This is a genomic window from Caballeronia sordidicola (assembly GCF_002220365.1).
GTDB classification, from domain to species: Bacteria; Pseudomonadota; Gammaproteobacteria; order Burkholderiales; family Burkholderiaceae; genus Caballeronia; species Caballeronia sordidicola_C.
Genome location: NZ_MTHB01000094.1, coordinates 1 through 114094, shown reverse-complemented (window position 1 = coordinate 114094; position 114094 = coordinate 1). Strand labels below are relative to the sequence as shown.

Annotated in this window: 105 protein-coding genes and 2 pseudogenes (1 of these 107 cut by a window edge); 62 read left to right on the top strand and 45 right to left on the bottom strand. The window is 60.0% G+C overall.

What is annotated here, in order from left to right:
- The 5 genes from BSU04_RS14530 to glmS form a co-directional block, all read left to right on the top strand.
- Nucleotides 1-547, top strand: the 3' portion of a protein-coding gene (locus BSU04_RS14530) for an SDR family oxidoreductase (protein WP_089161240.1). Its footprint begins 293 nt before the window's first position; the window shows 547 of its 840 coding nt (coding positions 294-840); the start codon falls outside the window, past its left edge; it ends in the stop codon at nt 545-547.
- Between the two features lie 43 nt (nt 548-590).
- Entirely contained in the window at nt 591-992 is a 402-nt protein-coding gene (locus BSU04_RS14525) for a dihydroneopterin aldolase (protein WP_089161239.1), read from the top strand.
- A gap of 56 nt (nt 993-1048) precedes the next feature.
- Nucleotides 1049-1957, top strand: a complete 909-nt coding sequence (gene ttcA / locus BSU04_RS14520; protein WP_089161265.1) for a tRNA 2-thiocytidine(32) synthetase TtcA — start codon at nt 1049-1051, stop codon at nt 1955-1957.
- Nucleotides 1958-2068: 111 nt separating this feature from the next.
- Complete coding sequence (gene glmU / locus BSU04_RS14515; RefSeq protein WP_089161238.1) at nt 2069-3430, top strand: bifunctional UDP-N-acetylglucosamine diphosphorylase/glucosamine-1-phosphate N-acetyltransferase GlmU; 1362 nt, start codon at nt 2069-2071, stop codon at nt 3428-3430.
- Between the two features lie 100 nt (nt 3431-3530).
- A complete protein-coding gene (gene glmS, locus BSU04_RS14510; protein ID WP_089161237.1) occupies nt 3531-5348 on the top strand; it encodes a glutamine--fructose-6-phosphate transaminase (isomerizing) in 1818 nt (605 codons plus the stop codon).
- Nucleotides 5349-6173: 825 nt separating this feature from the next.
- Here glmS and BSU04_RS45410 read toward each other — a convergent pair.
- The 4 genes from BSU04_RS45410 to BSU04_RS14495 form a co-directional block, all read right to left on the bottom strand.
- Nucleotides 6174-6653 carry a hypothetical protein gene (locus tag BSU04_RS45410; RefSeq protein WP_144021240.1) on the bottom strand — a complete coding sequence of 160 codons (480 nt, stop codon included), beginning with the start codon at nt 6651-6653 and terminating at the stop codon, nt 6174-6176.
- A 250-nt stretch (nt 6654-6903) separates the two neighbouring features.
- A complete protein-coding gene (locus BSU04_RS14505) occupies nt 6904-7518 on the bottom strand; it encodes a hypothetical protein (protein ID WP_089161236.1) in 615 nt (204 codons plus the stop codon).
- Nucleotides 7515-8138 carry a type VI secretion system amidase effector protein Tae4 gene (locus tag BSU04_RS14500; RefSeq protein ID WP_089161235.1) on the bottom strand — a complete coding sequence of 208 codons (624 nt, stop codon included), beginning with the start codon at nt 8136-8138 and terminating at the stop codon, nt 7515-7517. The genes BSU04_RS14505 and BSU04_RS14500 overlap by 4 nt, the downstream gene beginning before the upstream one ends.
- 3 nt (nt 8139-8141) lie before the next feature.
- The gene (locus BSU04_RS14495) at nt 8142-8336 is read right to left on the bottom strand and encodes a hypothetical protein (protein WP_089161234.1); all 195 of its coding nucleotides are present in this window, start codon (nt 8334-8336) and stop codon (nt 8142-8144) included.
- A gap of 919 nt (nt 8337-9255) precedes the next feature.
- On the opposite strand from BSU04_RS14495, the pseudogene BSU04_RS14485 reads away from it, so the two are divergent.
- From BSU04_RS14485 to BSU04_RS14475, 3 genes and pseudogenes are all read left to right on the top strand, one after another.
- Nucleotides 9256-9735 (top strand): annotated as a pseudogene (locus tag BSU04_RS14485) (aminotransferase class III-fold pyridoxal phosphate-dependent enzyme); the annotation flags it as partial.
- A 25-nt stretch (nt 9736-9760) separates the two neighbouring features.
- On the top strand, nt 9761-10315 hold the full coding sequence (locus tag BSU04_RS14480; protein WP_089161232.1) for a carboxymuconolactone decarboxylase family protein: 555 nt from the start codon (nt 9761-9763) through the stop codon (nt 10313-10315).
- Nucleotides 10316-10845: 530 nt separating this feature from the next.
- Nucleotides 10846-11745: an NAD(P)-dependent oxidoreductase gene (locus BSU04_RS14475; protein ID WP_089161231.1), complete on the top strand. Its 900-nt coding sequence runs from the start codon at nt 10846-10848 to the stop codon at nt 11743-11745.
- A 15-nt stretch (nt 11746-11760) separates the two neighbouring features.
- Here BSU04_RS14475 and BSU04_RS14470 read toward each other — a convergent pair whose 3' ends face one another.
- The 3 genes from BSU04_RS14470 to BSU04_RS14460 all read right to left on the bottom strand — a co-directional run bounded on the left by BSU04_RS14470 (nt 11761) and on the right by BSU04_RS14460 (nt 15311).
- Nucleotides 11761-12552: an SDR family NAD(P)-dependent oxidoreductase gene (locus BSU04_RS14470; protein ID WP_089161230.1), complete on the bottom strand. Its 792-nt coding sequence runs from the start codon at nt 12550-12552 to the stop codon at nt 11761-11763.
- Between the two features lie 30 nt (nt 12553-12582).
- Nucleotides 12583-14292 (bottom strand): dihydroxyacetone kinase subunit DhaL, encoded by a 1710-nt coding sequence (gene dhaL, locus BSU04_RS14465; RefSeq protein ID WP_089161229.1) that lies wholly within the window; start codon nt 14290-14292, stop codon nt 12583-12585.
- A gap of 125 nt (nt 14293-14417) precedes the next feature.
- A complete protein-coding gene (locus BSU04_RS14460; RefSeq protein ID WP_089161228.1) occupies nt 14418-15311 on the bottom strand; it encodes a LysR family transcriptional regulator ArgP in 894 nt (297 codons plus the stop codon).
- Nucleotides 15312-15484: 173 nt separating this feature from the next.
- Here BSU04_RS14460 and BSU04_RS14455 point away from each other — a divergent pair, with 173 nt between their 5' ends.
- Together BSU04_RS14455 and BSU04_RS14450 are read left to right on the top strand one after the other, a co-directional pair.
- Nucleotides 15485-16603, top strand: a complete 1119-nt coding sequence (locus BSU04_RS14455; RefSeq protein ID WP_089161227.1) for an aminotransferase class I/II-fold pyridoxal phosphate-dependent enzyme — start codon at nt 15485-15487, stop codon at nt 16601-16603.
- Nucleotides 16604-16761: 158 nt separating this feature from the next.
- The gene (locus tag BSU04_RS14450) at nt 16762-17019 is read left to right on the top strand and encodes a DUF6440 family protein (RefSeq protein WP_089161226.1); all 258 of its coding nucleotides are present in this window, start codon (nt 16762-16764) and stop codon (nt 17017-17019) included.
- Nucleotides 17020-17153: 134 nt separating this feature from the next.
- Here the strand turns inward: BSU04_RS14450 and BSU04_RS14445 are convergent, their stop codons facing one another.
- Nucleotides 17154-20543, bottom strand: coding sequence for an autotransporter outer membrane beta-barrel domain-containing protein (locus BSU04_RS14445; protein ID WP_089161225.1), 3390 nt, complete (start codon nt 20541-20543; stop codon nt 17154-17156).
- 278 nt (nt 20544-20821) lie between these two features.
- Here BSU04_RS14445 and BSU04_RS14440 point away from each other — a divergent pair, with 278 nt between their 5' ends.
- Nucleotides 20822-21025 (top strand): cold-shock protein, encoded by a 204-nt coding sequence (locus BSU04_RS14440; protein WP_031362205.1) that lies wholly within the window; start codon nt 20822-20824, stop codon nt 21023-21025.
- Between the two features lie 216 nt (nt 21026-21241).
- Here BSU04_RS14440 and aqpZ read toward each other — a convergent pair whose 3' ends face one another.
- The 5 genes from aqpZ to BSU04_RS14415 form a co-directional block, all read right to left on the bottom strand.
- On the bottom strand, nt 21242-21982 hold the full coding sequence (gene aqpZ, locus BSU04_RS14435; RefSeq protein ID WP_089161224.1) for an aquaporin Z: 741 nt from the start codon (nt 21980-21982) through the stop codon (nt 21242-21244).
- Between the two features lie 455 nt (nt 21983-22437).
- Nucleotides 22438-22845 carry a hypothetical protein gene (locus BSU04_RS14430; protein WP_089161223.1) on the bottom strand — a complete coding sequence of 136 codons (408 nt, stop codon included), beginning with the start codon at nt 22843-22845 and terminating at the stop codon, nt 22438-22440.
- A 45-nt stretch (nt 22846-22890) separates the two neighbouring features.
- Complete coding sequence (locus tag BSU04_RS14425) at nt 22891-24309, bottom strand: DUF2252 domain-containing protein (protein WP_089161222.1); 1419 nt, start codon at nt 24307-24309, stop codon at nt 22891-22893.
- A gap of 96 nt (nt 24310-24405) precedes the next feature.
- Complete coding sequence (locus BSU04_RS14420; RefSeq protein ID WP_089161221.1) at nt 24406-25014, bottom strand: copper-binding protein; 609 nt, start codon at nt 25012-25014, stop codon at nt 24406-24408.
- Between the two features lie 136 nt (nt 25015-25150).
- Nucleotides 25151-25555 (bottom strand): helix-turn-helix domain-containing protein, encoded by a 405-nt coding sequence (locus BSU04_RS14415; RefSeq protein ID WP_089161220.1) that lies wholly within the window; start codon nt 25553-25555, stop codon nt 25151-25153.
- A gap of 731 nt (nt 25556-26286) precedes the next feature.
- Between BSU04_RS14415 and BSU04_RS14410 the strand changes: the two genes are divergently transcribed.
- The 4 genes from BSU04_RS14410 to BSU04_RS14395 all read left to right on the top strand — a co-directional run bounded on the left by BSU04_RS14410 (nt 26287) and on the right by BSU04_RS14395 (nt 29727).
- Nucleotides 26287-27090, top strand: coding sequence for a hypothetical protein (locus BSU04_RS14410; RefSeq protein ID WP_089161219.1), 804 nt, complete (start codon nt 26287-26289; stop codon nt 27088-27090).
- Between the two features lie 338 nt (nt 27091-27428).
- On the top strand, nt 27429-27881 hold the full coding sequence (locus tag BSU04_RS14405; protein WP_256982726.1) for a glycine zipper domain-containing protein: 453 nt from the start codon (nt 27429-27431) through the stop codon (nt 27879-27881).
- Nucleotides 27882-27915: 34 nt separating this feature from the next.
- The gene (locus BSU04_RS14400) at nt 27916-28890 is read left to right on the top strand and encodes a SphA family protein (RefSeq protein WP_089161218.1); all 975 of its coding nucleotides are present in this window, start codon (nt 27916-27918) and stop codon (nt 28888-28890) included.
- Nucleotides 28891-28899: 9 nt separating this feature from the next.
- Nucleotides 28900-29727: a DUF2092 domain-containing protein gene (locus BSU04_RS14395; protein ID WP_144021239.1), complete on the top strand. Its 828-nt coding sequence runs from the start codon at nt 28900-28902 to the stop codon at nt 29725-29727.
- 2 nt (nt 29728-29729) lie between these two features.
- On the opposite strand, the gene BSU04_RS46430 is transcribed toward BSU04_RS14395, so the two are convergent.
- The gene (locus tag BSU04_RS46430; RefSeq protein ID WP_179258319.1) at nt 29730-30638 is read right to left on the bottom strand and encodes a hypothetical protein; all 909 of its coding nucleotides are present in this window, start codon (nt 30636-30638) and stop codon (nt 29730-29732) included.
- 269 nt (nt 30639-30907) lie between these two features.
- On the opposite strand from BSU04_RS46430, the gene BSU04_RS14370 reads away from it, so the two are divergent.
- The gene (locus tag BSU04_RS14370; protein WP_256982725.1) at nt 30908-31306 is read left to right on the top strand and encodes a hypothetical protein; all 399 of its coding nucleotides are present in this window, start codon (nt 30908-30910) and stop codon (nt 31304-31306) included.
- 267 nt (nt 31307-31573) lie between these two features.
- Here BSU04_RS14370 and BSU04_RS14365 read toward each other — a convergent pair whose 3' ends face one another.
- The 4 genes from BSU04_RS14365 to BSU04_RS14350 all read right to left on the bottom strand — a co-directional run bounded on the left by BSU04_RS14365 (nt 31574) and on the right by BSU04_RS14350 (nt 38427).
- Nucleotides 31574-34162: a fused MFS/spermidine synthase gene (locus BSU04_RS14365; protein WP_144021237.1), complete on the bottom strand. Its 2589-nt coding sequence runs from the start codon at nt 34160-34162 to the stop codon at nt 31574-31576.
- Between the two features lie 65 nt (nt 34163-34227).
- Complete coding sequence (locus tag BSU04_RS14360; RefSeq protein ID WP_089161212.1) at nt 34228-35919, bottom strand: arylsulfatase; 1692 nt, start codon at nt 35917-35919, stop codon at nt 34228-34230.
- Between the two features lie 137 nt (nt 35920-36056).
- Nucleotides 36057-37112 (bottom strand): HAD family hydrolase, encoded by a 1056-nt coding sequence (locus BSU04_RS14355; protein WP_089161211.1) that lies wholly within the window; start codon nt 37110-37112, stop codon nt 36057-36059.
- Between the two features lie 61 nt (nt 37113-37173).
- Nucleotides 37174-38427, bottom strand: a complete 1254-nt coding sequence (locus tag BSU04_RS14350; protein ID WP_089161210.1) for a formylglycine-generating enzyme family protein — start codon at nt 38425-38427, stop codon at nt 37174-37176.
- Between the two features lie 459 nt (nt 38428-38886).
- On the opposite strand from BSU04_RS14350, the gene BSU04_RS14345 reads away from it, so the two are divergent.
- The 9 genes from BSU04_RS14345 (at nt 38887) to BSU04_RS14305 (ending at nt 47652) form a co-directional block, all read left to right on the top strand.
- On the top strand, nt 38887-39852 hold the full coding sequence (locus BSU04_RS14345) for an AAA family ATPase (protein WP_218827286.1): 966 nt from the start codon (nt 38887-38889) through the stop codon (nt 39850-39852).
- 47 nt (nt 39853-39899) lie between these two features.
- The gene (locus BSU04_RS14340; protein WP_089161208.1) at nt 39900-40862 is read left to right on the top strand and encodes a DUF58 domain-containing protein; all 963 of its coding nucleotides are present in this window, start codon (nt 39900-39902) and stop codon (nt 40860-40862) included.
- Entirely contained in the window at nt 40859-41386 is a 528-nt protein-coding gene (locus tag BSU04_RS14335; RefSeq protein WP_089161207.1) for a DUF4381 domain-containing protein, read from the top strand. The genes BSU04_RS14340 and BSU04_RS14335 overlap by 4 nt, the downstream gene beginning before the upstream one ends.
- Nucleotides 41373-42413: a vWA domain-containing protein gene (locus BSU04_RS14330; protein WP_089161206.1), complete on the top strand. Its 1041-nt coding sequence runs from the start codon at nt 41373-41375 to the stop codon at nt 42411-42413. The genes BSU04_RS14335 and BSU04_RS14330 overlap by 14 nt, the downstream gene beginning before the upstream one ends.
- On the top strand, nt 42403-43992 hold the full coding sequence (locus BSU04_RS14325; RefSeq protein ID WP_089161205.1) for a VWA domain-containing protein: 1590 nt from the start codon (nt 42403-42405) through the stop codon (nt 43990-43992). Before BSU04_RS14330 ends, BSU04_RS14325 begins: the two co-directional genes overlap by 11 nt.
- Entirely contained in the window at nt 43989-45335 is a 1347-nt protein-coding gene (locus BSU04_RS14320) for a BatD family protein (protein ID WP_089161204.1), read from the top strand. The genes BSU04_RS14325 and BSU04_RS14320 overlap by 4 nt, the downstream gene beginning before the upstream one ends.
- Nucleotides 45336-45466: 131 nt before the next feature.
- Complete coding sequence (locus BSU04_RS14315; protein WP_089161203.1) at nt 45467-46528, top strand: DMT family transporter; 1062 nt, start codon at nt 45467-45469, stop codon at nt 46526-46528.
- Nucleotides 46529-46635: 107 nt separating this feature from the next.
- Entirely contained in the window at nt 46636-46920 is a 285-nt protein-coding gene (locus BSU04_RS14310; protein ID WP_256982721.1) for a hypothetical protein, read from the top strand.
- 369 nt (nt 46921-47289) lie between these two features.
- Complete coding sequence (locus BSU04_RS14305; protein ID WP_089161202.1) at nt 47290-47652, top strand: hypothetical protein; 363 nt, start codon at nt 47290-47292, stop codon at nt 47650-47652.
- 321 nt (nt 47653-47973) lie between these two features.
- Here BSU04_RS14305 and BSU04_RS14300 read toward each other — a convergent pair whose 3' ends face one another.
- Together BSU04_RS14300 and BSU04_RS14295 are read right to left on the bottom strand one after the other, a co-directional pair.
- Nucleotides 47974-48708, bottom strand: a complete 735-nt coding sequence (locus tag BSU04_RS14300; protein WP_256982719.1) for an H-NS histone family protein — start codon at nt 48706-48708, stop codon at nt 47974-47976.
- A 740-nt stretch (nt 48709-49448) separates the two neighbouring features.
- A complete protein-coding gene (locus tag BSU04_RS14295; RefSeq protein WP_089161200.1) occupies nt 49449-49931 on the bottom strand; it encodes a DUF2934 domain-containing protein in 483 nt (160 codons plus the stop codon).
- A gap of 198 nt (nt 49932-50129) precedes the next feature.
- Here BSU04_RS14295 and BSU04_RS14290 point away from each other — a divergent pair, with 198 nt between their 5' ends.
- From BSU04_RS14290 to BSU04_RS14280, 3 genes are all read left to right on the top strand, one after another.
- Nucleotides 50130-50738, top strand: a complete 609-nt coding sequence (locus tag BSU04_RS14290) for a J domain-containing protein (protein ID WP_089161199.1) — start codon at nt 50130-50132, stop codon at nt 50736-50738.
- 370 nt (nt 50739-51108) lie between these two features.
- Nucleotides 51109-53118, top strand: coding sequence for a bifunctional DedA family/phosphatase PAP2 family protein (locus BSU04_RS14285; RefSeq protein ID WP_089161198.1), 2010 nt, complete (start codon nt 51109-51111; stop codon nt 53116-53118).
- A 93-nt stretch (nt 53119-53211) separates the two neighbouring features.
- Nucleotides 53212-54186, top strand: coding sequence for a VTT domain-containing protein (locus BSU04_RS14280; RefSeq protein ID WP_144021236.1), 975 nt, complete (start codon nt 53212-53214; stop codon nt 54184-54186).
- A 520-nt stretch (nt 54187-54706) separates the two neighbouring features.
- Here the strand turns inward: BSU04_RS14280 and BSU04_RS14275 are convergent.
- Together BSU04_RS14275 and BSU04_RS14270 are read right to left on the bottom strand one after the other, a co-directional pair.
- A pseudogene (locus tag BSU04_RS14275) lies at nt 54707-54871 on the bottom strand (cupin domain-containing protein); the annotation flags it as partial.
- 53 nt (nt 54872-54924) lie between these two features.
- On the bottom strand, nt 54925-55716 hold the full coding sequence (locus BSU04_RS14270) for an IclR family transcriptional regulator (protein WP_089161196.1): 792 nt from the start codon (nt 55714-55716) through the stop codon (nt 54925-54927).
- 280 nt (nt 55717-55996) lie between these two features.
- On the opposite strand from BSU04_RS14270, the gene BSU04_RS14265 reads away from it, so the two are divergent.
- From BSU04_RS14265 to BSU04_RS14235, 7 genes are all read left to right on the top strand, one after another.
- Nucleotides 55997-57061, top strand: a complete 1065-nt coding sequence (locus BSU04_RS14265) for an ABC transporter ATP-binding protein (protein WP_089161260.1) — start codon at nt 55997-55999, stop codon at nt 57059-57061.
- A gap of 71 nt (nt 57062-57132) precedes the next feature.
- The gene (locus BSU04_RS14260; RefSeq protein WP_089161195.1) at nt 57133-58467 is read left to right on the top strand and encodes an ABC transporter substrate-binding protein; all 1335 of its coding nucleotides are present in this window, start codon (nt 57133-57135) and stop codon (nt 58465-58467) included.
- A gap of 99 nt (nt 58468-58566) precedes the next feature.
- Nucleotides 58567-59421 (top strand): carbohydrate ABC transporter permease, encoded by an 855-nt coding sequence (locus BSU04_RS14255; protein WP_306427193.1) that lies wholly within the window; start codon nt 58567-58569, stop codon nt 59419-59421.
- A 34-nt stretch (nt 59422-59455) separates the two neighbouring features.
- Entirely contained in the window at nt 59456-60286 is an 831-nt protein-coding gene (locus tag BSU04_RS14250; RefSeq protein ID WP_089161259.1) for a carbohydrate ABC transporter permease, read from the top strand.
- Between the two features lie 33 nt (nt 60287-60319).
- Nucleotides 60320-61438: a mandelate racemase/muconate lactonizing enzyme family protein gene (locus tag BSU04_RS14245; RefSeq protein ID WP_089161193.1), complete on the top strand. Its 1119-nt coding sequence runs from the start codon at nt 60320-60322 to the stop codon at nt 61436-61438.
- A 3-nt stretch (nt 61439-61441) separates the two neighbouring features.
- Nucleotides 61442-61807: an L-rhamnose mutarotase gene (locus BSU04_RS14240; protein ID WP_256982716.1), complete on the top strand. Its 366-nt coding sequence runs from the start codon at nt 61442-61444 to the stop codon at nt 61805-61807.
- Between the two features lie 440 nt (nt 61808-62247).
- Nucleotides 62248-63021 carry a class II aldolase/adducin family protein gene (locus BSU04_RS14235; protein ID WP_089161192.1) on the top strand — a complete coding sequence of 258 codons (774 nt, stop codon included), beginning with the start codon at nt 62248-62250 and terminating at the stop codon, nt 63019-63021.
- Between the two features lie 16 nt (nt 63022-63037).
- Here the strand turns inward: BSU04_RS14235 and BSU04_RS14230 are convergent, their stop codons facing one another.
- Nucleotides 63038-63955 (bottom strand): LysR family transcriptional regulator, encoded by a 918-nt coding sequence (locus BSU04_RS14230; RefSeq protein WP_089161257.1) that lies wholly within the window; start codon nt 63953-63955, stop codon nt 63038-63040.
- Nucleotides 63956-64050: 95 nt separating this feature from the next.
- On the opposite strand from BSU04_RS14230, the gene BSU04_RS14225 reads away from it, so the two are divergent.
- Complete coding sequence (locus BSU04_RS14225) at nt 64051-65244, top strand: acyl-CoA dehydrogenase family protein (RefSeq protein ID WP_089161191.1); 1194 nt, start codon at nt 64051-64053, stop codon at nt 65242-65244.
- 13 nt (nt 65245-65257) lie between these two features.
- Nucleotides 65258-65776, top strand: coding sequence for a 4-hydroxyphenylacetate 3-monooxygenase, reductase component (gene hpaC, locus BSU04_RS14220; protein WP_089161190.1), 519 nt, complete (start codon nt 65258-65260; stop codon nt 65774-65776).
- Between the two features lie 27 nt (nt 65777-65803).
- Here hpaC and BSU04_RS14215 read toward each other — a convergent pair whose 3' ends face one another.
- Nucleotides 65804-66508 (bottom strand): EthD family reductase, encoded by a 705-nt coding sequence (locus BSU04_RS14215; RefSeq protein ID WP_089161189.1) that lies wholly within the window; start codon nt 66506-66508, stop codon nt 65804-65806.
- A 157-nt stretch (nt 66509-66665) separates the two neighbouring features.
- Here BSU04_RS14215 and BSU04_RS14210 point away from each other — a divergent pair, with 157 nt between their 5' ends.
- From BSU04_RS14210 to BSU04_RS14165, 10 genes are all read left to right on the top strand, one after another.
- A complete protein-coding gene (locus BSU04_RS14210; protein ID WP_089161188.1) occupies nt 66666-67118 on the top strand; it encodes a hypothetical protein in 453 nt (150 codons plus the stop codon).
- Entirely contained in the window at nt 67115-68053 is a 939-nt protein-coding gene (locus tag BSU04_RS14205; RefSeq protein ID WP_089161187.1) for an NADP-dependent oxidoreductase, read from the top strand. Before BSU04_RS14210 ends, BSU04_RS14205 begins: the two co-directional genes overlap by 4 nt.
- A 146-nt stretch (nt 68054-68199) precedes the next feature.
- Nucleotides 68200-68961, top strand: coding sequence for an HpcH/HpaI aldolase family protein (locus tag BSU04_RS14200; protein WP_089161186.1), 762 nt, complete (start codon nt 68200-68202; stop codon nt 68959-68961).
- 7 nt (nt 68962-68968) lie between these two features.
- Nucleotides 68969-70405, top strand: a complete 1437-nt coding sequence (locus BSU04_RS14195; protein WP_089161185.1) for an FAD-binding oxidoreductase — start codon at nt 68969-68971, stop codon at nt 70403-70405.
- Nucleotides 70405-71424, top strand: a complete 1020-nt coding sequence (locus BSU04_RS14190; protein ID WP_089161184.1) for an ABC transporter permease — start codon at nt 70405-70407, stop codon at nt 71422-71424. The genes BSU04_RS14195 and BSU04_RS14190 overlap by 1 nt, the downstream gene beginning before the upstream one ends.
- A gap of 11 nt (nt 71425-71435) precedes the next feature.
- Entirely contained in the window at nt 71436-72404 is a 969-nt protein-coding gene (locus BSU04_RS14185) for an ABC transporter permease (RefSeq protein WP_256982714.1), read from the top strand.
- 2 nt (nt 72405-72406) lie between these two features.
- On the top strand, nt 72407-74281 hold the full coding sequence (locus BSU04_RS14180; RefSeq protein WP_256982712.1) for an ABC transporter ATP-binding protein: 1875 nt from the start codon (nt 72407-72409) through the stop codon (nt 74279-74281).
- 151 nt (nt 74282-74432) lie between these two features.
- A complete protein-coding gene (locus BSU04_RS14175; RefSeq protein ID WP_158937634.1) occupies nt 74433-75125 on the top strand; it encodes a GntR family transcriptional regulator in 693 nt (230 codons plus the stop codon).
- A 12-nt stretch (nt 75126-75137) separates the two neighbouring features.
- Complete coding sequence (locus BSU04_RS14170) at nt 75138-76304, top strand: thiolase family protein (protein WP_089161182.1); 1167 nt, start codon at nt 75138-75140, stop codon at nt 76302-76304.
- A complete protein-coding gene (locus BSU04_RS14165) occupies nt 76301-76597 on the top strand; it encodes a zinc ribbon domain-containing protein (RefSeq protein ID WP_089161181.1) in 297 nt (98 codons plus the stop codon). Before BSU04_RS14170 ends, BSU04_RS14165 begins: the two co-directional genes overlap by 4 nt.
- Here BSU04_RS14165 and BSU04_RS14160 read toward each other — a convergent pair.
- Both BSU04_RS14160 and BSU04_RS14155 read right to left on the bottom strand, forming a co-directional pair.
- Nucleotides 76594-78204 carry an AMP-binding protein gene (locus BSU04_RS14160; RefSeq protein ID WP_089161180.1) on the bottom strand — a complete coding sequence of 537 codons (1611 nt, stop codon included), beginning with the start codon at nt 78202-78204 and terminating at the stop codon, nt 76594-76596. The genes BSU04_RS14165 and BSU04_RS14160 overlap by 4 nt on opposite strands.
- A 115-nt stretch (nt 78205-78319) precedes the next feature.
- Nucleotides 78320-79426, bottom strand: coding sequence for an LLM class flavin-dependent oxidoreductase (locus BSU04_RS14155; RefSeq protein WP_218827285.1), 1107 nt, complete (start codon nt 79424-79426; stop codon nt 78320-78322).
- A gap of 635 nt (nt 79427-80061) precedes the next feature.
- On the opposite strand from BSU04_RS14155, the gene BSU04_RS14150 reads away from it, so the two are divergent.
- The 4 genes from BSU04_RS14150 to BSU04_RS14135 all read left to right on the top strand — a co-directional run bounded on the left by BSU04_RS14150 (nt 80062) and on the right by BSU04_RS14135 (nt 84846).
- The gene (locus tag BSU04_RS14150; protein ID WP_256982709.1) at nt 80062-81183 is read left to right on the top strand and encodes a porin; all 1122 of its coding nucleotides are present in this window, start codon (nt 80062-80064) and stop codon (nt 81181-81183) included.
- Between the two features lie 104 nt (nt 81184-81287).
- Complete coding sequence (locus BSU04_RS14145; protein ID WP_089161178.1) at nt 81288-82841, top strand: ABC transporter substrate-binding protein; 1554 nt, start codon at nt 81288-81290, stop codon at nt 82839-82841.
- 30 nt (nt 82842-82871) lie between these two features.
- On the top strand, nt 82872-83588 hold the full coding sequence (locus tag BSU04_RS14140) for an SDR family oxidoreductase (RefSeq protein ID WP_089161177.1): 717 nt from the start codon (nt 82872-82874) through the stop codon (nt 83586-83588).
- A 19-nt stretch (nt 83589-83607) separates the two neighbouring features.
- Nucleotides 83608-84846, top strand: a complete 1239-nt coding sequence (locus BSU04_RS14135; RefSeq protein WP_089161253.1) for a dienelactone hydrolase family protein — start codon at nt 83608-83610, stop codon at nt 84844-84846.
- Nucleotides 84847-84898: 52 nt separating this feature from the next.
- Here BSU04_RS14135 and BSU04_RS14130 read toward each other — a convergent pair whose 3' ends face one another.
- From BSU04_RS14130 to BSU04_RS14100, 7 genes are read right to left on the bottom strand one after another with little or no spacing between them, the layout of a single operon-like run.
- A complete protein-coding gene (locus BSU04_RS14130; RefSeq protein ID WP_089161252.1) occupies nt 84899-85642 on the bottom strand; it encodes an SDR family NAD(P)-dependent oxidoreductase in 744 nt (247 codons plus the stop codon).
- Between the two features lie 11 nt (nt 85643-85653).
- Complete coding sequence (locus BSU04_RS14125) at nt 85654-86793, bottom strand: amidase (RefSeq protein WP_089161176.1); 1140 nt, start codon at nt 86791-86793, stop codon at nt 85654-85656.
- Nucleotides 86790-87341 carry a nuclear transport factor 2 family protein gene (locus tag BSU04_RS14120; protein WP_089161175.1) on the bottom strand — a complete coding sequence of 184 codons (552 nt, stop codon included), beginning with the start codon at nt 87339-87341 and terminating at the stop codon, nt 86790-86792. Before BSU04_RS14120 ends, BSU04_RS14125 begins: the two co-directional genes overlap by 4 nt.
- Nucleotides 87338-87703: a hypothetical protein gene (locus BSU04_RS14115; RefSeq protein ID WP_089161174.1), complete on the bottom strand. Its 366-nt coding sequence runs from the start codon at nt 87701-87703 to the stop codon at nt 87338-87340. Before BSU04_RS14115 ends, BSU04_RS14120 begins: the two co-directional genes overlap by 4 nt.
- 49 nt (nt 87704-87752) lie before the next feature.
- On the bottom strand, nt 87753-88139 hold the full coding sequence (locus BSU04_RS14110) for a tautomerase family protein (RefSeq protein WP_089161173.1): 387 nt from the start codon (nt 88137-88139) through the stop codon (nt 87753-87755).
- A gap of 6 nt (nt 88140-88145) precedes the next feature.
- Nucleotides 88146-88643, bottom strand: coding sequence for an aromatic-ring-hydroxylating dioxygenase subunit beta (locus tag BSU04_RS14105; RefSeq protein ID WP_089161172.1), 498 nt, complete (start codon nt 88641-88643; stop codon nt 88146-88148).
- A 1-nt stretch (nt 88644) separates the two neighbouring features.
- Entirely contained in the window at nt 88645-89937 is a 1293-nt protein-coding gene (locus BSU04_RS14100; protein ID WP_089161171.1) for an aromatic ring-hydroxylating oxygenase subunit alpha, read from the bottom strand.
- Nucleotides 89938-90056: 119 nt separating this feature from the next.
- Here BSU04_RS14100 and BSU04_RS14095 point away from each other — a divergent pair, with 119 nt between their 5' ends.
- On the top strand, nt 90057-90992 hold the full coding sequence (locus tag BSU04_RS14095) for a LysR family transcriptional regulator (RefSeq protein WP_089161170.1): 936 nt from the start codon (nt 90057-90059) through the stop codon (nt 90990-90992).
- Here BSU04_RS14095 and BSU04_RS14090 read toward each other — a convergent pair.
- From BSU04_RS14090 to BSU04_RS14070, 5 genes are all read right to left on the bottom strand, one after another.
- Nucleotides 90989-91963 carry a PDR/VanB family oxidoreductase gene (locus BSU04_RS14090; RefSeq protein WP_089161169.1) on the bottom strand — a complete coding sequence of 325 codons (975 nt, stop codon included), beginning with the start codon at nt 91961-91963 and terminating at the stop codon, nt 90989-90991. The genes BSU04_RS14095 and BSU04_RS14090 overlap by 4 nt on opposite strands.
- Nucleotides 91964-92376: 413 nt before the next feature.
- Nucleotides 92377-93054 (bottom strand): fimbrial protein, encoded by a 678-nt coding sequence (locus BSU04_RS14085; protein WP_089161168.1) that lies wholly within the window; start codon nt 93052-93054, stop codon nt 92377-92379.
- A 12-nt stretch (nt 93055-93066) separates the two neighbouring features.
- The gene (locus tag BSU04_RS14080; RefSeq protein WP_144021235.1) at nt 93067-93435 is read right to left on the bottom strand and encodes a hypothetical protein; all 369 of its coding nucleotides are present in this window, start codon (nt 93433-93435) and stop codon (nt 93067-93069) included.
- Nucleotides 93436-93965: 530 nt separating this feature from the next.
- Nucleotides 93966-94244, bottom strand: coding sequence for a hypothetical protein (locus BSU04_RS14075; protein ID WP_089161166.1), 279 nt, complete (start codon nt 94242-94244; stop codon nt 93966-93968).
- Between the two features lie 180 nt (nt 94245-94424).
- Nucleotides 94425-95288, bottom strand: a complete 864-nt coding sequence (locus BSU04_RS14070; protein ID WP_089161165.1) for a LysR substrate-binding domain-containing protein — start codon at nt 95286-95288, stop codon at nt 94425-94427.
- Between the two features lie 211 nt (nt 95289-95499).
- On the opposite strand from BSU04_RS14070, the gene BSU04_RS14065 reads away from it, so the two are divergent.
- The 7 genes from BSU04_RS14065 to BSU04_RS14035 all read left to right on the top strand — a co-directional run bounded on the left by BSU04_RS14065 (nt 95500) and on the right by BSU04_RS14035 (nt 103078).
- A complete protein-coding gene (locus tag BSU04_RS14065; RefSeq protein WP_089161251.1) occupies nt 95500-96549 on the top strand; it encodes an ABC transporter ATP-binding protein in 1050 nt (349 codons plus the stop codon).
- Nucleotides 96546-97649, top strand: coding sequence for an ABC transporter ATP-binding protein (locus tag BSU04_RS14060; RefSeq protein WP_089161164.1), 1104 nt, complete (start codon nt 96546-96548; stop codon nt 97647-97649). The genes BSU04_RS14065 and BSU04_RS14060 overlap by 4 nt, the downstream gene beginning before the upstream one ends.
- 14 nt (nt 97650-97663) lie before the next feature.
- Entirely contained in the window at nt 97664-99175 is a 1512-nt protein-coding gene (locus BSU04_RS14055) for an ABC transporter substrate-binding protein (protein ID WP_089161163.1), read from the top strand.
- A gap of 7 nt (nt 99176-99182) precedes the next feature.
- Nucleotides 99183-100127, top strand: a complete 945-nt coding sequence (locus BSU04_RS14050; protein WP_089161162.1) for an ABC transporter permease — start codon at nt 99183-99185, stop codon at nt 100125-100127.
- Nucleotides 100127-100999 carry an ABC transporter permease gene (locus tag BSU04_RS14045; protein WP_089161161.1) on the top strand — a complete coding sequence of 291 codons (873 nt, stop codon included), beginning with the start codon at nt 100127-100129 and terminating at the stop codon, nt 100997-100999. The genes BSU04_RS14050 and BSU04_RS14045 overlap by 1 nt, the downstream gene beginning before the upstream one ends.
- A gap of 43 nt (nt 101000-101042) precedes the next feature.
- A complete protein-coding gene (gene ggt, locus BSU04_RS14040; protein WP_089161250.1) occupies nt 101043-102680 on the top strand; it encodes a gamma-glutamyltransferase in 1638 nt (545 codons plus the stop codon).
- 116 nt (nt 102681-102796) lie between these two features.
- The gene (locus BSU04_RS14035) at nt 102797-103078 is read left to right on the top strand and encodes a PXPV repeat protein (RefSeq protein ID WP_089161160.1); all 282 of its coding nucleotides are present in this window, start codon (nt 102797-102799) and stop codon (nt 103076-103078) included.
- Nucleotides 103079-103201: 123 nt separating this feature from the next.
- Here BSU04_RS14035 and BSU04_RS14030 read toward each other — a convergent pair whose 3' ends face one another.
- The gene (locus BSU04_RS14030; RefSeq protein ID WP_089161159.1) at nt 103202-104434 is read right to left on the bottom strand and encodes a DUF2252 domain-containing protein; all 1233 of its coding nucleotides are present in this window, start codon (nt 104432-104434) and stop codon (nt 103202-103204) included.
- A 129-nt stretch (nt 104435-104563) separates the two neighbouring features.
- On the opposite strand from BSU04_RS14030, the gene BSU04_RS14025 reads away from it, so the two are divergent.
- On the top strand, nt 104564-104956 hold the full coding sequence (locus BSU04_RS14025; RefSeq protein ID WP_089161158.1) for a RidA family protein: 393 nt from the start codon (nt 104564-104566) through the stop codon (nt 104954-104956).
- Between the two features lie 16 nt (nt 104957-104972).
- Here BSU04_RS14025 and BSU04_RS14020 read toward each other — a convergent pair whose 3' ends face one another.
- The 6 genes from BSU04_RS14020 to BSU04_RS13995 all read right to left on the bottom strand — a co-directional run bounded on the left by BSU04_RS14020 (nt 104973) and on the right by BSU04_RS13995 (nt 111592).
- Complete coding sequence (locus tag BSU04_RS14020) at nt 104973-105569, bottom strand: alpha-ketoglutarate-dependent dioxygenase AlkB family protein (protein WP_089161157.1); 597 nt, start codon at nt 105567-105569, stop codon at nt 104973-104975.
- Nucleotides 105570-105700: 131 nt separating this feature from the next.
- Nucleotides 105701-106657, bottom strand: coding sequence for an ABC transporter permease (locus BSU04_RS14015; protein ID WP_089161156.1), 957 nt, complete (start codon nt 106655-106657; stop codon nt 105701-105703).
- A gap of 12 nt (nt 106658-106669) precedes the next feature.
- The gene (locus BSU04_RS14010; RefSeq protein ID WP_089161155.1) at nt 106670-107656 is read right to left on the bottom strand and encodes an ABC transporter permease; all 987 of its coding nucleotides are present in this window, start codon (nt 107654-107656) and stop codon (nt 106670-106672) included.
- Nucleotides 107653-109227 (bottom strand): sugar ABC transporter ATP-binding protein, encoded by a 1575-nt coding sequence (locus BSU04_RS14005; protein ID WP_089161154.1) that lies wholly within the window; start codon nt 109225-109227, stop codon nt 107653-107655. The genes BSU04_RS14010 and BSU04_RS14005 overlap by 4 nt, the downstream gene beginning before the upstream one ends.
- 167 nt (nt 109228-109394) lie before the next feature.
- Entirely contained in the window at nt 109395-110408 is a 1014-nt protein-coding gene (locus tag BSU04_RS14000) for an ABC transporter substrate-binding protein (RefSeq protein ID WP_089161153.1), read from the bottom strand.
- 125 nt (nt 110409-110533) lie between these two features.
- Nucleotides 110534-111592 (bottom strand): LacI family DNA-binding transcriptional regulator, encoded by a 1059-nt coding sequence (locus BSU04_RS13995; protein WP_089161249.1) that lies wholly within the window; start codon nt 111590-111592, stop codon nt 110534-110536.
- A gap of 312 nt (nt 111593-111904) precedes the next feature.
- On the opposite strand from BSU04_RS13995, the gene BSU04_RS13990 reads away from it, so the two are divergent.
- Together BSU04_RS13990 and BSU04_RS13985 are read left to right on the top strand one after the other, a co-directional pair.
- Nucleotides 111905-112705: a phytanoyl-CoA dioxygenase family protein gene (locus BSU04_RS13990; protein ID WP_089161152.1), complete on the top strand. Its 801-nt coding sequence runs from the start codon at nt 111905-111907 to the stop codon at nt 112703-112705.
- Nucleotides 112702-113781 carry an aldose 1-epimerase gene (locus BSU04_RS13985; protein WP_373452832.1) on the top strand — a complete coding sequence of 360 codons (1080 nt, stop codon included), beginning with the start codon at nt 112702-112704 and terminating at the stop codon, nt 113779-113781. Before BSU04_RS13990 ends, BSU04_RS13985 begins: the two co-directional genes overlap by 4 nt.
- Nucleotides 113782-114094: the final 313 nt, after the last annotated feature.

Here is a 114094-nt window from a genome sequence, read left to right as displayed (position 1 = left end):
CGTGAACAACGCGTCGAGTTTTGTCGAAGATACGGCGCGCGAGTTCAGCTACCCGCGCCTGCTCGAGATGATGGCGATCAACGTTGGTGCGCCGTTGGCGTTGGCGCGTGCGCTGTACGACGCCACGCCCGATTCCGCCACCGACGATGAAACTCAACGCCGCTGCGTCATCAACGTGCTCGATCAGAAGTTGTACAACATGAATCCCGATTATCTGTCGTACACGCTGACCAAGGCTGCGCTGGAAAACGCAACCGTCGCGCTCGCTCAGGCGCTTGCGCCGAAGTTGCGCGTGGTCGGACTTGCGCCGGGACTCACGCTACCCTCCGCCGACATGACGCAGGCCGAGTTCGAGGCTGCACACAAGGTAACGCCGTTGGGCCGGGCTTCGCGGGTGGAGGATGTTGTCGCGGCGGCTTGTTATCTCGCCGACGCGGCGGGCGTGACGGGCACGACGCTAGTGGTGGATGGCGGGCAGCATCTCGTGCCGTCGCCGCGCGACATCATGTTTTTGACCGCGGGCCGCGCTCCGGGCGGGGGCGCTTAGTTGTCAATCTTAGTAAGTTAATCTGAATCACCAGGACACGACCATGCTTGCCGCACTTTCGCATCCCCGGCTCGCCGATTGCCGGCGGCTTTTTCTGCGCAATTACGAAGTGCGCATCAACATTGGCGTGCACGATTTCGAAAAGCAGGGCGAGCAGCGCGTGGTGATCAACGTGGAATTGTTCGTGCCGCTGGCGTTATCGACGCCGACTGAAGACAAGCTGCGCGAAGTCGTCGATTACGATTTCATGCGCTCGACCATTGCCGAGCGCGTGGGCAAAGGGCATATCCACTTGCAGGAAACACTCTGCGATGACGTCGCCGCCGCGCTGCTGGAACATCCGAATGTGCGGGCGGTGGTGGTGTCCACGGAAAAGCCGGACGTTTATCCCGACTGCGATGCCGTGGGCGTCGAAGTCTTTCGCATCAAAGAGGTGACAGCATGAGTTCGCTAACGGAAACGGAAGCGCCGGCGGTTCAGGAGACGGCATCCGTCCCGACAATGCGCGAGCCGCTGACGCGCCGCGAGCAGAAGCAGGCCTACGAGAACAACAAGTTGTTCAAGCGGCTGGCGCGCCAGGTGGGCGAGGCCGTCACCGATTACAACATGATCGAAGACGGCGACAAGGTCATGGTCTGCTTGTCCGGCGGCAAGGATTCGTACGCGATGCTCGAACTCCTGATGCGGTTGCGCGAGCGCGCGCCGATCAACTTCGACATCGTGGCCGTGAATCTCGACCAGAAACAGCCGGGGTTTCCTGACCATGTGCTGCCTGAGTATTTGAGCAAGCTGGATATCCCGTTTCATATCGAGAATCAGGATACGTACAGCATCGTCAAGCGGCTGGTGCCGGAAGGCAAGACGACGTGTTCGCTGTGTTCGAGATTGCGGCGCGGGATTTTGTATCGCGTGGCCGGTGAGCTTGGGGCGACAAAAATTGCGCTCGGCCATCATCGCGACGACATCCTGCAGACCTTGCTGCTGAATATGTTCTACGGCGGCAAGCTGAAGGGCATGCCCCCCAAGCTTCAATCCGACGACGGCAAGAACATCGTGATCCGGCCGTTGGCTTATGCGAAGGAAAAGGATCTGGAGAAATTCGCCGAGTTGCGCGAGTTCCCGATCATCCCGTGCAACCTGTGCGGCAGCCAGCCGAACCTGAAGCGCGCGGAAATGAAGGCGCTGATTCGCGATTGGGAAAAGCGCTTTCCGGGCCGCGTGGAGAACATGTTCAACGCGCTGGGGCACGTAGTGCCGTCGCATTTGATGGATCACGGGCTGTTTCCGTTCTCCGGATTGCGAGCGACGGGCGTGGCGGACCCGGCGGGGGATATCGCGTTCGATGAAGACCCGTGTTCGACCGAAACGCCGTCGCAGACCATCTCGATTGTTCAGTTCGACGATATTTGACGCCGGGCGAGAAGCCCGCAGAATCGTTGCTCAGCAAGGCCGCGCCGCGTTTTGCCGTCCACCCGCGCATGCTATATTGGCGGCTCCAAACACTTCAACGAAGCTGACGCCATGAACATTGTTATTTTGGCGGCAGGCACGGGCAAGCGCATGCGTTCCGCCTTGCCGAAAGTCCTTCATCCCCTGGCTGGCCGGCCGCTCCTCTCCCATGTGCTCGACGTTGCGCGTGCGCTCAAGCCCACACGGCTTGTTGTCGTGATCGGACATGGGGCGCAACAGGTTCAGAAGGCAGTCGGCGCACCTGATGTCCAGTTCGCCGTGCAGGATCAGCAACTGGGCACCGGCCACGCGGTTCAGCAAGCGCTGCCGCTGCTCGACCTTTCCGTGCCTACGCTCATTCTTTACGGCGATGTGCCGCTCACCCGTGTCAGCACGTTGCAACGCCTGGTCGACGCAGCCTCCGGCGGCCGCTACGGCGTCCTCACGGTCACGCTGGACAATCCGACCGGGTACGGCCGCATCGTGCGCGATCCGACGGGTGCCGTGCAGTGCATTGTCGAGCAGAAAGACGCCAATGCCGGGCAGTTGACGATTGCCGAGATCAATACCGGCATTGTCATTACACCGACAGCGCAGCTCGGAGAATGGCTGGCATCGCTTAAAAACGACAACGTGCAGGGCGAGTTTTATCTCACCGATGTCGTCGAGCGTGCGCTCGAAGCCGGCATTGAAGTGGTCACGTCGCAACCAGACGAAGAGTGGGAAACACTGGGCGTGAACAGCAAGCAGCAACTCGCCGAACTCGAACGGATCCATCAAGGCAATGTTGCCGAGGCGCTACTGGCTGCGGGCGTCACGCTGCTGGACCCCGCGCGCATTGATGTGCGCGGTACGCTGACCTGCGGACGCGATGTGTCTATCGATGTGAATTGCGTCTTTGAAGGCGATGTGACGCTGGCGGATAACGTGACGATCGGCCCGAATTGCGTGATTCGCAATGCGTCTATTGGCACGGGTACGCGCATTGATGCGTTCACGCACATTGAAGGCGGTACGACCGGCGCGAACGTCGTGCTCGGACCGTATGCGCGCTTGCGGCCGGGCGCGGTGCTCGGCGACGAAGCGCACGTGGGCAACTTCGTCGAAGTGAAAAACGCGGTGTTCGGGCGGGGGTCGAAGGCGAACCATTTGAGCTATATCGGCGACGCGGATATTGGGGCGCGAGTGAATATCGGCGCGGGCACGATCACGTGTAATTACGACGGCGCGAACAAATTCCGCACCGTGATCGAGGACGACGTGTTCGTCGGCTCCGATACCCAACTGGTTGCGCCGGTGCGCGTGGGGCGCGGTGCGTCTATCGCGGCCGGGACGACCGTTTGGAAGGACGTCGCGGAAGACCAGCTCGTGCTGAACGAAAAAACTCAGATCAGTAAGAGCGGTTACGTACGGCCGACAAAAAAGAAAGCTTGAACAATAAAGACGGCTCTGCAATTTGCTTGAGCGCGCGCCTTGGTGGCGAGCGCCGGGCGTTTTCAAGCGATTCAAAAAACAATCTGTAAAGGACGACGCCATGTGCGGAATTGTCGGCGCGGTTGCGCAACGTAACATCGTATCGGTGCTGGTCGAAGGACTTCGGCGGCTTGAATATCGCGGCTACGATTCCTGCGGCGTGGCCGTGATTGCCGATGGCGAACCGAAGCGCGCGCGCAGCGTCGCGCGCGTGGCCGATCTCGCCGATCAGGTCCGCGATACGCATCTGGAAGGCGCAACGGGCATTGCGCATACGCGCTGGGCGACCCACGGCGCGCCCGTCACCGACAACGCGCATCCCATCTTTTCGCGCAACGAACTGGCGCTTGTGCATAACGGGATCATCGAGAACTATGAGACCTTGCGGACCATGCTGCGCGGGAAGGGTTACGAGTTTGTCTCGCAGACCGATACCGAAGTCATCGCGCATTTGATCCACAGCATGTATCGCGGCGATCTGTTCCAGACCGTGCGAGACGCCGTGAAGGAGTTGCATGGCGCGTACGCCATTGCTGTGATCCACAAGAATCAGCCGCATACGGTTGTGGGCGCGCGGCAGGGATCTCCGCTGGTGGTGGGAGTGGGCGATGGCGAGAATTTCCTCGCCTCCGATGCGCTCGCGCTTGCCGGCAGCACCGATCGTTTCGCGTTCCTCGATGAAGGTGATGTGGTCGAGATCACGCTGGACGGCGTGAAGATTGTCGATCGCGACGGAATGCCCGCTGAGCGCGAAGTGCGCGTGGTCGCGGCGTATGGCGGCGCGGTTGAGCTTGGGCCGTATCGGCATTTCATGCAGAAGGAAATCTTCGAGCAGCCGCGCGCGATCACCGACACCATTCCTCAAACCGATCGATTCGCAGCCGAGTTGTTCGGGGCGGATGCGGCTGAAGTTTTCGCCGATATCGATAGTGTGCTTATTCTGGCGTGCGGAACGAGTTCGTATGCGGGGATGACGGCGAAGTACTGGCTTGAATCGGTCGCGAAGATTCCGACGCAAGTGGAGATTGCGAGTGAGTACCGGTATCGCGAATCGGTGCCGAATCCACGGGCTTTGGTTGTCGTGATTTCGCAGTCAGGTGAGACTGCCGATACGCTGGCCGCGTTGAAGCATGCGCAGGGGCTTGGGCATAAACACACGCTGGCGGTTTGCAATGTCGCTTCTAGCGCGATGGTCCGGTTGACGAAGCTCGCGTTTCTGACGCATGCGGGGACTGAGATTGGCGTGGCTTCGACTAAGGCGTTTACGACGCAGTTGGTTGGGATGTTTGTGTTGGCCGTGACGCTCGGGGCGCTGCGCGGACATGTGAGTGAGAAGCAGGAAACGGATTATTTGACGCAGTTGCGGCATTTGCCGGCGGCGCTGAATAGCGTGCTGGCGCTGGAGCCGCAGATTATCGCGTGGTCGGAAGAGTTTTCACGCAAGGAGAATGCGCTGTTCCTCGGACGTGGACTGCATTATCCGATCGCACTTGAAGGCGCTTTGAAGCTTAAAGAGATTTCTTATATTCATGCGGAAGCTTATCCGGCCGGGGAGTTGAAGCACGGGCCGCTGGCGCTGGTGACTGAGGCTATGCCGGTGGTGACGGTGGCGCCTAATGATGCGTTGCTGGAGAAGCTGAAGTCGAATATGCAAGAGGTCAGGGCGCGAGGGGGCGAGTTGTATGTTTTCGCGGATTCCGATACCCGGATTGTTAGCGAGGACGGGATTCACGTTATAAGGATGCCTGAGCATTATGGGCTGCTGTCGCCCATTCTTCATGTTGTGCCGCTGCAGTTGCTGGCTTATCACACGGCTTGTGCGAGGGGGACGGATGTGGATAAGCCAAGGAATTTGGCGAAGAGCGTGACGGTGGAGTGAGGGGCTTTGCTTGGAGAGATTAAAGCGCGTCGCTTCGTCGGCTTTAGCGTGACTGACGAGCTACGGACATTAAGGCGCTGATGGCGCAGCGATTTTTTGTTTTAAACATCCATGCAGACTGGTTGGCACGGCTCTTTGAGAGTCATCGAGAGTCACAATTTCTTGAACGTTAGCGTAGTCAGGTTTTGGCTCCTGCCAAAAAAGGGACGAGACGGTTTAGATATGAACTAATCCGAGTGGCCGGAACTGGGCCTTTGCGGAAGTTCGATAAGTCGTAAGCGCTTGCTCCCGTGGCCGCTTACGGGGCGCCCCCAAGGGGCGCCCGTCGGCCCAAAAGCCAAATGTGGCATCCCACCAACAAAGCCGCTAGTCATTTTGAGTTCAAAGACGGAGAGTTCCCCTAGTGCATGACGAGGGCGAAGGTAACTCCGAATGTATGAGCTCTACCGCTTTCCGCCGAAGGGCTCTGCTTCAATAGCGCACCGCATATCCCATCAGACTTTGATAACGTTCGGATTCCCAAACCACGCCACAGCTTGCACTAGCGAGGCGGGCGTGGGATTGCGGAAGTAGACCGCCAAGCATTCTCTTGTACGCGTGCAGCAGACATAGAATAACTTCTGTGTCCGCTGCCTAACGGTGTCGGTGCCACCGCCTTCGTCGACCGAGCGGCGGAACGTGGCCAACCGGAGCCGACAGATGATCTTCCTGCGCCGCTTCCCGCCAGTTTCGGTAAATGAAAGCGGACGTCCATACGCCTCCGATTCCAGTAGGCGACGAACGGCCGCTTAGGCCGAGGAAGAGTCATCGACAATTGCTCGGATGTCAGTTGCTCGACGTCGCATCCTCCAACGGGGCGCTTCGTTGTTGCGTGTCCAGTTCTCTTTGCTGCTTCAGGTGCGGCGGCGAAGAGGTGTGCTCAAGGAACGTGTGGCCAGGACCGTATATCGAGTTCGAGACGGAATCAGCTTCGTTTGGTGCGACCGGATTACCCTGCTCATCAGAAGAAACTGTTTCGACCTCCACAACCGGAATGCACCATGCTGCGTTCGCACGAGAAGTGCGTTTCCCATTCTCGTTGAAGCAACGAAAAGTGAAGCTATCGGGTAGGTCGGATGCTTTCCAAAATTCCGTGGAACCGTCCCAATCGTATTTGGCTGTGATCGTGCCGGGGTGGGGCCGCTGCGGATCTTGAGCACCAGTTGGAACACGCTCGGTCATATTCGTTGCTCCAGCAATAGACTCGCATGCGTAACCGAGTGCTAAAAAACCAATGGCGCGCATTATTAAGGTGATGATATTCATTTCGACGCCTTACCGAAATAGACACAAAAGGGGCGGAAAGCGTTCGTGTACTTCCTTCTCGCATCGGCTTCCGCCGCTCGACCAATACAAACTGGCGTTCTTCAAGAACTCGTCTGCATTGGCATGTAGGAAACCATCGATACCGTCTCCATGATTTATGCCCCTCGCGACGATGACGCGTGACTTCTATACAAAGGCATGCCTTAAGGTAGCTTGGGTACGCTGAATCAACTGACGTCGGTTGAATCAACTACTGGCCAGCACAGAGATCCATTGAATGAAGCGCTATAGCATCCGGCAGATTTTCGCTGGGAATGAGACTGAATGCGCGCCAATCCGCTTCATCCACGTACACAACTCCATCCTTGCAGAGCATCTGCGCCTGCCTTGGCCGCTTTTCACATTGTGCCGTGCCAACTAGGCAGCGCTGCCATTGGGGAATTGTTCGCATCGGCTTCACTGGACCAAAGTCACTGCCGGTATATGCTTGTACCGCACGGGTCGTAATGGTCATGTGCAGGAAATCCAGACTTGGTTTAACCGGTCGTGCTGCTTCCGCTTCCACATAGCGTCCATGCAGTTTCCAAACGTAGAGACCCCCTGCCGGAAGCAACATAAGCGCGCTCAATGCAGTGCTAACCGCTGCCACTAACCAGACCGTAAGGTGGCGCTTTCGTGTTGCAAGATGGCCAATCAAGACAAATCCAAAGAGGCCGCCTGCCGTGGAAAGAAAAATTACTCCGAACGCCCGGGTTTCACAGTCGTATCCGCACTTCGGGACAAACGCGAGGAGCAAATTTGCAGTGAGCCAACCTGCCACCAGCCCTGCGAAGGCAAAGGACAGGATTGCTAGGAGCCTTTTCACTTCACTTCCCAAAATAAGATCTGTTTGGACTGTCCCAAATCAGAGAACCCAAATCGGCGTCCACCGAAAAACGAAGTCATTCCCAGTCTTCGACCGATCGTTGCAAGCGAGTCCACCGGACCGCTGATTGTCAGGCGTGTTCCATTCCAGAGATCAATATGCCCCCCGCTCGCATCGTCCGATTTTTCTCCATCGCGGGTCCAGTATCGCGAAAAAGCAACGATGCCGGTTCGGCCCTTGATCTTGGATTGCCAGTCTGGTCCCGTGATGTTTTCTGCTAACGCGACCCCTGCGATTGGCCGCAATTGTAGCCACTCTGCCAACTCGTCGGCTCGCGTTGCAGTGGGCTTGCCGTCGAGCAAAATTCGGCCGATGCTCGCCTTGCCCGGAACCGGCCTAATCACCTTCTGCGAGAACGACTTCATCTCGATGGCGACTCGATGAAAAGTCACACTCATGCGAATCGCACATTGATTTCCGTACTGCCCGTTTGGATCATCGTACGGATTACCTGTCGCGTAGTTATCCCAGAGTTCTCGGAAGGTTATTACGTTCAGATGCACGTCCTTGACAGAATTGGGCGTCGAGTTTGTGCTGACCACTGTTTTTCCGTTTGGCATGGTTCAGGCTTCGTCCTGTCTTGCGAGAGCTTGATCGCCCCAGTACACGATGTATTCGTCGGCATCGTCAGTAACGCGGGGTAACTTGCCGCTTGCATCGACTCGCCCGGCGAACGTCCGCCCGTCTACCATTTCGATAAGGAACGGATAGCCGTCGAGCGCGATGCTTGCGGCCGCGCGGACTTGTTCGTCAAACATGTCAGTCGGAAGAGAAGAAGATCCCGCCGTGACTGCAGTGCTCGCGCTGCTCGTAATCACCGAACCCTCGTGTGTATTGACAAATACCCGGGGGTTACTGCCCACGATTACCCTGTTCTTTCCGCACGGACACAGCACCAAGTCGCCGTCAACGACTATGGAACGCGACTTCTGGGAAATTCCCTTGCCGGTGCCGAACATCTTGAATAGGCCCTTGCAATTGCCGCAAGTTGCCTCATCGCCGCTGAGTGCGATTTTTTCCCGCCATCGTGAATCGAAGACGAGTACGCAGTGACAAAGCCGCCGGTTGTCGTAGGGTCGCCGTGCCGTACTGCCGCCTTACGCATTGTTACTACCGCCGTGTGCGGCGCTCTGGGGAGGCGTATTGGCCGCATGTCCAGTGCGCGAACTGAGGGTTACAAAAAGGTACGTTTGTTCATCGCTCTGTCGTTCTGACATGTTTAAGTCTCCTATGTGATGAACACTATCATTCGATTCAGTACCTCCCTAGAGTAACCGCCAAGTCAGAGAATTTTTGTCAAAAATTGCCGCGGAGCTCCACGCGTCGGGCGAATTCAAAAAGACATAGCCGGTCACGAAGGAATACACCCAACGAAAAAGAGCTAGTGCCATAGAGGTTTCGCAAATGCGCGGGTCTGCCTTGAGAATTGCCCGTCGCTGGATTTCTCTAACGTCATATCCGACACGATTCCCGCCGCGCGAAGGCGGATGGACCTTGCCTCGCCGGATTCGCCATACGACTCGCCATGAATCGGCTATCTATTTGTATGCAATAGTTTTTGTTGTCTGAATTTGCCGCATAAATATCCGCCACGGCCGCTGGCAAATCGAAAGATTAATATCACGCTGGTCACCGAGCCTCCTCCCGCTGCCTTCGCAATCGAACCGCGCCTGAAACACCATCGTCAACGGCTCCGGTTTCTTCCAGCATGGGCACACGTACATCGGCCACGCGACCGCTTGTGCGGCAGCACTGGAAGTCCAGCGTGTCATCGCGGACGAGAAGTTGCTGGACAATGTGCACGCAAGAGGCGAGCAGCTCCGTGGCTTGCTCCGCGCGCACTATGCGGAGCATCCGTTCATCGGCGATATCCGTGGCCGGGGCTTGTTTATCGGTGTCGAACTGGTGCAGGACCGTGAATAGAAGAAGCCTTTCGATGCAAGCAAGAAGTTACATTCAGTGATAAAAAACGAAGCGATGAAGCGCGGCCTGATGGTCTATCCGATGGGCGGTACAGTGGACGACGCGGTAGGCGACCACGTGCTTCTGGCGCCGCCGTCCATCACGACGGCCTCACAAATCGATGAAATCGGCGCACGTCTGACCGACGCCATAGAAGGGGCATTGATCGCTATCGGTGCACCGGGCACTCGCTAAGTACCAATCAAACTCTGGACAACCCATGACCAATCGCCTTCCTAATTTCGATATCAGCAACGCCACGGACGAACAAAAGTCCGTTCTTCAAAACATTCTGAGCGGTCCGCGCGGCAATTTGAACGGTCCGTTCCTGGGATGGATTCACAGCCCGGAATTGGCTGACCACGCTCAAAAGCTTGGCGCGTTTTGTCGATACAAGACGGGTTTGTCCCTGCGCTTGTCGGAGCTGGCAATTCTCGTCACCGCCGCGCGTTGGCAGTCGCAAGGAGAGTGGTTCATCCACTATCCCATCGCGTTGGATGCAGGTGTTCCGAAGGCGGTTGCGGATGGCGTTCATCGAGGCGACCGGCCGGAATTCGATGATGCCGACGACGCGCTCATCTATGAATTCGCCACGGAGCTATACGAGACCAGGCGTGTATCGGATAAGACGTTCGCCGCAGCCGTAGCACGCTTCGAGCATGTGGTCGTCATCAATCTGGTCGGATTGCTCGGTTACTACGCGTTGGTCGCAATGACCCTGAACACGTTCGACATGCGCGCCGAAGGGCAGACGACACTACCGTTCCCGGAATAACGCATTCCAACCCGAGGGGCGCTTTGCGACAGCTGTCTGGTTTGCATCGCATTCGGACCCAACGCTCATAAAAAAGGCAGCATCAACCCACCATCCGTATCCATGTCTTATGGTTTTCAATGGATTGATATGTATACATAGTAATAGTTAACAAGCATCGACCGTTTCTGTGGATAAGCGATCAATCTTCCTTCGGATCAACGCTCTAGCGAAAAGGTAACTCGCGTACCAAATGTGGAACTGGCACTTGGCCGTAGGATAACTTCGGGCGCTTTATGCACAGCACCCGAGTTATCAAGGTTTCGCCCACAGGCCTTCACTGAGTTATGCAGGAGTTATCCAGAGCTTTGCGCGCAGCAAGCCACGGCGCGCCACAAACATCCGCTCACGCATAAAGCGGCGCAAGCGCTTCGCGGTTCACCACCACGATCTGGCTGGTCGGTGCGTGCGGGGTGGGCGCACTGCTGTTGCCGCGCCGTCCCGGATCGGCGACCATGCCGATAGTGACTACCGAAACAACGAGGTGACGTATGAAGCACGAGGTAATTGCATTCCTAGGGACCGGCCTGATGGGAGAGCCGATGGCGCGTAATCTGCTGGCGGCCGGGTATGGCGTGCGAGCCTGGAATCGCTCGAAGGAGAAGGCTTGCGCACTCGCTGAAAAAGGGGCGGTGGTTTGCGACACGGCGGCAGACGCAGCGCAAGGCGCGAACGTGCTGATCTGCATGCTGAGCGATGGTCCAACTTGCGATGCCGTGGTGTTCAACGACAAGACGGTCTTGGCCGCACTGACTCCCGGCGCGACGGTGATCGTGATGAGTTCGATCCCCGTGGAGACCGCCGTCGAACAGTCGCGAATGAGCGCCGAGCGTGGCTTTCGTTATCTCGACGCGCCGGTGTCAGGCGGCCAGCAAGGCGCGATCGATGCAACGCTCGCGATCATGGCCGGCGGCGAGCTGGATACCTTCGAGGCAGCGCGCGATTTGCTGGGTGCAATGGGTCGCCCGGTGCGCGTCGGCCCTGCCGGAACAGGGCAGCAGACCAAGCTCGCGAATCAGTTGATCGTGGCAAACACGATTGCTGCCGTGGCTGAGGCGTTGCTGTTTGCGGAGCGTGGTGGTGCGGACCCGGCGAAGGTCATCGAAGCGCTTGCCGGCGGTTTCGCCGATTCGCCGATTCTGCGCATGCACGGACGACGCATGACTGACGAAACGTTCGCTCCCGGCGGTGCAGCGAAGTATCAGTTAAAGGACACGCGGACCGCTTTGGCGCGGGCGCGGTCCCTCGGGCTGGAGTTGCCGGTGGCGCATGTTGTGGACGCGCTGTTCGCTTCAATGGTCGATCACGGCGACGGCGATCTCGACCATAGTGCGCTCATTCGCGAGATCCGGCGGGAGAACAACTTGCCGGTAAGCCGTAAAGATAGTTGAGCGCATGGGTACGCCTCAGACTGTCTTCAGCATTCCGCCATCGACGAAATAAGTCGATCCAACGCTATAGCTCGCACGCTCCGAGCACAGGAAGACAATAAAGCTCGCCAGCTCGGCAGGCGTAGCGAAGCGGCGGATGGGCGCGTGTTCGTCGGCAACGTGTTGCAAATGCGCTTCCCAGTCGCCGCCCGAATCGCGCGTCAGTTCCTTGGCTGTCTTGATCCAGTCGGGTGTCAGCACAAGCCCAGGATTGATCGTGTTGACGCGGATGTTGTCTTTAATCAGCTCGTTCGCCAGATTCTTCGACAGCATCATCAACGCGGCTTTCGTCACGTTATAGATGGGCTCGTAGCCGAGCGGCTGCGTCGCGCAGATCGACGCGTTGTTCAGGATCGCGCCACCGCCACGCGCCTTCATCAACGGCACGAGACCGCGCGCGAGGCGCACAGCCGCCATCACATGAAGGTCCCAATAGGACTGCCACTTCTCGTCGGGCGCGTCCATGATGGTCTCGTTGCTGCCCGTGCCGGCGTTGTTGAAAAGGACATCGGCGCCGCCGAAATTCGTGCTCGCAGCAGCAACGATCTTGTCGACGCCTGCTGTTGTCGCAACGTCGCAGGCAACCGGTACCGCCGACACACCGAACTCCCGCGCGATGCGGGCTGCAGCCTCCCTCAGCCGGTCTTCCTGCCGTGCCGCGAGCAGCAGGTTCGCGCCTTCCGCAGCGAATGCCTCCGCTACAGCGAGCCCGATGCCCACGCTCGCGCCTGTCAACACGACAACCTTACCGCGCAGATTCAGATCCATTTTTATCGTCTCCTTTTTGGTTGCTTGGGTTCAAGTCTTCAGCGTGCTTCGAATCGCGGCAAGCCAGAGTGCGACCGCGTGCGCACCGGGATCGGCAAAGCCTAGCGCACGATCACCCACGTAACTGGAACGTCCGAGCCGTGGGGTCATCGACGCCGTGTGCGCTGCGCCTGATGTCGCTGCATCGACGGCTGCTTTCGAGGCTTCGTCCGTATGAATACCACCTGATTTCGAAAGCGCGCTTTGCAGCGCGACGGCGGCCGGATGCAATGCATCGACCATCGTCCGATCGCCGGGATGCGCGCCACCCAGCGCCATCACGCCATCGACGGCTGCAGTGAAAGCCGCCGACCAATCCTTGGCCGCGGACTCACCGGACTGTTCGATAACCGCTGCCGCGCGTAACAGCATAACTGCGTAGAGCGGTCCCGATGTGCCGCCCACCACGCGTCTTATTGTGGCGGACATCGTCCGCAGCACGGCACCCGGTGTGTTCTCCGAGGGATAAGTATCGATCTCATGGAGGATGCTTCGAGCCGCCCGCGACAGGCTGATGCCGAGATCGCCATCACCCACGCGCTGATCCATCTCTGTCAGGACTGGTTCCGCTTCGAGAAGACACGCGCATACCGCTTCGATAACCCGTCGCAACGACGAGTCACGCGAGAGCCGCGCGCCGCCAGCTATAACCGGCGCCTCAGGCGCGGGCTTGACTGATGCCTCTGCGACCCGGCCGCTCAACGCGGGCCACGCGGTGGTCTGCGCGGCCGCGTCGAGCCATGCGAGTCGTTGATCGTCCACGCGCAGTAACGTGAGGGAAATGCCGGCCATCTCGAGCGCGCTCAGGAACGTGCCCGACCACGCGCGCTCGACTCGAACCCGATGGTCTCGAAGGGTGCGCAGCGCCGATCCCGCCACTATGCTCAGTTCGCTCGACGGCGTGCCGCCCAGATTGTTCACGAGCAACGCGACGCGGTCATCGGGCTTCAATGCAAGATCGTCGATGATCTTCGCGAGCAGGCGCCCGACAATCTGTTGTGCCGGTTCGAGCGCGCCGCGCTCCACGCCAGGTTCGCCATGAATGCCGAGCCCCCATTCGATTTCATCGCCGGCGAGCTGGAAACCCGGCTTGCCAGCGGCCGGCACCGTGCACGGCGTAAGGGCCACGCCCATGGTGCCAAGCGATGCCGCCGTGTCGCGCGCAATCTGCGCTACTTCGCCGATTGGCCGGCCCTCGGCGGCAGCGGCGCCCGCGATCTTGTGCACGAACACGGTCCCTGCAAGACCGCGCCGGCCAGCATGTTCGCCGTGTGCAGACAGAGCGACGTCGTCGGCGACGATCACCATCTCCACCGCAATGCCCTCAGCCCGCGCGATCTCCGCGGCAAGGCCGAAATTGAAGCGGTCGCCCGTGTAGTTCTTGACTATGAGAAGAACACCCGCGGGACCGGCTACGGCGCGAATGGCATCGAGGACGGCATCGGTCGAGGGCGACGTGAAGACCTCGCCGGCTACCGCCGCGCTGAGCATGCCAGGACCCACGTAACCGCCGTGGGCGGGTTCATGCCCCGAGCCGCCGCCCGAGATCAGGGCCACTTCGCCGCGCGCTGCTGCCGCCTCGGCATCTGCGCGCACGATGATCGTGCTGCCCTGCAGCAACGATAACCCGGGGTTCAGCGCGGCGAGTCCGTCGAGCATGTCGGGCACGACCCCGGCGACGTCGTTGATGAGCTTCTTCATGTCAGCCACCCTCCTTGAAAACCGCCGGCTCTTGGGTACGAGCCCTTCGCGCTTGGGAGACATGATAGATGGCCTGACTGCATCACGCATTTGCGTTCGTCGATCGCGCCTGTCAGTCCAGACACTCAGTCCAGAAACTCGGTCGCGCGCTGCTGAAGCATGGCCCTGAAGTCATCGAGCCAGCCGATGGACAGCCGCCAGCTCTGCCAATACAGATCGACGTCGATATGCGCGCCCGGCACCATTTCAACCAGCTCGCCCGACGCGAGTGCCGGCCCGATCATCTGCGTGGGACACATGCCCCACGCCATTCCAGACAGGCACGCACGCAGATAGCCCGCAACGTGCGGAATCAGGTGCCGCGGCGGATCGAGATCCGCCCGCGTGATTCGCCGCATGAAGCGCTTTTGCATCTGATCTTTCGGACTGAAGTCGACACGCGGCGCGTGACGCAGCGCATCGCGCGTCACCCCTGCGCTGAAGTGCCGGTCAAAGTACGCCGGTGAGCAAACGGGCAGGTAGCGCATGCGTCCCAGCTTGGTCGAGCGGCATCCCTGCACTGGCTCGGCCTGCGTGGTGACCGCCCCTTGCACGCTGCCGTCACGCAGTTGTTGCGCCGTGTATTCCTGATCTTCGATAACCAGGTCCAGCAGCATTTCCCGTTCAGCGCAGAAGCCGGAGATGGCGTCGATGAACCAGGTGCCGACGCTGTCGTCATTGACCGCCATGCGAAATGTCGGCCACTTTCCGGCGAGCATGCCCGGCAAAGTCGGCATCTGCCCGCCCAGTTCTGTTTCGAGTCGCTGCACGCGTTCTATATGACGGCAGAGCAGCGCGCCCGGCGGCGTGGCAATACACGGCTGGCCGCGCTTCACTAACACGCTTCCGACTCTTTCCTCCAGCAGCTTCACCCGCTGTGAGACCGCCGATGGCGTCACGTTCAGTTCCCGCGCGGCGCGATCGAACGAGCCGAGGCGCACGACGGCTCCGAGTGCATCGAGCAAGGCGTAGTCCAACATTAGGAAAATTTAACTGACATTAGGAAAGTTAGCTTCTTTTAAGCATGGACGAAGGGCAGACTACGCCTCTTGGTAGTGCTCGTCCACCGGCTTTTTACCGCAACAGGGTCCGACTGCCGCACGTGCGCGCCTCGCTACCGCTTCAAAGACAGCACCCTTTCCCGGAAAAAGCCATGACTCCATCGCCGTTTCAACTCGAGCGTTATTTCGCCGTTCACGAATTCACCGCCCGCTATCTGCTGTGCAGTTCCGACCCGGAATCCATGTCGATTACGGACCTGCTTGCGCTCGAACCCGGTTCTATGGAAGGTCTTGGCAGCTTGCGTCTGGGCTACACCGAATATCCCGGTGCGCCTGAACTTCGGCGAGAAATTGCGACGTTGTACGAATCAATTGGTATCGACAACCTGATCGTGCACACGGGCGCTCAGGAAGCGATTTTCTCGTTCGTCCATTCGATGCTCCAGGCAGGCGATCACATGATCGTTCACATGCCCGGTTATCAGTCCCACTACTCGATCGCTGAAGCGGCGGGTGTGTCGGTGTCTCCGTGGCTTGCACGCGAATCGGAGAATTGGGCCCTGGATCCCGACGAATTGGAGAAGCTTGTCAGGCCGGAGACGAAAGCATTGGTGATCTGCGCGCCGCACAATCCGACCGGCTATCTGCCCGCGCGCGAGCGGTTTGACGCGATTGTCGATTTCTGCCGGCGGCTTGGTCTATGGTTATTCAGTGACGAGGTCTATCGTGGCCTTGAGCACGATCCCGCTGCGCGTCTGCCCGCTGCCTGCGATGTCTATGAGAAGGCGATATCGCTTGGGGCTCTGTCGAAGTCGCATGGCTTGGCGGGGCTGCGCATTGGCTGGGTCGCTACGCGGGACCGCGATGTGCTCGCGGCCATGAGCACGTTCAAGGACTACCTGACCATCTGCAACAGCGCGCCCAGCGAGTATCTCGGGGCCATTGCGTTGCGTCACACCCATGCGTTGATCGAACGTAATACGTCGATTGTCAGAAGTAACCTGGCCATCCTCGATCCGTTCTTCGAACGTCATCACGAGATCCTGGAGTGGCGTCAGCCGTCAGCAGGGACAGTCGCGTTCCCTAGACTAAAGCACGGAGGAGCAGATCGCTTCTGTGCGGAAGTCCTCGAGCTCACCGGCGTACTTCTGCTGCCCAGCACGTTGCTCGATCACGGCAACGAGCATTTCCGCATTGGCCTGGGACGGAGAAACTTCCCGGAGGTCCTGAAAATATTTGAGAACTATTTGCGCGAACACGGTACGAAGTAGGACCACCGGGGAAAGAGCCGACCGGCCCAAATTGGTCGACATGTCCCCTCCCGGCCCCAGTGCCAAATCGCACTGGCGCTTTACCCTTGCCGGTTCACTCGTACACTAAGGGGCTATATCGCCAAGACTCACGGACTGCAAATCACGGAGTACAAAATATGAAGTGGCTACTTGTATCGCTTGCAGCACTGGTTGGATACAGCGCACATGCAGAGAACGCTGAACCGAAGCAGGCCACTAGCGCCTACTCATCACCGCGGTTCACTCGCGATACCACCGAGGACATCAACATCCAGATGGAAACGGATCACGAAACAGGCTGCCGTTATCTGATTGCAGAAGGCCAGGGCGTCACGCCGCTGCTGAAGAGTAACGGTACGCCCGACTGCAACGCGCCGAAACTCGGGCAGCAATAGCGAACGCGCAGCGTAGCGAGGACTGGATCGTCCGCACGGCCGGCAAATTAGCAAGAGCGCGGCAAGTCACCGAGCCAGGTGGCGAAGCCGCGCCGAAAAACGCGCCCACCCGTGACAGCGAGGGGTGGGAGTGTCTACCACTTCCATCGGACACCCGCATTGCCGCCTATGGTCCGTTGATGTGAACCGCCCAGATTCGTCAGATAACTCGCCGTGACGAATGCGCTGCCCGACCGCGTGACCTGGGCAATCAGTCCCACATTAAACTGCCCGGCCGTCTGTCCCACACCGCCAGGGATCACGGTTGTTCCACCGAAGGTCGTGCTGTCACCCTCGCCGAATGCGCGCAGGACGCTCACGCGCGCATACGGTTGCCACGTCATCCCCGCGCTGCTGAAGGTTCGCTGCACCCTCACGCCGACGCGGCCGGTGTATGTGTTGCCGTTGTTGAACGAGACGGAGGACACGCCGTCGTTGAAGTCATTGAGCGACAGGTTTTGCCAGATGATCTGCGCTTGCGGTTCGATGACAAATGCTCTGCCCAGCGTGATGGGAAAGCCGCCTTCGACAGAACCCGTCACCGCGGTGCCATGCGTTCCCGCGCCGGTTCCCTGACTCGATAACGGGTCCACCGTGATCGATGACCCCATCAGCACCGCATCGGTGTACCAGCCCGACGGGCCGATATGCGTCCAGTATCCGCCCAGGCTATAGGCATTCAGCGCCAGATGACCGACATCGACATTGGGAAAACCTAGCGCAAAGCCGTCGACATCGCCCACTGCGCGGGCGAAGCCTACGAATAAACCGTAGTGGTTCCGATGACCCGACGCCGTCACGTCCGAGTAGACGTCATGGCCGACTTGCGCGCCGACAATCGAGCCGTCGAACTCCGGGTTCGCCGCGCCGTCCTGGCTGCTGACCGAATGTGCGCCCCAGACGCGTCCCCACGCGGCCGGCAGCGCGCCGGTCTCGGTGAGCAATGACTGGTCACCTTGCCGGTCGTGGAAGTTATCGATTTGCTGAATGCCGATTTGCCTGGCGACCATCGGAATGGCGGCGTACAGCGCCACTTCCGGGCGATACAAGGGAATCGGTGCGGACCCGGGCGGCGGCGGGGCAGGCAAGGGCGCAGAGCCGGCGGCGGCAATCGGGCCAGTGTCCGCAGTGCTTTCGGGTGGCGTGCCGGTGGGCGAGCCGGGCGAGGTGCCCGTGGGGGTGCCAGGGGACGTTCCGGTAGGCGTTCCAGGCGACGTCGGACCCGTCGGAGTGCCGGGTTGCGTCGGCGGCACTGCGGCTGCCGGGGCCACGGTATTGCGCAAATACCAGCTTTCGCTGGTCCCGGCGGTCACACCGCCTTTGGCCAGGTAGTACGAATACGCGCCCGCCTGGATGGACGCGGGGAGCGAAAATGCGCCGAGGGCGGAGGTTGCGCCATTGGCGGCTTGAACGACCTGTATGCCGTTGGCGACGGTCCCGGCACCCGTGCCGCCGATATTCGTGATCAGCAGCGTGCTGGAGCCACTGGCATTGCCACCGTTGATCACAAGGCGGTCCGACGCGGAATTATCGGGGCCGACGACCGTATTGAGCGCGATCCGGGCGTTTTGTCCGACGTAGTTTCCCGTGACGACAAGCTGATTGCCCACGCCCGCCCCGGCAATCTGGGCGAGTCCATTGTTGGTGAGCTGGCCCTGCACGCTAAACGCCCCCGATGTCGACGAGGCAAAACTCGGAAGCGCATTTGCCGCAAAAATAGTGCCGTTGTTCGTCACATCGCCGATCACGCCGCCATACCCGCCAAGGTTTGCCCCGGCGGCTACCGAAACCGGTCCGCCGCCCCCAAGCGTCGCGCTTGAATGCGATATATCACCAACAGCGAGCGTGCCGGCGCTGATCGTCGTTCCACCGGTGAATGTGGTGGGCGCCTGAAGCAGCAGTTGTCCGGTGCCGAGTTTGGTGAGCGAACCGGTGCCTGAAATCCCCTGCGCCACGGTGGTATTGAAGCCCTGTGTGTCGATGACACCGCCCGCCATACCCAGCGCGATGGGACGCGTTGCCGCCAGATCGAGCGCGTTGTTCAGAAGAAGCGTGCCGCCGTCGAGCGTAAGTCCGCCCGTAGGGGCGCCGAGCGCGCTATCGGCGCCAATAGCGAGAGCCCCGGCGTTGACCGTCGTCCCGCCGGAGTAACTGTTGCCGCCGGCGGCAGCCGGGGCGAGCGTGAGTGTGCCCGCGCCATCTTTCTCCACCGCGCCAGTGCCCGACAGTGTGCCGGTGTAGCTGCCGTCGCTGGCTTGCCCAAACTGCACCAGCCCGTTGTCGGTGACCGTGGACGGCATGTTTTGCGCGCTTGCCCGGAGCGTGCCGGGAGCGTCGACCAGAGCGACTGTTGTCGGCGCAAACAGGCCGCTCAGGTTGAGCGTGCCGGTCTGCACTTCGGCGAGATTGAAGTCGCCCGTGCCGCTGAAGGTCCAGGCGTCGCCCGACATGCGCAAGGTCTGGAACCGGGTGAACGCGTTCGATGCGCTACCCGTTCCCTCGAGAATCACCGTACTCGCTCCCGGGCCGCCACCGCCGTCGGCGGCGCCTATTATTTGCGAACCCGTCTGGAGAATCAGCGTGTTGGCGCCGTTGCCCATGGAGACGGCCGTGCTGCCGCCCGATTGCAAAAGGCCCGCATTAATGACCGTGCTGGCGCCGTTCAGCGTTCTGACCGCCGCTCCGCTTTGACTGAAAATCTGGCCCCCCGCACGGTTTTCAATCGTTGCTGTAAAGCTGGATCCAGCGGTGTTCGAGAAGACGGCGTCCGAGTCCGCGCCGGTTGGAGTGATGATGCCGGTGTTGACCAGCGTGTCGTTGTTGCCTTGCAGGTAGGCTGTCGGGCTGCTCGCCCCTGACGTCGATAAATTTCCACTGTTGTTTATCGTCCCGCTGCCGCCGATGATCGAGGCCGCGCGGGCGTTGCTTCCCGAGGTTGCAACGGAGCCGGTGTTGACCAGGGTGTTGTTTAATTGCCCGACATTCGTCTGCCCCCAGGCCGCTGTCATGCCGTAGGCGTTTGGCCCGGATGTGGCGATGGTGCCGTTATTGACCAGGGTGTTGCCGCTGCCGTTGGCGGCCATACCGTCGTTGTAGGCGCCGGTTGTGGTGATTTTGCCCGTCGATGTATTCGTAAGCTGGTTTGCGTCGCCCGTGCCGAGCAGGACGGCGCCCCGGTTGGTTCCGGACCCGCCGCCGCCCGTCAACGTCAATGCGCCGCCATTTGAGAGGGTGCTCGCGCTCCCGACGCTGAAGGCAACCGGCGCGCTCGCGCGAGTCAGGGCGGTGGCGACCGTGGCGTCAATTCCGATGGTGACCGCGCTCGACCCCGCCACGGCTGCGACCGGGAGAATGCCGGTGCCGGTGCAAACGACGCTCGTTCCTGTTGTTGGCGCGGTGGAACTGCATGCGGCATTAGCGGTTCCGGACAGCGCCTCCGATACAAAAACGGCGCTGCAGATGCCGATATCCAGCACTTTTTTCATGGACTGGCGCCCTCAAGACCCTCGATGCAAGCTAAAAATAGACTTTTTTCTTTGTCTTACCAAATGTTTTATTTATTATCTGACCTTCCGGATTGTTGGCGCCAGGCATCTCCGGACTGCGCATGTGACGGTTTTTGGAGTTTGTTTTTGGAAACATCGGGCAGAATCCAATTGCAGACTGTCATTTTCGCGTGGTAAAAGGAGTCTGCAACGCTTGGCCGATTGACGGCCGGTGGCGCTACCAAACGGAATTACGTCTCTTCTAGGAAAATCAGCAAATGGCAACAGGTATTGTGAAGTGGTTTAATGATGCGAAGGGTTTTGGCTTCATCACGCCGGACGGCGGTGGCGATGACCTCTTTGCGCATTTCTCTGAGATCCGCTCGGAAGGCTTCAAGACACTGCAGGAAAACCAAAAAGTAAGCTACGAAGCGAAGCAAGGCCCGAAGGGTCTGCAAGCGTCGAACATCCAGCCGCTGTAATTCGTTACAGCCCGGCTTGATTGCATGAACCGAATGGCCCGCTTAGGCGGGCCATTCGTTTTTTTCGGCACGAGGAGCGGGCCGTGGACGCCGTCAGCGTCCGTTGCAGGGGGATTGCGTCACCGCAGGCCGCATCGGCTCAATTCGGCCTCATTTGGCCCCGTTTGGCCCCGTTTGGCCCCGCTCGGCCCCGTTATCCAGTCCAGCAGCCTCGCGTCAGGGTGCGTCGATAGCGAGGGGGGCCGGAGCAATCGCCATGACCTTCTCGGGGAAGAGCCGCGGATATAATGCCCCCGCAATGCATGCTCCAATGATTGGAGCGACCCAGAACAGCCAGAGTTGTCCCAACGCAGCGCCACCGGCGAATAGCGCGGGTCCGGTCGAGCGTGCGGGATTGACCGATGTATTCGTCACCGGAATGGATATCAGGTGAATCAGCGTCAGGCAAAGCCCGATGGCTAGCGGCGCGAAACCGGAGATGGCGCGTCCGTCGGTTGTACCCAGAATGACCATCAGGAAGAAAAACGTCATCACGATTTCGCAGATCAGGGCGGCTGTCATCGAATAACCGCCGGGTGAATGCGCACCGTATCCATTCGATGCAAATCCACTGGCCGCAGCGTCGAATCCGGGCACGCCGGACGCGATCAGATAGAGCACAAATGCCCCAATGGTCGCGCCAACAACCTGCGCAACAATATAGGGCGCGAGGTCGCGGGGAGGAAAGCGGCCTGCAACGGCGAGGCCCACGCTGACGGCCGGATTCAAATGGCAACCCGATATATGACCCAGTGCGTACGCCATGGTCAGGACGGTCAATCCGAATGCGAACGCAACACCCGCAAATCCAATTCCAGTACCAGGAAATTTGGCCGCGAGAACGGCGCTGCCACAACCGCCAAATACTAGCCAAAACGTGCCAAACAATTCCGCAGCAAGACGTTGTTGTAATCGCATGATGTGTCATCCAGGATTGGTAACGGTTTCAATACGAAGTGGCCAGACCGCGCTAACTGACAATTGCGCTTCATGAAAAGCTTTGCTTTTTTACAGTCGATCCTGATTGCGTTTCTGCTCCGGGTTAAATGCCTGAGTCGCCCTTGCCGCAAGACTCACCCGCGCACTTGGTATGCATGCGCTGCGGTAGATGCGGACTGCTTGTCTGTGGAAATGCGTGATGCTATGCATCTACAACATCGCTTTTTACGGAATCCCATCGCGCCCGATCGCGCCTGGATCGACGTCATTCGGACACGAATTCAGTGTAGGTCAAAGTTTTTAAAAATCGACGTCGTCAGTGTTGCGAAATAGGTGTGCGTAGCAGTAGCACTAGCCGCACGCTTTGGCGTTTCGCGCCATGAGTGAATTGGCAGCCACCCCAAGCGCCCGGGAATCTTGGCGCATCACGCTCTCTATTGTTTAAGCAGTTGCCATTTGCTATCCGGGCCGCCGTCCTTGCAAGCCGTCGGCGCCCAGGTTTGCGTCTGGCCTTTTGCCTTGGCGACGATAGCAAGCGTCCGGCAACTCCGGTCCCCATCCTTTTGGGTATTGAGAGGCGTAATGGTGCCCTCTACATGAACCGGATTTCCAGTGCCGACGTTGTTCCAGTCAAGCGCTTCACCGTCCTGTTTCGAGTCGAGGGCCGTTCGTGCGGCGCGGTTGAGTTGCTGCAAATCGCGCTGTTTCATATAACTGATCGGCGTGTCCGTCAGGAACCCGAGGTTGGCTGCGTAAGCGGCAACTGCATTGCTTAGGAATACGCTGCAAAGCACTAACCGAACCCAGCCAAGACGGCCGTACGAAGATGATCGAATGTGCATAAAGCTTCCTTAAAGTACGGATTGCAGCCTGACTTTGCCGGCCGTTCAAACATGAAAGTCCGCGGCCATATCCTCGTCCGTCCGGGCGACTATCCGGCCGCTACGGACGGCTTGTGTGAACAAGTCGAAATCGCGTTCGACCTGATCCGCGTAGTCCTTCGAATAGGAAACCAGCGCTTCGGCGAATTGAGTACCCTGGCCCAGATAGGCGCTGATCTCGATAGCCTTGCCGCTCGCTTTTGCATGAGCGCGAGCGAGTATCCAGCCGCACAACCGGGCGTAACCTTCCAGCACGTCGATATCAAATAATTCGATGTTCGCCGACAGCTTCATGTCCCGCAGTTGCCTGAAATAGAAATGGCGCCCCGATGGCCCGGTCGCCCAGCCAAGGAAGATGTCGCTGGCGGCCTGCATTACCCGCTGGCCCCGCACCACACGCTCGCCGGCATGGTCCAGCCGTTCGGCATCGAAATGCTGTTCGATCACGGAGGGCCGTGCCTCCTTGATCTGCAGGAACATGGGTTTTCCCAGTTCATCCATCATCAACAGCACGAGGCACCGAGTTCCAACGCTGCCGACGCCCACTACCTTGAAGGCCAGGTCCTGCGCCGTGAAGTGTTTGAGAAGCGCTCGACGGTCGTGGCTAAGCGTTTTCACATACTGCGCAAACATGCCCTTGATCAACGCTTGCCAGTTCCCGAGCTTGACCCAGTCATCATCGGCTTCGAACAGCGTGTTAGTGCCGTGCACGTGGAACATGCCCGGCGGCATGTCGCGTAGGGTCCAGGCATCGGTCTCGTCATCAAATTCCGCCACCTTTTCAAGCATGCTGTCGTGCGTGCGGCTAGCGGCCTTTTCCATGCCTTTACGCAACGCGCGCCTGCGCTCAGCGGTCACGGCGGTCTCGAGCATCCGGTCGAAAGTAATGCGCTCGTACCATAGCTCAAGGGCGCTGTATTGCGCGTATTCCTGCATGCGTGTCTGGTACTGTGTCACGAGGGATTGAATCAGCCCCTCGCCTGTCAGGCGGCTTAAGCGCATGTGCCGCGCGGCGACCATGAAGCTTGCGGCCAGTCGTTTGATATCCCATTCCCACGGACCAAGCGCGACTTCATCGAAATCGTTCAGGTCGAACACCAGTTGGCGTTCCGGCGTCGCGAATCCGCCAAAGTTCATCAGATGCGCGTCGCCGCAGATGGGCATGACCAAGCCCGTATTCGATATCTTGCCCAGGTCGTTAGCCTGCAGGATCGCGCTTCCCCTGAAGAACGTAAAAGGCGACGCCATCATCCGCCCGTATCTGAGCGGGACCAGCCGTTCCACACGCCCCTTGCTGTTTTGCTCGAGCAGCTCGATCGGGTCGCGGTCGATCGTTCCAATCCGGGCGTGCGCGGAACGGGCCATGTGCTCGCGGTACGCCTTGCCCGCTGCCATACGCGACGCAGTCTTGTTTTCAGCCGCCATCTACGCTCCCTTATGTCGCTCACGTCACCCACCGGACACGCCGTCTTGCACGAGCGGCCGGTCCGCGTCACAACTTCGTTTCCGGCCGCTTACGTCTCACTTTATTGGAGCGCCGTTGCGTGTCACCAGTACGGCAGTCGCTTCAATAAATTCGGCGTGTACGCTATCGCCGACCTTAATTCCCTTTAGCGAAACGTCGGGTCCGGCCTGCAGCGTTTCTGTCTTGTTCGGGCCGCGAATCGTGATGGTCCGCTTCGCATGATCGACCTTCTGAACCGTCGCCAGCACTTGCACCTGACGTGCGGTCGCGGTCGATCCACCGGATGCGGGAATGGTTGCGGTCTCGTCGACCCGCTCGCGAATACCGTTCGACGCGACCTTGGTGGCGCGGATCAGCACGGCGTTCTCGTACTTGATATGGACGGTATCGCCGATCTGCAACTTGCCGACGTCGCCCACTTCCGGATTCACAGCGATATCGACAACTCGCCCGCTGTCCCCCTTCAACGAGACACTATTCGATGCAGTGTCGATGCCCACCACCCGTGCCTGGACTTCCGCGATAGCGGCGCCACCCGCTCCGCCCGGACCGGCGGCCGAGGCTGCATTCTGTGAAAACGCCGGAGCGGCAAACAGGGCGGAAACGACCATTGCCACCTTGAGTGTGTTGAAGCTGAAAATCCGCGACGGGTATTTGCTAGTCATTAGGAAATCCTTTCGTTCGTTGCGATGTTGATGGATGCGGATGACCGGCGAAACGCCGGGGTGATGATGCCTGGGATTACCTTCGCGGGAACCTGCTCGGTTACCTGCTCGGTTACCTGCTCGGTTACCTGCTCGGTTACCTGCGCGACTTGGACAGCAAGTGGCCCAGCCCAAGGTTGGTCGCTATCTGCCAGATGTACACGCGGGAGTAACGGACGCCGTATTTCGACTCAATCAGTGCCCGCAGCCGCGCGTTGGTCCATGCCTCACTGTCGAAGCCGTGATCCCTGGCCGAGCCCTGAAGCGCCGCGGATATCCACTCAAGGGCTCGCTGATCCAGTACGGAAGAGCGTCCGCCTACGGCCAACTGTTTCAACGCGTTCAGGCCGCCAGCGTCAATCAGCGCCTTGTAGCGCTTAACCGTCGCCAAGGACAGATGAAGCTGCTCTGCAACGTCATCTACCGACGCCCCGTCGAGCAGCATCTGTCCCGCCGTCATTCGGCGTACGACGCTTGGAAGGTTCTCGGGCTGAGAAAGCATCTGTGCACTCGTCCTTGTGTCATCAGGAATGCACGGCAGTCCGTCGCCGCTCGTTTTTTTAACTCCAGCTCGCCAAGGCGGCCGGTTCTCCGTTTTGAAACGCTTCGGTGCTCCGTTTCGATTTGCAAAAAAATGTGAATATCCGAAAGGATCCGTCAGGCGAATAACTACTAAGCCAATAATTACGCTGTTGCCTAAGCCGTTGGAATAGAGCCCCCGGAGGTTAATTTCATTACCAATATCTGTTTTTGTCAGATTTTGGGTCGATTTTGCACAAAATTTATTACTTGAAATTTAGTCCAATTTTGTCTAATGCGCGTGATGACCAACCGGTTCTCACGAACGTTTGCTAACGTTTTTTTGAAACGAATCGGCTGATTGAATTTCGGGATTCGTCAGTTACAAAATAATATTGGCAAACGGTAAAACGTTTGCTAGCATCCGTAACAAATGTAATCCTGCTTACGCACAGCGCTAAGCAGACCCGCACGGGACACGCGTGCCCAGTTATGTCTCTGAGAGGACTAACGTATGGCTATTTCTCGTTCCACCCAGTTCGCTTAAACCAAGTCGTCCTTCCGCTTTGGTATATCGCGGAAAACCGATTTATAGAAACATGGAGTGCCTCTTCCCCGTGCGCCGGGAACGGTTCCGCACGTGTGCCCGAAACGCGCTAATCAATTAGCGCTGACGGGTTATCGCACCCTGTAAAACTGACATTGGAAAAATCCATGAGCAGCCAGTGGCGGCTATTCGTCCGTAGATTGTTACCGAGCTTGATTATTCCAGCTTGGGCAAATTTGGCGTTCGCTCAAAGCGCTGCGGATGAAGCGAATAAAAGCAATAATCCGCTAAATCTGGCTGCTTCATTCAATATTCAAAATTACTACACGCCCAGCGTATTTGGTGCGAGTTCGCATACTAATGATTTGTTGTTGCGGCCGACCATTCCAATCGGGCCCAACGGGCTGATAGGCGTGCCGCAGATCTTCCGCGCAACCTTGCCTGTCAGTACCCGCCCCGATCCCAGTGGTGGATACAACACGGGATTGGGCGATATCAACCTTTTCGATATCTTCTTGCTTTCTCAGGAGGGCGTCCAGATAGGCGTCGGGCCGCTGATCACCGTGCCGACGGCTACCGACCCAAGTCTGGGAACGGGTAAGTGGCAAGCCGGTCTTGCGGCAGTCGCGGTCAGTGCGACCAAAGAACGGTTGTTGGGCGCGCTGGTCCAGTGGCAACACTCGTTTGCCGGGCAGGATAGCCGCCCGGCCGTGCAGTCGCTGACGGCCCAGCCTTTCGGGATCTTTAACTTGCCCGGTGGATGGTATGTGCGCTCGACCGGCACCTGGACATTCGACCTTCAGCAAGGAAGCTATTACATCCCAGTCGGCCTCGGCGGCGGCAAAGCATGGAAAAGCGGTTCGACGATCTACAACGCGTACATAGAGCCCCAATATTCAGCCGCTCATTCAGGGCGAGGCGTCCCGCAATTCACGATTTTTGCCGGTTTGAACATGACGTTCGGCAAATGACGGACGGTGCTTTCATGAAATTTAGATATCTCGTGAAATTTGGAATACTAATGACTTTGCTGGCGTTGACGGCGACCGCACGAAACACCTGAAATATGGCGCCGATGGCTCGCTCGATATTTATGTCCAGCATGAGTCGCCGGCAAAGGAAAAGAAGCGAACTGGTTGCCGGCGCCGTCGAGCGCCTACACGCTGATCATGCGCGCCTACGGACCCGGCGCCAAGGTGCTGGATGGAACGTGGCAACTGGTGAAGCCGAAGAAAGCCGGGCAAGGCTGACATCGAATCGATCAGGATTCGTTGGAATGTAAGTTTTACTAATCGATATCGAGGTCGGTATGAAAGCAATTTTTTTGACAGCAGCGTTTGCCATGACGGCCAGCGCTGCGTTTGCAGCCAAGCCCGCTGTGTATCCGGCGCATGGGCAAAGCCCCAGCAAGCAGTCGCAGGATGACGGTGCTTGCTACGCCTGGGCCAAGCAAAACACGGGCATCGATCCGGCGGTCGTTGCGGGCACACCGCCGCCGCCGCAGGGACCTACTGGCGCGCGAGTGGGTGGTGCTGCGCGTGGCGCAGCGGCCGGCGCCCTCATTGGTGACGTGAACCACAACGATCCGGGACACGGCGCAGCCGTTGGTGCGACAGCCGGGGCCGTGGTGGGCGGCGTGCGTAGCCGCCGGCAACACGCCGCCCAGGCGCAGAACGCACAAGCCAACCAGCAAGCTGAGATGAACACGTACTGGCATGCGTACGGCGCATGCATGCAGGGGCGCGGTTACACCGTCCAGTAATTGACCGCGAAAACCATTTCGCGAAGGAGCCAGCATGGACATGTACGACACGAGGGCCAGTGTGCGAAAAAACTGGCAGCGGGAGCTGAAGGCTGTTGCATTCGCCACTGTAGTACTCGGCATTCCGACTGCCGGCCGCGCAACTGAAAGTGGTCTGGGACGGCCACTAACCGGTATGCAGATCGCGCCGTACGCCGGCATCGTGCCACCTACCGATGATTGGATCTTTTCCGTCTCGACCATCTATTACGAAGGTTCGTTCGGAAAATCCAAAACAATTCCGGTCGGCAACACGGTGTCTGCTGGTCTCAATTATCACATCTCGTACACCATCCTCAATGCAGTGAAGACATGGGGCATCACCGCTGGAGGGTGGAACTTTGCCTCGTCGTTTGGCGTGCCGTTTCAATACACGTCCCTCTCGTCGTTCAACGGCCGTTTGCCTAACGACAGCGGCACGCAGTTCACCGACATCTTCTTCACGCCGGTGGTCGCCGGCTATCACCTCACGAAGACCGACCATATCGCCTTGAGCGTTCAGATGTATGCGCCCACTGGAGCTTATAACGTCAACCGCCTGGCAAACCCCGGGCTGAACACGTGGACGTTCATCCCGACCATTGCATACACGAAGCTCCTGCCCGAGCACAACGTCGAACTGTCAGCGAACTACGGCGTCGAGTTCTATACGACGAACAACGAGACGCACTATCACAACGCCCCGATCAGCGTGCTCGACCTGCTTGCGCTCAAGCGCTTCACGGGAGGATGGGGTGTTGGTGTGATCGGCGGCTGGATTCAGCAGCTCGGCGATGACACAGGCGGTCTCGCCAACCTGACCGGTGGCACCAGTGGCCACTCTGTCGGGATCGGCCCAATGGCGACGTGGTCAGGGAAGCTGAGCAGCACGCCCGTGTCGGCTTCGTTGCGATGGGTCAATGAATTTGCAGTGCGTAACCGCCCGAAGGGAAATGCGGTCGAACTTTCAATCAGCGCCACTTTTCAATAAGGGGGCGACGTGCCAAGACACTTTCACCGACCAATACGCGGCGTGCTTATCGCGTTAGGGATCAGCGCAGTCAATGCATTTGCGCAAACAAGCCCAGACCCCGCGAGCGCTGCAGCGGCCACGTCAGCGTCCACACCGGCCGCTGCGCAACCCGAGCGCCAGCAGCAGGCCATCGACGCGTTGTCATCCATGGGACGTTATCTACGCTCGCTGAGCCGCTTCGATGTGACTACTACATCTGCTACCGATGCCGTGCTTGACAGCGGACAAACCGTCGCGTTTCTTCATGAAACGGACCTGAAGGTGGAGCGGCCCAATCGTATGCGGGCGGATATCACCGGAAGTCGCGGTACCAAAGGGCTGATCTACGACGGCAGGACTTTCACCATCTTCAATACGTCCGATGGCTACTACTCGAAGAACCCCGCGCCGGCCACGATCGATCTGCTGGTGCGTGAGTTATCAACGACTTACAACATCGATACCCCGCTTGCAGATTTGTTTTACTGGGGCAACGGCAAGGTCGATGAGGTCACATTGACGTCGGCGCTTTTCATCGGGCTGGAGCGCGTGGATACGCGCTGGTGCAATCACTACGCGTATCAGCAGGACGGAGCCGACTGGGAGCTTTGGATTCAGAGCGGAACACGTCAGTTGCCGTGTCGCATGGAAATTGTCGATACAACCCAGGACGAACGTCCACGACACGTCGTGACCTATCACTGGAAACTCAACCCCGAGTTTCCAGCGTCGACCTTTACTTTCCGGCCTGCGGCGAATGCGAAAGCGATCGAGCTGAAGCCTGCTACGCGTACGCCGTATGAGGAGAGCGAATGATGTCACGCACCAAACAACTTGCGGCTGCCGGTATTGCCGGTGTCTTTCTCGCGACGTCGTTGAGCGTTCACGCGTTTGGTTTCCGCGGCGGTGCGCGCACGAGTATTCACGCGCCGCCAGGAGGCGGTTTTCATGGCGGCGGAGGCGGAGGCGGAGGCGGTGGCGGCGGTGGTTTCCGGCCTGGTGGGCCGGGCGGCGGCCAACAGATGGGTGCGCATCCCGGCGGTGGCGTGGGCCATGGCAGTAACGGAGGCGGTGGTTACAGTGGCGGCGGCGGTCATAGCGGTGGTGGCAACAGCGGCGGTCACAACGGCGGCGGCAATGGTGGTGGCAATGGCGGCGGCCACAACGGTGGCGGCGATCACAACGGCGGCGGCGATCACAACGGTGGCGGCGATCACAACGGTGGCGGCAGTCACAACGGCGGCGGCGACCACCACGACGGCGGTGGAGGCGACCACCACGACGGCGGTGGCGACGACCACCACGACGACGATCACCACCACGACGATGATCATCATCACCACGATGATCATCATCACCACGATGATGATTGGTATCCGAACCCGGTGGCAGTGGGCGTAGCGGTTGGCGTAACGACGGCGGTGGTTGTCGGTGCGACGGTCGCAGCGTTGCCGCCGAACTGCTCGAGCATCGTGGTGAACGGCATTGCTTACCAGCAATGCGGGCCGAACTGGTATCAGCCGCAATACGTTGGAACTCAGGTGCAATACGTTGTTGTCACGGCGCCCAGATGACGTGCGTCGATGGCCCAGCGGGTTCGCTAAGTACGCGACGCCGGTTGGGCTGGCTTCTCTCGAAGCAGGCATTTGGGCGGAGTGGAAAAGGTCATTCCTGATCGTGCGCACTGCGACGCTTTCCATGGTTCGCACGCTCATCGGCTCGATCAAGCTCGATCAAGCTCGATCAAGCTCGATCAAGCTCAATTGCAGCACGCTTGCGCAGCGAGTGCTTTTCGAATTGGCAATGTTGGCGATGGTCAGCGGCATGTCAGGCCGTTGAAGTTTTCACTGAAAAAATGGGTTGAAACAAGATGGCGCGATCGTGGACCCAGTCCACGCGCGCAAATTTTTACCTCAATCGGACGTGCCGGGCGCAACGCAATTCATGTTCAAGCCGGTCGTGCGTAATGATGAATGTTGTTCAACCGGAGACTCGTATGGACCCAAATCCGCTGCCCCTTGTCATCCGAGCACTTGAACGGGCCGCGCTGCAAAGTACGGTATTACCGTATAAACGTTTCCATGTCCTGTTTGAACGCACGGTTCCTTTGACCCGGCGATATGAGGTGCTCGATGCCGCTCTGCGGGAACTCAACGATGGTCCCGATATTGACTACGGTGTGCTGCTTGCCTGCGACAACGGTCTGCCCGGGCCGGATTTTTTCCGTCGCTATCAGAAGTATCGATGGGACAAGTACGTCGCCGCGATGGGCGACCCGCGGTTCAAAAGCGCAACCTTGAAAGGCAAGCGAGAACTGGTTGCGGTTGAGCGCGCGAAAGTCCATTCGCATGCGCTGCGTGTGCGTCATCAGGAGCGGGAGCGCGAGTGCGCATGACCGCCATCCGGTCGATTCATCCGATTCCTTCGAGCGGGAGCCGGTCACATGGTCCAGCAGGTTGTATTAAAGCATCGGCGCATGCGACTGGAAACCTGACGAGAACGAACGTGAACGCACCCGCACAGTAGTTGCCGCGGCCGGCCGGGGAGCTTGCACGTGCCCCGGGCCGGCGCACGCACAATCCCGGCCGGCCATTCACCTGACACCGGGACGCAAGACTTACGCGCAACCGTGTGATCAAAGTCTGAGCCCTTCCGGTAACGCTTAACCGGCTGCACCGACAAACCACCGGTAGTACGGATTGCTTTCGTCGTCGCGCATGACCCGGCGTATATTTTCCTGCCACGAGTCTTGATCTCCGCGATAAGCCGCCAGCCCCGCATCGTAGAAGGCCTGCAACGTGCCGCGTTCGGTTTGCATGGCCTCCACGAACGCGTTATCCGCGCCCTTTAGCGGGGGCTCGCTGCGCAGAGCCAGCAGCTGATTCAATACCTTGGGGAAGTCGGCACTGCGCACCCACGCAGCGTATTCGATGCCCGGCCGATTGTCGGTCACAGGTTGCGCATCGGCGGCGTAGTACTCGAGGCCGGCGCGATCCGTTATCCATGTGGCAAGCAGCGCGGCCGGGGACGCAATACCCACTTCGCGCAATGCCGCAGCAACGCCCGGTTGTTCGAAGCGTTCGCGGATACGCGGCACGTCGAGTTCGATCGGTTCCATTGAACCTACCAGCATCATCTCGTGCAGTTCGGTGGTCCACATCGTCGCGTAGGGAAACACTTGTACGAAGCTCTTGATCAACGCACGCGTGTCCTCTTCGTTTTGTGTCGGCAGCGGCAGCCATTGTGCGACGAGCCCACCCGGTTGCAGGCGCGACGCCGCCAACCTATAGAAATCCGACGAGTACAAGTTGACGACACCAGCAGCCGACGGCGGTGGCGGTTCCAGCGTGATCAGGTCGTAGCGCTGTGGGTTGCGCAGCAGTTCGCGCCGCCCGTCGTGCAGCCGGATCTCCATGCGAGGGTCCGTGCTCACGCCATAGTTCCCCTTGAATTGCGGCACCGCACGCACCACAGCGGGAAGCAATTCGGCAACAACGCGGTGTTCGAGACCGGGATAAGGCAACAACGCGCCTCCGGTGATGCCAGTCCCCAACCCGATCACCAGCGCCGAGCGCGGCGTGCCGCGATGAATGATCAGCGGCAGCATGGCTTGCAAGCGCATGTATCGCAGCGACGTCATGGCGTCGCCGGAATTGGATACGCCCTGAATGTACAGGCGGTTAAAACGATTCTCGCCGGACCTTTGCGCAACGACTGCAACCGTCCCCCCTTCGCTTTCGGCATAGAAGGTGAGGTCGCCGCCACGGGCTTTGGTGAGCATCGTGGCGAGCCTGTCGGAAGGCGTGAACACTGCGGCGCATAGTGCGCATGCGGCAAGGGCAAGTACGCTCCCGCGCGCGAACAAACGTGCGCCGGAACCGCGATAGACTGCCACTAATCCCACTACGCTCGCCGCGAGGGCCAGCGCCGCAAGCGCATGAACGATGCCTAGCTTCGGCACCAGGACGAAACCGGCGAGCATCGTGCCCGCTATGCCGCCCGCTGTGTTCATCGCAATGACGATACCGACATCGCGTCCTACGCGGCTGTTGTTCACACCAAGACGGATTGCGAAGGGGAACGCGGCACCCAGCAACAACGTCGGCACGAAGACGATGCAGAGACCGGCAAGCGCGAAGCGCGCGCACATGGCGGCGAACATGTTTCCTGTTGCGGCGAAGACCGTGCTGGCTACCTGTGCTTGTCCTTGCAGCAACCATTCGCCGAGGAAGGCAATCTCCAGCAGCGCAACAAGACCCGCCGCTGCGATCAGCAGCGCGAACGCTCCCCACGGGTCACGTGCGCGGTCGACATGACGCGACACCAGGGTGCTGCCAAGCACGAGACCGCACAAGTAGGTGGCCAGCACGATCGAGAAGGCGAAGCTCCGCGTGCTGATGAACTGGACGATCGCTTGCGACCACACGACCTCGTAGCCCAGTGCGATACCACCGGCTAGCGCATACAACACGAGGGCGAGCCGGGCGCGACTCGCGGCTGGTGTCGCTGACGCCTGCGAGGTCGCAACGAGAAGAGGCGCATGCAAGCGGCGGCCGAGAAACAGCGCGATCAACGCTGCGGCAGCATTCAACGTGGCGGCGGCGAGGGCACTGCCCAACACGCCGAACGCGGGAATCAGGACAAACGGGGCGGCCAGCGTTCCAGCGATCGCCCCAGCGGTATTGGCCGCATACAAACGACCACCGGCACGGCCGATATGCGCGGCTAACGGCGCCACCGCGCGCATCAGGACCGGCAGTGTGCCGCCCATCAGGACGGCGGGCATACCGACCAGCGCAAAAGGTAGGAGCCAGGCCAGCGCGCCGACATGATCTTGCAGCGCCGCGAACGGCTGAGCTGCGTGAGAGAGACCGAGCGTTGCGCCGACGGCCAATATCGACACGCCGATTTCCAGGCTTGCATAGACACGCAGCGGATGTTGCTGGCGATCGGCGAGCCGTCCAAACAACCACCCGCCTAACGCAAGGCCAGCAAAAAAAGCACTGACGCCAGTCGTCACCGCCAGTACCGCGGCGCCTACCACGAGCGTGAGTTGCTTGATCCACAAGACCTGATAGATCAGCGAGGCTGCTCCCGACGCGAGCAGAAGCAATGCCGGCCACGCGGCGTGCAAACCCGGGGCATCAGGCACGAGCGGTTGCGTGCTCTCATGCGTCCGGGTCTCACGTTGCGTACGCTCGCGTTTATCGCGATGCGTCGCTTTGGCACGAGTAGCGAGCGTCTGAGTCATGGGTTCTTCAAAAAAGAAGCCGCGTCCTCCGGCTGTGAACCCGGCGGACGCGACATGGGGACGGCTTACTCCAGCCCGCGCTTCTTGAACGACTCGTCGATCTTCTTGTCCACCTGCCGCCGGACTGCATCGACGCTGAAGCTCGCCGGTCTCTGGCTAGGCGGATAATTGACGAAGGTCTGAAGGAACGTCGATGCCTTCATAGTCGCGATAGCAGTGAGGTAGACGTTCTTCGCAAGCCAGTCGCTGTATTGATCCGAAGTAATATCCGCTCGCTCGTAAGGGTCCATCCGCAGGTTGAAGATCTTCGGTAAACGCAGGCAGGTGAAGGGGTTCTCCCAGATATTCAGGTTGCCCTGTGCACGCTGTTCGCAGAAAACCGCCTTCCAGGCCATATTGTCCTGCTCCCAGCGCATGGCGACCAGTTGACCGTCGTCGTCGAAGTAATAGAACTCGGTGCGCGCGCTCTTGGGCTCCTTGCCTGTCAGATACGGTAGCTGGTTGTAGCCGTCGAGGTGATCCTTGAAGCTGGTGCCGCCCGCTTTCGGCGCCCACCCCTTAAGCAGCCGATCCTTCACGCCACTGTCACCCGCTGCGGCGAGCAGCGTCGGGAACCAGTCAAGCCCGGAGAACAGTTCGTTCGACACCTCACCCGGCTTGATCACGCCAGGCCAGCGCACCATCGCGGGAACGCGGAACGCACCCTCCCAGTTGGAGTCCTTTTCGCTTCGGAATGGCGTCATGGCTGCGTCGGGCCAGGAGAACATGTTCGGTCCATTGTCCGTCGTGTAGATCACGATGGTGTTCTTTGCAATCTTCAGGTCGTCGAGCAGCTTGAGCAACTTGCCGACATCCTGGTCGTGCTCCCACATGCCGTCGGCGTATTCATTGCCGGGCATGCCGCTCTTGCCTCTGAACTCGGGGCGCACGTGCGTATACACATGCATGCGCGTGAAGTTCATCCACACGAAGAAGGGTGTGCCGGCCTTGGCTTGCTTGGTGATGAAGTCGGCCGCCTTGGCGCCGGTTTCATCGTCGATGGTTTCCATCCGCTTCGCGTTAAGCGGACCGGTATCTTCAATCTTGCCGTCAGCCGTGCTGTGAATCACACCGCGTGGCGAAAAGTTCTTCACATATGGGTTATTTTTGTCTTTTGGCCAATATGGCCGCTCGGGTTCTTCCTCGGCATTCAGGTGATAGAGGTTGCCGTAGAACTCGTCGAAGCCATGATTGGTCGGCAGGTATTCGTTCCGGTCGCCGAGGTGGTTCTTGCCGAATTGGCCAGTCGCATACCCGAGCGGTTTGAGTGCCTGCGCAATGGTCATGTCACCTTTTTGCAGACCAACGGGCGCACCCGGCGCACCGACCTTGGACAGCCCGGTGCGCAGCGGCACCTGGCCGGTGATGAACGACGAGCGGCCTGCGGTACAGCTATTTTCCGCATAGTAGTCCGTGAACATCATCCCGTCTGCCGCGATGCTGTCGATGTTCGGCGTCTTGTAACCCACCAGACCGTGCGTATAAGCACTGATATTCGACTGGCCGATATCGTCGCCGAAAATGACGAGGATGTTCGGCTTGGCGCTATTCTGGTTAGCGGGTTTGGCTGCACTCGTTGCTGCGGGCGTAGCGGGTTTAACCGCACCTTGCGTTTGAGCCGGTGCATTGGTCGGCGGGATGATCAAAGCACAAATCACAGCGAGGGCGATCACTGACGCTGCCGCTGCGTAACGCCCTTTCTTAAACAAAGGTCTCATCGTGTTGCTCCAATGACATTGATTCCAGTCTCCGCGCTACCCTGTCAGGGCAATGCGGATTGGCTTGCTCTCGAACCGCAAGTACATTGCAAATTCGATGTTTCTCTCGTGCTGCTCGTTTGCCGCATTTTTGCCGCTTAAGGCTTTGATCCGGGATAGATCGTTTGCCAGTCATCTTTCATGCTCACCACGGTCCATCCGTCGGCAACAGCTTCGTCCCACGCTTTATCCAGCTTGCCGATCTTCGATTGACGGTCGTAGGCGAATTCTCGGGCGGCGTCGTCGTGGTGGACCAGCAGCGCGAGATGCGGGCCACTGCCTGAAGCCGTGTACTGGAGCATTTGCAAATCACCGTCCGAATTGCCGAACGCAAGAATGGGTTTGCGACCGATGTTTCGATAGATGCCGACAGGCTTGCCCGGGCCGTCATCGACGAAATCGATCTTCGGCAAGCGCGTAAGTGTGGGCTGACCATCACGCAGCTCGTACCGCACAACCTGACTTGAACCGATCACCTGCTCGGGCGGAATCCCGTAGACCTTCTCGGTCCACGGACGCATGAATTCGATCGTGCCCCCTGAAACGATGAACGTCTTGAAGCCGTTCGCGCGCAGATAAGCGAGTAGTTCCAGCTGTGGCTGATACACAAGCCCGGTGTACGGCCGTTTGAATTTGGGGTGCCGTGCTGTCGCCAGCCAGTCGCGGATGGTCTTGTCGTATTCGTCGACGGTCATGCCGCTGTTCGCGACGGCCACGAGTTGCAGCAACTCTTTTTCATGGCTTGCGAGGGCGGGGTAGTCGTGGGCAACCAGCGCCTTGAAGGCGGGGTTACTCTTCCATTCCGGATGGCTTGGCGCCGCAGCCTTGACTTGATCGAGCATGAAGAGGAACTGGAAATACAGGGGCTGCTCGCTCCACAAGGTGCCGTCGTTATCGAACACGGCGATACGCTCGGCGGGCGCGACGAAGCTCGGCGAACCCTCGCGAGTGACGCCGCCGACGAACGTCATGATTGCCTGCTTTGCTGTTCCGTCACGCCAGGACGGCAATGCGTCGGACGTGACTGCCGTCACCGGCTGCGCCGCGCTTGTGCTACCCGCGCCGGCACAGCCTGCAAGTGACAGGGCAACCAGCGCGGTGCCCAGGAGAACAGAGGCGCGACTTAACCAGTCGCGTTGGTTGTAAAGCTGCATCAGGACTTCCTCGCAAGTAACGCCATTCGATGATCAAAACCAGTGAGTGCGGAATGCGGGCTTATTTGCCCGGCACGTCGGCGCGCGCAAGCTGTTTCCGCCGGTGCGTGTCTGCCCACGTGCTCTCGTCCATCACGAGCCTGAATCCGAGATGCGACATGCTGTTATAGGGATCGGTACCGCGCCGCGCGCTTGGCCGGTAGCTCAGGCAGTAAGTCTCGTTGCAGAGGAATGAGCCGCCGCGCGTCACACGCTTGGGCGCCTGCACGGGTACACCCGCGCTTGCGTCCGCCGGGTCCCAGGAATCCGTGGGGCCTGCCGGGTTGTCGATCACGCTTCCCGTCGAAGCCTCGCGTCTGAACTGATCCGCGCGATACCAGTCGGCCACCCACTGCCACGCGTTGCCGGTCATATCCGACAGCCCGTAACCGTTGGCCGGGAAGGTTCCGACCGGGCTGGTGCCGAGCGCCCCGCCGGCCTTGGGGTTCACGACCGGAAACGACTGGGGCTGCTGGCCTTGCCAGACATTGGCCATCTGCTTGCCGTCCGGCGCGAACTGATTACCCCATGCATAGGTGGCTTGATCGAGCCCGCCTCGTGCTGCAAATTCCCATTCCGCTTCGGTCGGCAGCCGCTTGCCTGCCCACTTTGCGTACGCTTGCGCGTCCTCATACGAGACCTGCACAACAGGATGGTCGTCCTTGCCGGTTATGTTGCTGTCAGGACCGGTAGGGTGGCGCCAGTCCGCGCCGGGCACATAACGCCACCAGCGCGAATAATCCTCCAGCGGTACCGGTTGCGTGGTGCCTACGAAAACCATGGCGCCCGCCACCATCGCGCTGTCGGGCGGTTGCGGCGTGCCAGGCGGCAGCTGGACTTTCAGCGACTCCCAGTCCGGTTTCTTCTCTGCTGTTGTGACGTAGCCGGTAGCGGCCACGAACTTGGCGAATTCAGCGTTGGTTACGTGGTGACGGTCCATCCAGAAACCGTGCACGCGTACCTTGTGCGCCGGACGCTCATTGGGCTGCGCCTGCTTGGAGTCGCTTCCCATTTCAAACTGGCCGGCCGGTACCCAGGCCATGTCGAGCGGACCCCGCGTGCCGTCGCCGTAGACGATCTGCTGATGGGGCGTGGCACGAGAAGTAACCGCCCAGCTCACCGCGGCGCCCACGGCAGCCGGCAGGATCACCAGCAGCGCGCCCCAAAGCAGTAACTTCCGATAAGGTTTAGCGCGTGCTGCAGATCCCGTCGGCGCGCTGGATGGGTCTTTGTTTGTCTCACCCGCTTTGGGGGATAACCGCTTTTGTACACTCATGGCCTGTTACCTCGCGCCGATCAGGGCGTCGTGCGTGAATCTTCGACATATTCAATTCCCGCTAAGCGAGACAAAATAAGTATGACTAAACGCTGTCGTCATATGCCCGCTATTGAATCTATCGTTATTCCGGTGATCCGATCGACCGTGTCCCAGGCATCACGGACAACCGGTCAATTCGAATGATCGCGACGCAAACAGCTACCCCGCGGCGTGTTTTTACACGCGCACATGGAACACACCATTGCGTCTTACAAACGCGTAACTTAGCCTTCGATAGTAGCCACCAATCTCATATTTGTTAGAAGCAGGCAACAACTTTTCTACGACTTTTCCATGATTTTTTAAGAGGTACTGAATCTTTGACGAACTGCGTGGTGTGCTTTAACGTCTGCGCGAAGGTCTTTCTCAAACAGAGTTAGTGCCCGGGTATCCAATAGTGAAACGGTTAACGGATCGATAGCCATGCGTGAAACTATCCTGCGCTTCGAAGCCAGCGTCGACGAAGCAATAGTCGGCCAGGAAGCCGTCGTCCGGCAGGTGCTGATCGCGCTTTTGGCGGACGGTCATGTGCTGCTCGAGAGCCTGCCAGGGCTTGCAAAGACCCGCACGGTCAAAGCCATTGCTACGCGGCTGGCGGCAACCATGAGCCGCATTCAGTTCACGCCCGACCTGCTGCCGTCCGACATCACGGGTGCGGAAACGCTGCTGCAATCAGGCACGGAGCGAACGCTGACATTTCAGCCAGGCCCCATTTTCGGCAACCTGATTCTCGCGGACGAGATTAATCGCGCACCCGCCAAGGTTCAGTCAGCTCTGCTCGAAGCAATGGAAGAACGGCAGATTTCCGTCGCCGGAAAAACGCACAAGATGCCGGATTTGTTCCTGGTGATGGCCACGCAAAATCCGATTGAACAGGAAGGGACCTATCCATTGCCCGAGGCGCAAATGGACCGGTTTCTTTTCAAGGTCCTGATTACCTACCCGTCGCCGGAAAGCGAGCGAGCGATGTTGCGAATGCTTCGACGTGAAAGCAACGACGCGCCTCAAGTGACCGATGCCCTTTCACAGGATGTCATTTTCGCGGTGCGCCAGGCTGTCCGGCAAATCGTGGTGGCCCCTGCTATCGATGAATACATCGTGTCGCTGGTCAATGCGACGCGGCATGGCGGCGAGATCGACGCGGACCTGGGCAAGTGGATCGAAATTGGTGCGAGTCCGCGTGGCGCGATCGGGCTTGATCGTGCCAGCCGCGTGCAGGCATGGCTTCAGGACCGCAGTTTCGTGACGCCCGACGATGTGCGGGCCGTTATCCATCCCGTGCTGCGGCATCGGCTGATACTTTCATACGATGCCAACGCGGACAACATCAGTGCGGACCAGGTGATCGATCGCCTGATCGAAAAGGTTGCCGTGCCGGCTTAGCGCGCTAATTGCGCGCAAGCTTGCGCCCAACGCCAAGAGGACGATCAATGGCCGTGGCATCCGAAGCTGCTATAGGCCGCGTGTATGTCGACGCGGCGCATCTCGCCAAGCTCGAATTTCGTGCGCGGGGATTGAGCTTCGTCGCGCCTGCGCCGTTATCGAGCATCTTGTCGGGCAATCATGCGTCGCGGTTGCGCGGCCGCGGCCTTAACTTCGAAGAGATTCGTGGCTACCTTCCCGGCGACGATATTCGTCACATCGACTGGAAGGTTTCGTTGCGCCTCGGCAAGCCGCAGATTCGCGCGTACACCGAAGAGCGGGACCGCCCGCTTCTTGTGGTCGTCGATCAGCGCATGAGCATGTTTTTCGGGTCGAGCCGCGCGTTCAAGTCGGTGGTGGCGGCGGAGGCCGCGGCACTCGCGGTGTGGATGGGCTTCGCCGCGGGCGATCGAGTGGGCGGCGTGATCTTCGACGACGATCACGTTGTCCGCGTAAGGCCATTGCGCAGCCGCAGCCGGATCAAGGTGCTGTTCGGTGCGCTCGCGGGGATGAACACCGCGTTGCATGCCGAGAGCGCGTCCAGAACGAACTACGGTCAGCTCGATACCGCGCTTCAAGGTGTGCTGCAGCTTGCAGGACACGACTACCTTATCTGTATCGTGAGCGATTTTGCCGGTGCGAGCGAGCGTACGCGCATGCTGTTGCGCCAGCTATCCAAACACAACGACGTCATCGCCGCGATGGTCTTCGACCCCCTCTGGCAGCGAATGCCCGAGCACCGTGCGCTGGTGGTCAGCGAAGGACGTCTTCAGGTGGAACTGCGCATCGAACAGGAGAAGGTCCGCGCGCCGCTCGCGAGCATGTTCAAAGGCCGCACCGCCGAGGTGGCTGACCTGTTGCGATCGAGTGGTGTGCCGCTGATGGCGTTATCGACCGATGAACCCACCGTCGATCAGGTTCGACGTCTGTTCGGGGAACGCGTCAGGCCGACGACAGGCAGCGGCCTATGAATGCCTTGCCCTTGACCTCACTTGCACCCGCCGATACGCCGGCGGCGCTCAAGCCGCTGCAGGAGCTGGCGCTGCCCGAGGCGGTGTCGTGGGTGCCGCAAACCATCGGATGGGCGGCGGTTGCGGTCTTGCTGATCGTGGCCGTGCTTTGGGCCGGCTGGATGGCCTGGCATCGTTATAAGAGGGCGCGTTACAGGCGAGTGGCGCTGGCGGAGTTGGCGGAAATCGAGGTAGCCCTGAGCGATGCGCAACGTCGTTCGGTCGCGCTTGCCGCAATCCCGTCGCTCATCAAACGCACCTCGCTCGCTGCGGCTCCGCGCGCACGTGTTGCGGCGCTCACCGGTGATGAATGGCTCGCGTTTCTCAAGCGCACCCGAGGACGATTCGACGAACGCAGCGGCGCGCTCCTGACGCTCGTGAGCTACGCACCCGCTGAACAGATCGCCTCGATAACACCGCTCGAAGTCGAGACCCTGGTAAGCGCCACCCGCGACTGGATCCAGCGCCATCATGTGGAAATTTGACTTCCCGTGGATGTTCCTGCTGCTGCCGTTGCCTGCCTTCGTGTGGTGGCTGGCACCCGCGTGGCGCGCAACCACATCGGCGATCCGCATGCCGTTTTTCCACGAAATGGCGCAAGCGGCAGGCGAGCAGCCGGCGCCGGGCGGCGTCCGTTTGCGCCGCAACGTAGTACAGCGGGTGATGATGCCGGTGCTATGGATCCTGCTCGTTACTGCCTCTGCAAAACCTGTGTTCGTCGAGCCGCCTGTCACACGCGACGAACCCGCTCGCGATCTCATGTTGGCGATCGACCTGTCTGAATCGATGAGCACGCGTGACTTCGTGAACCCGCAAACCGGCGAGCGAATGGACCGGCTGACGGCAGTCAAACAGGTGGTCAGGGACTTCGTGGCTAGGCGCAAAGGTGACCGCATCGGAGTCGTGGTATTTGGCGAGGCGGCTTATCCGCAAGCGCCGCTCACCCTCGATCACGACAGCGTGCTTCTGCTGCTGAACCAGATGCAGATCGGCATGGCGGGTCCGCGCACGGCAATAGGCGACGCTATCGGCCTGACCGTGAAGCTCATGGACAATTCGCCGGCTCAGGAGAAGGTATTGATCCTCTTGACCGACGGCAACGACACGAGCAGCGCCATCCCGCCCGAGCGTGCCGCCGACATTGCAAAGAACAACAAGCTGGTGATTCATACGGTCGGTATTGGAGACCCGAGTGCGACGGGCGAAGACAAGGTCGACCTGGACGCGTTGCAGCGAATCTCCGATATCACCGGCGGACGCGCATTCCACGCGCTAGGCAACCCGCAGGAACTCGCCGACGTCTACACGACACTCGACAAGATGACGCCCGAGAAAGTGAAGCGCGAAATTTATCGGCCGCAACGAGATTTCTTCTGGATACCGCTCGCCATTGCGCTGTCGATACTGACGCTATATCACTGCCTCGCATTGGTGATCGCCGCGCTTCGCGCACCGGGCCGAAAGCAAGGGCCAAAGACCGTGCAGATAGACGGAGCGCGCCATGGAAATTGACCTGACCGCATTTCATTTTTTGCGGCCTCAATGGTTATGGTTGCTCGTCCCAGCCGTCCTGTTGCCCGTATTCTGGTTTCGACGCAACAGCGTCCGCGCTCGCTGGCGCAACATCATCGACCCTCTGCTGCTCGAACATCTGATAGTAGGCGATACAGCGCGCCGCCGCATTCAACCGGTCCACACGCTGGCACTGCTCGTTGCCGTGGGAGCAATCGCAGTCGCTGGTCCGACGTGGCAGCAGGAACGCCCGCCGTTTAACCAGGACAAGGCGCCGCTCGTGATTGTCCTTGAACTCGCCCATTCGATGGACGCAACCGATGTCGCGCCCACGCGTCTTGAACGCGCCAAACAAAAGGTGCTGGACCTGGCGGCTGCGCGCAAGGGAGCGCGAACCGGGCTCGTGGTGTTTGCCTCAACAGCGCACCTTGTTGTGCCGCCAACCGAGGATCCGGCCATGCTCGAGCTGTACTTGCCGGCGCTTGGCCCCTCGTTGATGCCCCACGATGGCAAGAACGTGAGCGCGGGTCTCGACATTGCCGAGCAGCTTCTGGCGAAAGACCCGGTGGCCGGGACCATCGTTTTTATTAGCGACGGGTTCGACCAGAACCAGACGGATGCATTCGTACAGAAGGCTAAACAATCTCATCATCAACTGCTGTGGCTTGCTGTCGGCACGGAGAACGGCGGCGCGATCCGCGGCCCGAACGGAACCATTGCGATGGACGATGAAGGCCATCCGCTGATGGGCACCTTCGACGCCGATGAAATACAAAAGGTAGCGCATGACGCCGGCATTCCGCTTGCCAGTGTGCGGGCAGACGGCGATGACGTCGCGTGGGTTCAACGCCGAGCGCAGACCTGGCTGGCAGAGGTGGATGAATCAAAACGTGCGCCTCGCTGGAAGGAGACGGGCTACTGGCTGGTGCTGCCGCTATTGTTGCTCGGGCTTTGGTCTTTTCGCAAGGGGTGGACCGTGAAATGGCTGCCTGTTGTCCTGATTGCGCTGGCCTTCAGCGCGACGCCCAGGGAGGCGCAAGCGGCTGCATGGAACTGGCTGGATCTGTTTGCCACACACGATCAGCAAGGCCGCTGGCAGTTCGAGCGCGGTGACTTCAATGCCGCGGCACAACGTTTTGATGACCCGCTTTGGAAAGGTCGCGCGTCGTACCTCGCTGGAGATTATGCCGGTGCGCTGGAAGCGTTCTCACGCCTTAAGACGGCGCAGGCTTACTTCTACATGGGTAATACGCTCGCGCATCTTGAAGACTACCCGTCCGCCATCAAGGCCTTCGATAATGCACTGGCGCTTCAACCCGGTTTGCGCGAAGCAGTGATCAACCGGGACCTGATGAGGAAACTGATCGCGCAACCTAAGCAGGAACCTCAAAAGGACGAGGAGGATGAAGAGTCGGACGAGGTGAAAATAGAAAAAAAGAAGGGCAAGATCGAACAAAGTACGATCATTATGGAACCGTCCGAGGACGTATGGATGCGCAACCTGAGTACGTCGCCCGCTGCATTTTTACATCGGCGATTCGAACAGGAGTCGGACGAAAATAGTGCGGGTGCGCCATGAAAGCACGTGGGTTCGTTCTATTGATCTTGATGTTCCTGGTGTTCACCACGTCAGGCTCAGCCGCAGCGCAAGGCGCGCCGCAGCTTCTGGTGCGCGCGCATATCGAGCCGGCGGGGACGGTCGTGGCGGGAACCGAAGTCAAACTCATTGTGGATTGCCTGACGACAACCTGGTTCACCGAGGCGCCGGACTGGCCGCTGTTCACGGTGCCGGGTGCAATCGTCAATTTGCCGGATGAGCAAGCCGAAAATCTGCATGAAGTCATCAACGGCGTGAGCTGGTTTGGCGTGAGCAGGGTGTATCGAGTCATCCCTCAAACGGGGGGAGCGTTCGAGATTCCCTCGTTTCCTATCACGGTGCATCCAGGCGGCACGAACGCTGCGGCGGCCTCGCTAGTGACCCCGGCGCTAAGACTCGTTGCTACGGTTCCCGCCGGCGCCGAAGGCATGAGCGTTTTCTTTCCGACGCAAAAGCTTGGCGCAAAGCAAACGATCGAACCCTCGCCCGATGATCTCAAGGTCGGCGGAGCGCTGACCCGCACCATTACGCAAACCGCAACCGGAGCCGAGTCGATGTTGATTCCGCCCGTCAATTTCGGCGACGTGGAAGGGCTTAAACGCTACCCGAAACCAGCCGGTACGAAGAACATCATGCAGGATCGGGCAGGGTTGGTTGCGGGTGAACGCACGGACACGGTGACATACGTCGTCAATCGCAGCGGAAGATTCAAACTTCCGCCGGTGACCATTGAATGGTGGAACACGGCGACGAAAAGAAGAGAAAAAATCGTGCTGCCCGCCGTAAGTTTTTCGGCGGCGGCTGCCAGCGAAAAACCGCTCTTTGATATTCCTCTCGATGCGTTGTCCAAAGGCGGTGCTCATCGGATCATTGTTATCGACCGCTCGCGAGCGCTGATTGCTGCCATGACTTTGGCCTTGGGGCTTGCTCTGATCTGGGCGTATCCCAGGCTGGCGACTCGCTACAAGCTCGCTAAGCGTGCTCTCGTCACTGCGCGGAGCCGTTATGCCGAAGGAGAAGCGCCGGCGTGGCGGGTTTTGCGTGCGGCTGCGAGCAAGGGTCCTTTGCCGCGTATTATTCCGGCGCTATATCGATGGATGGACAAGAGCCCCAATTTCAAGCATCCCGCGCGAGTGGATGACTTCCATTCTTCCGCCGATCCTGGACTTCAGGCGTTAGCAGACACAGTCGCTACACATTATTCGGACACGCCCGACGCTAAGCTTGACTGGAACAAGGCAGAGAGCGCGCTGCGCAAGGCGGTCAGGCGTGCTCGCAAAAAACGCAAGGCACAGTCGCCGCTTCCACCGCTAAACCAGTATTAAATGCTTTGGCGCCGACCCGGTGGTTCGCTAAGAATCGCCGTACTGGTCGGCCGCAAGCGCGCGAGAACCACGCGGACAGGGTTCTATAACTTTCTTTAGAATCGTAGCTAAATCCGGAGTCAGGAAAATCCATGTCTGCACGCTACAACGCTGCGTTCACGGCGCTTCTCGCGGCCGCGCTCTTTGGTGCAACAACCCCGCTTGCCAAGACCCTTCTTGGCACGATGTCGCCGTTCACGGTCGCAGGCTTGTTCTATTTGGGCAGCGGCGTAGGCCTTCTCGTCGCTATCGTCTTCCAGCGCGTCAGGCAGTCCAAAAAAGAGCGCGCTAACGAAAGCCGGATTCAGTTGGCCGAGGTGCCCTGGTTGCTCGGCGCAATTGTCGCTGGCGGTATTGCGGGGCCGGTGTTGCTGATGTTCGGCTTGAGCACCACGCCAGCTGCGACGAGTTCGCTATTGCTGAATCTTGAAGGCGTATTCACGGCGGTGATTGCGTGGGTCGTGTTTCGTGAGAATGTGGATGCGCAGATTTTTCTCGGCATGGTGGCAATTGTTGCCGGCGGCGTGGCGCTCTCATGGCAGCCGGGCGCGGCCGGTGTATCCGCCGGCGCGCTGCTGGTCGCCGCCGCGTGTGCGTGCTGGGCGATCGATAACAACCTGACGCGCAAGGTATCGACGAATGACGCCATGGTGATTGCCTGCTTGAAGGGGCTGATCGCCGGATCGGTGAATCTTTGCATTGCCCTTTTGCTCGGTGCGCATCTTCCCGGTATGGTCTGGACGGCGGCGGCCATGTTCACTGGACTGGCTGGATACGGCGTCAGTCTGGTTCTGTTCGTTGTCGCGTTGCGCAATCTCGGCACCGCGCGCACCGGCGCTTACTTTTCAGTCGCGCCGCTATTCGGCGTGACGCTTTCGCTGATCCTGTGGCCGGAAATGCCGGGGCCGCTGTTTTGGGTGGCCGCCGCATTGATGGTGCTCGGCGTGTGGCTGCATATTCGTGAGCGCCACGAGCACGCGCATACGCATGTGTTGATGGACCACAATCACCGGCATCGTCATGACGAGCATCATCAACACACACACGATTTCAAGTGGGATGGAGAGGAGCCCCACACCCATGCGCATCGACACGTGCCGGTGACGCACACCCATGGACATTTCCCGGATATTCACCATCGCCATATTCATTGAGCAGCGGATTTCTTCGATTAGGCATCCATTGCATCCAGTGCCCCGCCAGCCCCGTATATAGCCTTGACGCGACGCAATTCAGCATTCGCGGCTAACGGAGAAACACCATGAACAAGGCAATGCGGAAAGCGATGTTGGCGGGCGTGTCGGTGGCGCTCCTGTGCGGTTCGGCGACAGTATTCGCGCAGGGTGGCGGCAACGGGAACGGCGGCTCGGGCGGCGGTAATGCGCACGGCGCGGCAACGGCTGGAATGACACACTGGGGCGATCCGGTTTCCATGCCAACAAGTTCCATGCCCGGCAATATGCAAAGCCCGGCGATGCAAAATAGTGCCGACATGAGCGCGATGCCGACGAACGGTTCCAACAATGTCGCAACGAACGTGCAGTAGGGCAACGTCGTGCCAGCATGCGCCGGACGCCGGGAATAGTCCTCGGTTGTCCTCGGCGTGGTTGTCGTAGCTGTTCGCTTACCGCGTCGGTTTCGCGACTTAGGAACCGGCTGTGTTGCGTTTATTTGCATCGACGGCATCGACCTGGTGCAGGACGACGCGAAAGTTTCCGGCCAGAATACGAACCTTGAATATGGTACGTGACAGAAAGACGAGGAGCATCACCAGCGATACCAGCATTACCTGTGTGCGGATTTAGCCGACGATATCTTCCCGCCACGCGCTTCGCTCTGTAATCCAGAGACACAATTGCGCTTGAACTAAGCAAGGCTCCTCGGCTCCTACTTAAGAAGCGCGGGAGAAGATCACATGCTTAAACCAATTGCACTATTCGCCCTTGTTGCCTGTCTAGGCGGTTGTGCTGTCGCGCCAGGTTACGGCTATGGATACGACGGATATGGCGACCCCTATGCAACGGGTTATGCGGGGCCGTATTACTCTGGTTATCCGGCTGTTTACGGCGGTGGAATCTACGTCGGCGGGGGCGGAGGCGGCTGGTACGGTGGCCACTACTACAACCATGGCGTGAACTGGCATGGTTGGAACCACGGATATGGCGGCGGCTATCACGGCGGTTACGGCCACGGCGGCGGCTACGGGCACGGCGGTGGGGGTGGACAGTGGCAGGGCGGCGGCGGCCACGGTGGAGGCCACGGCGGTGGTCGTGGCTAGGACGAGACGCGACCAGTAGTCTGATGGACTGGCTTCTGACGCGTTGTACTCTTCGGATGCTTTGTCTGCAATCAAACATACGCCGAACGTGATTGGCTGCGTCAGGTGCTTATCCCAGACAGGGCACGCGGAGCGAGCGCGTCACGTCGACCCGCGTGCTGCAGATTCCGGTAAAGCTTCTCTATTTTTCTCACAAGCTCGGTCAAATTTTCCAGGGCGGTTGCGGCTGAACCGAGCCAGACGGAAAATCGAAATGGAACCCAAAACACTCAAGCTTAGCGAGCCCCTCGGTCATTAATGAGGGGCCGCTCTGGCTTTTCTTTAAACCGAAGGCGTAACCGCTACGGCCGATGCGGAATCCTGGCTAGCTGCAGGGGTCGTCTTGCTAGCGGACGTTGGAGATTTCTTCGCTGCGGAAGCCTTCTTGGCGAACATTCGTTTCGCGGGCGCTTTCTTGGCGGCTGCTTTTTTCGCGGGAACATTCGCTACGGTCGCGCTCTTGGCCGACGCTTTCTTAGCAGTGGCTTTTTTTGCTGGCGCCTTTGCGCTTAGCGATTTAGCCGTCACTTTCTTTGCTGCCTTTTTGCTTGCAGGTTTTGTCTCGCTCGTTACAACGGCTTGGCTGTCACTGTGGCCATCGATCAGGAATTTCGTACGGTCCTTGACGTCCTTGATCCAAAGCGGCGGCCGAGCCCAACCACTCCACGTTTCACCGGTCTTGGGGTTGCGATATTTGGCAGGCAACTTTGGCTTTGCAGCTGCTTTCACCTTGGCGCCAAGCTTGGATGTTTTACCTGCAGGCCGGCCGCGCGGCTTCTTCGTGGATGAATGCGCATCAATATCAGCAGTGGTCAGTCCGTGCTTTTCCATTAGCTTGCGGATGTCGTCGAGTACGGATTGCGCACGCTTTGCGATCATTGCTTCCGCTTGCGCCTGCAGCTTTTTCAGCTTGGCTTGAATCTGTTCCAGAGTCGGCATTATGGTTTCCTTAAGAGTGATTGCCCGCACTATGCCATGCGTTCTCCGATTTCGGAAGCGGGCAATAGGACCAGGCATTAAAGACTCGCATCTCTTAATACAGTTTGTTTCAATCCATGACAAAAAGACCAGCCTTTTAGGCTTCGCGTATTGAATGCTTAGGGTTAGATCCACCTGGTTTGCGGCCCACTAAAAAATCACAGAAGCGCTGGTCTTTGCCACTCTCCGCTGCGTTATTCAGTCGCACGATTCCGACATCGGTCGGGCTCGGATGTAAATGCATAGGTTATCGATGCAGGTTTGGGAAACGCCGGGAGAATGATCTATCGATCCCAAGGGTAGCGGAGGAGAACGTCCGGCTGCCATGATCCTGCCAATGACCCGCCGCACGCATGGAGAAGTAGTAGAAGTACTTTGATCGAGAGGTGCCGATTAACGGCTTCGATCTGTTCGATCGGTAAGCCGTTACTGCTGTGTCGCTCACTGACGACCTCTAATACCGGTGAGGCGGCGGCCGATGACGCGGCGGCGGGCGATGATGATGGTGTCTCGGCGGGGGCAATGGACGGCAGCGCCGCACGTAATGACCGTGGACCCAGACGCGCCGGCATTCCTGCCGGGGCCGAGCGTCAGCCACCGTGGGAATGGCGGCGCTCGCTGCAGCGGCCAACAAGACGACCGCGAGGAAACTTCGCATACGCGCTCCACAAAAATATGAACAGAACCATGATTCGCCAATGCACTATCCGGCGATAAAAAAACTACCGCGTGACCTCATATGAGCCCGGATTACGCAAGCAAAAATACGGCGCCCCGCGTTACTTCTTCGAGGTCTTCGAAACCTTTGCTGCGACTTTGACCGCGGGTTTCTTAGCTGGTTTCTCCACAACCTCAGCGATTGCCTTCGGCTTGGCCGCCGACTTAGCGGCGGTCTTTGGCTTTTTCGACGCTACGTCGGTGTCGGCAGTCTTGGGTTTGGCTGGTGTCTTGGTCGCGGTTTTGCGAGCAACCTTGACGTCAGGCTTTGCGTCAGCTTTGGGCTTGGCCTTCGGTACTTTGACGCTGTCCTCTCCAGCGGGCGTCGCTTTTGACTTCGGCTTGACCGGTTTCTTTGCGGGCTTCGCGGTGACCGCGTCCGCTTCGTTTGCTTCATGGGGCGGTATGACAGGGGCTAGCTCATGCTCCAGCAAGACGCGTGCTTTCTCCCAATACTCCGTAGACCGTCCTTCAGGACGACCGTCCGCTTCCCATAGATGGTATGCGTGCAAACGAAGCTTCTCTTCCAAAGATTTGTTGTGCATTCCATTAACCGTTTCGCGTATTCGAACGTTTATGTTACAGGAGCGTCACTCCGCATGTGAACGGGCGGAGGGCGCATTGAGCGCACTGATTGAGTTTGGGATCGATCTGGGCACAATGCGCAGTTAGATCTTGCCACGCTATAAAAATGTCTTTTTTCCCGTGCTAGGATGTCTCGCGGATAAGTTTGAGGTATCGCGATGACAACCTTGTATGACACCTTGTCCGTCCTGGAAAATGCGACGGCCGAAGAGATAAAACGGGCTTACCGGAAGGCGGTCATGCGTTGGCATCCGGATCGCAATGTCGGTCAGGAGCATGCTGCACGAGCCGCTTTTCTCGACATTCGACATGCTTACGCAATTCTGTCCGATCCCGCGCAAAGGCAGGTCTACGATTCCGTTTTTGCTGAGGAAATGAGGCGGCAGGAAGCGCAGCGGCTGCGTGAGGAACAGGAGCAAGCTGAACGCGAGGCAGCGTTGCGTGCCGCGCAGGAAGCGCAATACGCCGGCCGCGTCGCGCTCGCGATGCGCTTCGCGACGCAGGGCTATAACCGCGACGTCGTCCGTGGCGTGTTGCTGGCCCATGAGTGCAGCGACGACCTTGCGTGTCGTATCGCCGATAGCGCCCTGGCGCTGCACGCGTCCAGACAGGCCGAGGCTGAATCGGCCGAGCCAGAGAAGGCCTCTCCCGATACGCACACTATGCAGCAAGAACATAGACAGCAAGAAGAGGACCCGGCACCTGCGGATCGGGTGCGGTCGTTTTCCGATATCTGGTTGCCCTTCTGGAACGTGCTGCGCTCGTGAGCGCTCGCGCATGGCAGGTCGCAGTCTTGCTACCTTCTCTTGATCAAAGCCGTCAGGGTTCTCGAAACTCACCTTAAAGCTTAAACGGTGATGCGTTGGCATGCGTCCGGCCCGGTCGTAGCCCGGTCGGCGCCTTTCACGCGTCAGGGAGGCTGGACCACCATGACCCAGGGCGCGGTCGTCCCTATGTCACGCGCTCCGAGTCAGAGAAGGCGGGCGAACGGGATCGGCGCAATAACAGCTTCGCAGGAACATACTCGCCATTCAAACCCCCGCCATGCAGGCGGTACAGCGAGATTTAACATTGCTTCTAGCCTCGCGGGAACAGTCTTAAAATCAGCTGAAAGGAAAGAACGGTCCGGAGACGCCGATGGAGCATGCCTACTTCAAATTGCTGCATCTGCTTTCGGGGCATCCTGCATGGGCTCTCACGGTCGTTTTGCTTGCAGCGTTTTTTGAATCCATTGCGTTTATCGGCACGTTTGTTCCGGGCAGCACCGCCATGTTCGTGGCAGGCGCGCTGGTCGGCACCGGTTCGCTGAATCTCGGCTGGGTCTTCGCCTGCGCCCTCACCGGGGCTGTGGCAGGCGATGCCGCAAGCTACTGGTTCGGCTGCAGCCACAAGGAAACCATCGCGAAGTTGTGGCCGTTCCGCACGCATCCCGGCATGCTGACGGCGGGGCAGCGCTACTTCGAGGCGCACGGGGCAAAAAGCGTGATCTTCGCGCGCTTTATTGCACCGCTGCGCGCGGTCGTTCCCGTCGTGGCGGGCATGATGGGAATGCGGCCGGTGCGATTCCTGGTCATCAACATCATCTCGGCGCTCGTCTGGGCGCCCGTGCATATCCTTCCGGGGGTTGTCTTCGGGGCATCGATCGAACTGGCGGGCGCCGTGTCCTTCCGGCTCGTCGCCGTGCTCGCCATCCTCGTTGCCGCGACCTGGCTGACGTTCAGGCTGACAAGCCTTGTCGTGTCGCACGCACGGGCATGGACGGACTCCTCGCGTCGAAATCTGCTACGTTGGGCGCGTCATCACCCTGGCGCAATTGGCCGGGCAGTGCTCGGTATCCTTGACCCCAAGCATCAGGCGGCTGCGCTTATTGCCGTGATCTCCGTGCTGCTGCTCGCGTCAGCCACCGTGTTTTTTTCCACGCTGCACGGCGTCTCGCACGGCGACCCGCTGGTCCAAGTCGATGTGTCGGTTTATCGCTTCCTGCAGTCATACCGATCGTCATGGGGCGACGCAGTCCTGGCTGTGCTCGGCACGCTGGGCAGCGTGCCGACACTCGGCGCCCTCACGGTGCTGGTCGTCCTATGGATGGCGGTTGAACGCCGCTGGCGCACGGTTGCGTACTGGCTGACCGCTGTCGTGTTTTCCCAGCTGTTGATCCTGGCAATCCAGATCACGATCCAGCGCCCGCTTCCGGGCGCGGTGGCGTCCAGCTTGCGCGCGTTCCCGAGCAATCACGTCGCTGCCAGTGTGGTGATCTACGGCTTCCTCTCGTTCTTGCTGGCGCGCCGGGTGGGGGCGGTGACGAGGGTATTCGTCGCGATGGCGACTATCGCCGTGCTGGTTTCGGTCGCTTTCTCGGGACTGTATTTCGGCCACTTCACTTTCTCCGATGCCATCGGCGGCGCCGCACTCGCCGCTACCTGGGTCTTTCTCGTTGCGCTTACCGCCGTGTGGCGATACCCCGCGAAACCGGCACCTCGGGCCATGATGCCGGTCACCGTCCTCGTGGTTGTATGCGTGAGCGTCGCGTTGCAGTTCCGGACGAGCCTTGACGCGATGGCGGTCGAACCGACCCCGCCGGCTATCGTGGTGACGCCGTTGGAATGGACAGATACCGTGTGGCGGACCTTTTCTTGCTATCGGTCAAGCATGGACGGTGACCGGCTCGAACCCATCACCATTCAATGGACAGCAACAGCGGGGGAGATCAGGGCTCAATTGGAGCGCCGGGGGTGGACCGAAGGGTCGCGTTTATCAGCGCATAGCATCTTGTCTCTCGTTTCCCCGGATGTGGCGGCTACGGCGCTTCCCGTGTTGCCGAGGTTGAACAATGGCGAACCATCGGTGCTGGTATTTACGCGCGCTCACATGAGCGCGGACGAACGCGATGTCTTGCGATTCTGGCCGACGCAGTATGCGGTGTCGCATCGGGGCGCGCTGTTGCCCACACCTATCTGGCTCGGCTCGCTCGTCCACGAGCGGTTGCTGCGGCCGTCATGGCCGTTCAACGTGTTGCGTCCGGACAAGCGAATCGAGCCGATGATTGCAGCCAGTGGGGAGGTGTCGCCGTGGCGGGGCCTGGAAGTGGCGAGAAGCGCGGGCTGCGGGGGCATTCCGGTGACGCTGGTGGAATCCGAGGGGCAATGACGTCGATCCGGCACTCATGAAACGATGAACTTTGAACGCACTATGAAATGAAGCGGCGGCTAGACGATACCGAATGCTTCAGGAGGCGGGTACTTGATACAAATTCCACCCTCGGCAATTGAGAACTGGGGAAGCGCGGCAGTCTTCGCCAATGTGCTGGCCACGCGGCTGGGTGTACCGCTGCCGGCTATCCCCGTGCTTGTCTTTGCCGGCTCCGCGATCGCCGGCGGGAACCTGGTTTTCTCCCACGTGCTGTGTGCTGCGGTAGTCGCCGCGTTGCTCGGGGACGGTGTGTGGTTTTCTGCGGGGCGTATCTATGGGCGTCGCCTGACCGATTTTCTCGGGCGTATCTCGTTATCGCTCGATGCAAGCGTGCGTACCACGCGTGCGTTGTTCGAACGTTTTGGCGTGGCGATCGTGGCGGTGTCGAAGTTTGTTCCAGGCCTTGCGCTCATTACGCCGCCGCTGATGGGCACCACGCAGATCGCGCCGGTTGTTTTTGTAGCATGGGATGCGTTGGGCACGGTGGCCTGGGCTGCGTTCTGGTTGCTGGGTGGCGCGTTGTTCGAGCGGCAACTTGGGTTGTTGCTGAGTGTGCTCAGACCCCACGGGGGATCGATACTCGACGTCCTGTTCACCGCCGCGGTCGTGTATCTGGCATATCGGTACCTCCTGCGCTGGCGTTTCAGGAAATGGCTGAGCCGCAGGATTGTCTCGCCCGAGCGGCTCTACCGGATGATGCGGTCCAGTTCGCCGCCTTTGATTCTCGATGCGCGTCCGGTCTCGGTCCGGCGCGACGAGTCGTATCGAATCCCGGGGGCATTGCTGCTCGATGTCGAATCGCTCGACACCATGGATGCGAATCTTTCGGCGAGCAACATTGTTGTGTACAGCATGTATCCCAACGATGCGACTGTCAGGAAGATTCGCAAGCAGTTGCTCGGGAAACACGTCGTGAACGTTCGCGTTTTATCCGGCGGCCTGGACGAGTGGGTACGCCGTGGTTATGCGGTTGAGCCGCTGCCGCCCGAGTTGAATTTGTTCGCGGCATCTATGGCGCGGTTCTAGTGCGCCGCTCTGCTTGGACCGGTTCGGGCGCGACTCCCTCGAGCGCGCGTACGCACATTTGTATGCCTGCTTTAGTAGGGATGCGCGTCACGAAATCTCGTGGCTAAATGAGCCTAACGATTCGAGCAAAGAAGTCCTAAGCTACTCCAAGCAAATAAAACAAATAGCCGTGCCGCGTACAAACGTTTGCGCTGCCGCTATCGGGACTCCAAAGGATCGGACGGGGGCAAGCTGACACTGAAGTTCAGCACGAGGCAGCCGGTGAAAAAACGTGACGGGGATGGAATAACGGGGGCGTTCAACCGGTAAGAGGTAAGGAGCGATTAAGAAGCGGGTAAGAAGCGGTAGATGAAACGAAGCGAATTAAATAGTTAACGAGGGGAGAGGTGGCGTGCCGGCGACTGGGCGTGGCGAGACGCCTGGTCGTCGGACTCGCTGCGCTTTTACCCTTAAGGAAAGCCGCCGGGACGCTTGGTTATAAATCAGCTTATTGAGGGTTGATTTAATCAGGTTAATCCAATCAGGCGAGTTGCTGTGCAAGCGATTTCGTCAGCAGGCTTTCTACATTGCCGGTATGTTTGGACGTCACCGGCTCGATCAATGCGATCCAGCATTCTTCTTCCGCTACCGGATTGTGCAGAACGCCGCGAGGCACCGCATGCATTGATCCTTCAGGCAAATGGACTGCTTTTTCCTTCATTCTTGAAGCAGCGACGTGGCAAAGCAGCGGGACGTGCTTCAACCCGCACCAGCACCAGGCTCCCAATACACATTCAACCCCATTAGCTCGGTCAGCGTTTGCGCTGCTGTTCTCATCCTGTCCCCCACCTCGTTCATGGCAGGGACCGGGGCTTGATCAATCCGTTCGATGAACGGCGTGGTCAACGAAGCAATGGCGTGTCCGTTTCGTCCAAACACTGGGTAAGCGAGATTCTTGACCCCCTTGACCTGGCGGCTAGGCATGCGCGCATGTCCACGTTCCTTGATCCGCGTCAGATCCGCAGCAAGCTGTTTCGCATCGACCGGAAGTTCACCATCAACGGGGACGTGCAGCTTAAGCATCCGCTTGCGTTCCAGTTCTTCCTGGAACGCCATCAGCACTTGTCCCGAAGCGGTATCGGTCATGCCGATCAGCGTGCCCACCTTCAACGAAAAGCCCCAGCGTTCCGGACTCTCCACCCCCGCGACAATCAACACGCGCCCGTCCTGATACACGCACAGGTGGAACGACTGCTTGACGTCGTTGGCCAGTTGCGTCATCAACGGCAGCGCCGTGGTCACCAGCGAGCGCACCGGCTGATGACGATGGGCAAGCTGGAACAGCAACAACGACAACACGTACCGGTCACCTATCGCCAGCAGATATCCGCGCGTCTCCAATGTGACGACCATGCGAAAAATCTCTGCGGTCGTGCGTCCGAGTGTCTTCCCCAAGTCAGCCAGCGACAAGCCCTCCGGATGACTCGCCAGCAGTTCGATGATGTCCAGCCCCTTTTCGAGCGCCGGCGCTGAGTATCGCGTGTTGTCCAAAATCTCTCCTTGCCCCAAGCCAGATGTCCGTCTTCAACCGGTCTCAACGTAACGAGATCCGGCAATCGCATGGCGTGATTGTAGATCGTCGAACCGTTGCGTTAGACGCCATCGTTGCAGGAAAACCGGGGCATGCGGTCATCGGGAAAACACCAATGAAAATTCATGTATGAAATAGCGTTTTATCTTTAAAATGATTTGCATCGATGGAAAAGGGGTCCGCAAGACGCGCGAGACACGAGATCCGCAACGCGGAGTGAGTCGCATGGAGACGACGCTGATGGCTGAAGTGGCATTCAAACAGGTGCAGAAGTCGTTCGGCGCCGTACAGGTGTTGAAGCAGATCGACCTGACTGTGGCGGACGGCGAGTTTCTCGTGCTCGTGGGACCGAGCGGGTGCGGCAAGTCGACTTTGCTGCGTGCGCTGGCGGGACTGGAAGGCGTGACGCATGGACGGATTCTGATCGACGGCCGCGTGGTCAACGACTTGCCGCCGAAGGACCGGGACATCGCCATGGTGTTCCAGAACTACGCGCTGTATCCGCATATGAGCGTGCTCGAGAACCTCACGTTCGCGCTGAAGCTGCGCGACCTGAAGCCCGATGAGATCGCGGCACGTGCGAATCAGGCGGCAACCATTCTCGGGCTTCAGGACCTGCTCGGCCGATACCCGCGCCACTTGTCCGGCGGCCAGCGTCAACGCGTGGCAATGGGGCGCGCGATCGTGCGTGACCCGAAGGTGTTCCTCTTCGACGAACCATTGTCGAACCTCGACGCGAAGCTACGCGTTCAAATGCGCGCGGAAATCAAGGCGCTGCATCAACGCTTGCGTGCAACGACGGTCTACGTGACGCACGATCAGATTGAAGCAATGACGATGGCGGACCGCATCGTCGTGCTGAACGCTGGCGCGATCGAGCAGATTGGCGCGCCGCTGGAACTCTACGACGACCCCGACAACCTGTTTGTCGCAAGCTTTATCGGCTCGCCTTCCATGAACCTCTTTGCCGGCCGCTACGAGTTGCAAAACGATGGCGCGCGGGTGCGCATTGGCGACTTCTCGATACAAGTGCCTGTCGTCAACGCTAAAGACGGGCAAGAGGTAACGGTTGGCGTGCGGCCCGAGCATCTTGTGGTGGCGCAGACGGGCGGCATTCCATTCAACGTCGATGTAGTCGAACCAACGGGGGCCTCGACCGAGTTATTCGGCACCGTCGCGGGACAGCGCTGCTGCGTCATCGTGAACGGCCGTTTGTTGGTGCGCCCGGAGCAGGGTATCCGCCTTGATGCCGAGCTTGAGAACACCCTTGTCTTCGATACCAGCACCAGTCGCCGGCTGCGCTAGAAAGCTGGAAACAATCACACGCAAGCCGTACCGCTCGACGTCGCGGCACATAACAAAGGAGATGAATCATCATGGTTAGGGATTCGATAAAAACCGGCCTCAAGATCACCGTGTCGGTACTGGCTTTGGCGGGTCTGGTTGCCACGACCGCGGCACGCGCCGACAACGAATACAAGGGCTATACGTTGCGCGTCAAGCTGATCGGCGGCGTGCAATATGAAGCGCTGTACACCCGCATTCCGCTGTGGGAAAAGGAGACCGGCGCGAAGGTGGAGATCGTCTCGCGCAAGAGTCACTTCGAGCTGGATCGCGAGTTGAAGCAGGACATTGCTTCGCAGCATATCGACTATTGTGTGTCGTCGAATCATACGAATTTTTCTGCGCAATATCCCATCTTCCGTGACCTCAAGGGTTTGTTCCCTGCGAGCTATCTCGCCGCGTTCGCGCCCGCCTTGCTGAAGCAGTCCGAGGTGAAGGGCCAGCTTGTCCAGATCCCGCGATCAACAGATATTGAAGCGCTCTATTACAACAAGACCGCTTACGCCGATCCGGCGAATCGCGATGCGTACAAGAAAAAATTCGGCGAGGACCTCGGGCCCCCGAAGACGTTCGCCGAGTACACGCAGCAGGCAACGTTCTTCACGAAGGCGCCGAACTTCTACGGCACCCAATTCCCGGGCAAGGACGAAGCGCTGACAGGCACGTTCTACTCGCTGCTGGTAGCAAACGGGGGCCAGTTGCTCGATGCAAAGATGCAGCCTACGTTCAATTCGCCGGTGGGCGTGAAGACGCTCGACTGGTTCGTCAATTTGTACAAAGCGGGCGTGGTACCGAAGGGCGTGCCGAGCTATGTCTGGGATGATCTTGGCAACAACTTTGCCTCGGGCAAGGTCGCGCTCGATCTCGATTGGCCGGGTTTCGCATCGTTCTATAACGACCCTAAAACATCGAAACTGGCTGGCAACGTAGGCGTGGTTCGTGCACCGCTGGGTGCGGCCAACAAGCGGCCGGGCTGGTCGGGTTCGCATAGCTTCTCGATCACGAAAGTGTGCGCACGGCCGGAAGTGGCAGCGAGTTTCATCCAGTTCCTGACGAGCAAGGATTCGCAAATGGTCGAAGCGCGCCTCGGCTCGATTCCTTCGCGCATCGATGCGCAGCAGGCCATCGTGCAGGAGTTCAAGGCGAAGGACGATCATTTCATGGCGGACGCGGTAGCGACTTTCAGTCAGGCCGCAAAGGAAGACTCGTTCACCCCGCCGCGCATTGCGCAATGGAATGAGATTTCCAACGCGCTGTGGCCGGAATTGCAGAAGGCGATCATCGGCGACGAAACCTCGCAGCAAGCGCTCGACAAGGCGGCGAAAAAGGTCGCGGACATTATGCAGGACGCGGCGGACAACCAGTAACCGACGATCAATATGCAATCCAACACGCCTTACTCGATCGGCGGCGAGCCTGCCTTGGCCACACCGCGCAGACGCATACCGCTGCCGATCAAGCTGCTGATGCCCGCGTTCCTGGCGGTCGGGATCGTGGTGATCCTGCCGCTGTTGTTCTCGTTTTATACGAGCTTCACGGCGTATCGCTTGACCGACCCCGAGACCCTTTCCCACTGGATCGGCTGGCGTAATTACGAACGTGCGTTTACGAATGGCGACTTCTGGGCCGCGTTTGGCCGCACGATCCTGTTCCTCACCATTGCGCTGAATCTTGAACTGTTGCTGGGTCTTGGCGTGGCGCTGCTGCTCAATCAAGTGACGAAAGGTCAGCGCGCATTACGCACGGTGATGATGTTCCCGATGATGTTCTCGCCGGTGCTTGTCGGCTTCCAGTTCAAGTTCATGCTCAACGACAGCACGGGCATTGTGAACAACCTGATGCAGACGCTGTTCGGCGCGAAGTCGGCGTTCCCGTTTCTCGTCAATGCCAACTCCGCGCTCGCGTCGCTGATCGCGGCCGAGGTATGGAATTCGACGCCCATCTTCGCGGTGATCCTGCTGGCGGGTTTGATGGCGCTGCCGAAAGATCCGATAGAAGCATCGAAGGTGGATGGCTGCACCTCTTGGCAGACCTTCCGCTACGTGACGCTGCCGTACCTGATGCCGTTCATCTATATCTCGATGACGATCCGTTCTCTCGATGTAGGCCGAGCCTACGACATCGTGCGGATCATGACGAACGGCGGTCCAGGCGGCCGCACGGAATTGCTTTGGACAATGGTCGGACGCATTGCCTACGACGACTCGCGCATGGGTTACGCCAACGCCATCGCCTATGTCTCGGTGCTCGTGTCCATCCTCTTCACGCTTTACTTCTTCCGCAAGTTAAGCGGCGCGCGCAAACACATGGGGCCTGCCTGACATCATGAGCGATATGGCAATCAAGGGCGCGTTCATGCGCAAGTCGGCGCTGTGGTTCGGCGTGTTTATCGTGATGGCGATCATCTGCTTGCCGGGGCTGTGGGTCGTGCTCAACGCGTTCCGTTCGAACGTGGCGATTTTGTCGAATCAATCGCCGCTGGTCGGCTCAAGCTACACGCTCGATAACTTCAAGAGCATGTTCGGCTACGGGCAAATGGCGTCGCTGCCCATCAGCCAGTATTTCCTGAATTCGCTGATCATTTCTTGTGTGAGCACGATTGCAGCGCTTGCGATCGGCGTGCTTGGCGGTTATGCGTTCGCGCGTTTCGAGTTCAGGCACAAGAAGGTCATGTTCGTGGCGCTGATGCTCACCCGTGCGATTCCAGGCATCGCGCTGTCGCTGCCTATCTTTATGCTGTGGGCATGGACCGGTCTGCTCGATACGCGCATTGGCGTGATCCTCGTTTATCTCGCGATGAACGTGCCGTTCACCGTATGGCTCATCGACGGCTTCTTTCGCGAGGTGCCGATCGAGTTGTCGCAGGCGGCGCAGATTGATGGATGTAACCGTTGGCAGGCGTTCTGGCGCATCGAGTTGCCGCTCGCAAAAAGCGGGATTGCATCGGCGGGAATCTTTGCGTTTCTCACAAGCTGGAATGAATTCGCACTGGCCACGCAATTGTGCCGAAGTCCCGATACGAAGACGCTGCCCGTCGGTTTGATGGACTTCACCGCGCAGTTTTCGGTCGACTGGGCCGGCATGTGCGCGATGGCCGTGATCATCATTATTCCGGCGATCGTGCTGACCTTCATCGTGCAGAAACATCTGATCGCGGGCCTGACGCTCGGCGGCGTAAAAGGTTGAACAGGCTGAACACGCTTTAGAGGGAACTAAAAAATGACAACTATCGATACCGTCGACATCCGTCAGGTCGACCTTCAACCCAAAGTCAAACGCACGGATGCAATCCAGTCGTTCGTGGTGCAGGAGACCGTGCTGGTGACGCTCCATTGCAGCGACGGCAGCGTGGGCACGGGTTATACGTACACCATCGGCACGGGCGGGTCGTCGATCGTCGCATTGCTGCACGATCATCTGGCGCCGTTGCTGATTGGACGCGATCCGGCCGCGTACGAAGCCATTTGGCGCGACCTCTTTTTTCATACGCACGCGACGGCTGTTGGCGCGATTACGAGCCTGGCGCTGGCCGCAATCGATACCGCTCTATGGGACCGCAACACACGCGTGGCGAACCTGCCCTTGTGGGTCGCAGCCGGCGGTTCGAAGCCGCGCACGCGCACGTATTCCACCGAAGGCGGGTGGTTGCATTTGTCGGAGGCAGAACTCGTCGATCAAACCTTGCAAGCGCGCGCTGCCGGTTTTCATGGCGCGAAGATCAAGGTCGGGCGTCCGCATCTGGCCGAAGACACCCGGCGGCTCACGGCTGTACGCGACGCGATGGGCGACGACTTCGAGATCATGGTCGACGCGAATCAGGGTTTCACGTTATCTGAAGCCATCCGCCGCGCGCATGCGTTCGAACCGTTGCGGCTTGCGTGGCTGGAAGAGCCCATGCCCGCTGAAAATATCGCTGCGCATCAGCGGCTTTGCGCCGCGAGTCCGGTGCCAATTGCGGTTGGGGAATCGATGTATCACCCCGCACAATTCGCCGAGTACCTGAAGGCCGATGCATGCTCGATCGTTCAGGCCGATGTCGCGCGCGTGGGCGGAATCACGCCGTGGCTGAAAGTGGCGCATCTGGCCGAGACCATGAACGTGTCCATCTGCCCGCACTTCCTGATGGAGCTGCATGTGAGTTTGTGCGCGGCCGTGCCGAATGCAACGTGGCTCGAATATATTCCTCAACTTGATGCGTTGACCGGTAAGCAGGTTCAGATCGAGCACGGTTATGCGGTCGCGCCGATGGAGCCGGGGATTGGTATCGACTGGGATTGGGATGCGATTGACGCGACGCAGCGCATGCATGTTTGCGTCGATACCCGCGCTGCCGCTTAAGCCATGATCACGAAGGTCATGCGCCATTGCCTGTCACTCGATCTACGCGACGATCCTGAAGTCATCGCGCAATACGACCGGTATCACGAAGCGGTCTGGCCCGAAGTGCTGGATGCGCTGCGAGCGTCAGGCATTGTCGATATGACGATCTGGCGGCGCGACACGCGGCTGGTGATGTTGATTGAAACGGAGCCGGACTTCAGCTTTGACAAACTCGTGGCGGGCGCGGATGTGCATCCGCGCGTGACTGAGTGGAATGCGTTGATGGCGAGCTTTCAATGTCCGCTGCCGGGTGCGACGAGCGCTGAATGGCAGCCAATGAAGCTGGCGTTCAATATGCAAGCTCAGAAAAAGGGCGATGAAAGCTGAGCGCGTGAGTGTTGGTCGAGCCTGCTCGATCAGACAATACGCACGATCACGGAAAAGAGCCACACCGCAATACCGACGCCGCCGACCAGGCATACCGCTACTGCGCACAAACGCCAAAGGGTCTTCATCGGTCGTACCTAAAAAAAGAAGGCCGCAAAAGCGGCCTGAAGAGGGGGTACTACAGGGGGATCAATGAGACGCATCGTAAGACGCGAGACTTAAGAGAACATTAAGCCGCGCAAATCACCACCTTCGCGCACTCCGATCTTTCTTACCCGCGTAAGCAAACCGACCCCAGCTTTCCAGGCGGCACACTCGCTGCCCGCCCAGCCATGCAATGAATAATAGACTCAAAAATCTGATTCTGATAAAGTGAATTCAGAATTCCTTATCCGTTCCTCATTCGCTTGAAACTGAATAAAGCTGGCTTGGAGCTGAATATGACCGTCGTGGAAACTGGTGCAACTCGTCCGATTATTTGCAGCGATGTGGAATGGGCTGCGCGCCTCAAACTGGCCGCGACGTATCGCGTGTTCTTCATGCTGGGCTGGCACGAGCTGATCTTCAACCACATCACGCTGCGCGTACCTGGCACCGACGATCAGCTCCTCATCAATCCGTTCGGACTCGCTTACGACGAAGTCACCGCATCGAATCTGGTGAAGATCGACCTGACCGGCAAAGTCCTCAGCGAAAGCCAGTACCCCGTCAATCCGGCCGGCCTGACCATCCACAGTGCGGTACATGCGAATGTCCCGGATGCGCATTGCGTCATGCATATCCACACCACGGCGAGCGTCGCTGTTGCCTGCATGGAGGAAGGGCTGGAGGACAACAACATCTATTCGTCGCAGCTGTACGACAAGGTCGCCTATCACACGTTTGAAGGCACGACCGTGCACGATGAAGAGAAATCGCGGATGCTGGCGTCGCTCAATGACAAGCGGCTGATGATCCTGCGCAATCACGGCTTGCTCGCGCATGGCGCCACGCTCGGCCACGCGTTCGTGCTGATCTGGACGTTGAACCGCGCGTGCGAAATCCAGCTCGCGACGCATTCAATGCGCGGCAAGACACTGCTTGTAGATCCGAAAATCAGTGAGCGCTCGACCCGCGATGCGCTTCAATACGATCCGCGCTTCGGCGGCGGAGATCAGGTCCTTGACGCGCTGATTCGCCGCCTGGACCGCACCGACACCAGCTACAGGCAGTAACACGGCCAAAACCGCCTCACGGCTGCACGGCGAACATGTCCATCAGCACATCGCGTAGCCACTGGATGCCGGCATCGCTTGAGAATCGCACATGCGTGTGGATTTTTACTTCGATGGCCGGCAAATCGAACGGTAACGCCAGCAACCGGAATGCGTGAGCGCGATTAAAGCGCTCGGCGATGCTGCGCGGAAAGATCACCGCAAGATCCGTGGTCCGGACGATCTCCGGCGCCACGATGAAATGCGGCAGCCGCAGCACGATATCGCGCTCCATGCCGAGTTCCGCGAGCCATTGCTCGATCATCCGATGCCCGGTGGCGTTCGTGCTTGCATAGACGTATCGCAAACCGGCCAGATCCTGCTTCGACGCCTTCTTCCCTTTCAGCGGATGTCCCGCGCGAACCAGGCACACGTGTTCGTCCGAAAACAGCGTGTCGCCTAAGCAGCCTTCCTCCAGCCCCGGCACGTAGCCGAGCGCGAGATCGATCTCGCCTGCACGCATGGCCGCGCCCGCCGACTCCGACGCGAGCTGCACGACCTCGAAGCGCACCTTCGGCGCCGTGCTTTCCAATGCGGCGAGCAAGGGCGGCAAGAAGTAGAACTCAGACATATCCGACATCGATATCTTGAACACGCGTGACGCGGTCGCGGGATCGAAGTGACCGTGCGCCTGCATCGCAAGGCTGATGATGCCGAACGCTTCATCGAGCGGACCATGAAGGCGGATCGCGGCCTCGGTCGGCACCATGGTCTGCGGCGTGCGCACGAACAGCGGATCGTCGAACAAGGTACGCAGGCGCCGCAGCGAATGACTCACGGCGGGTTGCGTGAGACCGAGCCGTTCGCCCGCCGCGGTGAGGCTGCGCAAGTCCCAGATCGCGAGGAATACGCGCAACAGGTTGAGATCGGTGAGACCGCTATTCGTCTGGTTCATGGCATCCATTATTGGTGCGAATTTGACGCATATGTGCGTCGATTCTATCTTGAGGGCAAGCCATTCAACCGATACAACACGACGCCGGAGCCCCGATGAATCTCGCAGACGACCCCAAGCTGGCGACCCTCACCCGCGCATCGAGCGTGATTGCCAATCCGCTCGCGCTGGACGATGTGATCGCGGAAATCGCTGAGCGTCGCGATGAATTCGACCAACTCTCGCACGTCCCCCGCGACATGATCGCGACCATGAAGCGCGCTCGCATTTTCCGCGCAAGCACGCCCAGATGCTTCGGCGGCGACGCGCTCGCACCCGCTGATTTCATGCGCGTGCTGGAACGCATCGCGGTGGCTGACGGGTCGACCGCGTGGGTGGCCGCGTTCGGCTCCGCCAACGTCTATCTCGCGGCGTTGCCCGTGCAAACGCAGCGTGAAATTTATGCGAGCGGCCCGGATCAGGTCTTTGCCGGTGGTCTTTACCCCGTACAACCTGCCGTTGCTGCAGCGGGTGGCTGGACCGTGAGCGGTCAATGGCACTTCGCGAGCGGCTGCAAGGGCGCGGACTGGATCGGCGTGGGCATCGGCGGGGCGCCAGCCGGCAGCGACAGTCCGAACGCCGGCAAGCCGCTGACGGCCGTGTTTCGCGCTGAAGAAGTCGAGATCGTCGATAACTGGAATGTGGTCGGCATGCAGGGCACGGGCAGCCACGACCTGCGCCTGAAAGACAAGTTCGTCGCCGATCCGTGGACCTTTGTGCGCGGCAGCGGCGCGGTAATCGATGAACCTTTGTACAAATATCCGGCCGTTTCGTATCAGGCCGAAGTCCACGCGGCGGTCAACGTCGGACTGGCACGCGCGGCGCTCGACCTGGCGGCGGAGATGTCCGGCGGCACGAAAACGACGACCGGCGCGCCGCGCCTGGCGGATCGCGCTTACTTTCGCATCGAGCTGGGTCGTGCTGAAGCCCAGTGGCGCAGCGCCCGCGCGTTCTTTTATCAAGCGTCCGACGATGCCTGGAACTCGATCATCGCCGGCCAGCCGGTTACGCCCGAGCAAGCGAGCCTGTTGCGCCTGAGCGCCACGCACGCCGCCCATGTGTGCGCGGATGTGGTTCAGCAGGCTTACCGGCTGGCCGGTGTGGCGGCAATCTACCGGAACAACCGGATGCAGCGCCTCGTTCGCGATTCCATGGTCGTCACGCAGCACGCCTTTCTGGGCGAGGCGACCTACGACGGCGCCGGCGCCATTTTCGCGGGCATTGCGCCCACGATCACGCCGTATCCGTAAGCATGGAGACAGCATGAACGAAGTCGATAACCGCAAGTTGTTCCGAGAAGCCATGGCGCATCTGTCGGCGGCCGTGAACATCATTACGACCGATGGCCCGCATGGCCGCTGCGGGATCACGGCGAGCGCGGTCTGTTCGGTAACGGATAGCCCGCCGACCATGCTGGTCTGCGTGAACCAGTCGAGCGCCGCGCACGCGGTCTTCGCGGGGAATGGGCACGTCTGCATCAATGTGCTGCCCGGCAATCAGCAGGAGCTGGCGCGGCACTTCGCGGGCATGACCAAGTTGCCGATGAACGCACGCTTCGAGCAACAGACCTGGACCGCGGGGCTGCTGGGGACACCCGTTTTGGCCGATGCTCTCGCGAGCCTGGAAGGGCGGATTGTGGAGCGGAAGACGGTTGGGTCGCACTCGGTGATGTTCGTGGAAATCGCCGACATGGTGGTGCGCCACGATGGCGACGGCCTGATCTATTTCGATCGCGATTTTCATCGGCTGGCGCGGGTGGAGAGAGCGCCGGCTGCTTGTTGAAAGCGTGGGGCACGTTTCGCTCGTCGGTCAGTCGTTCGGGAAGTTGCGCGCGACACTGATCATCGGGAAATGCAGGTTCGCGCCGCTGAACGGCGGGAAGTTCTTGAAGTCGGCGCGCATCTCGTGGCGCACCGGCGACGCCAGCGCGGCGTTCAACGCGTCGGGCGAATCGAAGACCACCTTGTTGCGCTGCATGGCGTGCGATCGCGCAACCGGCAGTGCGCCGCGATAGTCCATCCGCGTGTAGATCTCGATCTCCCGAATGCCTGGAAAACGCGCCATGATGGGCGGGTGACTATCGATGTAGTGACCCAGCCACGCGTTCAGATCTTCTGCAGGACCCTCGTAGCTGACCATATACGTGCAGCGAGGGTCATCGGCCGGTTGCGAGCCTGGATCGGGCACCGGAAAGCGCCGCACAGCCATGACCTGCTGCGCCAGGTCGCACTCTTTCAATCCTGTCAGATTCACTAGCGCATGCGCATTGCCGCCTTCGCGCAAGACGTTTTCCAGCGCGTCGATACCCTCGAAATAGAACTGCAGCGTGCAACGCGGTGGCGGCTCGGCATGCAGATAGGGGTCGTTCGCCCCGCCTTCCACGGGCACGTGGACCACAGCGCGTTTGATTCCGGGCATGGTCGCAGCAATAGAGTGAATCGCCTGCGGATCGACCGCTTGAGCCACATCGGTCGTTGCGCGCTCGGTCGCAATCAAAAAGAGGCAGACATCCATGAGTTTTGCTTCCGGTTGGGCAGGCTGAAGACGATTTGGAAACGTCGCTTGACGAACTGTGCGTCCGATCATAATCTGAATTCAGAATGTTGCAAAAAGCTTTGAGCGTGATTTTTACGTTCACGCCCTTTTCGAAAAATCTATCTGGAATTTCAACGTGATCGATGCGCATTGTCATAGCAGCAGCATTCGCGTTCAGGCTGACGCCCGGCGCGCGTTTTTACTCATGGCCGATGGCGAGCGCCAAGGCCGATGGGCGTTGGGTAGCTGGAAGCGCAGAACGGTTGGGGCGAAGACGTTCGTTGGGGAATCGGTGTTCACGGGCGCTGAAACCTGGGTGCGGATTCACGCCGATCCTGCCGCATTGACGATCGATTACGAGGTCGGCGGACATGAAGAAGGCCTGCGATTTCGCAATGCCGCTCGTGTATTCGATGGCCCGGCGTTGGGGCATCCCGAAGGCACGGCAGTCATCACGCTTTTCACCTGGCGGCTCGCCACGCAATCCGACGACGCGTGGGCGCAAATCTGCTCGACGCACGAAACCGAGATGTTCCTGATCCGGGCGCTGCTTGAATCGGGTCGTGACTGTGACACAGCGCCGGCATGAAAGCGATCCAGTATTCGCAGTACGGCACGCCGGATGTCCTCGAAGTCGTCACGCTCGATGACCCTGTTGCGGGACCGAACGAAGTTCGTGTTCGGCTGAGGGCCGCGGGGGTATCGCCGATCGATGCAAAGCTGCGCTCCGGCGCCTTGCAAGCGCATTTCTCGCTGACATTCCCGAAGATCCCGGGACGTGACGGCGTAGGTGTCATCGATCAAATCGGCGAGGGGGTTGCGGGGTTTTCATCAGGCGATGAAGTTTGCGTCGCGGCTGATCCGATGCGCAGCGGGACCTACGCCGAAGCGATCGTTTGTGCGCCATCACGCGTGGTGAAAAAGCCTTCGAATCTTTCGACCTCGCAAGCCGCCGCGTTGCTCCAGCCTGGCATCAGCGCCTGGATCTCGATGTGCCGGACCGCGAGGCTATCGAAAGGCATGAGCGTGCTGATTCATGGCGGCGCGGGCGCGGTTGGCAGCCAGATGATCCAGCTCGCGCGTCATCGCGGGCTCAACGTTACAACGACCTGTCGCGCGGCGAATATCGACTATGTGCTGGGGCTCGGCGCGCATCGAGCGGTGGCCTACGACCGCGATGACTTCAGCGTGCTGCGTCATTTCGATGTCGTGTTCGACCTGATTGGCGGCGAGACGCACGCTCGGTCGTATCAGGTATTGAAAGCGGGTGGCCAGCTCGTCTACCTGACTGCGACGCCGTTTGAAAACCAGGCCGGACAATACGGCGTCACCGTCACGCGCGCAATGATTCCCGACGACTCGGAAGCGCTCCATGCCGTCGCGCAACTCGCCACCGAAGGCGCACTCACACCGAGCGTAATGACCACGCTCCCACTCGCCGACGCCGCCGATGCACACCGCCAGTTTGAAGCGGGTCAGATCACACGGGGCCGGATCGTGTTGAACATAGAGGACGGGAGTTGAAAACGCTTGACGTCCAATTTTTAACCCAATAATCTGAATTCAGAATGTTGTAAACGCGGTCGCAGGTCAGTTGATTGAGTTCCGACCCGCGCGGTTCAACCCGCGCACTCCAACCCGCTTTCTGAAGAAGTCCTCGCAACTATACGATGCAAAAAATTCCCGATGTCCGCCCCGCGCCCCAGTCGATGCAAAAAGCGTTCGCGGAAAAACGCGCGCTGTCGTGCGTGTGGTTCGCAATGGGCAGCACGCCGCTCGTAGAGATTGGCATGACCGCCGAGCCCGATCTGATCGTGATTGACCGGCAGCATGGGTTGTGGGAACGCACCGCGCTTGAAGCGGTGATCGGCCAGGTGCGGTATCAGGTTCCGGTGATCGTGCGTGTGGGCGAGAACTCGGGGCAGGCGATTGCCGAAGCGCTGGATGCCGGCGCTGCGTCGGCATTGGTTCCGCTAGTCGAATCCGCCGATGAGGCCCGCCGCGCCGTCTCCTTCGGCCGCTATCCGCCCTTCGGACAACGCTCGGCAGGCGGCGTCAGGCCGTTGATAGCCGGCATGGCAGCAATGAAAAACGATGGCGGGCGGATCTCGATTGGCGTCATGATCGAGACGGTCGCGGGCGTGGAGCAAGTCGAAGCGATCGCCGCCGTGGAAGGGCTGGGCTATCTGTTTATCGGCACGGGCGACCTGTCCTTGTCGCGCGGCGATGTGGCGCCGGACGTGATCGAGCAGGACTGCGCGCGCATTTTGAAGGCCGCCCGCGCGAACCATCTTCCCTGCGGCATCTACACCGGGTCGACCCAGGACGCGCTGGCCGCTCGCGCGTTGGGTTTCGATTTCGTAGTAGCCGCAAGCGACATCGAAGTGGTGCGCGCCGGGTTCGATCAAGCCGTTTCTGCGCTCAAAGATTGAGCCAGTCATGACGTCATCTTCGGGCAGTTTCGTCGAACGATTGGTGGCCGAGTTGGGCGCCGATGTGGTGACGCCCGGCGCCGATCTCGGTACCCGGCGAGTGCGGGACTGGAGCGGAACGCCGGGCGCCGAACCCATCGCGTTGATCCGGCCGCGTTCGACGCAAGAGGTATCGCGGGCGCTCGCGTTTTGCCATGCCAACCAGCGGGCGGTCGTCACACAGGGCGGTTTGACCGGCCTCGCGGGTGGTGCCAACCTGTTCGGCGGCGAAGTGGCGCTGAGCCTTGAACGGATGAGCGCTATCGAAGAAGTCGATACTGTCTCGGGCACGATCACCGTGCAGGCGGGCGCGGTGCTGCAACGCGTGCAGGAAGCCGCCGATGCTGCCGGCATGATGTTTCCCCTCGATCTCGGCGCGCGCGGCAGTTGCACGATCGGCGGCAACCTCGCCACCAACGCCGGCGGAAATCGCGTCATCAAATACGGCATGGCGCGCGACCATGTGCTCGGTCTGGAAGCCGTTCTCGCAGACGGCACGCTGGTCAGTGATCTCCACAAGATGATCAAGAACAACAGCGGTTATGACCTGAAGAACCTGTTGATCGGCAGCGAAGGCACGCTAGGGGTGATCACGCGCGCGGTCATGCGGCTCGCGCCCAAACCACTGGGGGTATCGACGGCATGGTGCGGGCTCCCTGACTTCGCAGCCGTCACGCGGTTGCTGCAGCATGCCCGCGCGCGGATGTCAGGCGGGGTCTCGGCATTCGAAGTGATGTGGCCGAGTTATTACGACTACGTGCTCGCAAATGTGAAGACCGTGCGTGCGCCGCTCGACACAACGCATGCGTTCTACGTGCTGCTGGAAAGCATGGGTTCCGACGCTGAAAGACAAGCCGAAGAGTTCGAAGCCATGCTGGGCGAGATGCTCGATGCCGGCGTGATCGAGAACGCCTCGCTTGCCAGTTCCGCCGCCGATGCCACCCGTTTCTGGGCCGTTCGAGACGCGCCCGCTGAATTCCCGATTCTTCTGCCGGGTCTTATCGGCTTCGACATCAGCTTTGCGATTGCCGATATCGGCCAGGTTGCCGAGCAATGCGAAGCCATGCTGCACGCGCGCTGGCCCGATATGCGCACGCTGGTGTATGGCCATCTCGGCGACGGCAACCTGCATGTCATCGCGCATCTGAAGAATGCGCCACCCGATCTCGAAGAACACGTCGATGCCGCAGTCTACGAACTCACGCGCGACTGGCATGGCGCTGTTTCCGCGGAACATGGGATCGGCGGCAAGAAGCGCGCGTATCTGGGCTACACCCGTGACGCTGGTGCGATCGGCGCAATGCGCGCGATCAAGCGCGCCCTCGACCCCTCAAACCTGCTCAACCCCGGCAAGGTGTTCGTTGACGCTGTGCCCGGCAAGTCGAGCCCCACTGGAGCGCTGTGATGCTGCGGCTGATTTCTACCGTTCTTTCGCGCCGGCTCATCGCCGCGATCCCCACGCTGCTGATGCTCTCGCTGATCGTGTTCGTCGTGCTGCGCCTCATCCCTGCCGACCCGCTCGCGATGATGCTCCCACCCAACGCCACGCCCGCCGATGCTGCTCTTTTGCGCCATCAGCTCGGCCTCGATAAACCGATCCCCAGCCAGTTCCTGATCTGGATCGTGAATGCGCTGCACGGTAACCTGGGGGCATCGATTTCGTTCCAGCAACCGGTCGCCACGCTGATCGGTTCGACCCTGCCAGCGACGCTTGAACTCTGTCTCGCGGCACTCGTCATCTCGCTGATCATCAGCGTGCCGGGCGGCGTGTTTGCTTACGCTGTCACCGATCGACGTGGCGAGTTGCCGGTCAGCTTTGCCGTCGTGCTAATGCAGTCCGTACCGTCGTTCTTGTGGGCCTTGTTGTTGATCGCGCTGCTGGGCGTGTATTTGCCCGTGCTGCCGTTTTCCGGCCGCGTGGGCGACGGCATTCCGATGCCGCACCTTACCGGCATCTTGCTGATCGACTTCCTGGTCAAGGGTCAATTCAGCGATTGGCTGAGTGCGGCGAGTCATCTCGTGCTGCCATCGCTCGCGCTGGCGTTTGGTTTCGCGCCGCTCGTGATCCGCGTGCTGCGATCGAGCCTGCTCGATCAGCGCAATGAGTCGTATGTGGGCGTGGCGCGGTTGCGCGGGGTATCGGAGAGCCGGATCTTGTGGCGTCACATGCTGAAGAACGCAGCATTGCCCGCCCTGACCATGATCGGCGTGCAGTTCGGTTTCCTGTTCGGCGGCGCTTTGCTGGTCGAGATGATTTTCTCCTTTCCCGGCGTCGGCAACTTGATGGTGCAGGCGGTGCGCAACAACGACCTGGTGTTGATCCAGGGTATCGCGATCGTGTTCTGCGCGCTGATGCTGGTGATCAACGCGATTGTCGACACGCTGTACGTGATCATGAATCCGCGCCTGCGCAAAACCGCATGAGCACACACGATATGTCCACGACCCCGTTGAGTTCGAAGCACGATATGAAGGCTGACATGCTGCGCGAATCCACTTCAGTCGACCCATCGCCGCAAGCGGCTACACCGCTCGCGCCAGTCAGCGGCAAATCGGCCCGCGTGCGCCGAAAACCCCCTGTCAACCTGTGGCTCGGCGGTGCGATCGTGCTGGGCGTGTTGTTCTGCGCCGTGTTCGCGCCGTGGCTCGCGCCGCATAACCCGCTCGATCAAGATTTGCTGCACATGTTGTCGCCGCCCGCATGGATGGCCGGCGGCGACGCCGCGTTTCCGCTTGGCACGGACAGCCTCGGCCGTGACGTGTTATCGCGCTTGTTATACGGCAGCCGAATCGCGCTGACAGTCGCGGTGATCGCGGCGTTTGGCGCGGGAATTGTCGGCAGCGTGCTGGCAATTCTCGCCGGCTATTTCGGCGGATGGGTCGATCGCAGCATCAGTTATCTGGTGGACCTGTGGATGTCGTTTCCGCCGGTCGTGTTGTCGCTCGTGCTGATGGTGAGTCTCGGCGTTGGCATAGAGAACGTGATCCTGTCGATCGTGCTGGTGGACTGGACGCGCTTTTGCCGCGTCGTCCGCTCCGAGGTGATGGTTGTGCGTCAGCGTGACTATGTGCTCGCGGCGCAACTGCTTAACTTCACGCATCTGCGGATCATGCTCCGCGAAATATTGCCTGCCGCGCTGCCGTTGATGATCACGTTGTTCTCGCTCGAAATGGGGGTCGCGATCACCGTGGAGGCGCTGCTGAGTTTCATCGGCTTGAGCGTGCCGGCCAATGTCACCGTGTGGGGCGTGATGATTGCGGACGCACGCGTGACCATGCATGAATCGTTGTCCGGACTCTTGTTCCCGGTGCTTGCCATCGTGATCACGGTGCTTGGCTGCAACCTTCTCGGCGACGGCCTGCGCGTCGCGCTCGATCCCCGCATGCGCAGCAAGGGAGAATGATGATGGCGACACCAACCGCTGAAGCTGTGCTGCAACTCGATGGCGTGACGCTGACTGCGAAGCTGGGCGCCGTGCCGGTCGCGGCGCTGCGGGATTTGACCTTATCGATAGGACGGGGTCGCGTGCTGGGCGTGGTCGGCGAATCGGGTGCGGGCAAAAGCATGCTGGCGCGCTTGATCTCGGGCTTGTTGCCTGGCGGTTTCACGGTGACAAGCGGCAGCATGCACTTCGCCGGACTGGATATGCTTGCCATGTCTGCGAGCAAACGCCGAGCACTTCTCGGCCGGAAAATCGCGTTCATCCCGCAGGAACCGCTGACCGCGTTGAACCCGCTGTGGACCATCGCCGATACCTTCAATGAGCATCTCGCACGCGTGGGCGTGCCGTCGAACGAACGCTGGGAGACCGCGCGCAAGGCGCTGGAATCGGTGCAATTGCCGGTACCTGGGGACATGCTCAAGCGCTATCCGCACCAGCTTTCGGGCGGCCAATGCCAACGTGTGCTGATCGCGATGGCCTTCGCGAGCAACCCGGCGCTGCTGATTGCCGACGAGCCCACGACCGCGCTCGATGTCGTCACGCAAACCCGCGTGATGCGCATGCTCGCGGAACAACAGCGTGTGCATTCGACTGCCGTACTGCTCATCACGCACGATCTGCGGCTGGCTGCGCATGTTTGCGATGACGTCGCGGTGATGTATGCCGGCGATCTGGTCGAGTACGGTCCGGCCCGCGATGTCCTCGATGAACCGCGCCACCCGTACACGCGAGCGTTGAAATACGCGACGCCTGATCTCACCGGACCACGACGCCGCCTGCCGGTACTCGCTCAGCAAATGCCGGGCTTGTCCGCGCTCGCTGGCATCGTCGGGTGCCGGTTCGCGCCGCGTTGCCCCAGCGCAGGCACCGCGTGCGCCGCTGTGTTGCAAACTCGCGCGGCACCCAATGGGCATCGGGTCGCGTGCAGCGAGGCGTGCGAACATGCGCCACTGGTCGACAATTCGCAGGCGCCGCTGTTGCCGCCTGCACCCGTCATGGGCGCACAACCGGTCGCGGAGCTGCGCGAGGCATCACTGACCTATACGAGTCGCGGCGGGGTGTTCGGGCAGCGCAAGACGTCTTTCCATGCCGTGAAGCCGCTGTCGCTGCAGATTTTCCCCGGGGAGTTCGTCGGGATCGTGGGAGAAAGCGGCAGTGGCAAGACGTCGGTGGCGCGGCTTTTGATGGGTATCGAACAGCCGACCGATGGGCGGGTGATGATCGGCGGCGAAGATTTGACGCATGGCAGCGCGGAGCGCGTGCGGCGTGCCCGCGAGCAGGTGCAGATAATCTTTCAGGATCCGCAGTCCGCGCTGAACCCGCGCCGCTCGGTCGAGCGGCTGCTGACGCAGGCGCTGGAAGCGGCCGGCGTGGCGTCGCTCGATGCGAAGCAGCGGCTGGCTCGCGCGCAGTCGGTGCAACGCGACGTAGGTCTTCCCGCCGATACCCTCACGCGCTTTCCGTCGCAGTTGTCAGGCGGTCAGAAGCAGCGCGTGAATATTGGGCGTGCGCTGTGTGCATCGCCGCAATTGATCGTCGCCGATGAAATCGTGTCGGGGCTCGATGTATCCGTCCAGGCGCAGATCCTGAACCTGCTGCTGGAGCTACGGCGCGAGCGGCAAATTGCGCTGTTGCTCATCTCGCACGATTTGTCCGTGGTCCGCTACTTGTGCAGCCGTGTGCTCGTGATGCGTCGTGGTGAAGTGGTGGAGCAGGGGCTGACCGAGGAAGTGTTTGCGGCACCGCGCCATCCTTACACGCGCGCGCTGATCGACGCGGTGCCGAGCGATCATGCGGGAACGCCGTGGCCGCCCGCGGAGCTGGAGGAGGCGGCATGAGCATCATGCGTGGCGGGCTTTGAGAGGCTGGCCGGAAGCTAGCCAGTACAATTATTAGTTGCGTGACACTGCCGCCTTCGCGGCGGCGTGCCAGTCGTGACTAAACACGACGAATCGCGACGAATCGCGAGACCAGACAATGGAGAACACCATGGCAACCGCCGACCCGACGGTTATCAAGCAGCCGCGCCGGACCGCGCTGCGCCCGGCCACGTTGATGGAGTCGGTGTATCAGGAAGTGCTGGGCCGCCTTCAGCGCGGCCAGATTGGCCCCGATGATCGCGTGCTCGACTACGAGATCGCGGAGGAATTCGAGTGCACACGCATGCCAGTTCGCCAGGCGTTGCTACGCCTTGTGAATGAGGGGTATCTGGTCGGCACCACGCGCGGTTTCATCACGCCTGCGCTGACCGCCGAAGATGTGCGCGAGATCTTCGAAGTGCGCCGCATGCTCGAACCGGGCGCGGCGGCCGCTGCGGCAGCGGTCCTCACCGATGAACAACTCGCCGGCATGGGTGCGGCTTATCGCAAATGCCGTCGCGCGTTCGAGCGCAAGGACATCCGGTTGATGACCGAGGCCAATGTCGAGTTCCGCGCGATCTGGCTGGAAGGCGTGTTAAATACGCGGCTGAAAGGCACGATCCTGCGTTTCGCCGATCACACGCGCCAAGTGCGCCATGGAACCATGACGAAGCCGGGCACGATGAAGCTGATTGTGGATGGCATGCAGGTGTTGCTCAAAGGCTTCGTGGATCGCGATGCCATGACGGTGCGTTCGGCGACCCAAGGTTTTATCGATGACGCCGAGCAGCAATATTTTCTCAACAGTGACGATGCGGTCTGACACCTCCACGCAATGAACGACTTCGCAGGCGTGTCGATCGTGGCGGCGGTCGAAGTGCCGTACACGCGTCACGCACCGGCCGGCACGAGTACGGCGGGTTTGCTCGCTCAGGCCTTGAAGGCCGCGCTGTCGCAGGCTGAATTGTCGACGAATGAAGTTGACGGTCTTGGCGTTGCATCGTTCACCTTGCTGCCGGATCACGCTATCGACTTCGCCTGGCGGGCCGGTTTGCGTGTGGGCTGGTGCATGGATGACTGTCACGGTGGCGCAAGCGGGATCAATCTGTTGCAGCATGCCGCGCGTGCCATTCAGGCCGGCGACGCAAGCGTGATCGTCCTGGTCAGCGGGGACCATTTCGAGGCGGCGGATTTCACGTCGCTCGTCGAGAATTACAACGTGACCACGCGAACGCATCTGCGGCCGTTGAACACGGGCGGACCGAACCCACTGTTCGCGATGCTCACGCAACGCCAGATGCGCGCCTCGCAATTGACGCGCGAGGATTATGCGGCGCTGTGCATGGCGCAACGCGAGTGGGCGTCGATGAATCCGCTGGCCGTCTACCGTGAGCCCTTGACGCTCGAAACCTATCTTGCTGCGCCGCCTGTTGCTGAACCCTTATGTCGCTTCGATTGCGTGCCGGTGGTGTCGGGGGCGAATGCGATTGTGCTGACTTCGTCGACCCATCGTTGTGCTGAGCGTCTGCCGGTTCGCATTCGCGCGTTGCGTGCGTCGTATAACGTCGATCATCAACATGGCGACGGGCTTGTCACGGGACTTGCCGGCATTAGCGATGCACTCTGGCGCGACGCGAACCTTCAGCCTGCCGACATGAACCTCGTCTCGGTCTATGACGATTATCCGTCGATGATCCTCACGCAACTCAATGACCTCGGGTTCGCCGATGACCAGCCTGACTTGCGCACGTTCATCCACGAGCGCATTGCGTCACTCCGCTTGCCTGTGAATACGTCGGGCGGGCAATTGTCGGCGGGACAAGCGGGGGCGGCGGCGGGCATGCATGGCCTTGTCGAAGCGATCACTCAGTTGCGTCATGAGGCCGGTGCACGCCAGGTGGACGACGCGCGCTTCGCGGCGGTGAGCGGGTACGGTATGGTTCAGTATCGATACGGCATGTGTGCGAATGCCGTCGTGCTCGAACGGGGAGCGTCGCAATGAACGTCTTCGCCTGCGTTGCGTGCGCTCAGGTCGATTTCCCCCGGCGCTTGCTGTGTCCGTCGTGCGGGCGCGATGAATTTGTTGAGGTGGATGCGGCCCAGGGTAGCGTGGAGGACGTCACCACGTTGCATCATCGGGCGGGGAAAGCGGGCGGGGATATCGCTTACATTGCGACGGTGCTGACTCACGCCGGGCCGCGCGTCATTGTGCGGCTTGAGCGCTTGCTCGCACCGGGCGCCGTCGTCTCGCTTCGCCTCGAAAGCGACGGCGCCATTGTTGGTTTCAGCGACTAGCTCATACGCTTCTTAGACGCCCGTAAGTCAAAGCATTCCGGCGCGTTCAGCGGGTCTGCACCGAACGCGGCAAGCTGGGTTTTCTGCACTTTATTCGTCGATGTCACCGGCAACGCGTCCACGAACGCAACATAGCCCGGTGCCTTGTAATACGCGAGCCGCTCCAGGCACCACGCCTGCAACGCACGTGCGGTCGCTTCACTACGTACCGTTCCCGGCGACACGATCACGCAGGCCATCACTTCTTCATCGCGCAGGGAATCGGGCGCGGCAATCACTGCGGTCTGGCGCACATCGGGATGATCGAGCAGGCACGCTTCAACCTCGAGCGCCGCAATATTTTCTCCCGATCGACGGATGATGTTTTTCTGCCTGTCGACGAAATGAAGACTGCCGTCGTCACCGCGACGCACGATATCGCCGGTATGGAACCAGCCGTGCTGCCATGCGGCTTCTGTAGCAGCGTTGTCTTTCAGATAGCCGCGGAAAAAGCCAATGCGCGGATTGAGTCCCTCCCGCCGAACCAGCATGTGGCCCGGCACACCATTCGCGACCTCGTTGTACTCGGCATCCACCAGCTTCACTTCCATGCCTGAACGTGGTCGGCCGAAACAACGCGTGCCTGCATGACGCGGCTCGCGGCTCGATGCAATCACCACGGCACCGCCCGTCTCCGTCATGGCCCATCCTTCAACGAGCGGAAAACCGAAACGCTGTTCGAACACCTGCTGATGTTTCGGATCGACGTTCGCACCGTAGCCAAATCGAACCGAATGCGTGACGGGTTTATCGGCATCCATGCCGAGCAAAATCGCGGGCATGACGCCGAGATAATGGACGATCGTTGCGTTGCTTTCCGCCACATCCGCCCACCAGCTTCGCGGATGAAACCGGTCGAGCTGGATCACGCAGCCCGCGGACAACACCATGGCCATGGTGGAGCAGGCGAGCGCATTCATGTGGAATAGCGGCAGCGGGGTGATCAGTCGTTCGACACCCGGACGTACTTCACACAGGCCGCCTTCCGTGACGTAAATCTCGGCAATGGACAAGAAATAGCGGTTGTCGAGAATGCAGCCTTTGGGTTTGCCCGTGGTTCCGGACGTGTAAAGAATGACGCATTCATCGTCCAGGGAGGGTGTGCTCACCGTGGGTGCAGCGCTTTCAATCATGGGTAGCGCGGACGCGTTCGCATCGGCAACGGGGACTTTGTCCTGGAGCGCGGCATGCAGAAGCGCCTGTGTCGTATCGATCCCAATCGCCAGCGCGATCTCGCTGTGTTCAGCCACGTACGCTATTTCATGCGGGCGCGAGTCGGCGTTGAGCGGAACCACGCTGATGCCGAGTGCATTGAGCGCGAAGAAATGAAAGAAAAAATCTGGCCGGTTCTCGAGCAGTAACGCCACGCGCATGCCCGAGCGATAACCCGCATCGCGGTAGCGCTCAATGTGCTCATCGATACGCGCCAGCGTTTCGCCATATTTCAACGTCAGCGGTTCCGGCGTCGCGTAATGCTTGCGAGCGGAGGCGGGGATATGCAGAAAGTCATTGTCCGGATACTGAAGTGCGGTTTGCTTAAACGCGAGATAGGGCGAGGTCGATGTCATAAGGCGAGAGTGATGTAACGCGTTCGGACGAGCGCCTCCCGAACGAGCGAGTGAAGCCCGTTCCGACAAAAAGCGCTGTACTCAGATAAATCAAATAACTTCAATAACAAGAGGGTCAGTCGATGTCGTTGCGCAAACCCGCTTCGCGCATCAGAGGCATGACTTGCTCGCAGAAAAAGGGCAATTCATCGGCGTAATTCACGAAGGTCAGCGCGGCGCCCGCGAACCCGCTCTCATGGATCTTGATGAGTTGATCCACTATGTGAACCGGGGTGCCGACCAGCGGAAAGCTCCCGGTCCCGGCCGCAAAACGCTGCCGATACTCAGTGAATGCACGGTCGTCGTGACTGTTGCTGAAGCCCTTCTTCTGCTTCATGTGATAGTCGAGCGCGGCTTCGTCGGTATATTCCACGGAATAGCGGTGGTAGTAATCCTGCGCCTCCTGCGCGGTCTCGCGGCACACCACGTGCGCCACCGTATACACGCCTATGTCGCGTCCCGCCGCTTGTCCACGGCCACGAATATCCGCGACATGTTCACGGCCGGCGTCGAGTTCTGAAAACGTGGTGAAGAGATAGTCGCAATACTGTGCCGCGAAGTCGCGTCCAGGTGCACCGAACGCGGCGTTCATCGTGACCGGACGAGGTGCCTGCAACGGCACAGGCCGTGAGATGGCGCCTTTCAAATGATAGAACTCGCCCTCGAAATCAAAGGGCTCGGCCGACGTGTAGAGCTTCATCAGGATCTCGGACCATTCCGCCGCTTGTTTATAGGCCTCCGGATTCAGCTTCACGCCGAACATGTCGAACTCATCCGGATTCCATCCACACACAATGTTCAGGCCCACGCGGCCATGACTGACGTGGTCGATGGTCGCCAGCGCCTTCGCCGCATAAAGCGGATGCACGAGCGGCACGTGAACTGTCGAAAACAATGCAATGCGACGCGTCACCGCGGCAAGCGCCGCCGCGAACGTGAAGGTCTCGAACGACCACTCGCGAACATGCGTGGTGCCATTGAAGCCGCGCCATCGCGCGATGGGCAGGAAAAAGTCCATGCCGCCTTCATCGGCCGCGATGGCGGCGCGCTGCACGTCGTCCCACGTCGCGCGCCATTGCTCGGGCACGGTCGTGAACGAGAGGCCACGATCCGCGTTGGCTGCAAAGACGCCGAGCTTGAACGCGTGAGCGAGCCGCATTGGATTCGCGGTGAGTTCGGTCAAGACATGCTCCTTGAAATCGAGGACGATTATTGAAGAATACTGAATTCAGAAAAATCACATGTCAAGGACCGCGTGCAATGCGTTGTGCTTGTGCGAAAACAGAACGTAGCGGGGCACGCAAGGTGCAGGAAAAGTTCGCCGCGGTGCAGCGACCTGGTTGATGTCCTTCCACGGATCAAAGTCGGTCATGTCATTCAGGGTAGCAAGGACGCCAGATCCCAACAAGCACGGTTTTGATGCAAAAAGTGCCTTGCTTGCGGTACTTACGCTGAACTTATGCCGCGATCACGTCGCCTCGGCGGCAGGTGATCGCCGCATCCCTCATGTTCCGTTTCATGCGGATCGCGTCCCGAGGCGCGGACAATCTCGCGCCATCGACTGAGCATCTCTGTCCTTCCCGCACCTTCGCCCGAAAAACAATTTTGGCAAGTTCTTGACGTCTGATTTTTACTGAAATAATCTGAATTCAGAATGTTGATCGAAGCACAAGACATTCACGCGCATTGACGCTGCCTTCCCTGGGATCCGCGCAGGGATCTGCGTGGCGCGGCGAGTTCTACCCCGAAGTCACTGACAAACGAAATCGCGACATCAAGAAATCTCGTCATCCACCCATGATCTTTAACGGAACCCAAGTGAAAACTCCTCTTATTGCTGCATCGCTCGCCGCGTTGTGCGCGAGCGGTTCTGTGTGCGCTCAAAGCAGCGTGACGCTGTACGGGATCATCGACGAAGGCCTGACCTTCTCGAATAATCAGCTTGGCAACAAGTCGTATCAGATGCAAAGCGGCATTTCGCAGGGCAGCCGCTGGGGGCTTCAGGGGGCGGAAGATCTGGGGGGAGGGTTGTCGGCGATCTTCCGGCTCGAGAACGGATTCGACATCAACTCAGGCAAGCTGCTGCAGCAGGGCCGCGAATTCGGCCGCGGTGCTTACGTGGGTTTGTCGAGCAAGACCTTGGGAACGGTCACGCTCGGCCGTCAAAACGAAATGATGGGCGACTACGTGGGCCTCTACACCGCGAACGGTAACTGGGGCATCCTGTTTCCGCATCCGGGCGATCTGGACAATACCGGCATCGACTTTCGTATCAACAATGCTGTCCGGTACACCTCGCCGATCATCTCGGGCATCCAGGCGTCGGCGTTGTACGGATTCGGGAACGTGGCCGGCGCGACCAACCGCGACGCGGTCAAGTCGGTCGGCGTGAAATACGCGGGCGGTCCGGTTGCACTGGCAGCCGCGTATACATCGATCGATCACCCGGCCGAAGCCGTGCCCGAAGGCGTGTGGACGGCGACCAACGCGGTCGATGGCAACTACGGGCTTGCTGCGTCGAAGTACCAGTCGTTCGGTATCAGCGGGCAGTACTCGTTCGGCAACGCAAAAATCAGCGCCGACTATACGAACACGAAATTTTTCGGACTGGATCCGACGGTCGGCGCCAACATCAGCGGCCACGTGTCGTTCAACATCTTTGAGGTCGTGGCGAGTTACTACGTGACCCCGTCACTGCAACTCGGCACCGGATACAGCTTCACGGAAGGTCAGGTCTCGGCGACTTCGCAGAAGCCGAAGTATCACAACGTCGATGCGATCGTGGACTACTACCTGTCGAAACGCACCGATACCTACTTGCAGGCCACTTACATGCACGCAGCGGGTGATGCTCAATACGCCGATCTCGCGCCGGTTTTGCAGCGATCGAGCACACCCAACCAGATTGAAGTTAGATTGGGGCTGCGCCATCGTTTCTGACCGTCAATAATTCATCTTCGCGCGTGCTGCGAGTCAAGTCGGTCAGATCGCGGCACGCTTTCGTGCATCTTCATCCGGCGGGATGCCGGGACACAGGAGTATCGATGGACAGTTTCGAGATCGACGCGAAGCGCAGGCAATGGTTGTTGGGGTCGCTGGCCGCAGGGGCGGGCCTGATATTGCCGTGGGACTTCGCGCGCGCGCAGGGCTCGGCAAGCGACGACGTATTGAACATCGCGTACATCTCCGACGTGCCGACCTGGGATCCGACGGCGATCACGGTGCCGCAGGCGCAATCCATCTACGAGACCGTCTTCGACTCCCCGTTGCGCTACTCGCCAACGCTGAAACTGGAAGCGCGCCAGATCACGGCATGGAAGTGGCAGGACAAGACCGACCAGCGGCTTGAAGTCACCTTGCGTGACGACATCCTGTTTCATGACGGCTCGAAACTCACGACCGCCGACCTGAAATACAGCCTTCACGATCGACCGTCAGCCGACAAGAAACTGGCGGTTGGCGGCATGTTCCAGACGCTGAAGGACGTCGAGATCATTTCGCCCACGCGCGCCGTGCTGGTGTATAGCAAACCTACGCCGGCCGCGCCGATCTATCTCGCGTTCCTGGCGGGCTACATCCTGCCGAAGGCGTACATGGAGAAGGTCGGCATTGACGGTTTCCTGGCGAAGCCGATTGGCGCCGGGCCCTACAAGCTGGTCGACTATCAGCGCGGTTCGCGCATCGTGCTCGAAGGTTTCGATAAATACTGGGGCGGCGTTCCCGCGATCAAGAACGTCACGTTCCAGATTACGACGGAACCGTCGGCGCGGGTAGCCGCGGTCGAATCCGGCCGCGCGGGCGTGGCGGTGCAGATCCCGCTGCGCGAGGCGCAGCGCCTGGCGAAGACGCCCGGCATCACGACGAAGATCTATCCGTACAGCGAGATCTACATGCTGCGCATGCCGAACTACGTCAAGCCGTTCGACGACGAAAACGTGCGCGCAGCCATGCATTACGCCATTGATACCGCCGCACTGTCCAAAGCGTTCTATGGCGGCGAAGCCGTGCCGTTGTCGGTCACGGCCACGCCCGGTTCGCCCGCGGACGTGCCCGGTTTCAAGATCGGCTTTGATCCGCAACGCGCGATTGCGGCGCTCGCGAAGTCGGGGTACGGCCCGAACAAGCCGGTGAAGGTGCCGTTCCTCACGACCAACGGCACGTTCCCGAGCGACTACGACATGGCAAGAGCGATCGCCGGTATGTGGCAGCGCGTAGGAATCCAGGCCGACCTCACGCAAACCACCATGGCGAAGGTCATCGGCGAGATCCAGGCGACCAAGATGAGCGGCGTGCTGCTCTATAGCTGGGCCAATTCGACCGGTGATCCTGAGAACTACACAGGCCGGATTCTCGATCCGCGCCTGCGTTTTTCTGCGTGGAAAGACGACGCACTGGCGCCGCGCGTCGAAGCGCTGATGACCGAAGTCGATGAGGAAAAGCGCATGGCCGGGTATCGCGCGCTGAGTCAGGAGGCATCGGAGAAATCGTGGGTCGTACCCTTGCTGCAGGCAGTGACCACGATTGCGTATCGATCGAATATTGATGTGAAGACTTTCGACAGCGGCTATATCCTGCCGGTCGAATACAAGCGCAAGTGATGGGCGGTCTCTTTCAACCAGGAGCATGCGATGCAGATTGAAGATTCTGTCGCCTTCGTGTCAGGCGCCAATCGTGGCGTAGGCGCGCGCTTTGTCACGAGCCTGATCGAAGGCGGCGCGCGCAAGGTGTATGCCGCCGCGCGCGATTGCAGCGCCGTTTCAAAGGGCGACTCGCGGATTATCCCGATCACGCTCGACATCACGGACCCCGCGCAGGTGGCGCAAGCCGCGGCAACCGCACGCGATGTCACGCTGCTGATCAATAACGCCGGCATCAACCGGCTTGAGCGAGCCATTTTTCCCCGCGACAACACCGCAGCCCGCGCCGAAATGGAGGTGAACTACTTCGGCACGCTTGGCATGTGCCGCGCATTCACGCCCGCGCTGATCGCCAATCGCGGCGCGGTCGTGAACATGCTGTCGATTCTCGCGCGCGTCGGGTTGCCTATGATGGGTTCCCTGTGCGCGTCGAAGGCGGCGGCGTTGCGCATGACGGAATGCCTGCGCGCCGAACTCGCGGAGCATCATGTGCGTGTGCTCGGCGTGCTGCCCGGCGCGATCGATACCGACATGAGCCGCGATTTTCCGCCGCCCAAGCTGTCGGTGAGCGAGGTGGTCGACGCCGTGTTCGCCGCGCTCGCGAATGGTCCCGACGAGGTGTATGTTGGGGCGATGGCGCAAGGCGTTGGTGCGGGTCTCGCGGCCGATCGCGATGCGCTCCAGAAGCAGTTCGCGGGTTATCTTTGAAATCGATGGAGGAGAGATGATGAGCGGTCAGACAATACAGGTGACAGCGTACGACGGCGGCAAGTTCGCGGCGTATCTCGCGAAGCCGGCGCAAGGGTCGGGTCCCGGCCTCGTGCTGCTGCAGGAGATTTTCGGCATCAACGGGTATATGAAATCGATGGCCGACCGTTATGCGGAAGAGGGCTATGTGGTGCTCGTTCCGGATTTATTCTGGCGCATGAAGCCGGGTGTCGAACTCGGCTACGGCGAAGCGGATTTCAAGGAAGCGCTCGGCTACAACGAAAGGCTCGATGAAGAGAACGCGGTCAACGATATTGCCGCGACTATCGCCGCGATTCGTGCCTTGCCTGAGCAGGCAGGCAAGGTCGGCACGATCGGCTACTGCCTCGGCGGCCGTCTTGCGATGCTCGCCGCCGCGCGCACCGACGTGGATTGCGCCGTGAGTTACTACGGCGTGGGACTTGATGCCTACTTAAGCAAGATCCCGGCGATTCACTGTCCGATGATCTTCCACTTCGCCGAGAACGACGCGATGACGCCGACGGCATCGCGTGAAAAGATCATCGCGGCGCTGAAGGATAAACCGTCGATTGAAACCTATGTGTACCCGGGTTGCGATCACGCATTCGCTACGCCCGAGCGCGAGCACTTCGACAAGCCCGCGGCCATGATGGCGTACTCGCGGACCATGACGTTGCTGCGTAAAGTGCTCGGTCCCGTGTACGACCTGAACCAGCTTTGGGAAATGCATTGCTACTACGAATTCGGCACGCGCGACGTGAACGCCGTCATGCCGACGATGGTGGCGCAGCCTTACGTCAACCACGTTCCCACCATGACCGGCGGTGTTGGCCACGATCAGCTGAAGCGCTTTTATAAATACCATTTCGTCGATTCGAATCCGGCGGACACGCGCCTGATTCCGGTGTCGCGCACTATCGGCTCGGATCGCGTGGTCGACGAGTTCGTGTTCTGCGCGACGCACGATCGGGAAATCGACTGGTTGTTGCCGGGACTCAAGCCGACCGGAAAATACTTCGAAGTGCCTATGCTGGCAGTCATCTGTTTTCGCGGCGACAAGCTGTACAACGAGCATATCTATTGGGACCAGGCGTCGGTGCTGGTGCAGATCGGCGCGCTCGATCCGACAGGCTTGCCAGTCGCCGGCATTCAGACCGCGAAGAAAATGGTCGATGAAACCTTGCCCACGAATACATTGATGCCGAACTGGGCGTCGAGTGAAGGCAAGCCGGTTTAATGCGGAAAAGGCGATGGCACCATGCGGTTCCGTCGCTCGAAACGCACAAACCTCAGCGCATGAACAAGCCGCCGTTCACGTCCCAGCACGCTCCGTTCGCGAAGTAAGCATTCTCCGCGGCGAGCATGACGGCTACATCGGCAACGTAATCGGCCGAGCCAAGACGTCCGCCTGGAATGCTCGCGATGACCGCGCTCAACTTGTCGGGGGGCACGCTTTCATGAACGATGGCCAAGTCCATCGGGCCGGGGGAAATGGCATTGACCGTGACGCCACGCGAGGCGAGATCACGCGCGAAAACCTTGGTGAGCGTAATCACGCCGCCCTTCGATGCCGCGTAGTGCGCACCTGTTGCCGAGCCGCCATTCTGCCCTGCGAGCGATGCGATATTAACGATGCGCCCGCCGCCGGCATCGGCGAAATGCTGGCCGAACACCTGGCAGCCGAACAACACGCTGCGCAGATTCACCTGGATGACTTGATCGAATTGCTCGGCGGTGATTTCCATCACCGGCACGACCTTCGACGCGCCCGCGTTGTTGATCAATGCATCGATGCGTTGCCACTTGTTCAGGATCGCATCGCGCGCAGCGCTGAAATCAGCTTTCGATGTCACGTCGAGGTTCAACGCAAACGCCGTCGAGTGATCCGCGCTGAGTTCGCTCGCCAGTTCCTGCGCGGCGTTGAACGCAATGTCGCCGATCGCCACGCGATATCCCGACGCGTGAAAGCGTCGTGCAATCACTGCGCCGAGGCCTCGCGCCGCGCCCGTCACCAGGACTACCCTGTCCGTCATGCTGTCTCCGATCATTGAGCGAACGCGCCTTCAAGACAAGCTTCAAAACATGCAGCGATAGCGCAAACGAGTTCGTCCGCGCCCTTGCGCCCGACGATCTGCAGACCGGCACGCAAAGGCGAACCGGCAATCGGCAGGGGCAGGCTCAGCGCCGGATGACCGCTGAGATTGAACGGCCGGATCAACGACGACATAGCGATGACCGACGTACCGTTCCTCGCCGCCTCGAGCGTGATCGGCAGCGCGGGGAGTGTCGGCAGCACGATGGCATCGACGCTTTGCAATGCATGATCGACCTCGGCGGTAAAGCGTGCACGCACCGACTCCGCGACGGCAAGATCAGCCTCTGTCGTCTTCGATGCGACCCGCAGGCGTGCCTCCAGATCCGCACCGAGCTTGCCCGTCTCGAGCAGATGACCGAACGCGGCCCACGTTTCGGCGTTGATCACGGTCAGACCCGCGTCGAAAGCGGCGCGCAGGTTAAGTAACTCGATGCCTTGCGATGGGAAGCCCGCAAGCGACGGCGCGTTCGTCACGGCCTCACTGATCTCGCGGGTCGCATCGGCTGACACCACGCCGATCCTGAGCGAAGAGGGTAACGTGCTCGCGACGCCTTCGTCGAAGCCGGGGGCGATAGCTGCCATCACGTCGATGAGCGTCAGCATCTCGCGCGCAAACGGTCCGACGCAATCGAGCGTGCTCCGTGCCGGCGCAACGCCGCGTCGCGATACGCGACCGAACGTCGGCTTCATGCCGATCACGCCGCAGCAAGCAGCAGGACCGCGCACCGAGCCGCCGGTGTCGGTGCCGAGCGCCGCGCTCGACAGATGCAACCCGACTGCCGCCGCCGACCCGCTCGACGAGCCACCCGGAATGCGTGTTTCGTCCTGCGGATTCTCGGGCGTGCCGGTGTAGTCGTTGATCCCTGTCATGCCGAACGCCAGCTCGTGCATGTTGGTCTTGCCGACCACGCGCCATCCTTGCGCGAGCAGGAGGTCCACCACTTCCGCATGATTTTGCGCCGGCGGCGCGTCCAGCAGCGCGCGGCTTGCCGCCGTGGTCGGATAACCCGCGATGTCGATCGTGTCCTTGAGCGCAATGCTCGGGCCGTCGGCGTCGCCAAGCGTAAATTCGCTGATGAATTCGTTCATTGCCTGGGAGTGCCTGAGGCGCCGAAGCTGCCGGTGGAAGAGGGATGAACCTGCCACGGCGCATCGAACAGGCGCTGCGTGCGGAAATGCTTGATGAGCCAGCGTTTGTCATCGGCGGCCGGCACGAAATCCACTTCAAGTCTCGCCGATACCAGCTCGGCCCCGCCCGCCACGTACCCCGATGCCTGCAACATGATCCAGCGCCCTGTGGCACGCGTCGTGGCGGCGTCGACATCGATAGTCTCCGATGCCATGAAGTGCGTGTTCACACTGAAATGCGGCGTGGGCGGCAGATAGCGAGCAAGCATCGCGACGATCGCTTCGCGGCCGGTGAGCGCGCCGAACTTCTCTGCGTACTCGGGGCCGATGCCTTGCCATATGGCATCTTCACTGAACAGCTCACCAAGCGTCTCGGACGGTTGGCCGCCCGATGGAACGTCGCAGAGCGCCATGTATCGCATCATGGTCCGGCGCACCGCGCGCTCGGCTTCGAGCGCGGCGAGCCGGGTTGTCAGAGCGGCCAGCGTCTCGTTCATTAGCTCGTTCATGTCGGGTTCGGCACGGTCAGTGCCCGTCCTATGCGGGCTTCGATCTTGCCGTAGCGCCACAGGTTGTATTCGCCCACCGGGGTGGTCCGGTACAGGTTGCAGACGGCGGCCGCCGTGTCGAAGCTGTCGACGTCGGCCATGATGTAGAAGGTCCAAGGTGCGCCGTCCGCCTGACCCACGACGAGCCGGTCGTCGTCCATGATGCCGAGGACCTTGACCCCTTCCATAGCCTCGATGCTCTTCAGCATCACGCCGTACGCCTGCCAGACCGTGCCGATCTGCTCGCGCGGAAGGTCGAAGAAATTCTGGGTCACGCCGCAGCAAAACAGTACGCGCAGAGGCAACGATACGGTGTCCACCATGGTGGATCTCTCCTGAAATTTGATCGGACGGCCAGTGTAGCGAGCGCGGTCAGCGCCCAAGTGCCTTCGCTGTCGTGCCCGCAATGCCGAAGTCGGTATTCGGTATGTCCTTGATCATCACGCGGATCGCCGCCAGCGGCGCGTCCAGTATCCCGGCACACGTGTGGCTCAACGCGGCGATCAACGCCCCCTTCTGCTGCTGCGTGCGCCCCGCGATCAGAATGGCGACGATCACGGGTAGCGAAGCTGAGGCGCCGTTCGCCGCCGTCTTGCCTCCTATGCCGAAGTTCGTGCCGGGCAGCTCGTTGATCAGCAGGCGAACCGATTCAGCCGGCGCACCAATCGAGTCGACGGTCGCGGTCGTCAGCGCAGCGATCAACCCAGCCTTGACGGCCGGCGTGTGACCTTCGGGAAGAAATACTTCGAGCGTTGGCATGGCGAACTAGAGCAGGAAACCGATTGCGTTGAGCGCGTCGGTGGAATCGATCAGCCTCACGACCTTTTGCACAATGCGCGGCCCACCGTCGGACAGATCGATGCGATGCTCCACGTCCGCCGCGAACAGCGTGCTGACACCGCGCTTGTACGCGACAATGACCTGCGCGCTGCGTACGTCGACCATGTCCACCGAGTCACTCGACATTGTGAAGCGCGACACGGTGCGTACCGTGCGCGCGGCGTCCGTGACGCTCGGTGAATAGCCTGAGCTCAGGCGCTGCACGCGCAACTCGCGCATGTGGTGATCGTCATAGGCGTAGTTCAGCGTTGCCGCGAAGTCGGTCGCGAGCGGATCAATAGGCACCACGTAGAACCCGTTGGGCGACCACAGATCAAGCCACGCACGATAATCCTTTCGATCCAGAATCTCGGCTTCACGCCAGATGAACTGCACGGCTTGCGCGAACACCGGCTGCGTGAGGAGGGCGTTGGTATCGTCCATGTTATTGCTGCTCCATCATCTCGCGCCATTTCGCGTAGGCGGCGCGCATGCCGGTTTCGTCGGTGGCATGCGCCGTTTTTTCGCCGTTCGCCGCCGTGGTTTCGCGATTCAATCCGCGATTGACGAGGATCGGTACGTCGGGCCCCGCGTGCGAGCCGCGCTGCACACGCTCCCATGCTTCGGCATCGTCGGGGCTGCCAAACCCGAACGGGCCTTGGAAATGTTCATGCACGCGCAAGCGCGCGCGGTTGGCTTCCTCAGGACCGCCGTCCATGCCGAGCGCCACATGACGGATCTCGGTTTCCTCGACGGAAATGGGCCGCAGCACGCGGAAAAATGCCATCGATAACGCCAGGTTCGGGAACAGGTTCAGGTTGAAGCCGACGCCCATCAGCGAGCGAACGATTCGCCTCACCTGATCGGCGGCATAGTCCTTGGCCAAAGACTCTGCCAGGGCTTCGTAGCGCGCCGGAATCGGCGCACCGTTGTCTTCGTCCAGATCAACGATTTCAGGCACAAGCACGGCAAGGCTATGGCCGTTGCCTAACGAGCGGCAAAACGCTTTGTCGCTGGTCATGAAGCTGGTGATGGCGGCAGCGGTTTCGTCGTCGATGGTTTTCATCCACGACTTGTGGACTACCGGAAAGTGATACAGGTCGGTCGTGTTTTCAAGCTGGATCTTCCAGTTACCCTTGAACTTGAACTTGTGTTCGCCGTTGGCCTTGACCGGAAAACCCGCGCCCTGTTTCATGAACAAGTCGATCCACGGTTTCGCTCCGCCAAGGAAATCCTCCAGCGGCTCGATCGACTGATCGAAGCTCGCGAAAATCAGTCCCTGATAGATCCCGACGCGCAGGCTTTTCAGCGGCAGTTCGGTCTTATCGACAATACCCTCGTAGCCATCGCCATACGGCAGCGCACGCAGTGCGCCGTCGAGTCCGTACGACCAGCTGTGATAAGGGCAGGTAAAGCCGCGCGCGTTGCCTTTGTGCTGCTCGCACACGGTCGCTCCGCGATGGCGGCAACGATTCTCGAGCACGTTGATTTCACCGGTCTTGTCGCGGACCACGATCACCGGCTGGCGCCCGATTGTCGTGGTACGAAAGTCGCCCGGTTTCGGCAGTTCGCTTTCATGTGCAACCCAGATCCACGTCTTGTAGAAGATGCGTTCGAGTTCCGCTTCGAAAATCGCCGGATCGTTATAAAGCGACGGCGAAACGCGGTCGGCTTCCGCACGCTTGTAGAGCGCGCTGGTGTCGATGGCCTGATAGGCCGTGGGGTGGAAATCGCTCATCGATGACCTGGGTAAAGTGGAGAGGGCCGTGACGCTAGTTATGGATTGAAGTGTCGGCCGGCAGGGTGCATAGGTCAAATTCATCTAAAATCGGTAGGTCCATCAATGCGGCAAATATCATGACCTCCATCGATCACGTCGATCTGAACCTGCTGCGCGTCTTTAACGCGATCATCGAAGAGCGCAGCCTGACGCGTGCGGGGCAGCGGCTGGCCCTGTCGCAGCCGGCGGTCAGCTATTCGCTCGGGCGCTTGCGCACGCTCTTCGACGACCCCCTTTTTATTCGCACGCGCGTTGGCATGCAGCCGACGCCCATCGCGCTCGAACTGGCGACAATCGTCGCGCGGGCGCTGGACACGGTGCGCGAAGCGCTGCGTTATGCGGAACGGTTCGATCCGGCCATCAGTACGCGGACCTTCAGGCTGTCGTTATCGGATGCGGGGGAGTTGGCGTATCTGCCGCCGATCTGCGCGGCTTTGCAGCGGCTTGCGCCGCGCGTGAAGCTGCGCATAGAGCCGACGCCCGTGGAAGCGATTGAAGAAGCGTTGAGAGTAAGCCGGCTCGATTTCGCGATCGGCAATTTGCCGGAGCTCACGGCGCGGACGCGCCATCGGCTTTTATTCGATGAGACGTACGTCTGCATGACGCGTAAGCGCCCCGGGTTGCCGCGCGGCGCGCAAATCGATCTGGCCGCGTTCACCGAAGCGCCGCACGTGCAGGTCTTGTCCGTTGAGCACAGTCACCATGCGCTGGAAGATGCGTTCCGCTCGCAAGGGGTCGGGCGTAATACGTTGCTCGAGTTGCCGCACTTCGTCGCGTTGCCCAGTGTGCTCGGCGTCACGGATTACTACGCAACTCTGCCGCGCCGGCTGGCCCAGATCTTTAACCGCGATGGCCGCTTCCAGATCTACGAACTGCCGGTGCAACTACCCGGTGCGACCGTCACGATGCATTGGCACGAGAACTTCGACAACGACGAAGGCAACGTCTGGCTGCGCGAACTGCTGAGCGAGAGGGTGCAGACCTTCGATCAGTTTCCGCAGGCTGACGCCTAGAGGTCGAGCACCAATACGGGAGACCGCGAGCGCGAGACGCAGCAGCAAATGACGGTGCCGCTCGCGCGTTCCGACATGCTCAGGCAGTGATCGCGATGTTCCGGCTCGCCGCCGACGACATCGACCATGCAGGTGCCGCAGACGCCTTCGCCACAAGAGGTATCGACGAGGATGTCGATGGACGCGAGCGCCTCCACTATCGACATGCCCTTGTTCACTCGCACTCTCGAGCCTGTGCTGGCGATTTCCACGTCGAAGAAATCGACAGTGGGAGCCGCGTCGGTGGTCGTAGCGGGACCGGCGGAAAACCGTTCGAGATGGATTGATTCGGCGGGAACGTATCGTTCTGCCACGTTCACCACGCAATCCATGAACGCGCCCGGGCCGCATGTGTAGACGTGGGCGCTGGGCGCAACGCCCACGAAACACTCTGCCACTTCTGCATCGGCTCGATCCGGTTCGACGCCGCAGTGAAGCGCCACGTGATTGGCGAATGGCGGCTGCAAGAGCAAGGGGAGGAATGCGGCGCTGGCCTGGTCGCGAACAAAATAGTGCAGCTTGAACGACGCATTCTGGCGAACCAGGCGGTACGCCATGCTGAGCAGCGGCGTAATGCCAATCCCGGCCGCGATCAGGATATGTTCGCTGGCCGTCGCGTCGAGCCGAAACAGGCTGCGCGGCGGCCCGATTAGCAGATGCGCTCCGGCTTCCACGTGGTCGTGCAATGAACTCGATCCTCCACGTGAAGCGCCTTCACGTTTGACCGCGAAAAGATGCTGCTCTCTCAGATCAGGGTCACCACACAGCGAATATTGTCGTGTGACGCCGGATGGGCTGGTTACGTCGATGTGAGCGCCCGGCTCGTACACGTCGAGCGGTGCGCCGTCGACGCGAGAGATGGCGTAGGAGCGAATACCGGGAGCTTCGTCGCGCACAGCATCGACGCAAACAGTGATAACGGAAGAACTCATGGCTTATGGGGGCTGTTTTACGATTGAAGCGCGCAACGACATCGAGGGATTTGGCCGGAGCGCGCTGTCAGAAAAATACAGCTAGATGCCCGATAGGCCAAATCGATAATAAATCGATTGCTATATCAGTCTGGCTTATTTCGTTGGTAATACGGTCGCATCCCTGCGGAGAGTATCGACGCGTGCGTCAGACTCATCGCCCTGCTCAAGATGCATTCAAGGGCGGCTGCACACTTTCGATAATCGACAGATCGGTGTTGCTTGGCAGGCAATGGGTGCGGTCAATTCAGGACCGGTAATCGGGTCGGCTGGACCGTTTCTGCGCGCGTGGGCGTTGCGTGGGCGTTGCGTGGGCGTTATTTCGCCCACGGCTACCTTGCAGCGCGCGTTGAAATCGCGGCTCGATTGTCCGCCTAGTTGTACGACATGGTGAACGTCGCCATCGCTTTGACAGAGCCGGGCCTGACGGCCCCCGTGCGGATGTATTGCGCCGACAAAGGCAGTACAAGTACGCCGTTGGGCGAAGCTCCGATCTGCCACTGGTTCACCACGCCCACGCCTACCGCGTCGGGTCCGAAGACGACCGGGGTGCCGTCGCCTTTCAATACCTGCACGCCAATCCCCGTTACGGTGGACTCGGGCGACAGCGTGAGCACGTTCGATCGATTCGCTGGAGTGACAACATCCGTTATCACGATGGATACCTGTGCACCGGTCGAGCACGTGAAATCCAAATGGAACGCTGTCCTTCCGGCGACTGCTCCCACACCGGCGGCAAAGGCTCTTACGGCGGGCGTGGGGAGGTGAACGGCGATGTCCTGGGTCTGTACGGAACACGTTGCCGTGTTAAGCGTGCCAGTGGCACTGCCTGTGTAGACGGGCGACGATTGGGGCCATATTTTGCCTACGTTATCCGATGTCTCGTAGGCCTCGCTCAGCACGGGAATAGAGGACAGCGTTGTCGCGCCGCCTTTGACTGCACCGTAGACAACGAAAATTGTCGTGACTGTAAGGTTCGTGACGATGTTCGGCCCAGCCAGCGGACCCGAGAGATTACACGGTATTCGCAGCAGGCTGTTACTGAGCGACAAATTGCTGGAATTTCAAGCCGGGGCGTCGAAGACGAATCGAACACCAAGGCCATCGATAGCGGTCTTGTACACGTCTGTGAAGCCAGGCGCGAGCGCGGCGGTCACCGTAAGTTGAATGTAGACAGTTGCCGAAGTATTGAACGGGCTGCTATTTAGAAAAGAGCAATTCATCAGGAAACCGGCTGGCGCGACAGTGCTTACCACGGTGCCAGATGGCGCGTTCATCGGAATGACGATCGTTCCTGCTGCCAGCACCTTGTTCACGTTACCCGGATTGCATGTGATCGCGGCGGAAACCGGAGTAACAAAAAGCGCGCTGAGCAAGAGGGTGACCAGGCCGGAAAGAAGGCACGCGCGCAAGGTTCGACCGATCGTTGACACGTGGGCCGTCAGTGATAAGCCATCGATGCGATACCGGTCACCCGGTCTGCCCGGAACTGTCATATAGCTTCATACCCTTGCGGTTTTAAACACGATGGCAGCCGCGTAAACCGAAACCGCCCCAAGCACGACAGGAGACGATCCACGAACAGGGCGACCGCGGTCAACTCCAGAGTTGTCGCCAGAGCATTTCATTCTTGGCAGCGATTTGACATGGGATGCCGGGGCAGCGACGCCAGCATTCAGTCGCTCCACGGGCCATTGCTGGAGGCTCGGTGCGATATCCGAAAGAGAAAGTGCGCTGTCGCTTGTCGCGTGCAGCCTTCTAAAAATGGCATCGTTCGTTGGCAGCACCGGACGAGATGTTTAGTGCGCGGATCCCCACTTACTCGATGCGCTTTTGACGCAGTAAAAAGCCGATGCCGGATGAACATATGTTCATCCGGCATCGGCTTTTCTGCTTTCTGGTGTTACGTCAGGCGCGGATGTTGTTCAGACCGACTGATCGCGCCCTCGGCAAACCAGCAGAATTAGTTATGCGAGTAGAGCGATTGCGTGGTGTTCGCACGGACGCGGCTGCCCGATTGCGATTGCGTGTCTTGCACGCCACCGTAGGACGACGTTGCGTTCGAGTTAGCTTGCGCTTGTTCCGCTGCAACGGTTTGTGCGCTTTGGCCGCGTTGCGATGCCGGTGCGCCGACGCTCGGGTTATACGACGGTGCCGGGCCGTAGCCGCTGCTGGCGAATGCGGGGGCAGCCAAGGCTGCGGAAGCGGCGACCAACAGGGCGGCGATAAGATTCTTGTTCATGATGTGCTCCGATTTGCATGAGTTTTAAGGGGCGCAGCGGCTTGGTTTTTCTGCTCACTGCGTCGATGAAATGCAGTGTATACCCTTACTATCAATTTATTGTATCGATAGGATGCAATTGACTCTTCGGAATTTGCTAATAATGAGATGCGGCTTCGCGGACCGCCGAGCACGCGCAATCTAGTCGTGAAGCGTTTCGATGATCGCCGCCGTGATCCCCGTGCGCCCGTACGAAGCCCTCTCGACCATCCCGACCGTGCGCATGATTGCCGGCTGCGCAATCGATATCAGCCGCAACGATGGATCGGTCTGCCATCCCGCCCTATGCAGTTGCGGCAGCACCGTCACCCCTACGTTCTTCCTCACCAGCGCCACGATCGTCTCGATGGAATTCAGCTCCAGATACTCGGTCACCTCCAGCCCAAGCGCCGTCAGCGCTTGATCCACGACCACGCCGGTTCGCACGCGCCGGTCGAAACGCAGGAACCCGTGTGACGCCAAAATCCGGCGCGGATCGGTATCGGTGATCTCGTGGCTCACGATCAGCATCAGCGGCTCCGTGTAGAGCGGAGTCCATTTAAGCGTATCGGGCAGGATCTGGTCTGGACGCGCCACGACCGCTGCAATGTCCACCTCGCCTTGCTCCACCATGACCGTCAGCTCGTCCGAACGGGCCGACAGCAGCCTTACGTCCAATCCGGGATGAGCCGTCTTTAGCCGCGCAACTCCCAGTGAGAGCGCCTGGATCACCGAGACAACCGCGCCAATTGCCACAGGCCCCTGCATCGACCCAGCGGGCGTAGCTTCGAGCTCATCGAGTAGATCGAGGATCTGCTCGACCTTCGGCCGAATCTCGTGCCCCTGCCGGCTCAGCGTGATCTGACGCGCACTGCGGTCAAAAAGCTGCCGCCCCAACGCTTGCTCCAGCCCGCGCATCTGCAAGCTGACCGCTGCCTGGGTGAGCGCGACCTTATCGGCTGCGGCCGCGAACGATCCTGTCCGCGCAACCGCCCGGAACGTCTTCAGCATTCGAATGGTCGGCATGAATTAGATGACATGAGTCATTCAAGGAAAAGTTAAGCATCAAAAAGAAAGTTTAATATTTCCTGATGCATTTAGGCCGACATAATTACTTCATTGAAAGTTTTGGCGACGGGCGGCCGCTCTATCGCCGAGAGAGAACAAGATTCCCGGCTAGCCGCCTGTATCGCCCCGCAGCGGAGTGTTGAATTTGTCGACGTTAAGCAAGCTGCCCCTGAACGAGCCCGATCGCCAGCCTGATCGCCACGATCAGGTCAATCCGGCGGCCAGACATCCTGTACTCGAAGTCAGCGGTTTCTCGCTGAAATTCTCGCGCGCCGCGCATGTTCCGAATCTCGTCGAGGACGTCTCGTTCTCCGTGAATGCGGGCGAGACGCTGTGCATCGTCGGGGAATCGGGCTGTGGCAAAAGCGTGACGTCGCTCGCGTTGATGGGTTTGCTGCCCAGTCCGCCGGCCAATATTGTCTCGGGGAAGGCAATCTTCGACGGCCGCGATCTCTTCACGCTGGGCGAACGCGAACTCGCCGATATCCGCGGCAACCGGATGTCGATGATCTTCCAGGAGCCGATGACCTCGCTCAATCCCGCGTTCACCGTCGGGCACCAGATAGCGGAATGCGTGCAGCGGCATCGCGGTTTGAGCGGTGCGGCGGCGCGCAAGGAAGCGCTGGATATGCTGCGCCTCGTGCGCATTCCCGCGCCGCAAACGCGGCTCGACGCGTATCCGCACGAGCTGTCCGGCGGCATGCGCCAGCGCGTGATGATCGCGATGGCGCTGGCCAATCGCCCGCAACTGGTGATTGCCGATGAACCCACGACCGCACTCGACGTCACCATCCAGGCGCAGGTTTTATTGCTGGTGCGCAGCCTGCAGGCCGAAACCGGCACGGCGATGGTGTTGATCACCCACGACCTCGGCGTGGTGGCCGAAGTGGCCGATTACGTCGCGGTGATGTATGCGGGACGGATCGTGGAATATGGCTCGGTGGATGAAATCTTCGATGACCCGCAGCACCCATACACCATCGGTTTGATGGGCGCGATTCCATCGGTGGGAAAACGCGAAGGCGCGCTCGCCACCATTCGCGGTTCCGTGCCGTCGCCGGAACAAATGCCAAAGGGGTGCCGGTTCGCGCCGCGCTGTCCGTTCGTGGAGCAGCGGTGCATCGACGCGGTGCCTCCCGATAAACAGCTTGGCGGAACGCATCGAGTCGCGTGCTGGGTCGCGCCGGTCGAGCACACGCTGAGTGGGGCCGTGGCATGAACTTCGCCGCTCCCATTATTGAAGCCAGGGACCTGACCAAGCACTTCGGCGGGACCCGCAATTTGTTCACGCGTACACCGACGGTCTACGCAGTGAACGGCGTTTCGTTTTCCGTGCAGAAGGGCGAGACGTTTGCGATCGTCGGGGAATCGGGTTGCGGCAAGTCGACGCTTGGACGATTGTTGCTGCGTCTTATTGATAGCACCGAAGGCCGGGTGATCTACGAAGGTAAGGACATCACGCATCTGGGCACCGAGCCCATGCGCCGCCTGCGCCGCGAGATGCAGATCATCTTTCAGGACCCGTTCGCGTCGCTGAACCCGGGTATGACGGTGGGCCAGATCATTGGTGAACCGATTGCTTTGCATGGTCTCGCGAAAGGCGCGGCACTTCGGCAGCGCGTCTCGGACTTGCTGCATACGGTTGGATTGCAACCCGGTTACGCCGAACGATATCCGCACGAGTTTTCGGGCGGTCAACGGCAGCGCATTGGCATTGCGCGAGCGCTGGCGGGCGAGCCCAAGCTGATCGTCGGCGATGAACCCGTCTCCGCGCTCGATGTCTCCGTGCAGGCCCAAGTCATCAACCTGCTCGAGTCGCTGAAGCAGAAGCTTGGCCTGACGCTGATCATGATCGCGCATGACCTCGCGGTGATCCGCCATATGAGCGATCGCGTGGCGGTGATGTATCTCGGCGAAATTGTGGAAATGGCGGACGTGGACGATCTTTTTGATCAACCGCTGCACCCGTACACGCAGGCTCTATTGCAGGCGATTCCGGCGAGCAGCCCACGTCAGCGTCGCAGCAAACCTTCATTGACCGGCGATCTTCCGAGTCCGACCGCACCGCCTTCGGGCTGCCGTTTTCATCCGCGTTGTCCGCATGCACGGGCCCGCTGCTCTGACGAGCAACCGGTCAGCGAAACGCTGGAGAACGGCCACCGGGTCGCGTGCCATTTTTGGCGCGAGATCCAGAACGCGGGTGGCGGCGCGCCGCTCGTTTCCATCGTCAGTCCAAAGCTTACCGAGCGGCTCGCGGTGTATCGCCAACGTCAGGCGCAGGTCGACGGCACGATCAAAGAACAATCGAACAAACGATAAACGGGGAAGTCCAGATGCGAAACATTTTATTGGCCGCGGTGCTCGCCGCGGGTGTCGCAAGCACCGGCGCCGTGATGGCTCAGTCGAGCTCGACTATCCGGATTGGTTTGCAGGACGACATTGGCACGCTCGATCCGGCGCGCAGCAGTCAGGTGGTCGACCGGATCGTGTTCAGTTCGCTATGCAATTCGCTGGTGGATATTGGCCCGGACCTGAAAATCGTGCCCATGCTCGCGCTGTCCTGGAGCATGAGCGCCGACAACAAGACGCTTACGTTCAAGCTGCGCCACGGCGTGAAATTCCACGACGACGAGCCGTTCAATGCCGCTGCTGTGAAGGCGAATCTCGACCGCGCGCGTTCCATGCCCGCGAGCAATCGCAAGAGCGAGCTGGCGTCTATCGATCATGTGGATGTGGTCGATGAATTCACCGTCGCGATCGTGTTGAAAGCACCGGACGCTGCACTGCTCGCCACGCTCACCGACCGCGCCGGCATGATGCTCGCGCCGAAAACGCTAACCGATGACGCGGGCGTTTCCACGCATCCGGTGTGCTCGGGTCCGTACAAATTCGTTGAGCGCGTGCAGAACGACCGCGTGGTGCTGCAGAAATTCGCGGGCTACTGGGACGCCGATAAATACCCGATCCAAAAGGTCATCTTCCAGCCGATTCCCGACAGCACCGTGCGCCTCGCGAACCTGCGCTCGGGTTCGCTCGACATGCTGGAACGTCTCGCGCCGTCCGATGTTGCGTCGGTGAAAAGCGACAAGAACCTCAACTTCATTTCGATGAGCGGTTTGGGCTTCTACGACCTGACGTTCAACGTCTCGAATGGAGCGCGCGCGCCGAAGGCATTCAAGGACAAACGCGTGCGCCAGGCGTTCGAACTTGCCGTCGATCGAGACGCGATCAATCAGGTGATCGGTGGCGGGATTTTCTCGCCGATCGCTCAGGCGATCCCGTCTAACAGCCCGTACTTCGATGCATCGCTGAAGACGACCAAGCGCGATATCCCGAAGGCCAAGGCATTGCTCAAGGCTGCCGGTTTCGAGCAACTTAATGTGGAGCTGACCTTCGGTAACAACACGGTATCGAACCAGATGGCGCAGATGCTGCAAGCCATGCTGTCGGAGGCCGGCATCAACCTGAAGTTGCGTCCGACTGACTATGCCGCTGCGCTGAATGCATCGACGAAAGGCGACTTCGAATTGCTGTATCTCGGCTGGTCGGGCCGCACGGATCCGGATGGCAACCTGCACCAGTTCGTGACCTGCAAGGGCAATCTGAACTACGGTCGATATTGCAATCCGGATGTCGACAAGCTGCTCGACGATGCGCGCGTGAAACCGACGGTGGCCGAGCGCAAGCCGATCTACGACGCCGCGCAAAAGATCCTCGCCGACGAAGACCCGATCATCTATCTCTACGCGCAGCCGTGGCCGTATGCGTTGTCGAAGAAAGTGCAGGGCTTCACGCCCTATCCGGACGGCCTGATCCGTCTGCGTGGCGTGAGCATCAAGGGGTAATTCTTCCATGTTGCGACTCATCGCCAACCGCGCGCTTGTAGCGATCCCGACACTGATCCTGGTGTCGATGATGATCTTCGGCCTGCAAAAAATGCTGCCCGGCGACCCGGTCCTGGCGATGGCCGGCGAAGACCAGAACCCGCAAGTCATAGCAACGTTACGGCTGAAGTATCACCTCGATGAACCCGTGCCCGTGCAATACGCCCTGTGGGTGAAGGACATTCTTCATGGCGATCTGGGCGCGTCGTTGAGAACCGATGTGCCGGTGACCAAACTCATCGCGCAGAAGTTGCCGGTAACGTTGCAACTGGCCGTGATGGCGATGATCTTCGCGATTGGCATCGGCATGCCGCTTGGGGTTTTATCGGCGGCGAACAAGGGAAAAGCGCTCGATTACGGCGCGAACGTTCTGGCGCTCACCGGCATGTCCATTCCAAATTTCTGGCTCGGGATCATCCTGATCTTCTTGGTATCGGTGAAATGGCAGTTGTTGCCTTCATCCGGATACGTGTCGCCGACCGAGGACTTCTGGTTAAGCATCAAGACCATGCTGATGCCCGCGTTCGTGTTGGGCGCAGCGCTTGGCGCGCAGTTGATGCGGCATACGCGTAGCGCAATGCTGAGCGTTCTGCGCAGCGACTACATTCGGACGGCACGCGCCAAAGGCCTCTTGCGCGGCACGGTGGTGGTCAAACACGGCTTTCGCAACGCGTTGATTCCGATTGTCACGGTACTTGCGTTGCTGTTCGGCGAACTGCTGGCGGGCGCGGTGCTGACGGAGCAAGTGTTCACCATCCCTGGCTTCGGCAAGCTGGTCGTCGACGCCGTTTTCAATCGGGATTACGCCGTCGTTCAAGGCGTCGTGCTGGTGACGGCCGTAGGATTTATCGTGGTGAATCTGTTCGCCGATGTCTTGTACGTTCTGCTCAATCCACGGCTGAGGAAAAGCTGATGGCGACTATTGTGGAAGTGGAAACAGCAGCTCTGCCGCGCAAACGCAATCGCGCGGTGGGTCGCTTCATGCGCAATCGTGCGGCTGTGGCGGGCGCGGCAATAGTGCTGCTGGTGATTCTCGTGGCCATCTTCGCGCCGTGGCTTTCGCCCTACGATCCCATTCAGGCGAGCTTCATGACGGTGCGGCAAGCGCCATCGGCGAGTCACTGGTTCGGAACCGATGAACTCGGCCGCGATGTGCTCACGCGCTTGCTGTGGGGCGCACGGGCTTCGTTGCTGGCGGGGGTGGTATCGGTGGGGATTGCGGTGATCATTGGCGTGCCGCTTGGTTTGCTCGCAGGCTACTTCGGCAAGCTCGTCGATGGCGTCATCTCGCGCTTTACCGACGCGTTGCTGTCCATCCCGTTCCTGATCCTCGCCATTGCACTGGCCGCGTTCCTTGGACCGAGCCTCACCAACGCGATGATCGCTATCGGCGTCTCGGCCATGCCGCGTTTCGTGCGCCTCACGCGCGGCCAGGCGATCAGCGTCAAAGCAGAGGATTATGTGGAAGGTGCGCGCGCTATCGGGCTTGGGCACTTTCGCATTATCGTCCGCTATATTTTTCCGAACGTGCTGCCGCCCATCATCGTTCAAGCGAGTCTGACGGTCGCGATGGCGATCATCGCGGAAGCCAGCCTGTCGTTCCTCGGCCTCGGGCAATTACCGCCCGCGCCATCGTGGGGATCGATGCTGAATACTGCGAAGGATTTCGTCAGTCAGGCGCCGTGGATGTCGATCTTTCCGGGCATCGCCATCTTCCTGGCGGTGCTCGGCTTCAACCTGCTCGGCGATGGACTGCGCGACGCGCTCGATCCGCGCGAGCTTTGATTTGTGCCCCAACAACTTTCATCACATCAGAGACGAGTTTCCCATGACCCGCTTCAACTGGCAGAACCCCTATCCCACGCCGCGCTTGCCCGTGTTCGCGCGCAATATCGTTTCCACTTCGCATCCCCTCGCCGCGCAAGCCGGCTTGCGGATGTTGTGGAAGGGCGGTAACGCTGTCGATGCAGCTATCGCGGCCGCAGCAGCCATCACGCTGGTCGAGCCTGTGTCGTGCGGCCTTGGCGGCGATGCGTTCGCGCTCGTCTGGGACGGCGCGAAGTTGCATGGCTTGAACGCATCGGGTGTGTCTCCGGCGGCGTGGAATGTCGATTACTTCAAGAACAAATACGGCGAGCAAAACGGCTTGGCGAACCAGCCCAAGCGCGGCTGGGATGCGGTCACCGTGCCCGGCGTCATCGCGGGATGGGAAGCGTTGCACGCGAAGTTCGGCTCGTTGCCGTTCGGCGACTTGATGGAGCCGGCCATTGAAATTGCCGAGCGTGGTCACGCGGTGGCGAGCATCGTCGCGTATAAATGGGCGGCGGCTATTCCCGAGTTGAAAGACGAGCCCGGTTTCGCCGATACCTTCATGCCGCGCGGCCGTGCGCCGGAGATCAGCGAGTTGATGCGCTATCCCGGTCATGCAAAGACCTTGCGTGCACTTGCCGAACACGGACCGCGTGCGTACTACGAAGGCGAGATAGCCGAGAAGATTGCGGCATTTTCAAAGCAGGGCGGCGGCGCGATGACCGCAGCCGATCTGCGTGACTACAAGGCCGACTGGGTCGAGCCGATCTCGAAGGATTATCGCGGGCATACGGTCCATGAGATTCCGCCTAACGGGCAGGGCATTGCTGCGCTGATCGCGCTCGGTATCCTCGATAAATTCGATGTGAAGTCGCTGACCGTCGACAAGATCGAGTCGCAGCATTTGCAGATTGAAGCCATGAAGCTCGCTTTCGCCGATGTCTATCAGTACGTCGCCGATCCGCGTTCCATGGACGTCACGCCAGAGCAGATGCTCGACGACGCATATCTCACCGAGCGCGCCAAGCTGATTGATCCGAGCAAGGCGAAGCACTTCGACTTCGGCATGCCGCCGGCGGGCGGGACGATCTATATGTCGGTGGCGGACGAGCGCGGCATGATGGTCAGTTTCATCCAGTCTAACTACATGGGCTTTGGCTCAGGCGTGGTCGTGCCGGATTCGGGTATCGCGATGCAGAACCGCGGCTTTGGTTTTTCGATGGATCCGAAATCCGCGAACGTGGTGGAAGGCGGCAAGCGGCCGTTCCACACCATCATTCCGGCGTTCCTCACGCAGGACGTGAACGGCACGCAAGAAGCGGTGATGAGCTTTGGCGTGATGGGCGGCGACATGCAGCCGCAAGGCCATCTGCAATCCATCGTGCGTTTGCTTGACTACGGACAACAACCGCAGGCTGCTTGCGATGCCCCGCGCTGGAAGGTGAATCGCGATTTCACCGTGGATGTCGAATCGACACTCGATCGCGAAACGGTGAAGGCGCTTCAGGCGATGGGACACACGATCAAATCCGTCGACGATCCTTATATGGACTTCGGCTCAGGTCAGTACATCTGGAAGCTGGACCGTAACGATCCGGAGCGTGGGTACGTGGCGGCGAGCGATAGCCGCAGGGATGGGCTGGCGGCGGGGTTTTAGGAAAAGAAACGCGCGGTTACCTTTATCGCATTCCGGTAGCACCTGTATCAGAGCGTTCTCCCTACACTCGGTTTTGTAGACCACACGTTTGCACATCGAGTGCACGGAGAGACGCAATGAACAAGAAGATCCTGGGTGCAGTACTAGGCTTGAGCGTATTGATGGTGTCGGCGGCAGCGTCCGCTCACGTGGATGTCGCCGTGGGGATTGGCGTACCGGGTTATTACGCGCCCCAGCCGGTGTATGTTGCGCCGCCTGTTGCCGTGGCGTATGGCTACGGCGGCTACGGCGGTTATCGCGACGAAGGATGGCGCGAACGCGAATGGCATCGCCGCGAATGGCGCCATGAACAATGGCGCGAGAATCATTGGCGTGAACGCCGCGGCTATGGTTATTGAGTGTTGACGGGCTGTTCAAGAGATCGGCAATCCAGGCATCAAGTCAGTCTGTTCGAAGAAGGCCCGTTCCAACGTTGGTTGGAACGGGCCTTCTTTTTCGTTGGTCGATGAACGCAGGTTCCGTTACGACGCCGATCCAAGCGCATATCGACGGCAATGTTCGAGATAACCCGCCTCGTGACTGCTCACCAACTCCACGATGCTTTTCCACAACCACGACGGCGCATCCAGCGACTTCGACTTCGCGCGACGCAACTCCGATACCCACGCGCGCCGCTGCGCCGCATCCATCTGCCGCGCGTGCGCCTTGCCAACAACCATCGCGAGGTAGCTCGCGGCCTTGATCGCTTCTTCCTGGGTCAGTTGCTCGACCGTCAGCTTCATGTCTTGCGGCAACAACTCGCGAATCACCACTGACCGGTCGTTCAGCCGTGCCGAGCGCATCCGTTCACCCAGCCACGGCGTCAAATGCCGCGCGCCTTCCACGATGCGTTCGGCGTTATCGCGCGGCATGCGCTTGGACACGTCCGCATCCGAGTAACGCGGCGCCGCGGCCTTCACGCCTTCCTTGATATCGATCAGGCAAAGATCGTCGCCTTCTACTGCACCGCCGTCGATATCCAGCAACACCGCATATCGCAAGCGGCCGAGCGAGCTGCAGCCCTTCACCCAATAAGCAGCATCGATCACGGTGACGTTTTCTTCGTCGGCGTCCTTGCGCAAAGCGGTTGCTATATCTGCAATCTCGCGCTGCCGGAACAACGTGTCTATTTCAATGCGCTCGGTTTTATCGAGCGGCCAAAAACGCTTGCCGAGAGGAATGCTCGGCTCAATGTCTTCAATGCGTTCGATCGCCAGTTGCTGCCACGTGCGTCGGACCGCTTCTTTCATCATCACCCGTACCTCTTCGGGTTTCGTGTCCCTGACTGAGCGATGACTGGAACGATCGAACGCATGCTCGTAGCCTTGTGCGACAGCTTCCATCATGCGTGCTGTGGTTACGCCAGGCAGATCGGAGCCGCGCGCGGCGGTCGCCAGCGATAACCCCAGCCGGATGATGTCGTGCGCCGGATTGCCGATCACGGTCTGGTCCAGATCGCGGATCTGGATTTCCACGCGGCCGTCGGCGTTGGCGATGGGTCCGAGATTGCCGGTGTGGCAATCTCCACAGATCCAGATAGCTGGGCCTTCGGGGAGCGTGTGACCTTCGATGCCGTCGAGCCATTCATAGAACTTGCTCGTACTGCCGCGCACGTAGGCATGCGCGGATTCGGCCATTTTCATGTTGCGGCGTTCAGAGAGAAGCGCCTGACGATCGTTGGGACTGGGAAGCTTGAATTTCTTTTTCTTGGGCATGGGATCGTCCTGTGGTGCTCACTTTGAGCAAGGCGCATGCCGTCGCGATGTAATGTAAATGAAGGGATTTGCGGGCGGCAGGAATTTTGATCCGTTACGGTATCGGCCTGCGCTTTCCAAGGAGACACGATGACGCTACCCACCTTTTCCATGGTCGATACCGCGCCCACGCCGGTCGGTCCTTTTTCTCACGCGGCCGAAGCGGATGGCTGGGTGTTCCTCACGGGACAAATGCCGACCGATCCCGCCGATGACGCCAAGCCCTTGCCCGAAGGTGTGGAAGCCCAGACGCGCCGGGTGATGGATAACCTGATTCTTGTGCTGGAAGGGATCGGGTTGTCGCTGGATAACGTGGTCAGCGTGCGGATTTTCCTGACCGAATTCAAACGCGATTACGGCACGATGAATGAAGTCTATAAGGGATACTTTTTGCCTAAGCCGTTGCCGGCGCGTACTTGTATTGGCGTGACGGGATTGGCGCGCGATGCGCTTGTCGAGATTGATTTCATCGCCAAACGGTGAGTTTAAAACGGTGAGTTTATTTACGCGCCGATGAGTCCACGTATCGGAAGGTCAGGTTGATCCGTTCTCCGCGGGCTTCCGGTTCCTTCGGCACTCTATGCGCCCAGTCGAGCTGAGTGCGTCCCCGCATGATGAGCAAGCTGCCGTGCGTGAGTTGAAGCGCATGGGTCTGGCGCGTTTTGGTGTGGCGAAAGTCGAAGGTTCGCGTCGTGCCCAGACTCACCGACGCAATCACCGGTTCTAGTCCGAGTTCTCGTTCCTTATCGGCATGCCAACCCATGCTGTCCATGCCCGTGCGGTAGCGGTTGATCAGGACACTGTTGAATGCAGTTTGAGCGGCGGCTTCGGCTTTTGTTTTCAACAATAAAACCGTCGGCGTCCACGGCTTCGGAATGTTGCGGATGCCGGAATACACGTACACCGCGCCGGGATCGCCCTGCCACGCGGTCAAGCGCGGGAAGGGGATTTTGCCGGCGGGCGTGTTCATCGAGTCTTGCTGCCAGGTGATTTCATCGATCAGCGCGGCTAGCGTGTCCGACGCCGCCGGTGCGTCCAGCCAGTCAGGCAGCCATACGATGTCAGGCTTGGGGATGTCGTCGAAGAGGTCGAACATGGCGGTGATTTCGCCTTCCGGCTGTCTGCCAGGTCAGTGTCACAGTGTCAGTAAGTTAGCAGATTCTCCTTCCTGAAACTTGCTCACATGTTTTTATAAACCGCCGCCACGTTGCGTGGCGGCGCGTCATTTCAACGAGCCAGCTTCGTCACCGTCACCCGTTTCTTCAGCACGCGTGCTTGCAGCACGATCACCAGCAACAAGAACACGCCGCGGATCACCGATTGCCAATACGCCGACAGGCTGATAAAGCCCAGTCCATTCTCGAAGTTCAGAAGATTAAACACCAGACCCAGCAACGCGACGCCTGCAATCGTCATTGCGATTGATCCTTGCCCGCCGGTCAACAACGTCCCGCCCAGTACGACCGCCGATATCGCGAACAACTCCCAGCCCACGCCTTCATTGGGCTGCCCGGCGCCAAATTGGGCAGCCAGTATCGCGCCCGCTATGCCGGCCAGCAAGCCGCTCAGCGCATAGACCGTGACCAGGGTCCTGTCTACATTCAAGCCCATCAAACGCGAGGCTTCTTCGCTGCCGCCTATTGCTAGCGCATGCCGTCCGAAGCGTGTGCTTCTCAATGCCAGCCAGCCCAACACGGCGGCCACCGCCGCGACGATTCCCGGGATCGGCAGACCCCATACATCCCCTTGTCCGAAGTTGCCAAAACTGGAACTCGGTGCGATCGATACGGCATCGTTATGTCCCAGCAGCAGCGCCAGACCGTGAGCCCCCAGACTAGTCGCCAACGTGACGATAAACGGCAGGATCCGCATGTGCGTGATGACCAGGCCGTTCAACAAGCCGATGGCGAGTCCCGCGCCCGCACCCGCGAGCACCGCGACCAGACCGCCATACGGGCTCGCCAACGCGGCCACCACGCTGGCCAGCGCCGCCACTGTTCCCACTGACAAGTCGATGCCGCCCGTGATGATCACAAACGCCATGCCCACCGATATCAACGCGAACATGGAGTTGTATCGCCAGAACGAGTTGATGTTGTAGGCCGATGCAAAGTGGTCGTATCGAAGCACGCCGAGCAGGAGTAATGCCGCTAATGCCAACAAAATGGGAAGGTTCTTTTTCATGTCGATATCTCCCTATCGCTGACGCCGCTGGACATACACCGCGGCGATGATGATGCCGGCCTTGACCACGAGCGCGGCGGCATCGGGAATGCCGTGCGCGAGCAGCGTATATCTCAGCAACTGGATGATCAGCGCGCCAATCAGGGTCCCCACGATGTACGCCCTGCCGCCCGTCAACGCCGTGCCGCCCACGGCCACTGCGGCGATGGCATCGAGCTCGGAGCCCAGACCAATGACATTAGCGTCCGACGACGAATTCACGGAGATCGATATCAGCCCCGCCAGCCCCGCCAGTCCCGCGCACAGGGTGTATGCGATCATCTTGACGCGCGCCGTCGGAATCCCGCTCAGGTACGCTGCGCGCTCGTTGCCCCCCGTGACGAGCAAGTACTGCCCGAACAGGGTCTTGCGCACGATCCACGCGAACACGGCCACGAGCGCAAGCATCAGGAACACTTGCGCCGGCACGCCCGCTACGCGGCCCAGCGCGATCCATTGGAAGGCGGGGTTGTCGAACGCTTGCAGGCTGCCGTCGGTGAACACTTGCGCAATGCCGCGCCCCGCGATGAACAGCACCAGCGTCGCGACAATCGGCTGCACAGAAAGCCTGGTGACGAGGAAGCCGTTGAACACGCCGCAGAGGGCGGCGGCCAGTACGGGCAAGACAAAGGCCAATGCAATGCCGAACGGCCCGGCCACGTTCATGAAGATCATCGGCGCGAGCGAACCGGCAATCGCCATTGACGCGCCCACGGATAAATCGATACCGCCCGTTGCCACCACCAGCGTCATCCCAATGCCGACGATCACGATCGTCACCACTTGCGTCAGGTTGACGTTGAAGGTTTGCAACGACCAGAAGTGCTGCGTGAAGAGCAGGTTGAAGACGATCATCGCGAGCAGCACGGCGATCTCGCGCTGAATCGTCATCCGATATTTTTTCTTCTGCGCGGCCTGCACAAGCGGTGCGGCTGTTGCCGGTTGAGTTTTCTGATTCATGGCTGACCTTCTTTGGCATCAACGGCTTCCGCCAGCGCCGATTCTTCGCCTGATCCATACGCGATCGCATCCATGATCGACGCTTCGCTCATGCGCGCACCATCGAGTTCGGCAACAGTCTTGCCATCGCGGATCACCACTGCGCGATCGGCTACCGCAGTGAGCTCTTCCAGCTCGGACGCCGACAACAACACCGCCAGCCCCGAGTCGCGCAGTTCCCGGATGATCTTGGCGACATCGGCTTTCGCGCCGACATCGATCCCTCTTGTGGGTTCATCGAGCAGCAACAAGCCAGGATTCGTCGCCAACCAGCGTGCGAGCAAAACCTTCTGCTGATTGCCGCCCGATAACTCACGGATCGGTTGATCGGCTGAGCGCAGTTTGATTCCGAGCGATTCGATAAACCGGTCCACGATCTCGCGCTGTTTCGCGACATCGACTACACCGCGTTTGGTCAGCGTGCGCAGGCACACGAGCGTCAGGTTGTCGCGCACCGAGAGCTCCGGCACGATGCCTTCGCCCTTTCTGTCCTCGGTGAGATACGCAATCCCACGGGCAATGGCGTCTTGCGGCGACTTGAGGGTGACCGGCTTGCCGTCGATGGAAAGCGACCCGCGTTCGGCCGGATCCGCGCCGAACATCAACCGCATGGTTTCCGTGCGGCCCGAGCCGAGCAGCCCGGCCAGACCGACGGCCTCGCCTGAGTGGACATCGAGCGACACGTCCGTCACTTTCGCGCCCGCACCGAGGTTCGTTGCGCTGATCGCAGTCGAACCGCGTTTGGCCAGATTCGCTTCCTTGACCGCGCTGTCCTCGTGCACGACGGCGGCGAGCGTACGTCCAAGCATGGTGGTGACGAGTTGCAGCTTGTCGAGCGCGGCCATCGGGCTTTCCGCCACGGTTTGCCCGTCGCGCATGACCGTGACGCGATCGCACAGCGCATACAGTTCATCCAGACGATGCGAGACGAAAATCACCGCGCGGCCGTCGTCCCTCAAACGTCGCACTACAGTGAAGAGCAATTCGACCTCGCGTTCATCGAGCGAGGATGTGGACTCGTCCATGATGACCATCTTCGCGTCCGACGATACCGCCCGCGCCAACGCCACCATCTGCTGGATAGCGGTCGAAAACTCACGCACGGGTTTGCTCACATCGATCTGCAAGCCGAAGGAGTCGAGCAATTCCTGCGCGCGCCGGTGAATTGTCTTCCAGTCGATCAACCCGAACCGGCGCGGCTCGCGGCCGAGAAAGATGTTCTCGGCAATCGAGCGGAACGGGACCAGATTGATCTCCTGGTAGATTGTGCTGATACCGGCTTCGCGCGCTTCTTTCGGGCTGCGAAAATCGGCTTCGCGGCCATCGAAGCGAATCGTGCCCGACGTACGTCTATAAGCGCCTGTCAGGATCTTGATCAGCGTCGATTTACCCGCACCGTTCTGCCCGATCAGCGCATGCACTTCTCCCGCTGTCACCGACAGCCTGGCGTGCCGCAACGCGGCCACACCACCAAAGCTGATGTCGATGTCCTGCATCTCTAGCAGGGGTGTTCCGGAATTTGGCGTGTTCATCTAGTGCGTCTCCCTGGCGGCTGGTGTTACGCACTGAATGCGTTCAGTCCGCCGGATACAAAAGAAGCGACGGCCCGCGAAAGACGGGGCGCGCCGCTTCGAACACCTTCGTTGCTCATTAGCCCAAGCTTCGTACGTTCACTTCAACGTTCGCTGAACGCGTCCGCTCAATAACCGTACTGCATGCTCTCTTTGACGTTGCTTTTATCGTAGAAGCGGTCGGAGACTTTCACCCACGGCGGAACGGTTTCACCCTTCGCGAACTTCTGCGCCACGTCGCACGCAAGCGGGCCGAAGAACGGGCTCGACTGCACGCTGGCACCAAGTTCGCCGGCAGCGATGGCGTCCATGCCGCCCTTCGTCCCGTCGATAGTCACAAGCGTGATGTCCTTGCCCGGCTGCTTGCCGGCCGCCTTGATAGCCGCAATCGCGCCGAGTGCCATTTCGTCGTTGTGTGCGTAGACGGCGGTTACATCCGGATGCGCCTGAAGCAGCGTTTCCATGACCTGACGGCCCTTGTCGCGCGCGAAGTCGCCGCTTTGCGACGCAATGATCTGCATCCCCGGATTCTTGGCGATCACGTCGTCAAAACCCTTCTTGCGATCGTTCGCAGCGGACGCGCCCGTCGATCCTTCCAGTTCGATGATCTTCGCCTTGCCGCCGGTCGACTTAACCAGCCAGTCGGCCGCGCGTTGCCCCTGGTTGATAAAGTCCGAGCCGATGAACGTAATGTAGTCCTTACCCGCTTTTGCCACTGATTGATCCACGTCACGGTCGACCAGGATCACCGGAATGCCCGCTTTCTTCGCCTGCAACACAATGGGGGCGAGCGGCTTTTCTTCACGCGGCGGGAACACGATCAAGTCGACGTGCTGCGCGATCATGCTCTGGATATCGGCGACTTGTTTCGATGCCGAGCTGTTCGCGTCGGTCATCACCATCTGCCAGCCGCACTTCGCCGCGACGTCCTTGAAGCTCTTGGTTTCGGCGAGACGCCACGGGTTGTTGCTTTCGGTCTGGGCGAAGCCGACGCGCAAGGGTTTCTTGTTCGCGAGCTTGGGCAGGGGAGAGTCGTCGGCGTGGGCGATGCTGAAGCCAGCCACCATCGACAGCGCGAGTGCGGACGTGGCCAGCACGCGCAACGGGAATTTGCGTTTGTTGAAGTTTTCAAGCGACAGCATGTCTTCCTCCAGTATGGATGGTCCTGCTTTTTTAAGTGCTTCGGTCCTACCGTGTTTTTCCGTCCTCTCGGCTCTATCTCAATAAGTCGAGGTGCGATGATTATTCCACCGTATTTTATTATTGGTCAATCGCTAATATTATTAATTGCACGCTGTTTGACCACGGTAATTACCCTTACCGATGCGCGTTCCACCAGCGGTCCGTCGAGTTTCACCGTGCGCCGGCGCACGGGTGCACCGGCGGCGCGGTTGTGCTCTTCCTGGAGCAATGTTTCGACCGCCCATCGGCCCAGTTCATAGTTGGGCAGGACGACGGTGGAAAGCGATGGATGGGTATGCCGGGCGATTTCCTGATCGTCGTAGCCGAGTACGGATACGTCTTCTGGAACCCGCAATCCAAGCTGCTTCAGCGCTTCGATCGCACCGAGCGCCATCAAGTCGTTCGCGCAGAAAATGGCTGTTGGCGGGTTGGGCTGGCGCATTAACGACAGAGTCTGCTCGAAACCCGAGCCCGAACTCCAGTCGCCTTCACGCACCAGTTCGGCGGCGTACGGCAGGTCTGCGGTCGAGAGCGCCATCCGATACCCCTTCAGCCGGTCGCGCGACGCGTCTTGCCAGGGTTCGCCGTTCACATACCCAATCCTTCGATGCCCCGCGTTCAGCAAATATTCCGTCGCGGTATGGCCTCCCGTGACTTCCGCCGGCACCACCGACGAAAGCTCGGAATCGCTCGTGTAGCAGTTCAGCAGGACCGTTGGGACTTTTGAAAGCGCTGCGGGCAAGGTCACTTTCCGTGTATAAACCGTCGCGTAAATCACGCCGAGCACGTTGGGATTCGTGAGCGTGGCGTCGAGCACTTGCTGCTCGATTTCCGCATTGCCGTGCGTCGAGTAGACCGCCAGCATCCGGCCGTTTGCGAACGCTGTATCGCGTGCGCCGTCGATGTTCACCACCGGATGCGGACTCGTCGAAATTTCATCGGCGAGATACACGATCAGGTTCTTCTCGTTCGCCGTGATCGCTGCGTCCAGCGGTTCGCGCGACGTCATCCGGTAGCCGAGATCCTGCGCGGCCTTCAGTACTTTGTTGCGCGTAGCATCGGAGAATTTCGCGCTGGTCGCGTTGTTCAGTACGAGCGAGACGGTCGATTGCGAGACGCCGGTCAGCTTCGCGATGTCGGTCATCGTCGGACGGCGTTGCGTGGATTTTTTCATTGTCTGAGGCCGCGAAAAGGCGGCGGCGTTGTCGTTGCGTGGCGCTGTAACGTTCTGCGGATGCTGCCGACGGTACCACTAATATTTTCTACGGACAACGCTCACAAACCATCGCCCGTATTGCTTTCATCGGCGATGCGGCGGCCCTAAGTGTTATTACTAATAATATTGACTACTTCGTGGCGATCGTGCGATTCTCGGCGTATGCATGGCTGTTGGATCAATGAAAGCCAGGTGCGCCGACCGTGCCCGGCTCACGCGGCGCTATACAAGGAGACGACCATGGCCCGCTACGACGAACGAACTCGCGATAAGCTTGCGGAGGATTTCGAACGTGACGGTTTTGTGCTGCTGCCCAGCCATTTCCCCCGTGCGACGCTCGAAGCGTGGCGTGCGGCATTTGCGCCGCTTTTCAGGCCGCATGCGGACGCGGCGCGCGAGCAGGGCGCTAGCGGCAATCGCGGGCCGGGGCGTTATTACGTCACGTTGCCGTTTGAAGGCGAGTTCGCCGATCCCGCGATTTTTTGCGATGACGACGTGCTGGGGATCGTCGAGCGAATTGCCGGACCAGACCCCGTGATGTGCCAGCTCGCCACTGATACCCCCGTGCGCGGTTCCGACTTTCAGGACTGGCATCGCGACACGCCGCCGTTGTTCGAGGGCGTGCCGGAAACGCCGTCGTTCCAGTTGGCGGTGAATTTTCCGCTTATCGATGTGAACGACGAGAACGGCTCTCTGGAGACTACGCGCGGGACGCATCGGATATCGCGTGAGGATGCGCTTGCCGGCTTGGCAGATGGCCGGTTCCCGGCGGAACGCGTCCCGATGCAACTCGGCGACGTGATGATCCGTGATGTACGCGCTTTGCATCGCGGCACGCCGAATCTCACCGATACCCCGCGTCCGATGGTCGTGATCGGTTATAGCCGTTCGTGGTATTTCAGGCCGGAAGTGCAGGTGCAAGTGCCGCGCGATGTGTTCGCCGCGCTGCCTGTCCGCGCAAAACGATTGCTGCGTTATAGCCCGCAAGTCGACAAGACGCCGCGGACCTTCGATGAAAGTTATCAGCGGTTTGCATATTGAACACCGATCAAAGGACAAGCGCGGGTGAGAGCGCCGCTGTTCAACACGCTCAATCCACTCAGCCCACGCCGGCCGCTGACGACGCGTTTCGCATCGCGTTGAATGATGCTGCGCTGATCGAACTGCGCTTCGAGGAACGGCGAGCGTTGCTGGCGCCGCACGTTGGCGGCGCGATTGCGGCGTTCTACGATCTGCCGGATGTCGGCAATGGCAATGTCGGCAATGTCGGCGCTAGTGGCGACGGCAATGGTCGCGGGGCATTGCATTGGCTGCGCCCCGCGTCGGCCGACGCGCTCGCTGCTTGCAACCCGCTCGGGATGGCGAGCTTTCCGTTGCTGCCTTACTGCAACCGGCTGCGCGACGCGCGGTTTGCTTTCGACGGCCGCGAGGTCGATCTATCCGCCGATGGCAACTCGTTCGATCATGCGCTGCATGGGCACGCTTGGCGGCGGCCATGGCGCGTGGGTCTGGTGTCGTCGAACCTGGTGGAGTTGCATCTGAACCACGAGCCCGGCGGTGAACCGGCGCATCACTGGCCGTATCGATACGAAGCGACGCAGCGTTTCGAACTCGATGATTCAGGCTTGTTCGTCACCATGTCGATACGCAATCTCGCCGATCAGCCCATGCCGTTCGGCATGGGTCATCATCCTTATTATCCTCGCACCCCGGCGACGCGCATCCACACGAACGTCCGCGCGATGTGGCACGCCACGCAGGATCTCCTGCCGACGTTTCTCGGCGCGCATCCGTGCGTTGATGCGTTGGCGTCGCCGGAGGGCTTGGCCGCGAATGCCTTCGATCTGGACAACAATTTCGCTGGCTGGTCGAGGTCGGCGACCATCGACTGGCCGGATGAACACCGCAGCGTGACGCTTTGTGCCGACGCGCCGTTCGACCACATGGTCCTGTTCGCGCCCTCGGCGCGTCCGGACCTGCTGTGCGTGGAGCCTGTAACGAACACGGTGGATTTCTTGAATCTCGATGCACCGCGAGAGGACATCGGCGGCGCGGTGTTGATGCCGGGCGACATGACGCAAGCGCGATTTGGCTGGATGCCGAACCGCCCGCGCTGACCTTGATTAGTGACAGCTAGTCTTAAATTTCTTCGTTTCCCCGCCGCATATTTGAGATGTTTCTTGCAAGCCGTCGCCATTTCCTGGTTTGTCTCATTGGCCTGTTTGCAAAACTGTCAAATTAGGTTGACGCAGCACTCTGTTACTTCAAAACCCTGAATTATGTGCGAGCGCGTTTCGTATGTCGAAGTGCGCTTTGACGCTTAACTCTGACTGGGTTGGAAATGACGACTGCTACGCCTGTTAGCCCAAGCAACACTTCTTTGCCGCCAAAAAAGACAGATGACAGCCCACCCGCAGCGCTGAACTTTGC

What these genes read in the sequence shown, in the direction of transcription:
- BSU04_RS14005 (WP_089161154.1), bottom strand. Translation starts at nt 109,227, where the DNA reads ATGAACACGCCAAATTCCGGAACACCCCTGCTAGAGATGCAGGACATC.
- BSU04_RS14405 (WP_256982726.1), top strand. Translation starts at nt 27,429, where the DNA reads ATGAAAGCAATTTTTTTGACAGCAGCGTTTGCCATGACGGCCAGCGCT.
- BSU04_RS14430 (WP_089161223.1), bottom strand. Translation starts at nt 22,845, where the DNA reads ATGCACATTCGATCATCTTCGTACGGCCGTCTTGGCTGGGTTCGGTTA.
- BSU04_RS14025 (WP_089161158.1), top strand. Translation starts at nt 104,564, where the DNA reads ATGACGCTACCCACCTTTTCCATGGTCGATACCGCGCCCACGCCGGTC.
- BSU04_RS14290 (WP_089161199.1), top strand. Translation starts at nt 50,130, where the DNA reads ATGACAACCTTGTATGACACCTTGTCCGTCCTGGAAAATGCGACGGCC.
- BSU04_RS14425 (WP_089161222.1), bottom strand. Translation starts at nt 24,309, where the DNA reads ATGGCGGCTGAAAACAAGACTGCGTCGCGTATGGCAGCGGGCAAGGCG.
- BSU04_RS14160 (WP_089161180.1), bottom strand. Translation starts at nt 78,204, where the DNA reads ATGACATCGACCTCGCCCTATCTCGCGTTTAAGCAAACCGCACTTCAG.
- BSU04_RS14140 (WP_089161177.1), top strand. Translation starts at nt 82,872, where the DNA reads ATGCAGATTGAAGATTCTGTCGCCTTCGTGTCAGGCGCCAATCGTGGC.
- BSU04_RS14525 (WP_089161239.1), top strand. Translation starts at nt 591, where the DNA reads ATGCTTGCCGCACTTTCGCATCCCCGGCTCGCCGATTGCCGGCGGCTT.
- BSU04_RS14110 (WP_089161173.1), bottom strand. Translation starts at nt 88,139, where the DNA reads ATGCCAACGCTCGAAGTATTTCTTCCCGAAGGTCACACGCCGGCCGTC.
- BSU04_RS14130 (WP_089161252.1), bottom strand. Translation starts at nt 85,642, where the DNA reads ATGACGGACAGGGTAGTCCTGGTGACGGGCGCGGCGCGAGGCCTCGGC.
- BSU04_RS14480 (WP_089161232.1), top strand. Translation starts at nt 9,761, where the DNA reads ATGACCAATCGCCTTCCTAATTTCGATATCAGCAACGCCACGGACGAA.
- BSU04_RS14145 (WP_089161178.1), top strand. Translation starts at nt 81,288, where the DNA reads ATGGACAGTTTCGAGATCGACGCGAAGCGCAGGCAATGGTTGTTGGGG.
- BSU04_RS14060 (WP_089161164.1), top strand. Translation starts at nt 96,546, where the DNA reads ATGAACTTCGCCGCTCCCATTATTGAAGCCAGGGACCTGACCAAGCAC.
- BSU04_RS14285 (WP_089161198.1), top strand. Translation starts at nt 51,109, where the DNA reads ATGGAGCATGCCTACTTCAAATTGCTGCATCTGCTTTCGGGGCATCCT.
- BSU04_RS14050 (WP_089161162.1), top strand. Translation starts at nt 99,183, where the DNA reads ATGTTGCGACTCATCGCCAACCGCGCGCTTGTAGCGATCCCGACACTG.
- ttcA (WP_089161265.1), top strand. Translation starts at nt 1,049, where the DNA reads ATGCGCGAGCCGCTGACGCGCCGCGAGCAGAAGCAGGCCTACGAGAAC.
- BSU04_RS14365 (WP_144021237.1), bottom strand. Translation starts at nt 34,162, where the DNA reads ATGACTCAGACGCTCGCTACTCGTGCCAAAGCGACGCATCGCGATAAA.
- BSU04_RS14170 (WP_089161182.1), top strand. Translation starts at nt 75,138, where the DNA reads ATGAACGACTTCGCAGGCGTGTCGATCGTGGCGGCGGTCGAAGTGCCG.
- glmS (WP_089161237.1), top strand. Translation starts at nt 3,531, where the DNA reads ATGTGCGGAATTGTCGGCGCGGTTGCGCAACGTAACATCGTATCGGTG.
- BSU04_RS14335 (WP_089161207.1), top strand. Translation starts at nt 40,859, where the DNA reads ATGAATGCCTTGCCCTTGACCTCACTTGCACCCGCCGATACGCCGGCG.
- BSU04_RS13990 (WP_089161152.1), top strand. Translation starts at nt 111,905, where the DNA reads ATGGCCCGCTACGACGAACGAACTCGCGATAAGCTTGCGGAGGATTTC.
- BSU04_RS14180 (WP_256982712.1), top strand. Translation starts at nt 72,407, where the DNA reads ATGGCGACACCAACCGCTGAAGCTGTGCTGCAACTCGATGGCGTGACG.
- BSU04_RS14215 (WP_089161189.1), bottom strand. Translation starts at nt 66,508, where the DNA reads ATGGATGTCTGCCTCTTTTTGATTGCGACCGAGCGCGCAACGACCGAT.
- BSU04_RS14370 (WP_256982725.1), top strand. Translation starts at nt 30,908, where the DNA reads ATGGACCCAAATCCGCTGCCCCTTGTCATCCGAGCACTTGAACGGGCC.
- BSU04_RS14415 (WP_089161220.1), bottom strand. Translation starts at nt 25,555, where the DNA reads ATGCTTTCTCAGCCCGAGAACCTTCCAAGCGTCGTACGCCGAATGACG.
- BSU04_RS45410 (WP_144021240.1), bottom strand. Translation starts at nt 6,653, where the DNA reads ATGAATATCATCACCTTAATAATGCGCGCCATTGGTTTTTTAGCACTC.
- BSU04_RS14315 (WP_089161203.1), top strand. Translation starts at nt 45,467, where the DNA reads ATGTCTGCACGCTACAACGCTGCGTTCACGGCGCTTCTCGCGGCCGCG.
- BSU04_RS13995 (WP_089161249.1), bottom strand. Translation starts at nt 111,592, where the DNA reads ATGACCGACATCGCGAAGCTGACCGGCGTCTCGCAATCGACCGTCTCG.
- BSU04_RS14105 (WP_089161172.1), bottom strand. Translation starts at nt 88,643, where the DNA reads ATGGACGATACCAACGCCCTCCTCACGCAGCCGGTGTTCGCGCAAGCC.
- BSU04_RS14200 (WP_089161186.1), top strand. Translation starts at nt 68,200, where the DNA reads ATGCAAAAAATTCCCGATGTCCGCCCCGCGCCCCAGTCGATGCAAAAA.
- BSU04_RS14355 (WP_089161211.1), bottom strand. Translation starts at nt 37,112, where the DNA reads ATGCAGCTTTACAACCAACGCGACTGGTTAAGTCGCGCCTCTGTTCTC.
- BSU04_RS14450 (WP_089161226.1), top strand. Translation starts at nt 16,762, where the DNA reads ATGAAGTGGCTACTTGTATCGCTTGCAGCACTGGTTGGATACAGCGCA.
- BSU04_RS14075 (WP_089161166.1), bottom strand. Translation starts at nt 94,244, where the DNA reads ATGAACAAGAATCTTATCGCCGCCCTGTTGGTCGCCGCTTCCGCAGCC.
- BSU04_RS14245 (WP_089161193.1), top strand. Translation starts at nt 60,320, where the DNA reads ATGACAACTATCGATACCGTCGACATCCGTCAGGTCGACCTTCAACCC.
- BSU04_RS14020 (WP_089161157.1), bottom strand. Translation starts at nt 105,569, where the DNA reads ATGTTCGACCTCTTCGACGACATCCCCAAGCCTGACATCGTATGGCTG.
- BSU04_RS14495 (WP_089161234.1), bottom strand. Translation starts at nt 8,336, where the DNA reads ATGTTTGACGAACAAGTCCGCGCGGCCGCAAGCATCGCGCTCGACGGC.
- BSU04_RS14195 (WP_089161185.1), top strand. Translation starts at nt 68,969, where the DNA reads ATGACGTCATCTTCGGGCAGTTTCGTCGAACGATTGGTGGCCGAGTTG.
- aqpZ (WP_089161224.1), bottom strand. Translation starts at nt 21,982, where the DNA reads ATGCGATTACAACAACGTCTTGCTGCGGAATTGTTTGGCACGTTTTGG.
- ggt (WP_089161250.1), top strand. Translation starts at nt 101,043, where the DNA reads ATGACCCGCTTCAACTGGCAGAACCCCTATCCCACGCCGCGCTTGCCC.
- BSU04_RS14030 (WP_089161159.1), bottom strand. Translation starts at nt 104,434, where the DNA reads ATGCCCAAGAAAAAGAAATTCAAGCTTCCCAGTCCCAACGATCGTCAG.
- BSU04_RS14255 (WP_306427193.1), top strand. Translation starts at nt 58,567, where the DNA reads ATGCCCGCGTTCCTGGCGGTCGGGATCGTGGTGATCCTGCCGCTGTTG.
- BSU04_RS14330 (WP_089161206.1), top strand. Translation starts at nt 41,373, where the DNA reads ATGTGGAAATTTGACTTCCCGTGGATGTTCCTGCTGCTGCCGTTGCCT.
- BSU04_RS14115 (WP_089161174.1), bottom strand. Translation starts at nt 87,703, where the DNA reads ATGGTGGACACCGTATCGTTGCCTCTGCGCGTACTGTTTTGCTGCGGC.
- BSU04_RS14015 (WP_089161156.1), bottom strand. Translation starts at nt 106,657, where the DNA reads ATGAAAAAGAACCTTCCCATTTTGTTGGCATTAGCGGCATTACTCCTG.
- BSU04_RS14440 (WP_031362205.1), top strand. Translation starts at nt 20,822, where the DNA reads ATGGCAACAGGTATTGTGAAGTGGTTTAATGATGCGAAGGGTTTTGGC.
- BSU04_RS14455 (WP_089161227.1), top strand. Translation starts at nt 15,485, where the DNA reads ATGACTCCATCGCCGTTTCAACTCGAGCGTTATTTCGCCGTTCACGAA.
- BSU04_RS14260 (WP_089161195.1), top strand. Translation starts at nt 57,133, where the DNA reads ATGGTTAGGGATTCGATAAAAACCGGCCTCAAGATCACCGTGTCGGTA.
- BSU04_RS14470 (WP_089161230.1), bottom strand. Translation starts at nt 12,552, where the DNA reads ATGGATCTGAATCTGCGCGGTAAGGTTGTCGTGTTGACAGGCGCGAGC.
- BSU04_RS14420 (WP_089161221.1), bottom strand. Translation starts at nt 25,014, where the DNA reads ATGACTAGCAAATACCCGTCGCGGATTTTCAGCTTCAACACACTCAAG.
- BSU04_RS14095 (WP_089161170.1), top strand. Translation starts at nt 90,057, where the DNA reads ATGACCTCCATCGATCACGTCGATCTGAACCTGCTGCGCGTCTTTAAC.
- BSU04_RS14240 (WP_256982716.1), top strand. Translation starts at nt 61,442, where the DNA reads ATGATCACGAAGGTCATGCGCCATTGCCTGTCACTCGATCTACGCGAC.
- BSU04_RS14120 (WP_089161175.1), bottom strand. Translation starts at nt 87,341, where the DNA reads ATGAACGAGCTAATGAACGAGACGCTGGCCGCTCTGACAACCCGGCTC.
- BSU04_RS14100 (WP_089161171.1), bottom strand. Translation starts at nt 89,937, where the DNA reads ATGAGCGATTTCCACCCCACGGCCTATCAGGCCATCGACACCAGCGCG.
- BSU04_RS14205 (WP_089161187.1), top strand. Translation starts at nt 67,115, where the DNA reads ATGAAAGCGATCCAGTATTCGCAGTACGGCACGCCGGATGTCCTCGAA.
- BSU04_RS14340 (WP_089161208.1), top strand. Translation starts at nt 39,900, where the DNA reads ATGGCCGTGGCATCCGAAGCTGCTATAGGCCGCGTGTATGTCGACGCG.
- glmU (WP_089161238.1), top strand. Translation starts at nt 2,069, where the DNA reads ATGAACATTGTTATTTTGGCGGCAGGCACGGGCAAGCGCATGCGTTCC.
- hpaC (WP_089161190.1), top strand. Translation starts at nt 65,258, where the DNA reads ATGAACGAAGTCGATAACCGCAAGTTGTTCCGAGAAGCCATGGCGCAT.
- BSU04_RS14325 (WP_089161205.1), top strand. Translation starts at nt 42,403, where the DNA reads ATGGAAATTGACCTGACCGCATTTCATTTTTTGCGGCCTCAATGGTTA.
- BSU04_RS14460 (WP_089161228.1), bottom strand. Translation starts at nt 15,311, where the DNA reads ATGTTGGACTACGCCTTGCTCGATGCACTCGGAGCCGTCGTGCGCCTC.
- BSU04_RS14400 (WP_089161218.1), top strand. Translation starts at nt 27,916, where the DNA reads ATGGACATGTACGACACGAGGGCCAGTGTGCGAAAAAACTGGCAGCGG.
- BSU04_RS14175 (WP_158937634.1), top strand. Translation starts at nt 74,433, where the DNA reads ATGGCAACCGCCGACCCGACGGTTATCAAGCAGCCGCGCCGGACCGCG.
- BSU04_RS14165 (WP_089161181.1), top strand. Translation starts at nt 76,301, where the DNA reads ATGAACGTCTTCGCCTGCGTTGCGTGCGCTCAGGTCGATTTCCCCCGG.
- BSU04_RS14235 (WP_089161192.1), top strand. Translation starts at nt 62,248, where the DNA reads ATGACCGTCGTGGAAACTGGTGCAACTCGTCCGATTATTTGCAGCGAT.
- BSU04_RS14350 (WP_089161210.1), bottom strand. Translation starts at nt 38,427, where the DNA reads ATGAGTGTACAAAAGCGGTTATCCCCCAAAGCGGGTGAGACAAACAAA.
- BSU04_RS14265 (WP_089161260.1), top strand. Translation starts at nt 55,997, where the DNA reads ATGGCTGAAGTGGCATTCAAACAGGTGCAGAAGTCGTTCGGCGCCGTA.
- BSU04_RS14305 (WP_089161202.1), top strand. Translation starts at nt 47,290, where the DNA reads ATGCTTAAACCAATTGCACTATTCGCCCTTGTTGCCTGTCTAGGCGGT.
- BSU04_RS14035 (WP_089161160.1), top strand. Translation starts at nt 102,797, where the DNA reads ATGAACAAGAAGATCCTGGGTGCAGTACTAGGCTTGAGCGTATTGATG.
- BSU04_RS14070 (WP_089161165.1), bottom strand. Translation starts at nt 95,288, where the DNA reads ATGCCGACCATTCGAATGCTGAAGACGTTCCGGGCGGTTGCGCGGACA.
- BSU04_RS14190 (WP_089161184.1), top strand. Translation starts at nt 70,405, where the DNA reads ATGCTGCGGCTGATTTCTACCGTTCTTTCGCGCCGGCTCATCGCCGCG.
- BSU04_RS14295 (WP_089161200.1), bottom strand. Translation starts at nt 49,931, where the DNA reads ATGCACAACAAATCTTTGGAAGAGAAGCTTCGTTTGCACGCATACCAT.
- BSU04_RS14320 (WP_089161204.1), top strand. Translation starts at nt 43,989, where the DNA reads ATGAAAGCACGTGGGTTCGTTCTATTGATCTTGATGTTCCTGGTGTTC.
- BSU04_RS14230 (WP_089161257.1), bottom strand. Translation starts at nt 63,955, where the DNA reads ATGAACCAGACGAATAGCGGTCTCACCGATCTCAACCTGTTGCGCGTA.
- BSU04_RS14250 (WP_089161259.1), top strand. Translation starts at nt 59,456, where the DNA reads ATGCGCAAGTCGGCGCTGTGGTTCGGCGTGTTTATCGTGATGGCGATC.
- BSU04_RS14010 (WP_089161155.1), bottom strand. Translation starts at nt 107,656, where the DNA reads ATGAATCAGAAAACTCAACCGGCAACAGCCGCACCGCTTGTGCAGGCC.
- dhaL (WP_089161229.1), bottom strand. Translation starts at nt 14,292, where the DNA reads ATGAAGAAGCTCATCAACGACGTCGCCGGGGTCGTGCCCGACATGCTC.
- BSU04_RS14000 (WP_089161153.1), bottom strand. Translation starts at nt 110,408, where the DNA reads ATGCTGTCGCTTGAAAACTTCAACAAACGCAAATTCCCGTTGCGCGTG.
- BSU04_RS14125 (WP_089161176.1), bottom strand. Translation starts at nt 86,793, where the DNA reads ATGAACGAATTCATCAGCGAATTTACGCTTGGCGACGCCGACGGCCCG.
- BSU04_RS14500 (WP_089161235.1), bottom strand. Translation starts at nt 8,138, where the DNA reads ATGCCAAACGGAAAAACAGTGGTCAGCACAAACTCGACGCCCAATTCT.
- BSU04_RS14360 (WP_089161212.1), bottom strand. Translation starts at nt 35,919, where the DNA reads ATGAGACCTTTGTTTAAGAAAGGGCGTTACGCAGCGGCAGCGTCAGTG.
- BSU04_RS14135 (WP_089161253.1), top strand. Translation starts at nt 83,608, where the DNA reads ATGAGCGGTCAGACAATACAGGTGACAGCGTACGACGGCGGCAAGTTC.
- BSU04_RS14045 (WP_089161161.1), top strand. Translation starts at nt 100,127, where the DNA reads ATGGCGACTATTGTGGAAGTGGAAACAGCAGCTCTGCCGCGCAAACGC.
- BSU04_RS14410 (WP_089161219.1), top strand. Translation starts at nt 26,287, where the DNA reads ATGAGCAGCCAGTGGCGGCTATTCGTCCGTAGATTGTTACCGAGCTTG.
- BSU04_RS14475 (WP_089161231.1), top strand. Translation starts at nt 10,846, where the DNA reads ATGAAGCACGAGGTAATTGCATTCCTAGGGACCGGCCTGATGGGAGAG.
- BSU04_RS14310 (WP_256982721.1), top strand. Translation starts at nt 46,636, where the DNA reads ATGAACAAGGCAATGCGGAAAGCGATGTTGGCGGGCGTGTCGGTGGCG.
- BSU04_RS14055 (WP_089161163.1), top strand. Translation starts at nt 97,664, where the DNA reads ATGCGAAACATTTTATTGGCCGCGGTGCTCGCCGCGGGTGTCGCAAGC.
- BSU04_RS14445 (WP_089161225.1), bottom strand. Translation starts at nt 20,543, where the DNA reads ATGAAAAAAGTGCTGGATATCGGCATCTGCAGCGCCGTTTTTGTATCG.
- BSU04_RS14185 (WP_256982714.1), top strand. Translation starts at nt 71,436, where the DNA reads ATGTCCACGACCCCGTTGAGTTCGAAGCACGATATGAAGGCTGACATG.
- BSU04_RS14300 (WP_256982719.1), bottom strand. Translation starts at nt 48,708, where the DNA reads ATGCCTGGTCCTATTGCCCGCTTCCGAAATCGGAGAACGCATGGCATA.
- BSU04_RS14225 (WP_089161191.1), top strand. Translation starts at nt 64,051, where the DNA reads ATGAATCTCGCAGACGACCCCAAGCTGGCGACCCTCACCCGCGCATCG.
- BSU04_RS14090 (WP_089161169.1), bottom strand. Translation starts at nt 91,963, where the DNA reads ATGAGTTCTTCCGTTATCACTGTTTGCGTCGATGCTGTGCGCGACGAA.